At 37.8% G+C, this 105233-nt stretch carries 72 protein-coding genes, 1 tRNA gene and 20 pseudogenes (1 of these 93 cut by a window edge); 63 read left to right on the top strand and 30 right to left on the bottom strand.

Annotation, left to right across the window (positions count from 1 at the left end):
• Together BTN50_RS06730 and BTN50_RS06725 are read right to left on the bottom strand one after the other, a co-directional pair.
• On the bottom strand, nucleotides 1-1095 hold a 1095-nt coding region (locus BTN50_RS06730; RefSeq protein WP_335582444.1), incomplete at its 3' end, for an immunoglobulin-like domain-containing protein.
• A 736-nt stretch (nucleotides 1096-1831) separates the two neighbouring features.
• Nucleotides 1832-2614: pseudogene (locus tag BTN50_RS06725) on the bottom strand (transposase).
• A gap of 426 nt (nucleotides 2615-3040) precedes the next feature.
• On the opposite strand from BTN50_RS06725, the pseudogene BTN50_RS11375 reads away from it, so the two are divergent.
• Nucleotides 3041-3905, top strand: a pseudogene (locus BTN50_RS11375) (IS5 family transposase).
• Between the two features lie 82 nt (nucleotides 3906-3987).
• Here the strand turns inward: BTN50_RS11375 and rluB are convergent.
• The gene (rluB, locus tag BTN50_RS06715; RefSeq protein WP_096619496.1) at nucleotides 3988-5031 is read right to left on the bottom strand and encodes a 23S rRNA pseudouridine(2605) synthase RluB; all 1044 of its coding nucleotides are present in this window, start codon (nucleotides 5029-5031) and stop codon (nucleotides 3988-3990) included.
• 488 nt (nucleotides 5032-5519) lie between these two features.
• On the opposite strand from rluB, the pseudogene BTN50_RS11370 reads away from it, so the two are divergent.
• A pseudogene (locus tag BTN50_RS11370) lies at nucleotides 5520-6353 on the top strand (IS5 family transposase); the annotation flags it as partial.
• A 389-nt stretch (nucleotides 6354-6742) separates the two neighbouring features.
• On the opposite strand, the gene BTN50_RS06705 reads toward BTN50_RS11370, so the two are convergent.
• Together BTN50_RS06705 and BTN50_RS06700 are read right to left on the bottom strand one after the other, a co-directional pair.
• Nucleotides 6743-7114, bottom strand: coding sequence for a hypothetical protein (locus BTN50_RS06705; protein WP_096619495.1), 372 nt, complete (start codon nucleotides 7112-7114; stop codon nucleotides 6743-6745).
• A gap of 172 nt (nucleotides 7115-7286) precedes the next feature.
• A pseudogene (locus BTN50_RS06700) lies at nucleotides 7287-7909 on the bottom strand (transposase).
• 111 nt (nucleotides 7910-8020) lie between these two features.
• On the opposite strand from BTN50_RS06700, the gene BTN50_RS10195 reads away from it, so the two are divergent.
• The 5 genes from BTN50_RS10195 (at nucleotide 8021) to kdsB (ending at nucleotide 12026) form a co-directional block, all read left to right on the top strand.
• Nucleotides 8021-8161, top strand: a complete 141-nt coding sequence (locus BTN50_RS10195; RefSeq protein ID WP_161492979.1) for a hypothetical protein — start codon at nucleotides 8021-8023, stop codon at nucleotides 8159-8161.
• A 163-nt stretch (nucleotides 8162-8324) separates the two neighbouring features.
• Nucleotides 8325-10079 carry a lipid A ABC transporter ATP-binding protein/permease MsbA gene (gene msbA / locus BTN50_RS06695; protein WP_096619494.1) on the top strand — a complete coding sequence of 585 codons (1755 nt, stop codon included), beginning with the start codon at nucleotides 8325-8327 and terminating at the stop codon, nucleotides 10077-10079.
• Nucleotides 10080-10082: 3 nt separating this feature from the next.
• Nucleotides 10083-11114, top strand: coding sequence for a tetraacyldisaccharide 4'-kinase (gene lpxK / locus BTN50_RS06690; RefSeq protein ID WP_096619493.1), 1032 nt, complete (start codon nucleotides 10083-10085; stop codon nucleotides 11112-11114).
• The gene (locus tag BTN50_RS06685; protein WP_096619492.1) at nucleotides 11095-11277 is read left to right on the top strand and encodes a Trm112 family protein; all 183 of its coding nucleotides are present in this window, start codon (nucleotides 11095-11097) and stop codon (nucleotides 11275-11277) included. The genes lpxK and BTN50_RS06685 overlap by 20 nt, the downstream gene beginning before the upstream one ends.
• Nucleotides 11274-12026, top strand: coding sequence for a 3-deoxy-manno-octulosonate cytidylyltransferase (gene kdsB, locus BTN50_RS06680; protein WP_096619491.1), 753 nt, complete (start codon nucleotides 11274-11276; stop codon nucleotides 12024-12026). Before BTN50_RS06685 ends, kdsB begins: the two co-directional genes overlap by 4 nt.
• 330 nt (nucleotides 12027-12356) lie before the next feature.
• Here the strand turns inward: kdsB and BTN50_RS06675 are convergent.
• Nucleotides 12357-13294 (bottom strand): annotated as a pseudogene (locus BTN50_RS06675) (IS5 family transposase).
• 830 nt (nucleotides 13295-14124) lie between these two features.
• Between BTN50_RS06675 and BTN50_RS12400 the strand changes: the two are divergent.
• Together BTN50_RS12400 and BTN50_RS06665 are read left to right on the top strand one after the other, a co-directional pair.
• Nucleotides 14125-14268 (top strand): IS1 family transposase, encoded by a 144-nt coding sequence (locus BTN50_RS12400; protein ID WP_096619554.1) that lies wholly within the window; start codon nucleotides 14125-14127, stop codon nucleotides 14266-14268.
• Nucleotides 14269-14354: 86 nt separating this feature from the next.
• Nucleotides 14355-15869, top strand: coding sequence for a fumarate hydratase (locus tag BTN50_RS06665; RefSeq protein WP_096619490.1), 1515 nt, complete (start codon nucleotides 14355-14357; stop codon nucleotides 15867-15869).
• A gap of 296 nt (nucleotides 15870-16165) precedes the next feature.
• Here BTN50_RS06665 and BTN50_RS10190 read toward each other — a convergent pair whose 3' ends face one another.
• Nucleotides 16166-16342: a hypothetical protein gene (locus BTN50_RS10190; protein WP_161492978.1), complete on the bottom strand. Its 177-nt coding sequence runs from the start codon at nucleotides 16340-16342 to the stop codon at nucleotides 16166-16168.
• Nucleotides 16343-16631: 289 nt separating this feature from the next.
• Between BTN50_RS10190 and BTN50_RS06660 the strand changes: the two are divergent.
• Nucleotides 16632-16766: pseudogene (locus tag BTN50_RS06660) on the top strand (transposase); the annotation flags it as partial.
• 352 nt (nucleotides 16767-17118) lie between these two features.
• On the opposite strand, the gene BTN50_RS06655 reads toward BTN50_RS06660, so the two are convergent.
• From BTN50_RS06655 to rluC, 4 genes and pseudogenes are all read right to left on the bottom strand, one after another.
• Complete coding sequence (locus BTN50_RS06655) at nucleotides 17119-18441, bottom strand: DEAD/DEAH box helicase (protein ID WP_096619489.1); 1323 nt, start codon at nucleotides 18439-18441, stop codon at nucleotides 17119-17121.
• Nucleotides 18442-18662: 221 nt separating this feature from the next.
• Nucleotides 18663-18753, bottom strand: a tRNA-Ser gene (locus BTN50_RS06650).
• A 508-nt stretch (nucleotides 18754-19261) separates the two neighbouring features.
• A pseudogene (locus BTN50_RS06645) lies at nucleotides 19262-19811 on the bottom strand (IS5 family transposase); the annotation flags it as partial.
• A gap of 117 nt (nucleotides 19812-19928) precedes the next feature.
• On the bottom strand, nucleotides 19929-20879 hold the full coding sequence (gene rluC, locus BTN50_RS06640; RefSeq protein ID WP_096619488.1) for a 23S rRNA pseudouridine(955/2504/2580) synthase RluC: 951 nt from the start codon (nucleotides 20877-20879) through the stop codon (nucleotides 19929-19931).
• Nucleotides 20880-21389: 510 nt separating this feature from the next.
• On the opposite strand from rluC, the gene rne reads away from it, so the two are divergent.
• The 8 genes and pseudogenes from rne to BTN50_RS11365 form a co-directional block, all read left to right on the top strand.
• Nucleotides 21390-24485 carry a ribonuclease E gene (gene rne / locus BTN50_RS06635; RefSeq protein WP_449240175.1) on the top strand — a complete coding sequence of 1032 codons (3096 nt, stop codon included), beginning with the start codon at nucleotides 21390-21392 and terminating at the stop codon, nucleotides 24483-24485.
• 1299 nt (nucleotides 24486-25784) lie between these two features.
• On the top strand, nucleotides 25785-26057 hold the full coding sequence (gene ftsB / locus BTN50_RS06630) for a cell division protein FtsB (protein WP_161492977.1): 273 nt from the start codon (nucleotides 25785-25787) through the stop codon (nucleotides 26055-26057).
• A 32-nt stretch (nucleotides 26058-26089) separates the two neighbouring features.
• On the top strand, nucleotides 26090-26824 hold the full coding sequence (gene ispD, locus BTN50_RS06625) for a 2-C-methyl-D-erythritol 4-phosphate cytidylyltransferase (protein ID WP_223823195.1): 735 nt from the start codon (nucleotides 26090-26092) through the stop codon (nucleotides 26822-26824).
• 20 nt (nucleotides 26825-26844) lie between these two features.
• Nucleotides 26845-27327: a 2-C-methyl-D-erythritol 2,4-cyclodiphosphate synthase gene (ispF, locus tag BTN50_RS06620; protein WP_096619550.1), complete on the top strand. Its 483-nt coding sequence runs from the start codon at nucleotides 26845-26847 to the stop codon at nucleotides 27325-27327.
• Nucleotides 27328-28323: 996 nt separating this feature from the next.
• On the top strand, nucleotides 28324-28464 hold the full coding sequence (locus BTN50_RS10185) for a hypothetical protein (protein WP_161492976.1): 141 nt from the start codon (nucleotides 28324-28326) through the stop codon (nucleotides 28462-28464).
• 972 nt (nucleotides 28465-29436) lie between these two features.
• Complete coding sequence (locus tag BTN50_RS12395) at nucleotides 29437-29712, top strand: hypothetical protein (RefSeq protein ID WP_394336750.1); 276 nt, start codon at nucleotides 29437-29439, stop codon at nucleotides 29710-29712.
• Nucleotides 29713-30554: 842 nt separating this feature from the next.
• Nucleotides 30555-31301: a 5'/3'-nucleotidase SurE gene (gene surE, locus BTN50_RS06610; RefSeq protein WP_096619486.1), complete on the top strand. Its 747-nt coding sequence runs from the start codon at nucleotides 30555-30557 to the stop codon at nucleotides 31299-31301.
• 701 nt (nucleotides 31302-32002) lie between these two features.
• Nucleotides 32003-32439: pseudogene (locus tag BTN50_RS11365) on the top strand (transposase); the annotation flags it as partial.
• Nucleotides 32440-32536: 97 nt separating this feature from the next.
• Here BTN50_RS11365 and BTN50_RS12390 read toward each other — a convergent pair.
• Nucleotides 32537-32711: pseudogene (locus BTN50_RS12390) on the bottom strand (IS5/IS1182 family transposase); the annotation flags it as partial.
• Nucleotides 32712-32789: 78 nt separating this feature from the next.
• On the opposite strand from BTN50_RS12390, the pseudogene BTN50_RS09520 reads away from it, so the two are divergent.
• The 3 genes and pseudogenes from BTN50_RS09520 (at nucleotide 32790) to rpoS (ending at nucleotide 35894) form a co-directional block, all read left to right on the top strand.
• Nucleotides 32790-33589 (top strand): annotated as a pseudogene (locus tag BTN50_RS09520) (IS5 family transposase).
• Nucleotides 33590-33969: 380 nt separating this feature from the next.
• The gene (locus tag BTN50_RS06600; RefSeq protein ID WP_190319734.1) at nucleotides 33970-34881 is read left to right on the top strand and encodes a peptidoglycan DD-metalloendopeptidase family protein; all 912 of its coding nucleotides are present in this window, start codon (nucleotides 33970-33972) and stop codon (nucleotides 34879-34881) included.
• A 53-nt stretch (nucleotides 34882-34934) separates the two neighbouring features.
• Nucleotides 34935-35894: an RNA polymerase sigma factor RpoS gene (rpoS, locus tag BTN50_RS06595; RefSeq protein ID WP_096619484.1), complete on the top strand. Its 960-nt coding sequence runs from the start codon at nucleotides 34935-34937 to the stop codon at nucleotides 35892-35894.
• A 173-nt stretch (nucleotides 35895-36067) separates the two neighbouring features.
• On the opposite strand, the gene mutS is transcribed toward rpoS, so the two are convergent.
• Nucleotides 36068-38599: a DNA mismatch repair protein MutS gene (gene mutS, locus BTN50_RS06590; protein ID WP_096619548.1), complete on the bottom strand. Its 2532-nt coding sequence runs from the start codon at nucleotides 38597-38599 to the stop codon at nucleotides 36068-36070.
• A gap of 475 nt (nucleotides 38600-39074) precedes the next feature.
• Between mutS and BTN50_RS12385 the strand changes: the two are divergent.
• From BTN50_RS12385 to BTN50_RS06570, 4 genes and pseudogenes are all read left to right on the top strand, one after another.
• Nucleotides 39075-39269 (top strand): annotated as a pseudogene (locus BTN50_RS12385) (transposase); the annotation flags it as partial.
• Between the two features lie 15 nt (nucleotides 39270-39284).
• A complete protein-coding gene (locus tag BTN50_RS12380; RefSeq protein WP_096619482.1) occupies nucleotides 39285-39527 on the top strand; it encodes a hypothetical protein in 243 nt (80 codons plus the stop codon).
• 854 nt (nucleotides 39528-40381) lie between these two features.
• Complete coding sequence (gene csdE / locus BTN50_RS06575) at nucleotides 40382-40804, top strand: cysteine desulfurase sulfur acceptor subunit CsdE (RefSeq protein WP_096619481.1); 423 nt, start codon at nucleotides 40382-40384, stop codon at nucleotides 40802-40804.
• 448 nt (nucleotides 40805-41252) lie between these two features.
• Complete coding sequence (locus tag BTN50_RS06570; protein WP_096619480.1) at nucleotides 41253-41432, top strand: hypothetical protein; 180 nt, start codon at nucleotides 41253-41255, stop codon at nucleotides 41430-41432.
• A 264-nt stretch (nucleotides 41433-41696) separates the two neighbouring features.
• Here the strand turns inward: BTN50_RS06570 and BTN50_RS06565 are convergent.
• A pseudogene (locus BTN50_RS06565) lies at nucleotides 41697-42485 on the bottom strand (transposase).
• Between the two features lie 165 nt (nucleotides 42486-42650).
• Here BTN50_RS06565 and BTN50_RS10175 point away from each other — a divergent pair.
• The 4 genes from BTN50_RS10175 to BTN50_RS06550 all read left to right on the top strand — a co-directional run bounded on the left by BTN50_RS10175 (nucleotide 42651) and on the right by BTN50_RS06550 (nucleotide 46983).
• The gene (locus BTN50_RS10175) at nucleotides 42651-42791 is read left to right on the top strand and encodes a hypothetical protein (RefSeq protein ID WP_161492973.1); all 141 of its coding nucleotides are present in this window, start codon (nucleotides 42651-42653) and stop codon (nucleotides 42789-42791) included.
• Nucleotides 42792-43201: 410 nt separating this feature from the next.
• Nucleotides 43202-45481, top strand: a complete 2280-nt coding sequence (gene nrdA / locus BTN50_RS06560) for a class 1a ribonucleoside-diphosphate reductase subunit alpha (RefSeq protein ID WP_096619479.1) — start codon at nucleotides 43202-43204, stop codon at nucleotides 45479-45481.
• A 66-nt stretch (nucleotides 45482-45547) separates the two neighbouring features.
• Nucleotides 45548-46681: a class Ia ribonucleoside-diphosphate reductase subunit beta gene (gene nrdB, locus BTN50_RS06555; RefSeq protein ID WP_096619478.1), complete on the top strand. Its 1134-nt coding sequence runs from the start codon at nucleotides 45548-45550 to the stop codon at nucleotides 46679-46681.
• Nucleotides 46678-46983, top strand: coding sequence for a 2Fe-2S iron-sulfur cluster-binding protein (locus BTN50_RS06550; RefSeq protein WP_096619477.1), 306 nt, complete (start codon nucleotides 46678-46680; stop codon nucleotides 46981-46983). Before nrdB ends, BTN50_RS06550 begins: the two co-directional genes overlap by 4 nt.
• Nucleotides 46984-47460: 477 nt before the next feature.
• Here the strand turns inward: BTN50_RS06550 and BTN50_RS06545 are convergent.
• The 3 genes and pseudogenes from BTN50_RS06545 to BTN50_RS06535 form a co-directional block, all read right to left on the bottom strand.
• A pseudogene (locus BTN50_RS06545) lies at nucleotides 47461-48293 on the bottom strand (IS5 family transposase).
• Between the two features lie 526 nt (nucleotides 48294-48819).
• Nucleotides 48820-50127 (bottom strand): glutamate-1-semialdehyde 2,1-aminomutase, encoded by a 1308-nt coding sequence (gene hemL, locus BTN50_RS06540; RefSeq protein ID WP_096619547.1) that lies wholly within the window; start codon nucleotides 50125-50127, stop codon nucleotides 48820-48822.
• Between the two features lie 522 nt (nucleotides 50128-50649).
• A pseudogene (locus tag BTN50_RS06535) lies at nucleotides 50650-51542 on the bottom strand (IS5 family transposase).
• Nucleotides 51543-51906: 364 nt separating this feature from the next.
• On the opposite strand from BTN50_RS06535, the gene mltA reads away from it, so the two are divergent.
• Nucleotides 51907-53061 (top strand): murein transglycosylase A, encoded by a 1155-nt coding sequence (gene mltA / locus BTN50_RS06530; protein ID WP_223823196.1) that lies wholly within the window; start codon nucleotides 51907-51909, stop codon nucleotides 53059-53061.
• A gap of 89 nt (nucleotides 53062-53150) precedes the next feature.
• On the opposite strand, the gene BTN50_RS06525 is transcribed toward mltA, so the two are convergent.
• Nucleotides 53151-53339 carry a hypothetical protein gene (locus tag BTN50_RS06525; RefSeq protein WP_096619475.1) on the bottom strand — a complete coding sequence of 63 codons (189 nt, stop codon included), beginning with the start codon at nucleotides 53337-53339 and terminating at the stop codon, nucleotides 53151-53153.
• Between the two features lie 112 nt (nucleotides 53340-53451).
• The gene (locus BTN50_RS11810) at nucleotides 53452-53574 is read right to left on the bottom strand and encodes a hypothetical protein (protein WP_256386969.1); all 123 of its coding nucleotides are present in this window, start codon (nucleotides 53572-53574) and stop codon (nucleotides 53452-53454) included.
• A gap of 665 nt (nucleotides 53575-54239) precedes the next feature.
• Here BTN50_RS11810 and BTN50_RS10495 point away from each other — a divergent pair.
• Nucleotides 54240-54751 (top strand): annotated as a pseudogene (locus tag BTN50_RS10495) (transposase); the annotation flags it as partial.
• A 122-nt stretch (nucleotides 54752-54873) separates the two neighbouring features.
• Here BTN50_RS10495 and BTN50_RS06515 read toward each other — a convergent pair.
• Nucleotides 54874-55845, bottom strand: a complete 972-nt coding sequence (locus tag BTN50_RS06515) for a TAXI family TRAP transporter solute-binding subunit (RefSeq protein WP_096619474.1) — start codon at nucleotides 55843-55845, stop codon at nucleotides 54874-54876.
• Between the two features lie 1350 nt (nucleotides 55846-57195).
• On the opposite strand from BTN50_RS06515, the gene BTN50_RS12675 reads away from it, so the two are divergent.
• Nucleotides 57196-57405: a hypothetical protein gene (locus BTN50_RS12675; RefSeq protein ID WP_449240174.1), complete on the top strand. Its 210-nt coding sequence runs from the start codon at nucleotides 57196-57198 to the stop codon at nucleotides 57403-57405.
• Between the two features lie 25 nt (nucleotides 57406-57430).
• Nucleotides 57431-57616, top strand: a pseudogene (locus tag BTN50_RS12670) (IS5/IS1182 family transposase); the annotation flags it as partial.
• Nucleotides 57617-58006: 390 nt separating this feature from the next.
• Here BTN50_RS12670 and BTN50_RS11355 read toward each other — a convergent pair.
• The 3 genes from BTN50_RS11355 to map all read right to left on the bottom strand — a co-directional run bounded on the left by BTN50_RS11355 (nucleotide 58007) and on the right by map (nucleotide 61154).
• Nucleotides 58007-58234: a hypothetical protein gene (locus BTN50_RS11355; protein WP_223823197.1), complete on the bottom strand. Its 228-nt coding sequence runs from the start codon at nucleotides 58232-58234 to the stop codon at nucleotides 58007-58009.
• 953 nt (nucleotides 58235-59187) lie between these two features.
• On the bottom strand, nucleotides 59188-60270 hold the full coding sequence (locus BTN50_RS11350; protein ID WP_223823198.1) for a [protein-PII] uridylyltransferase family protein: 1083 nt from the start codon (nucleotides 60268-60270) through the stop codon (nucleotides 59188-59190).
• A gap of 86 nt (nucleotides 60271-60356) precedes the next feature.
• Complete coding sequence (gene map / locus BTN50_RS06500; RefSeq protein WP_096619473.1) at nucleotides 60357-61154, bottom strand: type I methionyl aminopeptidase; 798 nt, start codon at nucleotides 61152-61154, stop codon at nucleotides 60357-60359.
• 314 nt (nucleotides 61155-61468) lie between these two features.
• Here map and rpsB point away from each other — a divergent pair, with 314 nt between their 5' ends.
• The 18 genes from rpsB to gshA all read left to right on the top strand — a co-directional run bounded on the left by rpsB (nucleotide 61469) and on the right by gshA (nucleotide 83206).
• Entirely contained in the window at nucleotides 61469-62197 is a 729-nt protein-coding gene (rpsB, locus tag BTN50_RS06495; RefSeq protein WP_096619472.1) for a 30S ribosomal protein S2, read from the top strand.
• 121 nt (nucleotides 62198-62318) lie between these two features.
• On the top strand, nucleotides 62319-63164 hold the full coding sequence (gene tsf, locus BTN50_RS06490) for a translation elongation factor Ts (RefSeq protein WP_096619471.1): 846 nt from the start codon (nucleotides 62319-62321) through the stop codon (nucleotides 63162-63164).
• A gap of 87 nt (nucleotides 63165-63251) precedes the next feature.
• Nucleotides 63252-63980 carry a UMP kinase gene (pyrH, locus tag BTN50_RS06485; RefSeq protein WP_096619470.1) on the top strand — a complete coding sequence of 243 codons (729 nt, stop codon included), beginning with the start codon at nucleotides 63252-63254 and terminating at the stop codon, nucleotides 63978-63980.
• A gap of 55 nt (nucleotides 63981-64035) precedes the next feature.
• On the top strand, nucleotides 64036-64593 hold the full coding sequence (frr, locus tag BTN50_RS06480; protein ID WP_096619469.1) for a ribosome recycling factor: 558 nt from the start codon (nucleotides 64036-64038) through the stop codon (nucleotides 64591-64593).
• A gap of 75 nt (nucleotides 64594-64668) precedes the next feature.
• Nucleotides 64669-65439, top strand: coding sequence for an isoprenyl transferase (locus BTN50_RS06475; protein WP_096619468.1), 771 nt, complete (start codon nucleotides 64669-64671; stop codon nucleotides 65437-65439).
• A gap of 13 nt (nucleotides 65440-65452) precedes the next feature.
• On the top strand, nucleotides 65453-66301 hold the full coding sequence (locus BTN50_RS06470) for a phosphatidate cytidylyltransferase (RefSeq protein ID WP_096619467.1): 849 nt from the start codon (nucleotides 65453-65455) through the stop codon (nucleotides 66299-66301).
• Between the two features lie 71 nt (nucleotides 66302-66372).
• On the top strand, nucleotides 66373-67569 hold the full coding sequence (ispC, locus tag BTN50_RS06465) for a 1-deoxy-D-xylulose-5-phosphate reductoisomerase (RefSeq protein ID WP_096619466.1): 1197 nt from the start codon (nucleotides 66373-66375) through the stop codon (nucleotides 67567-67569).
• The gene (gene rseP, locus BTN50_RS06460; RefSeq protein WP_096619465.1) at nucleotides 67566-68921 is read left to right on the top strand and encodes a sigma E protease regulator RseP; all 1356 of its coding nucleotides are present in this window, start codon (nucleotides 67566-67568) and stop codon (nucleotides 68919-68921) included. Before ispC ends, rseP begins: the two co-directional genes overlap by 4 nt.
• Before the next feature lie 35 nt (nucleotides 68922-68956).
• Nucleotides 68957-71356 carry an outer membrane protein assembly factor BamA gene (gene bamA / locus BTN50_RS06455; RefSeq protein ID WP_096619464.1) on the top strand — a complete coding sequence of 800 codons (2400 nt, stop codon included), beginning with the start codon at nucleotides 68957-68959 and terminating at the stop codon, nucleotides 71354-71356.
• Nucleotides 71357-71378: 22 nt separating this feature from the next.
• Nucleotides 71379-71888, top strand: a complete 510-nt coding sequence (locus tag BTN50_RS06450; protein ID WP_096619463.1) for an OmpH family outer membrane protein — start codon at nucleotides 71379-71381, stop codon at nucleotides 71886-71888.
• A 12-nt stretch (nucleotides 71889-71900) separates the two neighbouring features.
• Entirely contained in the window at nucleotides 71901-72923 is a 1023-nt protein-coding gene (gene lpxD / locus BTN50_RS06445; RefSeq protein WP_096619462.1) for a UDP-3-O-(3-hydroxymyristoyl)glucosamine N-acyltransferase, read from the top strand.
• A 145-nt stretch (nucleotides 72924-73068) separates the two neighbouring features.
• Entirely contained in the window at nucleotides 73069-73521 is a 453-nt protein-coding gene (gene fabZ / locus BTN50_RS06440) for a 3-hydroxyacyl-ACP dehydratase FabZ (protein ID WP_096619461.1), read from the top strand.
• Nucleotides 73522-73523: 2 nt separating this feature from the next.
• Complete coding sequence (gene lpxA, locus BTN50_RS06435) at nucleotides 73524-74312, top strand: acyl-ACP--UDP-N-acetylglucosamine O-acyltransferase (protein WP_096619460.1); 789 nt, start codon at nucleotides 73524-73526, stop codon at nucleotides 74310-74312.
• Nucleotides 74312-75460, top strand: coding sequence for a lipid-A-disaccharide synthase (gene lpxB / locus BTN50_RS06430; protein WP_096619459.1), 1149 nt, complete (start codon nucleotides 74312-74314; stop codon nucleotides 75458-75460). Before lpxA ends, lpxB begins: the two co-directional genes overlap by 1 nt.
• A gap of 4 nt (nucleotides 75461-75464) precedes the next feature.
• Nucleotides 75465-76067: a ribonuclease HII gene (gene rnhB, locus BTN50_RS06425; RefSeq protein WP_096619458.1), complete on the top strand. Its 603-nt coding sequence runs from the start codon at nucleotides 75465-75467 to the stop codon at nucleotides 76065-76067.
• A 59-nt stretch (nucleotides 76068-76126) separates the two neighbouring features.
• Nucleotides 76127-79606 carry a DNA polymerase III subunit alpha gene (gene dnaE / locus BTN50_RS06420; protein ID WP_096619457.1) on the top strand — a complete coding sequence of 1160 codons (3480 nt, stop codon included), beginning with the start codon at nucleotides 76127-76129 and terminating at the stop codon, nucleotides 79604-79606.
• 62 nt (nucleotides 79607-79668) lie between these two features.
• The gene (accA, locus tag BTN50_RS06415; protein WP_096619456.1) at nucleotides 79669-80631 is read left to right on the top strand and encodes an acetyl-CoA carboxylase carboxyl transferase subunit alpha; all 963 of its coding nucleotides are present in this window, start codon (nucleotides 79669-79671) and stop codon (nucleotides 80629-80631) included.
• Between the two features lie 988 nt (nucleotides 80632-81619).
• Nucleotides 81620-83206, top strand: a complete 1587-nt coding sequence (gene gshA / locus BTN50_RS06410; RefSeq protein WP_096619455.1) for a glutamate--cysteine ligase — start codon at nucleotides 81620-81622, stop codon at nucleotides 83204-83206.
• 228 nt (nucleotides 83207-83434) lie between these two features.
• On the opposite strand, the pseudogene BTN50_RS09515 reads toward gshA, so the two are convergent.
• Nucleotides 83435-83622: pseudogene (locus tag BTN50_RS09515) on the bottom strand (IS5/IS1182 family transposase); the annotation flags it as partial.
• An 865-nt stretch (nucleotides 83623-84487) separates the two neighbouring features.
• Here BTN50_RS09515 and sbcB point away from each other — a divergent pair.
• The 4 genes and pseudogenes from sbcB (at nucleotide 84488) to BTN50_RS06395 (ending at nucleotide 88215) form a co-directional block, all read left to right on the top strand.
• Nucleotides 84488-85912, top strand: coding sequence for an exodeoxyribonuclease I (gene sbcB / locus BTN50_RS06405; protein ID WP_096619454.1), 1425 nt, complete (start codon nucleotides 84488-84490; stop codon nucleotides 85910-85912).
• Nucleotides 85913-86050: 138 nt separating this feature from the next.
• A pseudogene (locus BTN50_RS06400) lies at nucleotides 86051-86323 on the top strand (transposase); the annotation flags it as partial.
• An 80-nt stretch (nucleotides 86324-86403) separates the two neighbouring features.
• Complete coding sequence (locus tag BTN50_RS09780; protein WP_150137080.1) at nucleotides 86404-86586, top strand: hypothetical protein; 183 nt, start codon at nucleotides 86404-86406, stop codon at nucleotides 86584-86586.
• Between the two features lie 351 nt (nucleotides 86587-86937).
• Nucleotides 86938-88215, top strand: a complete 1278-nt coding sequence (locus BTN50_RS06395) for a peptidoglycan DD-metalloendopeptidase family protein (protein ID WP_096619452.1) — start codon at nucleotides 86938-86940, stop codon at nucleotides 88213-88215.
• A gap of 11 nt (nucleotides 88216-88226) precedes the next feature.
• On the opposite strand, the pseudogene BTN50_RS11345 reads toward BTN50_RS06395, so the two are convergent.
• Nucleotides 88227-88436: pseudogene (locus tag BTN50_RS11345) on the bottom strand (IS5/IS1182 family transposase); the annotation flags it as partial.
• A 282-nt stretch (nucleotides 88437-88718) separates the two neighbouring features.
• On the opposite strand from BTN50_RS11345, the gene BTN50_RS12375 reads away from it, so the two are divergent.
• Complete coding sequence (locus BTN50_RS12375; RefSeq protein WP_096619451.1) at nucleotides 88719-88844, top strand: transposase; 126 nt, start codon at nucleotides 88719-88721, stop codon at nucleotides 88842-88844.
• Nucleotides 88845-89395: 551 nt separating this feature from the next.
• The gene (gene rdgC, locus BTN50_RS06385; protein WP_190319740.1) at nucleotides 89396-90310 is read left to right on the top strand and encodes a recombination-associated protein RdgC; all 915 of its coding nucleotides are present in this window, start codon (nucleotides 89396-89398) and stop codon (nucleotides 90308-90310) included.
• Nucleotides 90311-90615: 305 nt separating this feature from the next.
• On the opposite strand, the gene tamB is transcribed toward rdgC, so the two are convergent.
• Nucleotides 90616-94362, bottom strand: a complete 3747-nt coding sequence (gene tamB / locus BTN50_RS06380) for an autotransporter assembly complex protein TamB (protein ID WP_201260734.1) — start codon at nucleotides 94360-94362, stop codon at nucleotides 90616-90618.
• 236 nt (nucleotides 94363-94598) lie between these two features.
• Between tamB and BTN50_RS12370 the strand changes: the two genes are divergently transcribed.
• On the top strand, nucleotides 94599-94796 hold the full coding sequence (locus tag BTN50_RS12370; RefSeq protein WP_161492970.1) for a transposase: 198 nt from the start codon (nucleotides 94599-94601) through the stop codon (nucleotides 94794-94796).
• Between the two features lie 114 nt (nucleotides 94797-94910).
• Nucleotides 94911-95075, top strand: coding sequence for a hypothetical protein (locus BTN50_RS10165; RefSeq protein WP_161492969.1), 165 nt, complete (start codon nucleotides 94911-94913; stop codon nucleotides 95073-95075).
• Between the two features lie 519 nt (nucleotides 95076-95594).
• Here BTN50_RS10165 and recD read toward each other — a convergent pair.
• Complete coding sequence (gene recD / locus BTN50_RS06370; protein WP_096619546.1) at nucleotides 95595-97610, bottom strand: exodeoxyribonuclease V subunit alpha; 2016 nt, start codon at nucleotides 97608-97610, stop codon at nucleotides 95595-95597.
• 996 nt (nucleotides 97611-98606) lie between these two features.
• Here recD and BTN50_RS06365 point away from each other — a divergent pair.
• Nucleotides 98607-99481: pseudogene (locus BTN50_RS06365) on the top strand (IS5 family transposase).
• 132 nt (nucleotides 99482-99613) lie between these two features.
• Nucleotides 99614-101266 carry a glucose-6-phosphate isomerase gene (pgi, locus tag BTN50_RS06360; protein WP_096619447.1) on the top strand — a complete coding sequence of 551 codons (1653 nt, stop codon included), beginning with the start codon at nucleotides 99614-99616 and terminating at the stop codon, nucleotides 101264-101266.
• A gap of 82 nt (nucleotides 101267-101348) precedes the next feature.
• Here the strand turns inward: pgi and BTN50_RS06355 are convergent, their stop codons facing one another.
• Entirely contained in the window at nucleotides 101349-101813 is a 465-nt protein-coding gene (locus BTN50_RS06355) for a chemotaxis protein CheX (RefSeq protein ID WP_096619446.1), read from the bottom strand.
• A gap of 26 nt (nucleotides 101814-101839) precedes the next feature.
• A complete protein-coding gene (zur, locus tag BTN50_RS06350) occupies nucleotides 101840-102289 on the bottom strand; it encodes a zinc uptake transcriptional repressor Zur (RefSeq protein ID WP_096619445.1) in 450 nt (149 codons plus the stop codon).
• A gap of 616 nt (nucleotides 102290-102905) precedes the next feature.
• Here zur and BTN50_RS09775 point away from each other — a divergent pair.
• Nucleotides 102906-103217 (top strand): hypothetical protein, encoded by a 312-nt coding sequence (locus tag BTN50_RS09775; RefSeq protein ID WP_151897956.1) that lies wholly within the window; start codon nucleotides 102906-102908, stop codon nucleotides 103215-103217.
• A gap of 315 nt (nucleotides 103218-103532) precedes the next feature.
• Here BTN50_RS09775 and djlA read toward each other — a convergent pair whose 3' ends face one another.
• Nucleotides 103533-104354 carry a co-chaperone DjlA gene (djlA, locus tag BTN50_RS06345; protein ID WP_096619444.1) on the bottom strand — a complete coding sequence of 274 codons (822 nt, stop codon included), beginning with the start codon at nucleotides 104352-104354 and terminating at the stop codon, nucleotides 103533-103535.
• 856 nt (nucleotides 104355-105210) lie between these two features.
• Here djlA and BTN50_RS12365 point away from each other — a divergent pair.
• On the top strand, nucleotides 105211-105233 hold the beginning of the coding sequence (locus tag BTN50_RS12365; protein WP_394336749.1) for a hypothetical protein. 268 nt of this gene lie beyond the right edge of the window; the window shows 23 of its 291 coding nt (coding positions 1-23); it begins with the start codon at nucleotides 105211-105213; the stop codon falls past the right edge of the window.

Raw genomic sequence — 105233 nt, 5'->3', positions numbered from 1 at the left:
GCCAGAAGTGCTGGAGACTGAAACCTCGAACACGTCCTCATCGTTAATTTCTAGGATACTATCATCAAAAGTTGCGACGGTGAAATAAGTAGACATGGTATTCGCAGTAATTACTTCTTGGCGCATCACTGATGTTACATCCCCAGCTTCTGAGGTCTTATGGCCTACGACCACATCTACAGTTAAATCGGATATTGGCGCTTCAGAAAGTGCTAAAGTGTAATTAGCAGCATTACCTTCATCAATATTAGTGTCACCAACTAACGTTAACTTAGGGCCAGTAAATATGCTGTCATTGATTACTGTCTCAATAACATTACGTGCGACAGGCTGTTGTTCAAACTCTCCGCCCAAAGTATCAGTAATAGAGACAATAAATATATCATTGTCATTCCTTTCGTCGAAAATATCATCAAGTACTTTTATGCTGAATATGACGGATGTTTGGCCTGCAGGAATAACAACCTCTCGAGTGACAGGAATTACATCCTCTTCCTCTGACGTTTTATGAACAACAATTAAACTAATGGTTGTGTCAATGTTCATTGCTCTAGATAATGTGATGGTATAAAAAGCGGACTGACCTTCCATAATAACATTGTTGCCACTTAATAAAACAATAGGGTTGTCTAGAGTAACGAATAGGGTACGATTCAGCGAATCTCGCTGAGTAACCGGTAAATCAGATAAAATTTGGGCGGTGGTTGTAAATCCTGCGACAATTTGGACGTGTTCATTGGAAGATAGAATTGCTGACTGAGTCGCAATATAAGAACTCGCACTTATATCACCAGCAGCAGTCTCTGTTCCTTCAATTTGTGTAGGGTCTTCGCCTTCCTGCAATGCTAACAAAATTTGAGAGATATCATCTGACAGTGCTAAGCTAGTAAGTCGCTCTTGTTTTTGAATCTGTATCGTATTTCCGTCAACATCATTGGTTAAATGTGTATTTAGTTGTGCTCCATGCCCAAACTTAGATGAAATAAATATGTCTCCTTCATCTAGCACAGAACTTGTATTTGCAATTTTAATTGCACCATCTGACTTTACGATATATGCATTTCCTGCCAATTTACCAATAATTGAATTTGGCATGTAATACTCCTATCGTTCGACGGTTTCTATATTTTTATTTATAAGTGTATTAATAAAGCAAAATAAAATCTAATTGAAAATATTTAATTTAAAAAAATATAGTAAAATTACAATTTATCAAGAGTATATAAAATATATAAAATAACTTTAAGAATGCAATGTCTAGATAAATAACTATTTTTACTGACAATCTAAGCATTTTAATTATGATCATATATTTAATTAATAGTCATGTATTCATTAAAGTGGACCTAACATAATATATTTATTTTTTTGCTCAGTGGAATTTCGCATATACTAGCAAGTATTTAATGTTTTCAATTTATTAAATAAATCATGTAATATGATAAAAATTTTTGACTCATGATCAAAAATAAAATTTAAAGTTAACCATAATAAAATTCATGATAGTCAAGTATGTGACCGCATAAATGTGGTACATATTACACCCAATGGACTTTGTTTTCTAAGCTAGGCAACTAACTATTAATCTACATTTTAAATAACTATATTCACTTAGATACTCAGCTCTATGAATAAACTTCGCCGCAATACAACCAATGAGAAGCAATATAACCAAACTAAACAGGAGCATCATGAAATACCTCATTTATTTCGTAACTGAGCCATTATGACAGTTATAATAGTCAAACGAGTATTTTCAGTACCCTTGAGCAGTCTACAAGGTTTTGTTTCCTAATTCGATTCAGATAATAAATCCCAAGATAATGCACTATTAAACAATCGCTTTCATGTTAAGCGTACCTATCCCTGCCAGTTTATTTAACGCTTTTATCGTGACGTGGACTTCACTAATCTAAGCATTATGTTCCCTTAAACTCAATATTCCCCCGAAAAGTTGCTTGGCTCGAAACATTACCATCTCTGATAGGGGACATTTATGGTAACTGACCGCCAAATTATACAGATAATCTCGTTCTAAAAAGTTCTTCCTTTTTTGATGAAATTAATAAAACCGCTCGTTTAATACTAATGGTATCGTAAGCTCTATCGCCTAATGTTTTATTGACTTTTAAACGGGGCGGTTTAAACAAGTTAGGTAGTACTTCGCCGTCAGTCACATTTTATGCACTTAACTTAGCAGCAATGATTTCATACGTATTAATCTCTACCACTAAATATAACTTACACCAAATTCTCCGTTACCATCAGTTCCATGTTTTTTTACTTCCATGCGCTATCACCGTAAACTCCATGACTAAGTGCGGGATAGGCTCCTTTAATTCTCATCTTGAACATAACGTAAACCATTTTAGTTCGCTTGCTAATGTATAAATAGTGTAGGCATGACAACGACCGTTAAGCAGGGTTAAAAAACAGACATCATGCATTCTTGTAGACCTTTCAATGGTATTGAAAACACTCGTCTAACCATGAGGACCATCGTGACGGTTAAGTCGCTAAATAAACGAGATTTCCTATGCTTACCCTACTTAGTTTAATTCCATAGTTAAATGGCTTCTTCATCAATCCAGAATGTTCGTGAACCACGATTTATGAAAACTTGATTATACTACTTCCAGTTAGTTATTTTGTAGCAAAGCTTATTCATAGACCTGAATATTTAATAAATGAACCTAGCTGTTTAGCAGTGTTAATTGGAAACTTAATTTCCTAAAGGAGGACATTAAGCCGATTACCATAAATGTTCCCTAGCAAAAATAGCAATGATTTAAATCAAAAAACTACTGAGAGGGACATTGCTCCTAAGGAATAAAAATGCTTAGATTAGCGAAACCTACGTAATGATAAAAGCGTTCAATAAGCTGACAAAACTAGATATGCATAACATGAAAGCGATTATTTAATAGTGAATCATCTTAAGATTTGCTCTCTGAACTCGAATTAGGAAACAAAGCTAATTTATGGTATGAATAAGCTTTACTACAAAACAACTAACTAAAAGCAATTAACTGGAAACAGTATAATCAATCATAGCTCACTAGTAGTTTAGATTGATAAAAAATTATTCAGCTATGGAATCAAGTGAAGACGGGTAATCGTAGGAAACCTCGTTTATTTAATGGTTTAGCTATTACGACGGCTCTCATGGTCAAACGCGTATTTTCAATGCCGCGAAAAAATTTGCAAAAATTCATTAATTTTATTTAAAACTTGCTCAACTGCTATTGTTATGCTCTTACTATTCATACATTAACAAACGATCCAAAATGATTAACGTCGCATTCAAGACGAATACTAAAGGAACCATCCTGCACTTAACCATTGACTCCACGGGACTGGAAGTCTACGGGCGCCGCACATGGAAAGTAACAAGTATAGCACTGCTAGGAAACTGCTAGTCTAGCTTAAGTTACATGTAGCCGTAACGATCAATGCGCATAAAATCATTGCTGCTGAGTTAAGCGCACTAAATGCAACTGATGGCAGAGCACTACCTAACTTGCTCAAGTAAACTCGCCTAAGAATCCATAGATATCAGACGACGGTGATTACGATACCAGATAAGGTTACGCAACCACTCGTATTAAACGAGCACTTCCAATCATCCTACCAAGCAAAAGAACAACTTTTTAGGAACGAGATTATCCGCGTAGTTTAACGGTTAATTACCAACCATTATAAAGTTCAAGCCAACACGGGAAAACAAATATAGTTCTCATAACTTTCCTATCAGAGAAAGCAATGTTTCGAGTCAAAAACTACTGGTAAGAAGATTGAACCTAAAAAATTATCATGCCTAAATTGACGAACTTTACGCGATGATGAAAGCATTACATACGTTAGTAAAATTAACTTTCCCTTCAATGAAGGTGATCATCTTATAGTTAATTATGTTAGGATGTGCTATCTGGATTTGAATAAGGTAGCAAGATCGAACGTAAGTATTACCTTTAAATTACAATAAACTTATCGAATACGTGATCTACCAGATGAAGACTTATCTAAACGATTTTTAGTTGAATTAACAACACAACCACTACGTTTACCTTGTACCAGTTGACCATGATTTAGCTTACCATAACCTAATTTATCTTGAAAAAGATTGCTAGGTGCAACAGTTTGCTCTCCTTGAGTACCACGATACGCTGAATAATATTTGTGGGGTTCACTTGTATCAATACGCTCTGCGTGTTTATAAACCGCACGACGGATCTTTTGACTATGAATTTTATGGTTCTTCGTTTTTGATGTAATTATAGTTTCGAGCTCTGGAAGCATTTTAACCAGTCCACGTAGATAGTTAACGTCAGCCAGTTCAAGCTCGACCCAACCGCCTCGTGGTAATTCTTTATTTAGATATAGATTTCCGTAGCGAATACGTTTCAAGCGACTTACTGTTACACCTTGAGATTCCCACATACGACGAACTTCACGATTACGACCTTCAGTAATAACAACATAAAATGTGTGATTCATGCCTTTGCCACCAACATAAACAACATCTTCAAAACGAGCTTTTCCATCTTCAAGTGCTACGCCACAAACAAGATTTTTAATTATCATCTCATTCACTTTACCAAACACACGCACCATGTATTCACGTTGCACTTGACAGCTTGGATGCATTAAACGGTTAGCCAATTCACCATCTGTGGTGAAAAACATAAGACCTGATGTATTAGCATCCAAACGACCTACAGCAACCCAGCGGGCACCCTTTATACGCGGAAGACGATCAAACACTGTTCGACGGCCTTGTGGGTCGCTACGTGTACACAGTTCACCTTCTGGTTTATTATATACCAATACACGACACATAATTTCAGAAGGTACAGCAACTTTCACCGTGTATCCATCAATACAAATGTTTTTGCTTAAACTATCTAGGCGATTACCCAGTTTCGCAGCCGTACCATTAACACTGACACGACCAGCTTGAATCATGGTTTCAATTTCACGACGTGAACCAAGGCCGGCACGGGCTAATACTTTTTGTAATTTTTCGCTCATTTACATATACCTTACTGTCGCCTTCACAGGCGCCAATATTGTGAAAAAGGCTTCAAATGAAATCTCATTTAACATGTATTATGTTAAAATAACCCTTTATACGCTATATTTTTTCACTATGTTAAAGCTTATTATAATGAAGCACTATCACCTGTACCATAATAAAAAAATTCTAGCCTCACCTTCAAGCTTTATTTCCTAATTCGAATTCAAACAGCAAGTCCCAACATAGTTCATTATTTGATGCTCACTTTCATTATAGGCATATCTAACCCTCTCAGTGTACTTAATACTTTATCATGGCGTAAGTTTCGTCAATCTGAGCATTATAATCCCTCTGGCTCAATGTCCTTTAGAGTAGTTTTTTGGATTGAGCCATTACTGTCTCTGTTAGGAAACGTTATGGTAATCGATTTTATTTCCTAAATCAGGGAACTAACTTGCTAATCACGCTTTAAACAACTAGGCTCACTTAAATTTTTCGGTTTATGAACAAGTGTTTCTACAAAATAACTAACTGGAAGCAGCATAATCAAACCTTAATCAATCGCGGCTTACTAATATTCTGGATTAATGAAAAAGCTATTCAGCTATGGAATCAAACTAAGCACGATAATCATGGAAGACCCCGTTGATTTAGCTACTTAGCCATTATGATGGCCCTCATGGTTAAATGCGTATTTTCAATGCCATTAATAGATCTGAAAGGATTCATTAATTCTACTTTCAAACTTCTTAACTACTAATGTCATGCCCTCACTATTGATGCATTAGCAAGCGAACTAAAACGGTTAACGCCACGTTCAAGACTAAGGATAAAGGAAGCATAGAGCACTTAATCCTTGATTCTACAAACTCAAAGTCTACGGTGAAGAAGAATGGAAAGTAAAAAAGCATGGTACTGGTGGGGAACGGCAAATTTGATGCAAGCTACATTTAGCGGTAGATATAAACACGCATCAAATAATTACTGCTGAGTTAAGTGCACCAAATGTGGCTGACGGTGAAGTACTGCTTAGCTTACTAAAGCCGATCCACCGAAAGCCAATGAAATATCAGCGAATGGTGCTTATGACGCTAAACAATATTACGAAATCGTTCGTATTAAACGAGCAATTCCACCCATACCACCAAGAAAAGGAGCGACTTTTGGAAAGCGAAGTCATCTGCATAATTTAGCAGTCAGTTACCAGAAGTTACACGGCTCCAAGCAGCATTGAAAAACGAGGTCTGGTTATCATAAACATTCCCTATCAGGAACGGTAATATTTTGAGTCAAAGAACTACTTGGAGAAAAATTAAGTTTCAGAGATCATGATGCTTAAATTAACAAGATTTACGCCGTAATAAAAGCGTTAATCACGTTGAAATTTGCTATTTTAACTAGCCTTAAAAAATACAGCCCTTAGTTTGTTAAAAAAACTAATTTAATCTCAACGGTAAATATAATTAATCTATACTATACATGTCTCAAACTTTCACCATGTATAGTATGGTTTTAACTCATTAAGAAATTAAATTTTTCCTATCATTATAAATATATTTTTATTGTATAATCGCTTTTTTTAGCTAAAAATAGATAAAGGCGTCATAAAAGTAATACAGGTGGATTATCCTTATTGATTATTCACACACTGTACGTGGAACACTACGCAAACTGAGCGCAGGAATAATCATGCAAACATTGTAATAGGTGACTTGCATTTAAATATTAATTTTCTCTCAGCGCTGAAATCACAGAAGGTTTATTAATCAAATTAAACAATAAACTCTTTGCTGATGTTCTGTGAGCATCGGATAGAATTTTTTTAGGGTTTTTTCGGGATTCAGCAAGGATTTTGGTAATAAATCGACTATTAGTACCAGAAAGTTCGTACACAAACCTAAGAGTATCGAGCAGTTCCTCCTGAGGTAAACTATAAACTGCTATTTCACAACTAAGATTATCCATAGAAATCAAATTATAGACCACAATCTTACGCTCAGCTTTAAATGTTTCTTTGGCTTCATAAGCCTTAATTAATGTCCGCACTTTGTCAGCAATTGCTAATGGCACTTCCATTGTTTTTGTTTCATGTAACATGATTATTCTCCTACTCCCACCTGAATTTTAGGATTAGTTTACGCTCTCGCTGATATGTTGACATCAATTTTTCCATACTAAACAATACTAAATAGTTACTTTTTGTAAACTTCAATGCACGAAAACTATGTTTCCTAATCTTAACCCAGATAGCAGATCCCAACATAATAAACTATTCAACGGTCGGTTTCGCTTTAGGCATATTTAGTCCTGTCAACTTGTTTAACGCTTTTATCTTTGCGAGGGTTTCACCAATCTAGGCATTGTAACCCTTGAGGCTCACTGTCCCTCCCAGTAGTTTTTTGACTCGCAACATTACCGTCTTTAATAAGTAATGTTGATGGTAACCATACCTCATTTTTTTATTTTTATTTGAACCGTATTACTTCTGGTAACGGGCCGCTAAAATACGTAGATAACTTCGTTTTTAAAAATTGCTTCTTTTCTTAGTGGGGTGAGTGCTGGATGCTTCCTTTATTCTTCATTTTGAACGTAACGTTAATCCTTTTGGATCGTTTGCTAATGCATCAATAGTGGGGGCATGAAAATGGTAGTTGAAAAAACTTAAAAACAGAATTAATGAACCCTTGTAAGCCTCTCAATAACATTGAACATACGCACCTATCCATGAGGCTCGTCGTAATGGTTAAATCGCTAAATAAATAAAATTTTTCATGATTACCTCGCTTAATTTGGTTCAATAGTTGAATAGCTCCCTCATCAATACAGAATGTTAGTGAGACACGATTGATTACACTGCTTCCAATTAGTGATTGTGTAACGAAGATTGTTCATAGAACTGAATATTTAAGTGAACCTAACTGTTTAGAATATTGACTGAAAATTTAGTTCCTTTATTTGAAAAATAAAGCCGGTTACTATAAACGCATCCTAGCAGAGACAGCAATGACTCGAGTCAAAAAACTACTGAAAGAGATATTGAGCCTCAGGAATCACATAATTCAGATTAGTGAAACCTGCACCATAATAAAAGCATTAAATGAACTGGTAAGACTAAGTATGCCTAACACGAAAGAAATTGTCTAATAGTGGATCATGTTGAAATTTACTATCTGAGCTCGAATCAATAAATCAATTCAGTCCTTAACCCAAGATATGATATTAAACCTTTTGAATGCCGTAAGATGTTTTGAGCACCTCAAAGAAAAGAGTAGAATGCTTGTTACTTGCCGTAATATAAGCAATTCAAATGACAATATACCAATATAGAACCACGTGGGATACGTTCACAAAACTGTGGCCATTTATTGCTAGTTATAAAACTGGCTTAGTGGTTGCCGTCATCGCTCTGATCATTAATGCGGCAAGTGACACCTTAATGCTGTCGATGATCAAACCGCTTCTCGATGAAGGATTTACTTACAATAGCGTGGATAGTAATTTTCTTAAAATGATACCTATTTACCTCGTCATTTTAATGTTGGTACGCGGTGCGTCTAGTTTTGTTTCTACGTATAGTTTATCATGGGTTTCAGGCAAAGTAGTTATGATAATGCGTCGCCACATGTTTAACCACTTCATGAAAATGCCAGTGAGTTTCTTTAATAAAGAATCTTCAGGCGCATTGCTTTCTCGTATTACCTACGACTCTGAGCAAGTTGCGAATGCAACTAGTGGTGCATTAGTCAGTTTGGTGCGTGAAGGTGCATCGATCATCGGTTTGATGACCCTCATGTTTTACTATAGTTGGCAGCTTTCCGCTATTTTATCGGTTATCGTCCCAGTTGTGGCTTGGGTCATCGGCTTCGTGTCGAAACGCTTTCGTAAAATTTCCTCGAACATGCAAGAAGCCATGGGTTCTGTTACCTCTTCAGCGGAACAAATGCTAAAAGGTCATAAAATTGTTCTTAGCTTTTGTGGTCAAAAAGTAGAAAAAATACGTTTCGAAAACGTTAGCAATAGCATGCGACAACAAACCATGAAGCTTGTGTCTGCTCAGGCAATCGCAAACCCTGTGATCCAACTCATTGCGTCTTTTGCTTTGGTGGCTGTTCTTATGCTAGCAAACACCGAGTCAATCCGTTCTGAGTTAACCGCTGGTACATTTGCGGTTGTATTTGGTGCCATGTTTAGTTTGATGCGTCCGTTGAAAGCATTAACCAATGTGATTTCACAGTTTCAACGGGGTATGGCAGCTTGTAACAGCCTCTTTGAGCTGATGGCCATGGAAACTGAACAAGACAATGGTGAGCACAGTGTCAAGCGTATAAAAGGGAATTTAACCGTCAATAATGTAGTATTTACCTATCCAAACAAAGACACTCCAGCACTGAACAATGTTAGTTTCGATTTGCCAGCAGGCAAAACATTAGCACTAGTTGGCCGTTCTGGCTCTGGTAAAAGTACCATTGCAAACTTGTTGACTCGTTTCTATGATATTGACAGTGGTGACATCACTATTGATGGTGTTCGCATTGAAGATTATACCTTGACTAACTTGCGTAACCACGTGGCTATCGTTTCGCAAAATGTTCATTTGTTTAATGACACAATTGCGAACAATATTGCGTATGCTGCGAAAGATAAATATACTCGTGAGCAAATAGAGCATGCTGCAGAGCTATCTTATGCTGCCTATTTCGTGCGCGAGATGACGCATGGATTTGATACTATAATTGGCGAAAATGGCGTCAATTTATCGGGGGGGCAATGCCAGCGTATTGCGATAGCACGTGCGTTGCTACGTGATGCTCCTATCCTTATTTTAGATGAAGCCACATCGGCGCTGGATACTGAATCTGAGCGAACAATTCAAGCAGCGCTGGATAAACTTCAAAAAAATCGTACCGTTTTAATTATTGCACATCGATTATCGACCATTGAAAATGCAGATGAAATTCTCGTTATTGATGAAGGTGATATTATTGAGAGGGGTAATCATTCAACACTAATGGCGAAAGATGGTGCTTACGCACAATTATATCGCATTCAACTTGGAGAGTAAACCTTGGCGGGATGGATAGAAAAAATTTGGTTTGATAATCATCCTCTAAGATTTCTTAGCGCTCCACTTTTGTGGCCACTAAGCAAAGTATTTGGTGCGATTGCTAGAAAACATCGTTTAGATTATATCAACGGTAAAAATAATGTTTATCGCGCACCAGTCCCAGTGATTGTAGTGGGTAATATCACCGTGGGTGGTAATGGAAAAACACCAATCGTTATTTGGTTAGTTGAGCAACTCAAAGCGTTAGGCATGTCGCCAGGTGTAGTATCGCGTGGTTATAAAGGAACTTCTGATCGCTATCCATTTGTGCTTAATGCAATGACAACCACAAAAAAAGCAGGTGATGAACCTGTGCTGATTTATCAGCGTATGCAGGTTCCTGTTGCCATTTCACCTGTCCGTAGTGATGCTGTAAAAGCATTGTTACCTTTGGGTGTTGATATCATTATTACTGATGATGGTCTTCAACACTATAAATTGGCGAGAGATATAGAATTCGTGGTCATCGATGGCGAGCGCCGATTCGGCAACACACATTACATACCATATGGCCCGCTCAGAGAGCAAACAGACCGACTAGCAAGCGTTGATTTTGTAGTGTGTAACGGTGGTCATGCGTTACAAGGCGAAGTCCAAATGAGCTTGACACCGAGAGAGTTTGTTAACTTAAAAACAGGAAAGCATGTTCCTGCTCGCTCATTGAAAAATACGGTAGCAATGGCAGGCATTGGTAACCCACAGCAATTTTTTAATACACTATTTTCATTGGGTGTCACCCCAGTTCACTGCGAACCGTTTGCGGATCACAAAACATTTTCATTTAAAAAAATATCTGAATTATCTGAGAAAGGGCAACACTTAATCATGACAGAAAAAGATGCCGTAAAGTGTCGTCATATGCTCGTAGGTAACCTAAATAGCGAAAATTGGTGGTATCTTCCTGTTGATGCTTTTATCTGTCAAGATGATACCAACAATATACTAAGAACCATTAAGAAAGTGAAGGATGAATATGGATCACCGACTGCTTGACATCATTGCATGCCCAGCGTGTAAAGGAAAGTTGAGTTACAATATAGGAGATAGTGAACTTGTGTGTAAATTTGACCGTTTGGCTTATCCGATTCATGATGGTATCCCAGTTATGCTAACCACGGAAGCACGAGAAATATTATCGGAAGAAGTGAAATCATGAGGTTCACGGTCGTCATACCTGCTCGCTATAAATCCAGTCGTTTACCTGCAAAACCGTTGGTGGATATAGGAGGCAAACCAATGGTGCAGTTGGTTTACGAACAATCGATTAAATCTGGTGCAGAAAAAGTGATCGTCGCAACAGACGATCAGCGCATCGTTGATGCTGTAAAAACATTTGGTGGTGAAGTGTGTCTGACTAGCCCATATCATCAATCTGGCACTCAACGCCTTGCTGAAGTAATAAAAAAATACAATTTAACTACCGATGAAATCGTCGTAAATGTTCAAGGTGATGAACCACTGCTTCCACCGAATACTATTCACCAGGTCGCTGAAAACTTAGAGCGTAGTGCTGCGCCAATGGCCACACTTGCGGTGAACATCTATCACACCAGTGAGATCTTTAACCCTAATACAGTGAAAGTCGTCACAGATAAAGATAGTTATGCACTATATTTCAGCCGCGCTGCTATTCCTTGGGAACATGATCATTTAACAAAAGTCCCAACAAAAATACACCATAATTTAAAACGTCATATTGGCATTTATAGTTATCGTGCAGGGTTCATCAATACCTACATTCACTGGCCGCCAAGCCCGATTGAACACATCGAATGTTTGGAGCAACTTCGCGTGCTTTGGTATGGAGAAAAAATTCACGTTGATACCGCGATTGAAGCACCTCCGGCAGGTGTTGATACGGCGGAAGATCTTGAACTGGTTAGAAAACTCGTTGCAGAGTCGTAAATTGAACCTCAGCGCTGCATAAGCGCTTACTCATCAAACCTAGCCATCTTCATGATCAACTTCTTTAGTTAAAATCAATGCTCGATGAGCCCACTAGTAAATTAACCATATCTCTAATGCATGATGGTACCGAAAATACTCAATTTAAGATAGACTATATTTTCTAAATTAGAGGACTAAATTATTAATCTATATTATAAACTACTAGTTTCACCTAAATATTTAGATTTATAGGCAAGCTTCGCTACAAAACAATCAATTGGAAACAGTGACGGTGCAGTGTTACCGAACTTGCTCACACAGACCGGCTGAAGCATCTATGGTGAATTATTAAACGATCGTTTTCATTTTAAACATACCTAACCCTATCAGCATATTTACACACTTTTATCATGCCATAGGTTTCGCTAATTTTAGCATTATGATCGCTTAGGCTCAATGTTCCTCCTAGTAACTTTTGAACTTGCAACATTACCACCTTTTATAGGAAATGTTTATGGCAACCATACCTCATTTTTTAATGTTGATTGGCATCATATAACTTTTGGTAACGAACCGCTAAATAACGCGGATAACCTTGTTTTCAAGAAGTTACTCCTTTTCTTGGTGGGATGATTGGAACCGATTTTTTCACTCAAACGGTCGCGTAACATTGTCTCGTGTCATAAGCTTCATCGTCTGATATTGCATTAGTGCCTCGGCAGATCTGTTTGAGCAAGTTAGGTCGCACTACACTGTCAGTCATATCTAATGCATTTAACTCAGCTGCAATGATTTCATGCGTATTTATATCTACCATTAAATGTCACTTATACCAGACTCGTCGTTTCCCATTAGTACCATGATTTTTTTTACTTTCCTTGCTCCCTCACGTAGACTTTGAACCCCATCAAATCAATAGCTAAGCACGCTAAACAATTTCTTTAGTCTTCGTTTTCAACGCAACATTTACCATTTTGGCTTACTTTCTAATGCATGAATAGTAAAGACATGACAACGGCAGTTAAACAAGCTTGAAAACAAAATTAATGAACCGTTGCAGACTCTCAACGGTAATGGAAATGCTCATTTAACCATGAAAGCCATCGTAATGGCTAAGCCACTAAATACACGAGGGGTCTTCCACGATTACTCTGCTTAGTTTAATTCCATAGCTGAATGGCTTCTTCATCAATCCATAATGTTAGTGCACCACAATTCATTAAAGCTTGATTATATTGTTTCCCATTGGTTGTTTTGTAACTAAGCTTATTCAGAGAATTGAACATTTAAATGAGACTAACTGTTTAGAACGTAAATTGATAATTTAGTTCCCTGATTTAAGAAACAAAGCCTATCAAAAACGGCAGGGTTTAGAATCAACAAACTACTGGGAAGCCATTCATCCTAAAGGATCAGAGTACTCAGATTAGCGAAGCCTACACATGGTAAAAGTATTAAATAAGCTAACAGGGCTAGCCTATGTCTAACACGAAAGCGATGGTCTCATAGTGAATCATGTTGAAATTGACTATTTGAACTCGAATTAGGAAATAAGACCAGTCATTGAGGGGGGTCTAGAAGGATTCATTAATCCTGTTTTCGAGCTTGCTCAACTGTCATTTGTATGGATTCATTATTCTCGTGTCAGTAAGCAAATCAGAATAACTCACGTCACGTTCCAGACGAAGACTAAGGAAATAAACAAGACTGAGCATTGATTCTACTGGGCTCAAAGTCTACGGTAAAAGCGTATATAAAATAAAAAATATACGACTAATGGGAAATATCTAATTTTATGCAAATTACATTTAGCAATAGAGATAAATCCCCATGAGATCATTGCTGCTAAGTTAAATTCAACGAATGTAATTGGGGGGTGAAGCACGGCTTAACTTGCTCAAACAGACTCACTGAAGTATCAATGAGATGTATAGCGATAGTGTTAAATAAATGGTTCCATTCATCCCATTAATAGAGAGCATAGCTTTTAAAAAATGATGTCATCCGGGTAATTTAGCGGTCATTTCATAGCTAACCATGTTATCACCTCGATCTACGCTCAAATGAGGAAATAACACACATCCTACCCAAGATAGACATGTGCTAGACAAGTTCTATACACACTTCATTAAGGAAAAATTTAACCTTCCGTAGAAGTTTACAAAGATTCAACCGAAAAACAGTTGGATACTCCAAATCAACGAAAATATACGGTAAAATAATTGATTCATTAAATATACGTCTTACCTTTGAATCATAATCGCTTTATTAAATACATAACTGTGTGGCTTGTAAATACAACTGACAAACGGCACCATGGGATTTATTATAATAACAGAGGCAATTATGACTGTTATCCGTAAAGAAGATGTCATCGACAGTATCGCTGACGCACTACAGTATATTTCTTACTATCATCCACTTGATTTTATTAAAGCACTTGAGAAGGCATATAATAAAGAGCAGAATCAAGCAGCAAAAGATGCTATTGCCCAAATATTGATCAACTCTCGTATGTCAGCAGAAGGCAAGCGCCCTATCTGCCAAGACACTGGTATTGTTACCTGTTTTGTGAATATTGGAATGAACGTTCAGTGGGAAAGTGATCTGACAGTGCAGCAAATGGTGGATGAGGGTGTTCGTCGTGCCTATAATAACCCAAATAATCCACTTCGTGCATCTATAGTTGCAGATCCTGCAGGAAAAAGAACGAACACAAAAGACAACACGCCAGCGGTTGTCCACATTAACTTAGTACCTGGCAATGCGATAGGAGTTCAAATCGCTGCCAAAGGCGGTGGTTCAGAAAACAAAACCAAAATGGTAATGCTAAATCCGTCGGATGATGTGGCGGCATGGGTAGAGGAAACCCTACAAACCATGGGTGCAGGTTGGTGCCCACCGGGTATACTAGGAATAGGCATTGGTGGAACGGCTGAAAAAGCAGCTATACTGGCGAAAGAATCGCTGATGGAACACATAGATATTCAAGAGCTTATTGATCGTGGCCCACAAAATGCAGAAGAAGAATTGCGGTTAGACATTTTTAACCGTGTAAACAAGCTCGGTATTGGCGCACAAGGCCTTGGCGGTTTAACCACGGTTGTTGATGTAAAAATTAAAACAGCACCAACGCATGCAGCATCGAAACCTGTTTGTTTGATTCCTAATTGTGCAGCAACACGCCACATTCACTTCACGCTTGATGGTTCAGGACCAGCCAACCTTCAACCACCGAAACAGGATGAGTGGCCTGAAGTAACGTGGGAAGTGGGAAATAATGCCCGCTATGTGAACTTGGATGTGATAACGAAAAATGACATACAAGAATGGAAAACCGGTGAAACAGTGCTGCTTTCTGGCAAGATCTTTACTGGTCGCGACGCAGCACACAAACGCATTCAAGAAAGATTGAATAACGGCGAAGGCCTGCCAAAAGGTGTTGATCTGAATGGTCGCTTTATTTATTATGTAGGTCCAGTTAATGCAGTAGGTGATGAAATTGTTGGTCCAGCAGGCCCCACAACGTCAACTCGTATGGATAAATTTACTGATATGATGTTGAATGATATAGGTCTGATAGGCATGATCGGTAAAGCTGAACGCGGCCCAGCAACAGTAGCATCCATTAAAAAACACAAAGCAGTTTACCTAATGGCAGTAGGCGGCGCGGCTTATCTTGTTGCGAAAGCAATCAAGAAAGCCCGTGTTGTTGCATTCGAAGATTTAGGCATGGAAGCTATCTACGAATTTACGGTAGAAAATATGCCAGTTACCGTTGCTGTTGACTCACGGGGCGTCAATGCACATCAAATCGGCCCAGATACATGGAAAATAAAAATTTCTAAAATGGAACAATAGATTGTCTGTTGAACAAAATTCTATTTCCTAATTTAAGTTCAGATAGCAAATCTCAGTATGATTGACTATTAAATAATCGCTTTTATTTTAGGCATATCTAACCCTATCAGCTTATTGAACGCTTTTATCATAGCGTAGGTTTCGCTAATCTGAGTATTGTCAGACCTTAGATTTAATCTCCTCTCACAGTAATTTTTTGACCAGAAATATCATCGTCTCTGATAAAGGATGTTTATGGTAACCATACCTTATTTTACAAAACTTATTTGAATCTTATAACTCCTAGTAACTTACCATCAAATCACACGGATAACTAAATTTTTAAAAAGTTGCTCCTTTTCTTGGTAGACTGAGTAGAACCGCTTACTTAATATCAGCGGTTTTACAGTATTGTCTAGTGTCATAAGCTCTATCGGCTGATATTTCATTGATTTTTCAACAGGGCTGTTTAAACACACTAGATAGCACTTCACCGTCAGCCACATATGATACACTAAACTGAGCATCAATGATTTCATGCATTTTGATATCTACCACTAAATGTAACTTATTCCAGACTCGCCGTTTTCCATCAGTACCATACTTTTTTACTTTCCATTATCCTTTACCGTAGGCTTCGTGCTCGATAGAATCAATGACTAAATGCTGGATGCTCCCTTTATTCTTCATCTTGAACGTAACGTTAAAAACGAAAGGACTTTATTTTCTAAATTCGTAAACTCAATTTTAAATCAACACTATAAAACAGTTAAGCTCACTTAAACATTCTGGATTACTGAAGAAGCCATTCAGCTATGGCATCAAATAAAGCAGGAAAATCGTGAGAGACTTCGTTTATTTAGTAACTTAACCATTACGATGTTCCTCATGGTTAAACGCGTATTTTCAATGTCATTGGGATTTGTTATCTGAACTTGGATCAAGAAACATAGCCATTTACTACTCCAAAATAGTTTTGGTTGAAAATTCACCACTATCATGAATATTATTTCATACTACTATTACTTTGGAACTATCAAGTAATAGGAAAAGCTACTGAAAATATAACACTGAATATGCAACTGGATAAAAAAATCTAAACATATTTATACTGCAACTTTCTATAATTCATAAACTGGATATAGTATTGGCGCTACTCATAACCTTTAAGTGCAAAATGGTGCTAATGGCAAGGTGCAGACTCTCCTGCGCCAGCATTAAAGCGTTAATTACCGTTGCATACGCCACCACTTTTTGTCGCATTCGTACTTCAATTAGCGTTATTTCCACAAATACCATTACCACTTTTATGACTCTTACCTCCTAAATAACGTGAAGTTTTACTTTTTGACGGCTTATAATGACGCATATTTTCACCAGAGCGTTGACTGCCAGAATCTACAGCCTTTGGTTTCTTAGACCGGGTTGGTCGCAAGTCTAGGCAAGAAGCCATTAATCGATTGCTTGGCTTGAATCCTTCCATTTCAATGCGTGTTAACACTTGTTGAATCAAACGCTCAATATCAAACAATTCAGCCGCTTCATCTGCACATACCAATGAAATTGCTTTACCAGTTTCGCCTGCACGTCCTGTACGACCGATGCGATGGACATAATCTTCAGACACGTTTGGTAAATCAAAATTAATAACTTGTTGTAGCTGGGGAATATCAATGCCTCGAGCAGCAATATCAGTAGCAACTAAAACACGGACTGCACCTGCTTTGAAATCAGCCAAAGCTTTAGTGCGTGCACCCTGACTCTTGTTGCCATGCATAGGAACAGCGCTGATACCTTTTTCATTAAGGTAATGCGCAAGCTTGTTGGCACCATGCTTAGTGCGGTTAAATACCAACACCTGGCGCCAATTACCTTCTTTTATCAATCGCACCAACACTGGAGCTTTTTGGTGCTTGTCGACTGGATAGATACTTTGTTCAACCGTTTGTGCGGTAAGATCATGTGGCGTAACAAAAATTTCAATTAAATGATTTACTAAACCTTTTGTTAATTCGCGAATTGCATCAGTAAAAGTCGCAGAAAACAGTAAATTTTGACGTTGCTTCGGCAACACAGCAAGAACTTTACGAATATCACGAATAAAACCCATATCCAGCATGCGATCTGCTTCATCAAGTACCAGTACTTCTAATTGCGAGAACTTCACTGCATTTTGGTTATAAAGATCTAGTAGGCGGCCAGGGGTCGCAACTAAAATATCGCTACCTTTGCGAAGACGTAGTAATTGTGGGTTAATCTTCACACCACCGAAAACGGCGCAAGAACTGACGTTTAGATAACGACCATATTTTATTAAACTTTCATTAATTTGTGCAACAAGTTCTCGTGTCGGTGCCAAAATCAACGCACGCACATAGTTATTCTTGACACGTTGACCTGCACTTAAACGCTCCAAAATTGGAAGCGTAAAACCTGCAGTTTTTCCTGTCCCAGTTTGGGCTATTGCCATTACATCTTTACCTTCTAGAACAACGGGGATCGCTTTCGCTTGGATTAGCGACGGCGTGTCATAACCCTGTTCATGAATAGCTTTGAGGATTGGAGCAGAGAGACCTAACGAGGTGAAGCTCATAAATTTTATTCTCAGTTAAATAACACAGTATTTTTGGAGGAAAAGAATCACTGTGTCCACTATAGTTCGGAACATACATCCTGAAGAAGCTTTTTATATTAACCTCTCATATCCTTCTATCATCATGTTTGAATACTTATCGCCATTCGCTGCTTAAAAATGAGCAGAAACAAAAAAGCCCGTATGCTCTTTTATCAAGAGTCCACGGACTTTTTTGAATGTGGTGGAGAGATAGGGATTTGAACCCTAGGTGCGCTATAAACGCACGCCGGTTTTCAAGACCAGTGCTTTCAACCACTCAGCCATCTCTCCATGAGTAGAACACATATTAATAAGCAGACGCCGTGTTGTAAAGCGTTAATTCAAGGAAGGCCCTTCAACCGCTGCGTTTTTGAACGATAATTAGTTATTAAATTAAAAATACATAACTCCAGCGCACCCACATGCTTATTTTAGACTTTGTTTCCTAATTCGAGTGCAGATAGCAAATACCAACACAATTCACTATTAACCGCTTGCTTTCGTTATAAATATACCTAAGCTGTCAGCTTATTTAACACTTTTATCATGCCGTAGGTTTCGTTATTTTAAGCAGTGTACTTGCTTATGTACAGCGTTCTTTCCAGTAGTTTTTAATTCAAAACACTGCCGCTTTTGATAGAAAACGTTTCCGATAACCATACGACGTTTTTCAAGGCTAATTAAACTCATATGACTTCTAGTAACTGACTGATAAATTACGCAGATGATTTCATTTTTAAAAAATTGCTCCTGTTCTTAATAGGATGAATGGAGCCACTCGTTTGATACAAACGGTTCAATAACATTGTCTCATGTTGTAAGCACCATGAGGCTGATATTTCATTAATTTTTCGACGGGTCTGTTTGAACAAGTTAAGCAACACTTCACCATCAGTCATATTTGATGCACTTAATTCAGAAGCAATGATTTCATGCATTTTTATATTTACCGCTAAATGCAGCTTATGCCAGACTCACTATTTTTTGCCAGTACCATGCTTTTTGACTTTCCATTCTCCTTCACCGTAAACTTTAAGCCCGTAGAATTAATAACTAAATGATAAATAGTTTTTTTAAACTTAATCTTGAACGCAACGTCAATCATTTTGACTCGTTTGCTAATGCATGAATGATGAGGGAATGACAACAGCAATTAAGCAAGCTTCAAGACAAAATTCATTAATCCTTGCAGACTCTCAATGACGCTGGAAATACACGTTTAACCATGAGAGCCACCGTGATAGCTAAATTGTTAAAAAAACAAAGTCTCCATGATTACTCTGCTTGGTTTAATCCCATAGCTGAATGGCTGCTTCAACAATCCAGAATATTAGTGAGCCATGATTGATTCAAGCTTAGTTATACTATTTCCGATTAGTTATTTTGTAACAAAGCTTATGCAGAAATCTCAATATTTAAATGAACCTTGCTGTTTAGAGCTCAGGTTAATAATTTCGTTCCTTTATTTAGGAAATAAACTCGCGTAATCTTTCTAATGTATGTTCTAGTTGTTTAACCATCATTGCAGAAATATCCATTGGCAATTTTGTTTCAGGATGAGTAAACTTAATATTTGCGGCATGAAGAAATAAACGGTTCAACCCAAATTTTTTCGTATAAGCATCAAAACGCAGGTCTCCATATTTATCATCCCATGCCAACGGATGACCTACATACTGGGCATGTACGCGTATTTGATGCGTACGACCAGTAATTGGACTCGCTTGAACAAGGGTCGCTTGTTCAAAATTTTCCAGAATTTTAAAGTGAGTTTCAGCAGGCTTACCATTCTGGTTAACACGCACAAGACTGTTCACTGCATTTTTTAATAATGGAGCCGCCACCTTGCGAAAAGTGGGTTGCCAGTTTCCCATTACCAATGCAAAATAATATTTTTGTACCAATTTTTCACGAAACTGTGCTTGAAGATGGAGAAGTGCAGAACGTTTCTTCGCGATCAATAAAATTCCTGATGTATCTCGATCAATGCGATGGACCAACTCAAGAAAACGAGCAGCAGGACGAAGTGCACGCATCGCCTCAATTACACCAAAATGCAGCCCACTCCCTCCGTGCACAGCTGTTCCTGAGGGTTTATTAAGAATCAACATGTAATCGTCTTCATAAATCACGCAATTTTCTAGCTCAGCAACACGATCTAATTTGATACTAGACACCTTAATTTGAGCTGCTTCAGGAACCATAATCGGTGGGAGCCGGATTAAATCTCCTTCTTTAAGTTTATACTCTGGTTTTACTCGTTTTTTATTTACTCTAATTTCACCTTTACGGAGAATGCGATAGATCCTACTTTTAGGAACATTTTTAAGTTTATTTTTAAGAAAATTATCTAGCCGTTGGCCAGCAATATCATCAAAAATTTCAATGAATTGTACTTTAAATTTCTCTTTATTCATAGGATATATATATTACATTATATTAAAGTAATTTGCTGCAAAAAAATGTCCCTGCTATAGTAATATTATTATTATAGAAAATTTTGTAGTTTTTTTACACACTACGGTGAAAAAACCATCATATAGAATATATATACTGTTTTATCCAAGACACATTGATCATTCACGGCACTACTTAGTGATTTTAATTCCGATGAAAGTTCAACTAGTTTTAATCATGCTGCAATTGGCTTAAGACATGAGGCATAAAGCGCCCGTTAGTTTGTTGGCATAACTGGAGAATAACCAGTGTCACAGAGACGACTGCTATTTATGATGGAGAATCAACTGAATAAGCTGAATAAATTTTTAAACTCAGTGTCAGTTGGTTAATAAATAGTGCCCTAGAGTGTCCCTGATTCTCCTTCCGTGAGGTTGCATTAATGTCAGACTCGGGATCTGGCAGTATTGCGTTTTTTTGTCTCGTATCCGACAACTAATAACAATGATAAATAATCGAGAAAAATTAATATGAAAAGAATGTTGATCAACGCAACTCAAAAAGAAGAGTTGCGCGTCGCATTGGTTGATGGGCAACGATTATACGATCTAGACATCGAAAGCCCTGGCCATGAATCGAAGAAAGCCAACATTTATAGAGGACGTATCACACGTATTGAGCCAAGTCTTGAAGCTGCTTTTGTAGATTACGGTTCTGAACGTAATGGTTTCCTTCCTCTTAAAGAAATTGCTCGCGAGTGCTTCCCTGCTAATTACAGTTACCAAGGTCGTCCTAACATTAAAGATGTGTTAAAGGAAGGACAGGAAGTAGTTATTCAGGTAGATAAAGAAGAACGCGGTAATAAAGGTGCAGCCTTAACAACATTTATCTCTCTTGCAGGAAGTTATCTTGTATTGATGCCTAATAATCCTCGTGCTGGTGGTATTTCACGACGCATTGAAGGTGAAGAACGCAGCCAACTAAAAGAAGCAATGTCTGATCTTAAACTGCCACAAGGCATGGGTCTCATTGTTCGGACTGCTGGCGTCGGTAAATCTGCAGAAGAACTTGAATGGGACTTAAATTATCTACTCAATAATTGGGAGCGCATTTTAAGCGCTGGCGAATCGCAAAATAGTCCTTTCCTAATTTATCAAGAAAGTGACGTTATTGCGCGTGCATTTCGTGATTACCTTCGCCGCGATATCGGTGAAATACTCATCGATAGTGAAACTATCTTCAATCAAGCTTGTAAGCGTATTCAAGCGACTCGTCCTGACTTTTTGCAGCGCATCAAACGTTATGAAGGTGAAGTACCTCTCTTCAGCCACTACCAAATCGAAAGTCAGATTGAGTCGGCATTTCAACGCGAAGTACGTCTACCATCAGGTGGCTCGGTTGTTATCGATCCTACAGAAGCACTTACCTCCATAGATATTAATTCAGCCCGTGCTACTAAAGGTTCTGATATCGAAGAAACAGCTCTTCAAACTAATCTAGAAGCTGCTGATGAAATTTCTCGCCAATTGCGCCTTCGTGATCTTGGAGGTTTAGTTGTTATCGACTTCATCGATATGACACCAGTCCGTCACCAACGCGAAGTGGAAAACCGCCTTCGTGAAGTCGTTCGCATGGATCGGGCTCGCGTGCAAATCGGTCGAATTTCTCGCTTTGGTTTGTTAGAAATGTCTCGTCAACGTTTAAGCCCATCTCTAGCAGAAGCGAGCCATCACATTTGTCCACGTTGTACAGGCACAGGCGTTATTCGTGATAATGAATCTCTGTCACTTTCTATTCTTCGCCTTATCGAAGAAGAAGCACTGAAAGAGAACACTTCACAAGTAATGGCAATCGTTCCAGTACCAGTAGCATCTTACTTATTAAACGAAAAACGGCGTTCTATTCAATACGTAGAAAAATACCATAACGTTTATGTTGTCATTGTTCCAAATTCAGACATGGAAACACCTCATTTTGATGTATTGCGTGTCCGTAGCGGTGATACAAACACCACATTATCTTACCAATTGCCCCAAAAATTAGAAGCGCTTCGTGAAGCCGAAAGCAAGGAAGACGCACCGACTGAACGTATTACTAAGAAACGTGAAGAACCTGCACTACAAGGCTTTACCACCCCTACATCTCCTGTACCAGAATCTTTTACACCAACGGTTAAGTCTACCGTGAAAAAATCAGTAAAATTTTGCTTAGTATCGTTCGTTTCTGGTCTTTTTACAGCACATTTTGTGAAAAAAAAAGTAACAGAGCCAAAACAAGAGACACATAATCATTGCGATCACAAACACTCACAAGTGCGTACTCGCCATAACTCACGCAATAATAACCAACGAAACGATAACGATCAGACACCGGGACATGGAGAGCACAAACTACACCGTAGTAAAAACCGTACTGAGTCTACTGAACGTAACATTGGAAACACTAATAAGAGCACCGAACATAGTGCTGATTTTGAACATCAGGAAAAGCATACCAAAAAGCAGAATCATAACCTTACTAAAAATATAGAACAACGCTTTTCACAAGCGCCAATTGCCAGCTCAGTTAAAGAAGACGTACCTGCACTAATCGCACAACAAGAAATTGTAGAAATGACAAAAAAAGTGAATGAACGCCGCCAGCAACACCAGCTCAACAAAAAAATTCGCATAGGCGATGCTTCTCAAGAACAAGATAAACCATCAATGAAGCCACTTCAAAACGCGGTCACAGTAGTAGTAAAAGAACAAACAAAACAAACTGATGTGCGCAATATAATCGCAGCATCAAATAATGCAGAACAACGTGATGAGAAGCGCCACAACCGCCGCTTTCCTCGCCATATTCGTGCAAGCGGACAGCATCGCCGCCGTAACTATCGAAATGAAAACGAAGCTGAGTTTACTGAACAAGAACTTGAACAATTGAACATACTGGATGCATCCATTTCTATTGTTGAAAAACGGAACAAAGTTGTCTTGAAATCTGGGGTTGCTTCGCCAGAAATTGCAATGGGGAAGGTGTGGTCTTCTAAAACTGCAATCAAAGCACCTATGGTAACTCAAGATATAGTAACAGGTTCACCAGTACATACTAGTGCAGTTGTATTAGCACCATTGCTTGGTGGTATAGCTTCTCCAAAAACGGTAATGAGTACAATAGTACCTCAACGACAAGTACCAATGATTTTAGAACAAAAAACAAAATCAGAAGGCGCAGAAATATTGAAAAAAAACCTGCCCATAACTGTAACCGATTCAGTATCACATATTAAAAAAATTACATCAGTCATGAATGTTGCTTCCGTTAAGGTAACAACAACTACAGTTACTGATTCTATAGATGCAATACTATCTGAAGAAGAGAGCATAAAAAAAATGGTTGAAGTGAACAATATCACAGCTGTTGAAACAACTAAATCTATAAAAAAACTGATGATTAACCTTCACTGTGCAATGTCTCCAATGATAAAAGTACCGACACCGGAAACAAAAAACAGTTCGCCAATTCAGATAGGTATTGCTGACTTTCGTATTGCACAAAAACAGTCAAAACAAGCAGGTAGTGAAACAGCAACTAACCGTTCTACAGCACAAGCCACGAAGCCGAAGTTCCAATTAAAATAAAATAATAATGCATATAATCGCTTTTTTAGTTACACATTCATCAGATTGAACCTAACGTAATATACGCAACCAACTTGAAGATATTGATTTGAGGTATTACAACTTTTCATTTATTCGAGATGTTAAAGGGCCGGCATTCTTGACGAAGTTACTTTGGTTATATCCCATTCAATCGAGAACAATATAGAACCGATGAGTTAATGGATAGCTATCTCTCTTAGTTTGCGCTTTGCTTTCTAAATCAGAGGCCAACACCATAGAGCTACGCTCCGAACAGGCTAAGTTTACTGAAACATTTAGGCCATAAGTAAACTTAGCAAGCCGAGTAATCTAGGGAGAGATTTCTTTTATCTAGCGACGGAACCATAACAAATGGTTTTCCTGGAAAAAAGTGTATTTACAATGCCGTTGAGAAGTCTACAAAATTTTTTAATGGTGTTTATAAACTTACTCAACTGCCGTTGTTATGCTCTCATTCTTAATGCATTAGTAAACGAGTCAAAACGATGAACATCGTATTCAAAACGAAACTAAAGGAACTATTCAGCACTTATTCATTGGTGCTACGAAAAAGAAAATAAACGGCAAAAGCGAGCAACAAGTAAAAAAGCATACCCTGAGGAAAAACAGTGAGTCTGGCGTGAGTTAAATTTAAAAATAGATATAAATACGTATAAAATAATTTCTACTGGGTTAAATTCATTGGATGTGGTTGACAGTGAAGTGCGATTTAATTTGTCCAAATAAAACCACTGTAGAATCAATAATATATCAAATGATCATACTTACGACACAAATTAGTATCATGAAACACTTTATATTAAACAAGTGATTGCATTCATATCATCAAGAAAGAACACATTTTTGAGGATCGAAGTTATCCGCGTAATTTAACAGTTTATTAACAGCAGTTATACAGTTCAAATCAGCATTAAAAAGCAAAGTATAGTTACCATAAATGTTCCCGATCAGACACAGCAATGTTCTGAGTCAAAAAACTACTTAGAGGCACGTTGAGTCTAAGGTATTACAATGCCCAGATTAACGAAACTTACGTAATAATAAAGGCGTTCAATGAGCTGGCAGAGTTAGATATACCTAAAATACAAGCGAGCATCTAATAGTTGATTATGCTGAAATTTGTTATTTAAATTTGAATGAGGAAACAAAGCTTATAACTACTACTGGTATGAAAAAATAAATGTGAGATTATTAGTATTTATTATCTCATGATATATTATACAGAGTGATTAACGCATTATATAAAATAAGTTACAAAAAAGCGTAGGGTAAAACACGATGCGAATACTAAGATTGATTCTGTTAGTTGTGTTTGGATGGCTTCAATATCATCTCTGGTGGGGAAAAAATGGCATTACCGATTATCTTGAGGTCAATGCTGTATCTGAACTAGCCACGCAAATCAATAAAAAACTCATACATCGTAATCAGCATATGTATACAGAAATTGCTGATCTTAAACACGGACAAGAAGCCATTGAAGAACACGCACGTAATGAATTAGGCATGATAAAGAAGGGAGAAATTTTTTTTCGTCTTGTACAAAAATAAACCGCGCTTGTCTTAGTAAAACGAAGAGAATTATGAATACCCTAGTGAATAAAAAACAGACGTGTATGCTGCAATCTACCACTCTAAATTTGGTAGCGATTGTACCCGCTGCAGGGGCAGGAAAGCGTATGCATGCCGCATGTCCTAAGCAATATCTTGCCATCAATAATAAAACCTTGCTTGAACACACAGTACATTACCTGCTTGATCACTCTGCCGTATCTAAAGTTGTGATTGCTATCAGTGCAGAAGATGAATATTTTCAAGATACATCACTAGCATCAGATACGCGTGTTGCGGTAACATATGGCGGTGCTAAACGAGCAGATTCAGTTTTTGCGGGGCTAAACGCTACAGACTCTGAATGGGTAATAATACATGATGCCTCTAGACCGTGCGTGCGTCATGGAGACATTGATGCACTAATTAAAGTCGCCACCACACATCATGATGGTGCGATTCTGGCTTCTCCCGTGAGAGACACAATGAAACGTTCAGATGTGCTAGGTTATGTGGATCATACTGTGTGTCGCGAACATCTATGGCATGCGTTGACGCCACAAATGTTTCACCGTAAACAACTGTTGAATGCTCTGCAACACGCACTAGAACAATCCTTCGCGATAACAGATGAAGCTTCTGCAATTGAGTTAGTAGGCGGAGCGCCTAAGTTAGTTGTTGGACATACAGATAATATTAAAGTCACGCAACCGGAAGATTTAGCATTGGTAGCGTCCTTTTTAATGCAACGCGCTGAGCTGGAATGAGCGAAAGAAAACAAATTAAAATGCGTATTGGACAAGGTTTTGATGTTCATAAATTTGGTGGCAAAGGCCCAATAGTCATTGGTGGTGTCAAAATTCCTTATAAACAAGGTCTCATTGCTCATTCAGATGGAGATGTGGCATTACATGCAGTCTGTGATGCTTTACTTGGTGCTATTGCCGATGGTGATATTGGTCGTCATTTCCCTGACACAGATGTAGAGTGGGAAGGTGCAAACAGCCAACTTATGTTACATGATGTTTACGCAAAAGTAAAAGCGAAAGGATACATGATTGGTAACCTAGATATGACTATTATAGCGCAAGCACCAAAAATCGCACCACACATTGATTCAATGTGTGCAGTCATCGCCCAGAATCTAGAAACTAATATTAGTAATATTAATGTAAAAGCCACAACGACTGAATATTTGGGTTTTACTGGGCGAAAAGAAGGCATTGCCTGTGCAGCTGTAGTAATTATTCGCAGGGAAACCTATGACTGAGGTAATAATACTGGTGGCCCGCCTATGCATGGTAAATGAACAAAAACGGATTGTTTGAAAACCAAACCTGAGCATTATAATTCCTTAGGATCAATGCCCCCCTCAATAGTTTTTAACTCAAAACATTACCGTCTTTGATAGAAAATATTTATTGTAACTATACTTCATTTTTCAATGTGATTTGAACCGTATAACTATTAGTAACTGACCATTAAATTACCGGATGACTGCGTTTCAAAAAAATTGTTCTTATTTTTAATGGCATGAACGGAATCGCTCGTTTAATACGACCGGTTTCGTAGCATTGCTAGCGTCGTAAACACCATCACCTCATGTGTCATTGATTCTTCGGCGAGTCTGTTTAAGCAAGTTACCGTCAGTCACACTTGATGCACTTAACTCAACAGCAATAATTTTATTCGTAGTTACATCTATCGCTAAATGTAACTTGCGTCAAACTCACCGTTTACCATTAGCGCCATGATTTTTCATTTTTCATGTGCTTTCATCGTAAATTCTTAGAACCTTGGACCCAATGATTAAATGCTATATAGTTCCTTTATTCTTCGTTTTAAACGTGACATTAATCATTTAGCTCGCATGCTAATACACCAATTGCCATGGCATAACAACGGCAATTGAGTAAGTTTATAAACAAAATTAATGACTTCTTGCAGCCTCTCAATGGCATTAAAATACACATTTAACCATGATGGACATCGTAATGGTTCAGTCACTGCATAAGCGAGATCTCCCATGATTACCCTACTTCATTTAATGCCATAGCTGAATGCCTTCTTCATCAATCCAAAATATTAGTGGGCCGCGATTAATTCAAGCTTGACTATACGGCTCCCAGCCAGTTGTTTTCTAATATAATTTTTTTAAATCTGAATACTTAAGTAAACCTAGCTGTTTAGAGTGTTGAATAAAATTTAGTTTTCTGATTTAAGGAATGAAGCCTGTTACCATAAATATTACCTAGCAAAGACAGCAATGATGCGAGTCAAAAAACTACTGGAAGAAACATTGAACCTAAGGGATCACGCTGCTCAGATCAGTAAAACCAACGCCATGATAAAGGCATCACATAAACTAACAAGACTAAGTATGTTTAATATGAAAGCGATTGTCTAATAGTGAATCATCTGAAGATTTGCTATCTCAACTCGAATTAAGGAACAAAACTTTTTTATAGCTAAGCTTGTTCATAAGCCTACATGTTTAAGTAAACCTAATTGTTTGGAGCGTAGATTAATAATTAGATTCCTTTATGTAGGGAATAAAGCAACTAGTATGAGACAATCAGCAGTAAAATATTTCCATTTTTCAATAAATTAAAAAAATTGCCTATTAACTGATTAACATCATAACATTTTCAATGAAACAGAATACCATTGAAGTAACCTTATCAAAAACGCAATATTTATTCTTAATCTTGACCTCACTGCTTTCCTCCTTGTGGCGAAATTTTAAACCAGATAGAATCATTATGGAATAATACGCAATGAACGATCAAGACACAGCATAAAAGTAAACATCGTTTTAAAGAAGAGATGGAACATATTTTCACTCCGTTGCTCCCAGGGGATTACAGGTTCTTTGACGCCCCAAATAGATAGTAAATTTCAAGTCTATTAACAAACTTCCCTGCCAAACAATTGACTGACAGTAGTGTAATCAAGCTTGGATCAATCGTGGCCACTAACCTGCTAAATTGACGAAAAAGCGATTCAGTGATGACATTAAACTAAGCAAGGCAATCGTGGGAGACTGCATTTATTTAGCGGCTTAGCCATTACGGCGGCTCTCATGGTTAAGCACGTATTTTCACAGTGCCATTGAGAGGTATCCAAAGGTTCATTAATTTTGTTTACCAACTTGTTCAACTATCATAATCATACCCTCACAATTCATGCATTAGCAAGCCAACTAAAACGATTAACGTCACGTTCAAGACGAAGACTAAAAAAACTATCTAGCACTTAGCCATTGATTTTACCGAACTCAAAGTGTATGGTGACGGTAAATAAGAAATAAAATAGTATCATTTTGATTAAAAATGGCTAGCCTGAGGCAAGTTACATCTAGCGGTAGATATAAATATTTATGAAATCATTACTGCTTAAGTTAAGCGCATCAAATGTATCTAACGACGAAGTGCTACCCAACTTGCTCAAACAGGCTCGCCGAAGAATCAATGCAATATCAGGCGATGATGTTTATGACACCAAACAATATTACGAAACCGCTCGTATTAAGCGAGCGATCCTACTCATCCAACCCCCAAAAAAGCACTTTTTAAAAACGAGTTCATCCGCATCATTTAACGATCCATTGCCAGTAGTTATACGGTTCAAATTGACATTAAAAAACGAGGTATAGTTACCATAAATGTTCCCTATCAGGGACGGCAATAGTTTGAATTACAAAACTCCTCTTAGGAACATTGAGCTTCAGGGATCACAATGCATAGGTTAGTGAAACCTATGCCATGATTGGAACGTTAAATAATCTAGCAGGACTAAGTATACCTAAAACGCTAGCAAGCGTATAATAATTAATCATGTTGAGGCTTGCTATCTAAACGCAAATTAAAAAATAAAGCTTCGCTAATGATAGCAATGTTTAGCGATTATGGTGAGATGAAACCCCATCTGACTAACGTCGGTGATAAAAGAACATCGAACTATTGAAGAAACCAGTATTTTAGTCAACATGATCATAACGTTGTCTTAATACGTAAATGGAGGTCAAAATAAGTTTCATGTGTGCGATAAAAATACACTCAGCTTTCCTTGTCAACCCTCCATTATTACTTATTTAACCAAGTATTTCCTACGCATATAGAGCAGAGTTGAGTGTATACACCTATACATGACGATATTTGATTGATGACACCGATTATCTAGAATCGGTATTTAATACCGAGCAAAATAATGCATTTATTGAAAGACAAATTTAACAAATTTTTGGTTCAATAACAAGGACTAATATTCCACTAATAAAAGTGAAGGTGCATAAATTTAAACAGAAGATTATCAACTAAAATCCAAATTTTTAACAGTGCACCGCAATAATTGCATGAGGGGTGCTCGTCAAACACGGCCGTTTTTCCCACACTATAAATAACAAAATATCAATAATTTTACTTACGTTGTCAACAAGATGTTTTGCAACAGCGGTAATGTAACAAGTAATTGAAGATCATATAAATGGAGAACTTAATGCACCTTTTGATCAGTAACGACGATGGCGTCTTTGCTGATGGCATAAATATACTAGTGGATATTTTTTCTGATATCGCAGCCGTAACCGTTGTTGCACCTGATCGAAATCGTTCTGGTGCGTCAAACTCTCTCACACTGGAAAGCCCTTTGCGTATTCGTCAGATCCACGAAAGACGTTATGCCATTCAAGGCACTCCGACGGACTGTGTGCACATTGCACTAAATGAATTGCTTACAGAAAAGGTAGATTTCATGATTTCGGGGATTAATCACGGTGCAAATCTTGGTGACGATGTACTGTATTCTGGTACAGTTGCCGCAGCAACTGAAGGTTTTTTCCTTGGAGTGCCTGCAATTGCAATTTCCTTATGTGGGTCAACGCATTTTCAAACCGCAGCTCAGGTTGTAAAATATATGGTACTGGCTGATAAAGATAAGCCGCTGCCAAAAAATAGAATTTTTAATATTAATGTCCCAGACTGTGCGTGGGATAAATTAAAAGGTTGGCAAGTAACACGCTTGGGTGCAAGGCATCGCGCGGAAGGAATGATTAAAGAAACCGATCCTAGAGGGCACACCATCTATTGGGTTGGTCCTCCTGGTACCACACAAGATGCTGGACCTGGTACCGATTTTTATGCCATTGAAAATAATTATGTATCCTTAACTCCCCTACAAGTAGATTTGACAGCGCATGATACTTTGAATGAGCTATCGCAATGGGTTAAAAATGCAACGGAATAACTAAGAATATCATTAGTGAACTCTATGTATTCACGTATTGAATTATTACGATAATCAAAGATTATAACTCCCCCCCACAGACTTGATACAATTGATTGTTTACCATGCCACCTATTTATGTCGATAATGATGCCACATCAAACGCATGGCAACAATAAGTTGACGATCGGTTCTGGTCAGAAAATTTATGAACTTTACATAATAGCGAGGATAATAATGCTGTGGAATCTTACGCACAGTATCCGTGTATTAGAAGCCTAGACTGGCTCTACATTTCAGACATGTGTACTAACACAATTAGTTAAGCATGTACATTTTGTAGAGCTAATTTTACAGCTATAAAAGCTTTGTTTGTAATTCAAATTTAGATATTAAATCCCAATATAATTAATGATTAAACAATCGCTTTTGCTTTAGGCATACCTAGCCTGTCAGCTTATTTAATACTTTTATTATGGCGTAGAATTCCCTAACCTGAGTTATGTGATCTCCCTTAAGCTCTATATTCCTTCCAATAATTTTTTTGACTCAAACCATTGCTGTCTCTTCTATGGAACGTTTATGCTAACCGGCTTTATTTTTAAATAAAGGAACTAAATTTTCAATCAATATTCTAAACAGGTAGGCTCACTTAAATATTCAGGTCTATGAACAAGCTTCGCTACAAAACCACTAACTGAAAGCAGTATAATCAAGCTTTAATCAATCGTGACTCGCTAACATTCTGTTTTAATGAAAAAATTATTCATATATAGAATCAAACTAAACAGGGTAATCATGAAAGACCTCGTTTATTTAGCAACTTAGTCATTATGCCGGCCTGCCTAGTTAGATGCGTATTTTCAATGCCATTGCGAGGTCTCAAGGATTCCTCAATGCTGTTTTCAAACTTACTCAGCTGCCATTGTCATACCCTCGCTATTAATGCATTAGCAAATAAACCAAAATAGTTAACGTTACGTTCAAGATGAAGAATAAACGAACCATCCAGCACTTAACACTTGATTCTACGGTGCTCAACGTCTACGGTAAAGGAGAAGGGAAAGTAAAAAAGCATGGCTCTGGTGAAAAACAGCGAATCTGGACCAAGTTACATTTAGAGATAAATATAAATACGTATGAAATCATTGCTACTGCATGAAGTACATCAAATGTGACTGACGGTGAAGTATTACCTAAGTTAAGCTTTGTTTCTTAATTTGAGTTCAGATAGCCAATCTTAACATTATTCACTACTAGGCAATCGCTTTCGCGTTAGACATACCTAGTCTTGTAAGACTTATTTAACGCTTTTATCATGGCATAGCTTTCACTAATCTAAGTTGCGTGATCCCTTAAGCTCAATGTCCCTACCAGTAGTCTTTTAACTCGAATCCTCGCTGTCTATGCTAAGTAACGTTTATGGTAACCGGCTTGACTTCCTCAATAAGAGAACTAAATTTTTAATCAACGCTTTAAACAGTTAGATTAACTTAAATATTCAGATCTATGAGCAATTTTTGCTATAAAATAATTAACTTGGAGCAGTATAATCAAGCGTTCATTAATTATGGCTCACTAATATCCTGAACTGATGAAGAAACTGTTCAGCTATGGAATCAAACTAAACAGGGTAATCATGGAAAACCTGATGTATTTAGCAACTTAGCCATTACGATGGCCCGCATGGTTAAATACGTATTTTCAATGCCATTAAGAGGTCTGCATGGCTTCATTAATCCTGTTTTCAAGCTTGTTCAATTGCCATTATCATGCTTGTACTATTTATGCATTAGCAAGCGAGCCAAAGCGGTTAACGTCACGTTCAAATGAAAAATAAAGGAAGAATCCAGCGCTTAGCCATTGATTCTACGGGCGGCTCAAAATCTACGGTGAAGGAGAATTGAAAGTAAAAAAGTATGATACTAATGGAAAACGGTAAATCTGGCGCAAGTCACATTTAGCGGTAACTATAAATACATATGAAATCATTGCCGCTGAGTGAAGTGCATTACATGTGCCTGATGGTAAAGTCCTACCTAATTTACTCAAACAAACTCGCCAATAGAATGAATGAAATATCAGACGATAATGTTTGCGACACCGTTCGGATTAAATGCACAATTCCAATAAGTATAGACAAATGTGGTATGGTTACCATAAACGGCAATGTTTCGAGTCAAAAAATATTTGAAGAGACATTGAGACTAAAAGAGCACAATACTTAAATTAGCGAAACCTATTCCATAATAAAAGCGCTAAATAAATGGACAAGGCTAAGTATGCTTAAAATGAAAAAATTTATTTAATAGTGAATTATGTTGGAATGGGCTATTTGAACTCGCATTAGGAAACAAAGCCAGCTACAAATAATTGTAAAATAACGTATCTTCAAACAGCTAGAGCTTTATAATATTTCTACTAAGCATAGTGGTAGCTAACGAAATTGGCTAAGTAAATAGCCTTGTGATACCACTATAGTAACCGCTACGGCTTCCAATATGGAATACACTCTCTGCGATTAACTTTCAAACGGTAACGCATTAATTATGACTGTTAAAAACACATAACTTCTAACAAGTAACGCGTAATGGCGATGCTCTTGAAACATCCGCAGTAAGAAAAGCTAGATTTGTTCCTCTTGTTACGAGCGATTTAGTTTAAGCTACTTAGAATCGTAGAGGTTTCAATGCAATTGAAAATTTCAATGTTGCTTTTATTATTGGTATTACTCACTGCTTGTACTGTATCCACTCCTGCCCCTGTTATAAGTGTGGGATTTGATTACGGAAAGATTACTCGCGGAAATTACCATGGAAGCTATTATAACGTCCAAAAAGGCGACACATTGTATTATATTGCGTACATTACCGGGCGTCACGTTAAAGAAATTGTTGTTGCAAACAATCTTAAAAAACCTTACATAATTTTTCCTGGTCAACACTTAAATCTTTGGACAAAAAAATACGTGTCATCCATGAGCAGCAAGAAGCATCAGATTACTGTGATGCCTATTGTACCAGTTGTGCCTCCCTCTTTACCGACCACAGCATTATCTTTTACAGCAGCGAAAAACAACCAAAAAATTACTTTGCAAAATAAATCAGATTCTGCATCTTATAAAAAGAAATTAGTTGAACCGCCAAAAACGAAAGAGTACAGTCAGTCTGTAATAAAAAATAAACGATCTGTTGACAAAGTTATTAATAAGTTAACGATGTCAAATAAAGCTATATCTTGGCAATGGCCATCGCGAGGACGTGTTATTTCTAGTTTTTCTAGTTCCGAAGTAGGTAACAAAGGGATAGATATCGCGAGTAAACGTGGTCAAAGCATAGAAGCCTCGGCAGATGGCAAAGTGGTCTATGCAGGAAGTGCCCTACGTGGATATGGCAATTTAATAATTGTTAAACACAGCGATGAGTACTTAAGTGCTTATGCACATAATGACAACATTTTTGTTGAGGAACATGATAACGTCAAGAAGGGGCAAAAAATAGCTTCGATGGGTAGCTCTGGTACGAACAGTGTACGATTGCACTTTGAAATACATCATAAAGGAAAATCGGTAAACCCGTTAAGGTATTTGCCAAAACGGTAAACCCTGACAGTTTTGCTGTACTATCTTGCTGCTACACCATATTGGGAGGCGCTATGAGTGAGAATAATGCTGTAAAAAAAATTGAACACTTGGCAATCGATGCAACAGAAATGGAACGATTGGAACAGACTGATAATAACGAGGAGTCAGTATCCTTCACGGTATCGTCCAAAGCTTTGGACGCTACGCAACTATATTTAAGTGAAATTGGCTATTCACCGCTACTGACAGCAGAAGAGGAAGTGCTTTATTCTCGGCGCGCATTGCGTGGTGATGAGGCAGCCCGCAAACGTATGATTGAAAGTAATCTACGTTTAGTGGTAAAAATTTCTCGTCGCTATTCGAATCGAGGTCTTGCACTGCTTGACCTCGTTGAAGAAGGTAACCTTGGTTTAATCCGGGCGGTAGAAAAATTTGATCCAGAACGTGGGTTCCGTTTTTCAACATATGCCACATGGTGGATCCGTCAAACAATCGAACGCGCCATCATGAACCAGACGCGTACTATTCGTCTTCCAATTCATGTTGTTAAAGAATTGAATGTCTACTTACGTACTGCTCGTGAACTGGCACAAACGCTAGACCATGAACCTACGGCTGAAGACATTGCTTTTCAATTAGATAAGCCAGTTGAAGATATCAATTGTATGCTGCGTTTAAATGAACGCATCAGCTCTGTTGACAATCCTATTGGAGGTGATTCTGAAAAAGCACTTCTTGATATAATTCCTGATGAAAAAGCAGGTGGCCCTGAGAGTACAACGCAAGATGATGACATGAAAAATTCTATAGTGCATTGGTTGCAAGAACTGAACCCTAAACAAAGAGAAGTGTTAGCACGTAGATTTGGCTTGTTAGGTCATGAGGCATCGACATTGGAAGATGTTGGTCGTGAAATTGGATTAACCCGAGAGCGTGTACGTCAAATTCAAGTTGAAGGACTAAAACGTCTTCACGATATGTTAACTCACCAAGGTTTAAATATCGAGTCATTATTTAATGCGGAGCATTAAGCGTGTTTATAGATTAGGGATCTCGCCTTGGCTATTGTGTTTAGTGACGAATGCGCAGCAACATTAATTATTATACCCATTCTATGCGTTCGTAAAAAGTTTCATAAAAAAAGTTTTAATTTTGGCACTTTAGGTATCTAGTGTCTTGAGCCAGAATGCTATCATCAAAGTAGCTAGCACAGGGTTTTAAGCATGTACAGTACGTCTAATGCTTGGCGTGGTGTGAGATTATCTGGTTCAATCTTAGCAAGTTCTTTTTCTATATTGCTCAACTCTGGTAATAAAGATAATTGTGTTGTTGCCTGTGTGGTATGCTCTCCAGTCACAATATCATGCATACTTTCTTCCAATTGACGAAGTTTATTTTTTGCCCGTTGTATTACTGTTTTAGGGACACCAGCTAACCCCGCCACAGCTAACCCATAAGACTTGCTCGCTGCACCCTCTTGTACGGAGTGCATAAAGGCAACTTCATCGCCGTGTTCGACAACATCTAGGTGTACATTAACCAATCCATCAATCTGATTTGATAGTTCTGTCAATTCAAAATAATGCGTCGCAAATAGTGTCATTGATTTAAGTCTTTTTGCTAGCCATTCCACACTCGCCCAAGCTAAAGATAAACCATCGTACGTGCTTGTTCCTCGGCCTATCTCGTCCATCAAAACGAGACTATTTTTCGTCGCATTATGCAGGATATTGGCTGTTTCTGTCATTTCAACCATGAAGGTTGAGCGGCCTGATGCTAAATCATCTGATGCACCAATACGAGTAAAAATACGGTCTACAGGGCCAAGTGTCACGGACTCTGCTGGAACATAAGAACCAATATGAGCTAGCAAGGTGATTAATGTTGTTTGACGCATGTAGGTTGATTTACCACCCATATTTGGGCCTGTAATGATTAAGATACGGCGACGAGGATGCAGCACTGTAGAGTTTGCAATAAACGGTGCGTCAAGAACTTGCTCAACCACTGGGTGGCGGCCCCCAGCAATATTAATACCACGATTGTCTGTCAATGTTGGCCGACAATAATGGAGCGTTTCGGCACGTTCCGCCAAGTTAGAAAGTACATCAAGCGTTGAAAGTGCATCTGCAATATGCTGTAAAGTTTCAAGATGAGGTAGTAATTGATCAAACAATCCTTCCCATAATTTTTTTTCAATCGCCAGCGCTTTTGACTTTGAATTAAGCACTTTATCTTCGTACTCTTTTAACTCAGGAATAATATAACGCTCTGCGTTTTTCAACGTTTGACGACGTACATAATGAGGCGGCACCAAGTGACTTTGACCACGACTAACTTGAATGAAGAAGCCATGTACCTGATTGAAACCAATTTTAAGAGTATCGATGTCATGACGATTACGTTCACGCTTCTCTAACTCGTCAAGATAGCATGTTGCACCATCCGCCAGCGCTCTCCATTCATCGAGCTCAGCGTTGTAACCCGGAGCAATTACCCCTCCATCACGAATAACCACAGGTGGTGCTTCCACAACTGCTTCTTCAAGCAAAGTGGTAAGTACCGGCATTGGAGAAGAAGCTTTCTTTAATGGTTCAAGAGCGCTGTCAGACAGTGCATCAAGCAAGGCTTCAATCTCTGGTAATTGTTGCAACCCATTACGTAATCGTGCCATGTCACGAGGTCTTGCAGACCTAAGTGCTAACCGAGCAAGAATACGCTCCATATCACCAACAGGGCGTAATGCGTTGGTAAGATCAACGTACAAACCGGTCTTTTTTAACGCCGTAATGGCATTTAACCGCTCATTGACGACAGTGAAATTTCTAATTGGCTGATGAAGCCAGCGTTTGAGCAATCGACTGCCCATAGCAGTAATAGTTTTATCCAGAACCGCAGCAAGCGTATTTTCTAATCCACCTGACAAGTTTTGTGTAAGTTCAAGATTACGACGTGTTGCTGCATCCAAAATAACAGATTGATCTTTGTGCTCTTTGACCAGCGCTCGAATGTGCGGTAATGCAGTACGCTGCGTGTTTTTAATGTATTGCATTAAGCAACCAGCAGCAGCGAGACCCAATGTGCACTCTTCTACACCAAGACCAATTAAATCACGCGTACTAAATTGCTGGTTTAACTGCTGCTTGGCTGTATCCACATCAAATTCCCAAAGAGGACGACGTCGACTGCTTTTGCAGCTTTCAAGCAGTGCTAAGTTATTGAAATTTTCGGGATACAGCAGTTCTGCAGGGTGGGTCCGTTGAAGTTCTGCAGCCATTTCTTCTTCGGTTGCTGGTTCGATGAGTACAAATCGACCTGACGTAATATCAAGTGTAACGTAACCAAAGTGATCACCTTGAGCATAAATTGCAGCAAGAAGATTGTCTATGCGTTCATTGAGTAACGCTTCATCTGATACCGTTCCAGGTGTAATAATTCTAACAACCTGTCGGTCAACCGGTCCTTTACTAGTAGTAGGATCTCCGATTTGTTCGCAAATCGCTGCAGATTCTCCAAGCTGAACCAGACGTACCAGATAACCTTCTACAGAATGGTACGGCATGCCTGCCATTGGGATGGGTTCACCTTCGGCTACTCCGCGTTTTGTTAAAGTAATATCTAGTAATTGCGAAGCGCGTTTTGCATCATCAAAAAAGAGTTCATAGAAATCACCCATTCTATAGAAGAGAAACTCTTCTGGATGTTGCGCTTTTAATTTTAGGTATTGTTGCATCATCGGTGTGTGATTCGCTGATATTTGTTCTGTCACGGTGACCTGCAAAATTACTAAATTTTAGGATAATGCGATAAGGATACGTGAATTACAGCGAAGCAGTAAATACTTACTTGCAATGATGATAATTAAGGATCTGTATTTCCTGACTCAAGTTCAGATAGCAAACTCCAAGATAATTCACTGTTAGACAATCGTTTTCGTGTTAGGTATATCTAGTTTTGTCAACTTATTCAACATTTTTATCATGGCATAAATTTCGCTAATCTAAGTTATGTAATCCCTTAGGATCAATGTCCCTTCCAATAGTTTTTTGAACTCAAACCATTGCTGTTTTTACTAGGGAATCAAACTAAGCAGGATAATCATGGAGACCTCGTTTATTGAGCCACTTAGCCCTTACGGCATCCCTCTTGGTTAAATAAGTATTTCCAATGCCATTAAGAGGTTTGTAAGTATTCATTAATCTGTTTTTAAATTTGCTCAACTGCCATTGTCATACCCTCACTATTCATGCATTCGCAAGCGAGTCAAAACAGTTAACGTCACGTTCAAGACAAAGAGCAAAGAAACTATTAAGCACTTAGTCATTGATTCTACGGAACTCAAGGTCTGCGGTGCAGGAAAATGGAGAATAAAATTGCATGGTACTCATGAAAAACGAGGAGTTTGACGCAAGTGACATTTAGTGGTATATATAAATACGCATGAAGTCATTGCTTCTGAGTTAAGTGCCTCACATGTGACTGACGGTGAACTGTTACCTAACCTCCTTAAACAACAGACCCCCCTAAAAATTAATGAAATATCAACCAATAGTGCTTATGACACCAAACAATATTACGAAATCGCTCGTATTAAACAAGCGGTTTCACTCATCCCACCAAAAAAGAAACAGCTTTTGGAAAACGAAGTTATCCGTGCAATTTAGCGGTCAGTTATCAAAAGCAATATGGTTTAAATCAACATTGAAAAATGAGGCATGTCACCAGAAACATTGCCTATCAGAAACGGCAATGTTTCGAGTCAAAAAAATACTTGGAAGGACATTAAGCCTAAAAGATTTTTTTCTCAGGTTAGCGAGACTTAAGCCATGATAAAAACGTTACATAAGCTGGCATGGTTAAGTATGCCTAAAATAAAAGCAATTGTTTAATCGTTAATCATGTTGGGATTTGCTCTCTAAACTCACATTAGGAAACCAAGCCACTGTAAATGCAAACTTCTCCGTTTTTATGCCATAAAGTGTCATACACTGTAGTGATTAAAGTATTATATGATGAAACTGAATTGCTAGATGCAATGCCACCATGACATTAGTGGAGAAAAATAGTAGCAAAAATTACTTTTAAAGAAATATAATTTACCTAATGTTTAGTTAAATTTAAAATTAGCACGTCAAATGCAGCCTGAATTGTCACGCTTTCTAAAGCCATTATCACTCAACAGACAAAAGCTAAAATACAAGTTGTAAGAATATCATTCCAGCTAATTAAATGTATAAAAACGTCAATAACTTTGCAATAATTAATTTGCAGACAGGTGTAACCATCATGACGTTTACCATTAATAATGCGTACTAGTCTCACATCATAACCCTATTAAATCAATAGGGTGTTACTATTTGCTCTAGGTTATCACTACGGGTACACATTAATAAATACACATGAAATTAAAAGTTGTGGGTACGTTTCTATTGTTTTGTGCAATACGTTGGATAACATTACAAGTTCTATCGCTACCATTTGAACAGCTTATGAACTAGTTTAAGCAAAAAAGAGTTCCATGCATACATTACCTGCACATCCGTTTGGCACGGACATAACAAGCAACTATATTCTTAAAAAAATGGCAGCGTGTCGCAGTTGGGAGGATAAATATCGCCTTATCATTCAATTAGGTAAAAAAATTCCTCCTTGGAACTCGACGTTAAAACATGAAAGTATTCCAATACTCGGATGTGAGAGCAAGGTATGGTTAGCTTGGCAAAATATTGATGGATATTATTATTTTGCAGCAGACTCAGACGCAAAAATTATTAAAGGTTTATTAGCGCTAATTCTAGCATTAATCGAAGGTAAAACACGCGATCATCTAAAAAATATTAATTTTGAGAGCTATTTTGAAGTAATGAATTTACTCAACCATATTAGTCAGTCTAGAAGCACTGGATTACGCTCAATTATAGAGCATGTAAAAAAAATTTAACATCTCCTCCCCAGTAATGAATAAGTTATTTTTTAAATTATATTTTTAATAAGTGGATAGTTCTGTATTCGATTGGTATAACGTAGTGTAATATATCGTCTTTTGTGAAGTAATTATTATGACTATCCTTGATGTTAAGTATCATTTAATCAGTAAACTAGTGCAGTTAAAAGCGATAGTTTAATGGTGAATCATGTAAAAGTTTGTTACTTGTACTAACATTAAAAAATAAAATCAGTCTATTACATTATTCTGAATCATTCATAAATCAAGCATCTTCAATTATTACTGATATAAATAGTCAGATCTTACGTATAAAACTGCACAAATTAGACTTTGCTCGAATTGTATATAGTCAAAATCAGGCATAGTGCACCTTGAACGGTTAGTATATCAGTTGATATGCTATTGTGCCTAACTAAGAATGCGATTCTAAGGAGAAAAAATTATGACTAACAAAGAAAATTATCGTGTTGCAATCGATATACTTTGCTGTCACTTAGGCATGAGCTTTGACGAAGCTTGCGCAGAGCTAGGACTTGCAGATGCCGAGAACCAAAAACTTAAACAAATTTCTGTTATGCAACAGTCTTTAATGAGTTTGCTACCCCAAAATAGTACGTATTAATGCCACTTTCACAAAAAAAGCATTTCAGAAACCAGCTTCGTCACTTAAGGCTACTCGCCTAAGGGAAAGTGGCCTTGTTAAATTTTGTCACAATATTTTAAAAAATACTTTGTATTATTCTTCAAATATAATTAGGTAGCTACTAAATAACACTACTGATAATTAGATATATTACCCGTGTCTCTTATCTTTCTGTTCTTAGCATCTACCATAATTCAACTTCCCAATTGTTGCCTCAACACAGTTTTGTTTTTTAATTTAAGTTCAGATAGCAAATCCCAATATTATTGCGGGCATACCTAGCCCGGTCAGCTTATTTAACATTTGTATCATGGCATCAGCTTCGCTAATCTGAGTTGTGTGATCCCTTAAGATCAATATCCCCCTAGTAGCTTTTTAATTCAAACCATTGCTGTTCCTGCTAGGGAACGTTTATGGTAACCATACCTAGTTTTCCAATGCTCATTTGAACCGCATAATTTTTGGTAACTGACCCTAAATTACGTGGATGACTTCGTTTTCAAAAAATTACTCCTTTTGTTGGTAAAATGAGTGGAACCGCTCACTTAATACAAACGATTTCGTAACATTATCTGGTGTCATAAGCACCGTCGGCTGATATTTCATTGATTTTTCGATGGGTCTGTTTGAGTAAGTTAGGTGTCAATCACATTTAATGCACTTAATTCAGCAGCAATGATTTCATGCGTATTTATGTCTACCGCTAAATGTAACTTGCGCCAGATTCGCCGTTTTTCATCAGTACAATACTTTCTTTATTCTTCATTTGAACGTGACGTTAACCGTTTTGGCTCGCTTGCTAATGCATAAATAGTGAAAGCATAATGATAGCAGTTGAATAAGTTGGAGAATAGAATTAATGAATGCCTGCAGACTTCTTCATGGCATTAAAAATACATATTTAATCATGAGGGTCATCATAGTAGCTGAGTCGCTAAATAAACGAGGTCTCCTATGATTACTCTGCTTAGTTTTATTCCATAGCTAAATAGCTTCTTCATCAATCCAGAATGTCAGTGAACCGCAATTTATTAAAGCCTGATTATACGGCTTTCAGCTAATTGTTCTGTAGCGAAGATTGTTCATAGATCTGAATATTTCAGTGAGTCTAACTGTTTAAAGTGTTGATTGAAAATTTAGTTCCCTTGTTTAGAAAATAAAGCCGATTACCATAAAGGTTTCATAGCAGAGACTGAAATGGTTCGCATCAAAAACTACTGGGGGGGGACATTGAGCCTAAGGAATCAGACAACTCAGATTAGTAAAATCGACGCAATAATAAAAGCATTAAATAAGCTAATAAGATTAAGTATCCCTAACACTAAAACTATTGTCTAATAGTGAATACCAGCTTGATGAATTATCATACAAAAATACATTTTAAACGAATAATAGTACTTTATTTTAATTCATTTTTTACGGCTTATGACAAAATAAAAAAATTTTATTTCACTCCCTTATAAAAATGACATAAGTCTCTTCTATGTTATTGCCATCATTGGGATAAAGAGGTTGGTGGACATAAATAATACAACTTTCATCCCCAGGATATCCACACCTCGATCGCCTCCTAATAACTTGCAATATCCTTTCTTCACCATTATCTTGCTATTTTAATAATGTTAAAGACCCACATGTAGTGTTTGAACTTCTACTTCATTAATTTTATATTCGTCACAAAATCAGGCTATAAAAATAAAATTAACGAGAACACGTCTTCAAACATGGATACACTAGGAACAAAATAAATGAACCAACAGATGACCGTTCAGAAACGTAATGGTGTGAAGGAAAAGATTGATCTAGACAAAATACATCGCGTTATCGGCTGGGCTGCAAAGAGCCTCAATAATGTCTCAGTTTCACAAGTTGAACTTCGTTCTCATATCCAATTTTACGACGGTATCAAAACTGAGGACATTCATGAGACCATAATCAAAGCTGCCGCTGACTTAATATCAGAACAAACACCAGACTACCAATATCTTGCGGCGCGTTTGGCCATTTTTCATTTACGTAAAAAGGCTTATGGTAAATTTGAGCCACCAACACTCGTAGTTCATGTTGACAAGATGATCGCTAATGGTAAATACGATAAACATATCACAAAAGACTATTCCACTGCAGAGCTAAATATTTTAGATAGCTACATCGATCATTGGCGTGATATGAATTTTTCATATGCTGCTGTGAAACAATTGGAGGGTAAATATTTAGTACAAAATCGTGTTACTGGCGAAATCTACGAGAGTCCACAATTTTTGTACATAATGGTAGCTGCATGCCTGTTTGCTAATTATCCACAAGAAACGCGCTTTGATTATATTCATCGTTTCTATGATGCAATTTCTCAATTTAAAATTTCATTGCCCACGCCAATCATGTCTGGCGTTCGCACGCCAACCCGCCAGTTTAGCTCATGTGTACTGATTGAATGTGATGACAGCTTAAATTCAATCAATGCGACAGCAAGTGCCATCGTGCGTTATGTTAGCCAACGTGCTGGCATTGGTATTAATGCAGGACGTATTCGAGCATTAGGTAGCTCTATTCGCAACGGTGAGGCATTTCATACTGGCTGTATCCCATTTTACAAATATTTTCAAACTGCAGTTAAATGCTGCTCACAAGGCGGAATTCGTGGCGGCGCAGCTACACTGTTTTACCCAATATGGCACCGTGAAGTAGAAAATTTATTAGTACTAAAAAACAACCGTGGTATTGAAGAAAACCGGGTCCGTCATATGGACTACGGTGTGCAAATCAATAAATTAATTTACACTCGTCTAATTAAAAGTGAAAATATATCATTATTTTCTCCATCTGATGTGTCAGGACTTTATGATTCATTTTTTGCAGACCAAGAAGAATTTGAACGTTTGTATACACAATATGAACAAGACACTTCTATTCAACGTAAGACTGTAAAGGCTATAGAACTGTTTTCTTTGCTGATGCAAGAGCGCGCATCTACTGGTCGAGTTTACATACAAAACGTCGACCACTGTAACACACACAGCCCATTTGATCCCACAGTTGCTCCTATTCGCCAATCAAACTTATGCTTGGAGATTGCACTTCCAACTAAACCTATAACCAACGTTGAAGATGACAAAGGAGAAATCGCGCTTTGCACCTTGTCAGCATTCAACTTAGGTGCGCTTAATAATCTTGATGAATTGAAAAATCTTGCAGACTTAACAATCCGGGCATTAGATTCATTGCTCGATTATCAAGACTATCCACTACCTGCCGCGCATAAAGCGACCATGAATCGTCGTACCTTAGGTGTGGGTGTCATCAACTACGCATACTATCTTGCAAAAAATGGCGTTCGTTATTCAGATGGCAGCGCGAATGGTTTAACGCACCGTACTTTTGAAGCTATTCAATACTATTTGCTTAAAGCGTCAGTAGGATTGGCGAAAGAGAAAGGTGCTTGCCCGCTTTTCAACGAAACCACATACTCAAAAGGCATTCTACCAATCGACAGCTACAAACGTGATTTGGACACAGTATGTGAAGAGCCTCTTCACTACGACTGGGAAACCTTGCGCGGCGAAATCATCGAGCATGGCCTGCGAAATTCAACCTTGTCAGCATTAATGCCATCAGAAACTTCGTCTCAAATTTCTAACGCAACCAATGGTATTGAACCACCGCGTGGTTTCGTTTCAGTAAAGGCGTCTAAAGACGGCATCCTTAAACAAGTTGTTCCTGAGTACGAAAAATACAAGGAAAGCTACGAACTTCTGTGGAACATTGAATCGAACACTGGATACCTTCAGTTAGTAGGTATCATGCAAAAATTTATCGACCAAGCTATTTCTGCAAACACCAATTACGATCCAAGCAAGCAAGCTGCTGGCAAAACACCCATGAAGCTTCTGCTCAAAGATTTACTTACTGCTTATAAGCTCGGTGTAAAAACCCTTTATTATCACAACACGCGTGATGGTGCAGATGATGCACAACAAGACTTAGCAGCTCAAGATAATGACTGCATAGGTGGAGCTTGCAAGATTTAATTATAAAAATGGGAAGGGGCAAAAACTCCCTTTGAAAGTTTAATTCTAAATGGTATTTTAACGATAATGATTTATAGCACTTTTTCAAAACACAATAATAATGCACTTAATGAACCAATGTTTTTTGGTCAGTCTGTTAACGTTTCTCGCTATGATCAGCAAAAATACGAAATTTTTGAGAATTTAATTGAGAAGCAGCTAAGTTTTTTCTGGCGTCCAGAAGAAGTGGATGTATCAGGCGATCGAATTGATTACAATAAATTACCTGAACACGAAAAGCACATTTTCATTAGTAACTTGAAATACCAGACGCTGTTGGATTCAATTCAAGGCCGTAGCCCAAATGTTGCACTGCTTCCACTGGTGTCTATCCCCGAATTAGAAACGTGGATTGAAACGTGGTCATTTTCGGAAACTATTCACTCACGTTCGTACACACACATCATTCGAAACATAGTAAATAATCCAGCGGTGGTATTCGATGATATAGTCATCAATGCATACATTATTAAACGTGCTGACGACATTTCAAAGTATTATGACGATTTAATTCAGGCAACCAGTGACTATCATCGTCTAGGCGAAGGAAAGCACACAGTTAATGGTGAAACCTTAATTGTTTCACTGCGAGCCTTGAAAAAAAAACTGTATATTTGCTTAATGTCTATAAATGCCCTTGAGGCCATTCGTTTCTACGTAAGTTTTGCCTGCTCATTCGCATTTGCTGAGCGAGAGTTGATGGAAGGGAATGCTAAAATAATCAAGCTCATTGCTCGCGATGAAGCTCTTCACCTAGCCAGTACTCAACACATGCTGAATATTCTACGTAGTGGTGATGATGACCCAGAAATAGCCAAAATCGCAAAAGAGTGTGAACAAGAATGCTTTACCCTTTTCAAGGACGCAGCAGAGCAAGAAAAAGAGTGGGCAGAATACTTATTCAAAGATGGGTCAATGATTGGGTTAAATAAAAATATTCTTTGTCAATACGTCGAATATATTTCCAATTTACGCATGTCAGCAGTTGGCTTGAAGCCTGCTTACAGTAATGCATCACAAAACCCAATCCCATGGATCAACGCGTGGTTATCTTCAGACAACGTTCAAGTCGCGCCTCAAGAAGCAGAAATGAGTTCGTATCTTGTTGGTCAAATAGACAATGATGTTAATTTTGAAGATCTAAGCGACTTTGAGCTATGAGTCAAATCACTATCACAGTAAATCACCACACATTTGTGGGTAATACCCAACAATCATTACTTGAACAAATGGAATACCTAGGTCTACAACCTGAATTTCATTGCCGTGATGGTGTGTGTGGTGCTTGTCGATGCAAACTCAACGGCGGCGAAGTGATGAAAAAAAATGCATTGGCATATATCAGCGTAGGAGAAATACTTACGTGCACGGCAACACCAGTAACTAATGTTCTATTAAAATTTGACTATCAACTTTCTCTCGCTGAAAAAAGCCATAAATCTAAGCTTTGTTTCTTAAATTAGAGAGCTAAATTATTAATCTAAGCTCTAACCTGCTAAATTTATTTAAACATTTAGATCATAGATGAGTTTCGCTACAAAACAACCCACTGGAAGTAGTATTAGTAAGTTTTAATTAATCGTGGCGTTGGCAACGATGGATTAATGAATATGCCATGCAGCCATGGAATCAAATCAAATAGAGTAACCGTAAGAAACCTTGTGTATTTAGTGACTTCGCCATTCAATAGTTCGTATGGTCAAGCGAGTATTTTTAATCCCATTAAATTCTTAGTAAAAATTCATTAATTCTATTTTTTAAATTTGTTCAACTGCTATTGCTTTGCCCTCAGTATTCATGCATTATCATGATAGCTAAAATAATTTACGTTACATTTAAAAAGCTTTGTTTTCTAACTTAAGTGCAGATAACAATCACAACATGATTAACGATTAAACAATCACTTTTATTTTAGGCATGCCTAGCAAGCTCAATTTATTTCACGCTTTTGTCATAGCGTAAATTTCGCTAATCTAAGCATTATGATCTCTTAGACTCAATATCCCTTTGAAGAGTTTTTTAACCCGAAACATTACTGTCTCTGATCGGGAACATCTATGGTAACCATACCTCATTTTTCGATACTGATTTAAACTGCATAACTTCTGACAACTAACCGCTAGATTGCACGAATAATCTCGTTTTCCAAAATTTTTTCTTTTCTTTGTGGGATGATTGAAACCACTCGTTTAATATAAACGATTTCGTAATGTTGTCTGGTGTCGTATAAGCACCATCTACCGATACTTCATTGATTGTTCGGCGGGTCTATTTAAGTAAGTTAGGTAGCACTTCACTGTAAGTCACATTTAATGAACTTGAGTCAGTCTCAATGATTTCATGCGTATTTATGTCTATCACTAAATTTAACTTGCACCAGACTCAACATTTACCACCAATGCCATGCTTTTTTACTTGCTATTCGCTTACATCGTAAATCTTTAGTCGTCGTCTCGAACGCCACATTAACCATTTTGGATTGCTTACTAATGCATGAGTAATAAGAATATGATAACGGTAGCTAAGTAAGTTTGAAAATAAAATTGATGAATCCTTGCAAATCTATAAATCGCATTTCAAACACACGTTTGGCCATGCAAGCCGTCATCATAACCAAGCCGCTAAAGACACAAGATCTCCCATGATTACCCTTTTTGATTTGATTGCATAGCTGCATAGCTTCTTCACCAATCCAGAATGTTAGTGAGCCACAATTGATTACAGCTTTCTCATATCGCCTCTTATTGGCTGTGTTATAGTGAAACTTATCCATAAACCTGAATATTTCAGCAAGCCTAGCTGTTTAGAACATAGACTAATACTTCAGTTCCATAACTTGAAAAAGTACAGCCCCTCTTTTGCTACTCACAAAAATTATTACTCACTTACTTTGAAGATACAAGCTACTTTCTGCACGTCAAGAAAAAGCATAGTTAAACAGCTAAATTGGACTTTTTAAAACACGAACAGTCACATTAGTACTAATATGTAGCACTCGAAGTGCATCACAAGTGCCGGCATTGCCCATAGCAAATGTAATAATGTGTTATATTATATTCGGCTGACACATTTTGTCAGTATATGCAAACTGAAAGGTGGAACAGCATTACTTACAACGATAGCATGAGTATCCACTCCTGACCTGTTTCGCATTTTTAAACTACACTTGTTTGTTTATAAACATGGCACTAACATTCAGGACAATCACAATGATGTCCTCACAAAAGATAGTTCATTACACGAAATTCAACCGTTTAAGCACATAACTTGAAAAACTACACATTAGCATCATGTAAACATTATATATATTGGCACTTTTTACGATATGCAAGTTCGGCAAAAGCATTGTCAGCGGCTTTTAGTGTTACTTTTAGTTCTTTCTCGCCATGAGCAAGTGATGTAAAGCTTGCTTCAAATGCCGAAGGTGCCAAATATATGCCTTGTTCTAACATCAAATGAAAAAAGCATTTGAATTTTTTGATGTCACATTGATGAACATCTGAGAAGCATGTAATGCTGTTTTTATCCGTGAAGAAGAAGCCAAACATACCGCCTACTTGGTTGATGACTAATGATACGCCATGTTTTTTTGCTGTAGCTTTAAAGCCCTGAGCCAAACGTTGAGTAGTACTCTCTAAGTATGCTTCATTACCTTCTTTACGAAGTTCATTCAAAGCAGCTTCACCTGCAGCCATTGCTACTGGGTTTCCAGATAACGTACCTGCTTGGTAAACAGGTCCTATTGGGGCGATATATTCCATTATATTACGACGACCACCAAATGCACCCACAGGCATCCCGCCACCGATGACTTTACCTAATGTGGTGAGATCCGGTTTAATATTATAATACGCTTGAGCTCCACCTAGAGCAACACGGAAACCCGTCATCACTTCATCAAAGATCAATAGTACACCAAATTCATCACATAACTCGCGCAGACCTTCAAGAAAGCCAGGTTGTGGTAAAATGCAATTCATGTTACCAGCGACAGGTTCCACGATAATACAAGCAATTTCGTCGGGATATTGCTCGCATACTGCACGAACGGAGTCGAGATCATTGAATGTACACGTTAGTGTGTGCTTGGCAAAGCCTGCTGGTACACCGGATGATGTTGGCTCACCAAGCATTAGGGTGCCAGAACTTGCTTTCACAAGTAAACAATCCGCGTGGCCATGATAGCAACCTTCGAATTTAATCAATTTATCACGGTGAGTAAAACCACGAGCAAGGCGTATAGCACTCATGGTGGCTTCAGTCCCTGAACTCACCATACGAACCATTTCCATTGATGGCACTAATTGACTCACCAATTCTGCTAGTGCGATTTCACTTGCTGTTGGTGTGCCAAAGCTTAAACCTCTCTGCACTGCTTCAATGACAGCATCACGAATTACGATATTGTTGTGGCCTAAAATCATTGGCCCCCATGAACCAATATAATCAATATAAGCGTTACCATCGACATCATAAATATAAGCACCGTTTGCTCGCTCAATGAAAATTGGGTCGCCACCAACGTTTACAAAGGCACGAATAGGAGAATTCACGCCTCCCGGGATGGTTTTGCAGGCTTGTTGACATAACTTGGTTGATTTTGTCATGATCATTGTTTAGGTTACTTTTTATCATTTAATTATAAAATATTGTACAAAATACAGTGACATTAGTCGAATTTATTGATGCATTAATCTTCATATGCATATTATTAATAATAATTTGCAGCATTGAATCCTAAGGTTTTATTTCATATATTAAAAAATTTAATTGTCAATCTGCTCTCTAAACAACTAGACTCACATAAATATCTAGGTTTATGGACACGCTGCGCTACAAAGCAAGAAACAGCATAATCAAGCTTTAATCAATAGTAGCTCACTAGGCTTTTGGATTGATGAAGCAGCCATTCAGTTATGGAATAAAACTAAATATAGTAATCAGAGGAAATTTTTTTGTTTAATGACTGAGCTATTACGATGATTATCATAATCAAACAAGCATTCTCAATATCATTTATAAAGCAGCAAAATACATTTATTCTGCTCTAAAATTTGCTCATCTGTCATTGTCATATCGGCTTTGTTTCCTAATTTTAGTTCAGATAATACACCTCAACAGGATGAACATTAGATAATTACTTTTGGATTAAACATACTTAGTCCTATCAGCTTATTTAAGGCACTTATCACAATATAGGCTACGTTAATCTGAGCATTATAATCTCTTAAACTCCATCTTCCTACTAGCAATTTTTTGATTCAAAGCAATGCTGTATCTGATAGAGAACGTTTACGGTAACCATGCTTCGTTTTTTCATGTTCATTTGAACCGTATAACTTCTGGTATCTGATCGCTAGATGATGCGGATAACTTCGTTCACAACAAGTTATTTCTTTTGTGTGGGACGAGTAAAATCGCTCATTTAATACAAGCGGTGTCGTAAGCACCATCTCCTAATATTTCATTGATTCTCCGGTCAGTCTGCTTGAGCAAATTAAGTAATACCTCACCAACAGTCACACTTGGTACACTTAACTCAGCAGCAATTATTTCATGCGTATTTATAGCTACTGCTCAATATAACTTGCACCAGACTCGCTTCTGCCCATCAGAACCATACTCTTTCACTGTTCATTCACCTTCATCGTAGACTTTAGGCCCTGTAAAATTAATAACTAAGTGCCGAATGACTCCTTGAGTCTCCATCTTGAACGCGACATTAATCGTTTTGGTGCGCTTATAAATTCATGAATAGCGAGGGCATGCTAACGACAATTGAACAAATTTAAAAATAGAATTAATGAATCCTTGCAGACCTCTTCATGACATCGAAAATATGCGGTTAACCACGAGGAGACAGTCGTAATGGCTAAGTCGCTCAATAAACGAAAGTCTTCAATGATTATCTTACTTAGTTTAATTCCATAGTTGAACGGCTTCTTCATCAATCCAGAATGTTAATTAACTGCGCTTAATTATACTGCTTCCAGTTAATTGTGCCGTAGCGAAGTTTCTTCATCGACTTAAATATTTACATTAGCTTAGCTGTTTAAAATACTAATTAAAAATCTAATTCCCTGATCTAAGAAATAAGGCTGATTATCATAACCGTTCTACAGTAGAGACAGCAATGGTTGAAGTTAAAAAGCTATTAGGGGGGAGCAGTAAGCATAAAAAATTACACTGCCCAGATTAACGTAACCTATGCAATAATAAGAAAGTTAAATCAGCTGATAAGGCTCAGTGTACCTAAAATAAAAGTCATCAATTAATCATTTTAGGACTGTCTATCTGAACTCAAGTCAAACAACAAAATTATTTAATTGCAGAAAATACTAGTATCTGTCACTCTTTTAAACATGTTTTCACCATCAGGATTTAATGTGAATTATACATTCTATACTGTGAGCTTTGCTTTACTTTTAGTTGGATGCAATCAACCAACTGACCGTGGCCAGCAGTACATTGATGGAGGGTTTAATAACGTACTCAACCCTGTGACATTTATTGCTTCTGATAAGCCTCATGACTATTTGCGTTTCCTTGCGCAACTGGAAAAAGTGGAAATACAATCGCCCTTATTATCTAGATCCAACCAACCTCTCTATAATGGTGTTAAAATATGGCTTTCTGAGAGTGGTGAACCGACAGCATTGACAGACTACGGCATTAAATTAGAACAAATGGGGGGCAGTGATGGCGAAGGCAACGTATTGTTCACGGGGTATTTCTCGCCAGTGATTGAAATGCGACACCAAGCGGATACAGTATTCCGTTACCCAATGTATGCCTTTCCAACGTGTGTTGAACGCTGTCCTACGCGTGAAGAAGTTTATAATGGTGCGTTAGACGGTTTAGGTCTTGAATTAGGTTATAGTGCCTCACTGATTGATAACTTTATAATGGAAATACAAGGCAGTGGTTTTATCCATTTTGATAATAGAGATCAGTTGGAATATTTTGCCTATGGTGGAAAAAATGGTCACCCATATGTAAGCATCGGTAAAGTATTGATTGAACGTGGTTTAGTCTCTCGTGAAAAGATGTCTCTAAAAGCAATTAAAGACTGGGTATCAATGCAAGACGAAACTTCAGTGATAGAATTACTGAACCAGAACCCGTCTTATATTTTCTTTTTGCCTAAACAGTCAGCACCTGTAACAGGAACGGCAGGAATTCCGTTGCTTCCTTATACTTCTGTCGCAGCTGACAAAAATTTTTTACCCATGGGAACAATATTAATGGCTGAAGTACCCCAACTTAATGAGGAAGGTGATTGGAATGGCAAGCATGTTCTCAAACTTCTTCTGGCTTTGGATACAGGTAGTGCAGTGAAAGAAAATCACCTCGATTTGTATCATGGCATAGGAAAGGCTGCTGGTATCAAAGCAGGCTATCACAAACATTTTGGGCGTGTATGGAAGCTGACTAAACCGATAGTAGATGTTAAGTCAGATGAGGCTATAACTCATGACAAACAAAATATAACATTTAAAAATGTCGTGAATAGTGCAAGTACACTTACACTTCCTATGTAAAAATAATCACCTGCAAACTAAGTAAAGGCGAAAACAGGAGCAATTGTTCTTTTATTATTTAATGTGTTGAAAGCTCAGTTTTAAAAATTTTATTCCTGATTCGAGTGCAGATGGCAAATCCCAAAATAACTCACTATTAGATACTCACTTTTATTTTGGATATCCCCTAGCTCTGTCAGCTTATTTAACGCTTTTATCATTGCATAGATTTTATCAATCTGGGCATTGCAATCCCTTAGGATCAATATCCCTACAGGTAGTTTTTTAACTCGAAACATTGCCGTCTCTCGTAGAGAAACATTTATGGTGGCTATACCTCGTTTTTTAATGCTTATTTGAACTATATAACTTCAGGTAACTGACCGCTAAATTGAGCGGATAACTACGCTCCTAAAACGTTACTCCTTTTTTTGAGGGGATAAGTGCAACCGTAGTTGGTGCCGTAAGCACCACCTCTTGATAGTTCATGGATTCTGCGCAAGATCTATTTGAACAAGTTAGGTAGCACTTCACTATCAGTCACATTTGATACACCGAACTCAGCAGCAATCATTTAATACATATTTATACTCACAACTCAATGCAATTACGCCAAACTCGCCGTTTACCATCAATGTCATGTTTGTTTACTGGCTATTCACCTTCACCGTAGACTTTGAGTCCCGCAGAATCAATGGCTAAGTGCTGTATAACTCCTTTAGTCTTAGTTTTGAGCGCAACGTTAATCATTTAGGCTCGCTCGAAATTGCATAAATCATGAGGGCATGACAATGGATGTTGGGCAAGTTAAGAAACAGCATTAATAAATCTTTGCGGATTTTTCAACGACATTAAAAATACCTGTTTAATCATGAAAGCTCTAGTAATGGCTTAGTAGCTTTGTTTCCTAATAAGAGTTCAGATGGCAAATCCCAACATGATTCACTATTAGACAACTTCTTTTATTTTAGACCTACCTAGTCTTGTCAGCTTATGTAACGCTTTTATCATGTCGTAGGTTTGACTAATCTAAGTTGTGTGATCCTTTAGGCTCAATGTCTCTGCGAGGAGTATTTTGACTAAACCATTGCCGTCTCTGCTAAGAAACGTTTATGATAACTAGCTTTATTTTTTAAATCAGGGAACTAGATTTTTAATCAACACTCTAAACAGCTAGACTAACTTAAATATTCAGGTTTATGCAGAAGCTTCGCCACAAAATAACTAATCGGAAGCAATATAATCAAGCTGTAATCAATCGTGGATCACTAACATTTTGAATTAATGAAAAAGCTATTCGGCTATAGAATTAAACTAAAAAGGGTAATCATGAAAGACCTCGTTTATTTAGCAACTTAGCTATTACGATGGCCCTCATGGAGTTAAATGCGTATTTTTAATACCATTGAGATGTCTACAAAAATTCATGCATTCTATTTTTAAATTTGCTCAAACAGGCACGCAGTAGGATTAATGAAATATCAGCCAATAGTGCTTACAACACCTAACATGGTTACGCAACCATTTATATTAAACGAGCGGTTCCACTCTTACCACCAAGAAAAGAATCAACTTTTTAGAAACGAAGTCACCCTCGTAATTCAGCGGTCAGTTACCAGAAGGGACATGAATCCCAAGAGATTACAATACTCAGATTAACAAAACTTATGTCATAATAAAAGCATTAAATAAACTAACAAAACTAGGTATGCGGAAGCGAAAAAGAGCGTCTAATCGTGAATCATGTGAAGATTTGCTATCTGAACTTGAATTAAAAATAAAACAGTATTGCCTTTACGCCATAGTTAACTAATTGAATACATGACTAGTTTTTTATTTGAGCAAGCCTGCTTCTTTATAATATTTTACGGCACCTGAGTGAAGAGGGACTGATAAACCATCAAAAATCATTTCTTCCTTCTTTAGGTTTGTAAATGCAGGGTGTAAACGTCGAAAATCGTCAAAATTTTCGAATACTGCTTTAACTACGTTGTAAATAATTTCATCAGGTACCTCAGACGAAGATATTAAGGTCGCTGCTACACCAAAAGTACTTACATCCCCATCGTTGCCACGGTACATACCACCATAAATGGTTGCTGAACGATAATAATCATTGTCTGATACTAGCTTCTGTACAGCTGCATTGTCTACTTCAACAACTACACTGTCACAAGCTGTGGTTGCTTCTTGAATTGCACCGCTTGGGTGACCAACAGTATAAACCATAGCATCAATCTTGTTATCACATAGAGCCTTAGATTGTTCTGTTGCTTTTAACTCTGACACTTTTTTAAAATCGTTCATGGTCCAACCCATCCTGTCCATCAGCACTTCAATGGTGCCGCGCTGACCTGCACCTGGGTTACCTATATTTACACGCTTTCCTTTTAAGTCGTCAAATATTTTAATGCCAGAGTCTGCACGAGCAACTACGGTGAACGGTTCAAAATGAACTGCAAATACTGCTCGAAGACCTTTGAAAGAACCTTGGTCAAAAAATTTACTGCTGCCATTGTAGGCATGAAACTGCCAGTCAGACTGAGCAATACCCATGTCGAGCTCACCTGCACGAATGGTATTGATGTTGTAGATAGAACCTCCGGTACTTTCTACGGAACAATGGATACCATGGTCTTTTGTAAAGTTATTGACTAAACGACAAATTGCACCGCCTGTAGGATAGTAAACACCAGTTACACTTCCGGTACCGATTGTAACGAATTGGTTGGCTTGTACTGGCACGGTAGTACCTACAACAGCTGCAAAATTTATTACTACAATAGCAGCTTTTAACATTTTCATTCTTTATGTTCCTTGTCAAAAATATAGTTGTTTGCTCAGTGCTAGTCCGCCATTTATAAATAATTTATGACTTAGGTCTGCAATAAAATTATTTAAAAATCATTGTTTAATCGTAAGAGTTAGGATTCACGCTTCAAAGTTATAAAAGACATTTTTTAAATTTATCGCAAAATTCATATTTAAGTTCATCTTTTAAGATAGCTTGATTATTCAAAAAATTTAATCCGGCATTACTTTCCGCATTATCTCCTTCTTAATTGATTAATTTATTTTTAAATCCAATGCGTATGCCATCTTCCCCAAATTTTACGAGACTTAGACACGGAGGTTTATATTGCCAAAAAGCATCTATATCCATTAAACACTCTCGCTTATTAGTTGATTGAATTTAGGCAGATCTGTAGGTAATCACAAATAACTTTATTACATTTGCCTTCGGCTAATAGTAGGCGATGACATCATAAAGAAATATCTTGTGAGTAATTATCTGAAAACGAAGAAATAAATTTATTTATTTATACAATGTGTATTGCACACAGATCTGGCGATCTGCTACCTTAGAAAGCTTTGTTTCCTAATTCAGAAAATAAAGCCATATTTTTAAAAATCCGCACCCCACTGTATAACTACTTTTTCCTCTTGACGTGCAGAAAGAAGTGCGTATCTACGCAGTGGAAGAATTGTGATCTTTAGTGGGTAACAAAAAACCTTGCTGATTCTAGTATGTATAGGAGCGATAATTGAAAAAATCATTGCTTACGTATTTGATTGTAATGAAAATATTTCATATAATTCTCAATCGGTTATCCATATTTAACGTTGCGATGATGGAAGCCTCTCTAATCTGAATTGTATAATCCCTTAGGCTCAATATCCCTTCCAGTAGTTTTTTGATTTTAACCATTGCTGTTTCTGCTAAAGAACCATTTATAGCAACCGGCTTTACTTCCTAAATAAGTAAGCTACATTTTAAATCAACACTCTAAACAGCTAGGATTATTTCAATATTCAGGTCTATGAAGAAGCTTAGCTATAAAAATAGCTAACTGGAAGCAGTATAATCAAACTTTAATCAATCATAGCTCACTAACATTCTGGGTTAATCAAAAAGTTATTTAGTTATGGCATTAAACTAAGCAGGGTAATCATGGGATTCCTCACTTTTCTTTTTAAACTTGCTCAACTACCATTGTCATACTCTCACTATTCATGCATTAGTGCGCGAGCCAAAACGGTTACCATATACGTTCAAGACGAAGAATAAAGGAACCATTTAGCACTTAACCAATGATTCTACGAGGCTGAAAGTCTACGGTGAAGACGAATAAACAATAAAAAAGCATTAGACTAATGGGCAACGACGAGTCAAGTGCAAGTGACATGGAGCAAGTAGATATAAATGCGCATAAGATCATTACAGCTGAGTTAAGTGCATTAAATATGACTGACAGTAAAGTACTATCTAACTTGCTCAAACAAATATACCAAATATTAACGCAATATCAGCTGATAGTGCTTACGATACCAGACAATATTACGAAACCGTTAGTATTAAACTAATGGTTCAAATCAGCATTAAAAAATAAGGTGTAGTTACCACAAACGTTCCCTACCAAAAACGACACTATATCGAGTCAAATAACTCCTCGGAGAAATATTGAGCTTAAGAGATAACAACGCTCAGATTAGTGAAACTGACGCAATGATAAAAGCATCAGATAAACTAACAAAGCTAAGCATTCCTAAAACAAAAGCGATTAGTCATTCATAGAACATGAATATTACCTTTACATCACAATCAATTCATTGGATACATGGCTAATATGCGTTACTATATGCTGTACTGTCTTATTTTGCTACGCAATATTGTTTAGTTTTTTAAAAAATACTATTTTTTAATGAAGCTTGTGCCTCTTCAAATAAAAATTATAAATTATTATGGGTAACAATAAAAAAATTTTCTACTCGATCTCCAATGGAGGTTATTCAGTAACTCTGGTGTATCAAGGACTATTAGCTCTAGTAATATGCGTCTGCTAGTATGTGTTGACCAAAAAATTAATCTGGGTTTTCGCGTTGAACGCCATTAACTTACGGGGGGCTTCTATAATAGGTTATCGTGATTACGCTTTTTTGTAACAATGCATGCGTTACGGCCTCTTTAATCCCTACATGGCGATCTGGATGATATTACGTTATTTCTCGCGTCTAAAATCACGAATATGTCCAGTGTAAATCCATCTTTACTTATCATAATCTGAGCATCATAAACATTAAGGTTGTTCTTCGCGAACGATACAACGGCACGTGCAAACAAGCTAGGTCTGTTTGGGCTATAAATTAAGATTTTCGTACCACCGCGCATTGAATGTTCACTTACAAGAACCATCGGATCATCGTATGCCCTAGAAGATGTTCGCTATGCCATGCGATTTACTTATGAATCTGGCATAAAGAAGTAGTTAGCTTTAAAATGTTGCTATACAATTTCAATTTTTTAAAAGTATACTCATTCTGACGCAAAACTGTGGAAGCAAGATGTTGATTGTGATGAGTCTCTTCGTAAATGTCGGGGGGGGGGGTCCTAAATCACGTTACACAAATTTTTGAGTGGATTAATAAAGTTCTGTCCGTAAGGTGCGCTCCTAACTGTTCAAAAATTCAGGACTGGTTGCATGCACATCTGCCACAGTGAGACAAATGAGATAATCCAAATGTTCTTCATTACGCACGAAATTTGCAAATGAGGTGATTACTTCTGGATTGTAAATATCACGTCGTTGTGTGGTGACTGATACCAGCGAACGATCTTTTATCAACCAACTAGCGAAGTTTTATTTAGGGCGCGAACAATCCATGTTCAATGCACAAAAGTATAAATTTTTTTGCTCCAATTTTAGAGTGGTCTCCACCGCGATTTTTACCTATATTATGAATATATCACAGAAAGCAATAAGAATTCAAGCTTAGTCAAACATGGATAAACACCGTAGCAAATTAGGTGTTTTTTTCAGCTTTCTCCTAGACAATAACCCTTAATATGCTTAAGTAAACATATAGTGTGTTCATTAACGGCATATGCATAAAAAAATTGAACTATATTTTGCTGATCATTTGGTTCCATTGAGGCAGATCCGCTGAAAGCACACCATGTTTATGCATTAAAAAATCCTTTATACAAAGCATTAGGGTGATGAGTTCATTCTATAAATTTCTCTTTTGCTGCTGGTTCATCACATAAAAACCGATTTAATTGACGCCTTATTGTTCTCAGTTGGCGCAGTGTTGGTGCTACAATAAACTCAGTATAATTATCGTTAGCAATGTACTAAAATATAGTAACTATAGTGGCGGAACACATTTAAAAAAAGTTAGTTTGCGTGTTTTAATCTGACGTTCACGACGTTGCAAATCACCACTTATTACTTCTATATTTTTATAATTTGGTTCATCTTCTATAACTTGAGCAAATAAATGAATTAGCATTTTATTGAGTTCTAAAACACGACCAAATATATCAAAAAAATCTTCCATCATTAATTCGATGCCGTGGTTTCCTTTTCCTTTATATTCAAGCGTATCCGCCACCGAAGATTGGTGGGAAAATCTCAAACGATCATCGTATCGACGCAGTTCTATGTGCAGAGCAAACCGTATACGCCAAAGCATCGTTTGACACTCGTCTAATTCCAAACATTCAGCATCTGTTAAAAAGCCATACTTACTCATCTCACGTAAACTGGTTGTCCCAAAATGTCGATTAGCTATCCAGCTGATAATATGAATATCTCTCAAACCACCGGGACTAGACTTAATATCAGGTTCAAGATTATAGGCGGTATTATGATAACGTGCATGCCGATCATGCTGCTCTTGGACTTTTGCTTTAAAAAATTTAGAGATGGGCCAGAATTGTTCTGAATAAATGCAGTTTTTGAGTTGATAGAAGATGGATTCACTACCGTAAAGTAAGCGAGCTTCTTGAAGGTTGGTAGCTACGGTAAGATTATTGAGCCCTACGTTAACGCACTCGGATAGCGTTCTGACGCTATGTCCAATTTTTAGCTTCAAATCCCACACTGAGGCAATAAATTTACTTATACGGCTTTCATCTTGTTTATTTAATTCATTTTTACGAAAAATTAAAAGATCAATATCTGAAAGTGGGTGTAATTCACGACGTCCATAACCGCCCACTGCAATCAATAAGAGATTTGGATTATGATGTAATCTAAAATGAGTCCAAAGATGCTTCAAGAGTTCATCTATGTATTGGGAGCGCTTATATACTAAGTCATTCACTGACACATGCGTAATAAAAGCCTCTTTTTGTGCTTCGCCGAACTCTGATAGTTGATGCTTGAGTTCAACTATATTGAATTGTTCGTGAGTTAGTTTGTTGAAAGTAAGCAAAAGGTTATTCATTATCTTCCTTGGTGGCACTAACTTATGTTAGATAATTAATTTGCGAGTCATAACAAGTCGGTGCAAAATCTACTTTAAAATAATGATTATGTATTGTTTAAAATGCGAGACAATATTTCTTCTTTGCGAAGGGTTAGAATTTCACACCCAGTGTCAGTCACTAAAATTGTATGTTCCCACTGTGCGGATTTTTTGCCATCCACCGTATACACCGTCCATCCATCTTCATTATCTAGCATAGTCTCACACTTACCTGCATTAATCATAGGTTCAATGGTAAAGCACATGCCTGGTTTAATCAGTGTGCAGTTGTTGTTTTTATAGTGTACTATTTGCGGGTCCTCATGAAATACTGCACCAATACCATGTCCACAGTAATCTTTCACAATGGAGTAGCGCTTAGGGAGGTTTTTAATAAATTTTTGAATTGCAGTGCCTAGATCGCCAAAGCGCGCGCCTGGTCTTACTTTCATTAAGGCTTGATATAAGCTTGCTTGAGCCGCATAGCACAAAGCTTTATCTTCTTGAGAAACATCTCCCACCAAAAACATCTTTGATGTGTCACCATGGTAGCTATCTTTAATGACTGTAATATCAATATTGATAATGTCACCATTTTGAAGAACATCACGATTATTCGGAATACCATGGCAAATAATATGGTTAATAGACGTGCAAATAGACTTAGGGAAACCATAATAATTGAGCGGTGCTGGAATCGCGTTTTGCGTTTCAGTGATAAATGTATGGCATTGATCATCGAGGGCTTTCGTGGTTACACCTACTTTAACATACGGCTCAATCATTTCCAAAACTTGTGCTGCAAGACGCCCAACTTCACGCATTTTCCTGATTTCTTCTACCGATTTAATAATTACGCTCATTATTATCTCTCAGTTGGATCCCTGTTTAGCAAGGAATATATTTACTGTTATCATTACATATTATCCATCGCATCTCCATATAGGAACCCCAAGCGAATCTCCAATGACTTTGTTATACTAGATTTACGTTTGCTTTTTATGGTATAAAGCGCGCCGAAATATTCCTCCTTAATAAGTCTACTTGATAGATTTTAATAAGGGTATTATCAATGTTATTTTAATTTAACTCACACACATATCGACGCATGCTCCGGGGTGCCCATTAGGGTCGGACGTATGAGATATGTGGAGGCCTAACCCCTAGAGGATTTATAATGGTTACTGTTTCAATGCGTGACATGCTTAAAGCTGGAGTTCACTTCGGCCACCAAACCCGTTACTGGAATCCAAAGATGAAACCATTTATCTTTGGGGCACGAAATAAAGTTCATATCATTAACTTAGAAAAAACTGTACCACTATTCAACGAAGTGCTTGGCGAGCTAGCTAAAATCGGCAAACGTAAAGGTAAAGTTCTTTTCGTGGGTACTAAGCGAGCCGCTAGTGATTCTATAAAAGCAGCAGCTGAAAGCTGTGACCAGTTCTATGTAAACAATCGTTGGTTGGGAGGCATGTTGACTAACTGGAAAACAGTTCGGATGTCAATCAAGCGTCTTAAAGAGCTAGAAGTTCAAGCAACCGACGGTACTTTTGAAAAGTTAACTAAAAAAGAAGCTCTTATGCGTACCAGAGAAATGGAGAAACTTGAAAAGTCTCTTGGCGGTATCAAAAATATGGGTGGGCTTCCTGACGCACTATTTCTAATTGATGCAGATCGCGAACACATTGCTATCAAAGAAGCGAACAATCTGGGTATTCCAGTATACGCTGTAGTTGATACCAACTCTAACCCAGATGGTGTTGATCTAGTTATTCCAGGTAACGATGACGCAATCCGCGCTGTTCAACTTTACTTGAATGCTGCATCTAAGTCTTACACTAAAGGCCGTAGTCAGGACATCATCGTTCAAGCTGAAGACGAATTAATTGAAGTCGCGGAGTGATACAATTACTCACTATGAGCATTCTTAGCAATCAGACTGTTATGAACGGTGCTATAGGCTAGGAAAGCCCAATACACGGCCCCTAGTTTTTACCCAAAAATTTCAAATCGAGGTTTGAACAATGGCAATTGTTACCACTGCTCTAATTAAAGAACTGCGTGAGCGCACAGCCGCAGGTATAATAAAATGCAAAACAGCGCTTGTTGAAAGTGATGGCTGCATTGAGCTAGCAATCGAAAACATGCGTAAAAGTGGCGCAGCTAAAGCTGCTAAAAAAGCTGGTAACATTGCAGCTGAAGGCACAATCACCATCAAAAATGTTAATGACGTCGCAGTATTAGTAGAGATTAATTGTCAAACGGATTTCGTTGCTAAAGATGACAGTTTTACTGTATTTGCAAACTCAGTTGCTGACGCTGCATTAACGTCTAAATCTACGATTGAAGAACTGCAAGCTCAATTTGAAGAAGCACGTATCGCTCTAGTAACTAAGATCGGTGAAAATATTTCTATCCGTCGTGTTCGATATGTTCAAGGTGTATTAACTGCTTCTTACCGTCATGGTGAGCGCATTGGTGTTATTGTTGCTGGTGCAGGCGATAAAACAATTCTTCAACGCATTGCAATGCACATTGCGGCTTCTAGACCAGAGTACATTAATCCAAAAGACATCCCAGCTGACATCATAGCGAAAGAACAACAGATTCAAGTTGAAATTGCTATGAACGAAGGGAAACCACATGGAATTGCCGAAAAAATAGTTATTGGACGCATGAATAAATTCATAAGTGAAGTTTCTCTGCTTAGTCAACCATTCATTATGGAACCTAAGAGCTCTGTTGGTGAATTCTTAAAAGAAAAAAACACATCAGTTTCTAACTTTGCTCGCTTAGAAGTAGGAGAAGGTATCGAAAAGGCTCCAAAAATAAGCTACGCAGACGAAATAGCTGCAGTTCAAAAAGGTTAATCCTTCTTTGAATATAAAAAAGGCCGCAGAATCCTACGGTCTTTTTATAAACACATCCATAAACGTAAATGCCTAAAGGTTATGATAATGACTACAAACCCAAAACCAGCCTATCAACGTATTTTGCTTAAATTAAGCGGAGAAGCGCTGCAAGGAAAAGGCGGGTTCGGTATTGATCCTGCAGCTCTAGACAGGATGGCGCAAGACATTAAAGAGCTTGTTGTACTTGGTGTTCAAGTTGGCTTAGTTATCGGTGGTGGCAACTTATTCCGCGGTGCTGGCCTTGCTGAAGCAGGTATGAACCGGGTTGTTGGTGACCACATGGGTATGCTAGCTACCGTAATGAATGGTTTGGCTATGCGTGATGCGTTACATCGTGCCTATGTGAATGCACGAGTAATGTCCGCTATTCCATTAAATGGTGTTTGTGATAGTTATAACTGGGCTGAAGCTATTAGCCAACTGCGGAACGGACGCGTAGTGATCTTTTCTGCTGGTACCGGTAACCCATTTTTCACCACGGACTCTGCTGCGTGCTTACGCGGTATTGAAATAGAATCAGAGATCGTGATTAAAGCGACTAAAGTTGATGGTGTTTATACTGACGATCCAGCTAAAAATTCTAACGCTGAGTTATATAATCACCTATTGTACCAAGATGTGCTGGAAAAAGAATTACAAGTAATGGACTTGGCTGCTTTCACGCTCGCGCGTGATCATAAGATGCCAATCCGTATATTTAACATGAATAAGCCAGGCGCATTGCGCCGAGTTGTGATGGGTGAGGAAGAAGGCACACTAATTAATAACGGTTAATCAAAATTAGTGGCATAATTCACTAATTAGAGAAAGAATCTTCAAGGATACTCTCGTGATTAATGAAATTAACGCAGATGCAAAAGAACGTATGCACAAAAGCATTGAAACACTGAAAAATACGCTGTCTAAAATCCGGACTGGCCGTGCTCATCCTGGACTGCTTGATAGTATCTTGATAGATTACTACGGTGCAGCAACGCCACTAAAGCAACTTGCTTCTATCATTGTTGAAGACGCACGTACATTGGCTATTACTGTTTTTGATAGATCATTAACTCAAACTGTTGAAAAAGCTATCATGACATCTAATCTCGGGCTTAACCCAATGTCCGCAGGTGCGGTTATTCATGTTCCATTGCCTCCACTAACAGAAGAACGGCGTCGTAACCTCGTTAAGACTGTTCGTGGTGAAGGGGAACAAGGGCGTGTAGCTGTTCGCAATATTCGCCGTGACGCTAATGGTCATCTAAAAGGTTTACTGAAAAATAAAAACATTTCAGAAGATGATGAACGTCGTGGTCAAGATGATATTCAAAAGTTAACTGATGCAACAGTAAAAAACATTGATACGATTCTTGAAGCGAAAGAAAAAGAGTTGATGGAAATTTAATTCTGGCTACAGTCTGATTCCGTTGCCGAAGCGCTGTGCTAGCAATACAGCGCTTTTTATTTGCGAAGGATAATCATGAGTTCCCAATCTCCAAATTTCATTACGGATTCAAGCCTATTACCAAAACACATTGCTATCATCATGGATGGCAATGGTCGTTGGGCTCAATCACGTGGTAAAGCCCGCATGTTTGGGCATAAAGCCGGTGTTGACGCCGTCAAAAAAACGGTTTCAGCCGCTAATCGTCTCGGTATTCAAGTGTTAACACTTTTTGCTTTTAGTAGTGAAAATTGGCGGCGTTCTGAAGAAGAAGTTCGCTTGTTAATGGAACTATTTGTCACTGTGTTAGGACGTGAAATAAAACAACTACATAAAAATAGCGTTCGATTAAAAGTAATCGGTGATACATCTCGATTCAGTAACTCACTCCAAGATAAAATTGCTTCTGCGGAAGCACTTACTGCAAACAATATTGGTCTTATTCTAAATGTTGCTGCCAACTATGGTGGACAATGGGATATTCTACAAGCTATGCAAAAATTGGCAAGTCAGGTCGAACGTGGAGTACTTAGTGCAGAGCAGTTAACAGAAGCGAAGATCTCAGCGCAACTGACAACAGGACATGTTCCTGATGTAGACCTAATGATCCGCACTAGCGGAGAATGTCGTATTAGCAACTTTATGCTATGGCAAGTGGCCTACGCCGAACTGTACTTCACTGAACAATTTTGGCCCGATTTTAACGAAGCGAGTCTAACCGATGCCATAGCATGGTATCTCAACCGTGAACGTCGTTTTGGGTGTACGGGTGAGCAAATTCAGGCTTTATTACCAGTAAAAAAATAAAGAGGGGTTCCGTTTGCTGAAACAACGCGTCTTAACAGCCTCTGTGTTAGCCCCTTTGGTTATCGCAGGCATATTTTTCTTGCCGTTTCATATTTTTGTTATTGCCATCTCTAGTGTAACTTTGCTTGGTCACTGGGAATGGACAAAGCTCATTGATGTGTCTTCTCGCTTCAATGGAATTACTACCCCTGCGTTCATTTTAATCGGTTCTCTTTATGTCTTGCCTGTTAATTATTCAGGGTGGAACATCACAACCATGAATGGAAGCATTATTGCACTTAGTGGTACTGTTTGGTGGTTATTTGCTACTGTGATGGTGCTGAAATACCCAAAGGATACATGCTGGTGGTCTGACAGTACTTTTTTTCAACAGATTTTCAGCGTTCTTACTTTGCTTCCTTTTTTGTGGAGCGTCTTGTTGCTCCGTGCTAGTGACTATCACGTGCACCCATATTTAGGTGCTAAGTTAGTGCTATTGGTATGTTTGCTTGTATGGTCTGCTGATATTGGTGCTTACTTTACGGGAAAACATTTTGGTAAAAGAAAAATAGCGCCATCCGTTAGCCCAAATAAAACTGTTGAAGGTTTAGTTGGTGGTTTGATTGCGTCAGTACTTGTGACAACCGTGACAGCAACTACTATTTCAATTCCATTTTCTTCTATTTACATATTGTGCATCATCGCGCTAATTACCTCTTTTGCATCAGTATTAGGTGATTTGACTGAAAGCATGTTTAAACGTGTCGCTGGTGTGAAAGATAGCGGTAGTATTTTACCTGGACACGGTGGGATACTTGATCGAATCGATAGCCTTACCGCTGCTTTCCCTATTTTCACAGTATTATATTTCTGGTTAGCGTAAATATATCACTAATCAATTGCCGATGATGTGCTTTATCTACTGATTGTAAGTAAATAATAATTGAGTTATCTATGCGTAAATTAATGATTCTTGGTGCGACAGGTTCTATCGGTAACAGCACACTTGCAGTGGTTGAAAAAAACCCTCATGCTTTTGAAGTATTTGCATTAGCTGCAAATACTAATGTAAAGAAAATGATTATCCTTTGTATGAAGTGGCAGCCTCGTTTTGCAGCGATGTCTGATGACCATGCTGCTAGACAGCTGCGGAGCACGCTACAACAGCAGGGAGTGAAAACTCAAGTGTTTAGTGGCATCGATGGTTTGTCTTCACTTGCATCACATTCGGACGTGGATACTGTCATGGCCGCAGTGGTTGGGGCTGTGGGCCTCATTCCTACTATGGCTGCGATTAAATCTGGAAAACGTATCCTACTCGCGAATAAAGAAGCCTTGGTCATGTCAGGCCAATTTTTTATTGATGCGGTACATCGCTATGGTGCGAAATTATTGCCCATTGACAGTGAGCACAACGCTATTTTTCAATGCCTGCCTGCTTCTATTCAATCACAATTAGGTATTTGTGATCTTGAATCTGAAGGGGTTAGTAAAATATTACTAACCGGTTCTGGTGGTCCTTTTCGTCATAGTAAAATAGATGTTTTATCTACTGTGACGCCAGCTCAAGCTATCGCTCATCCTAATTGGGTTATGGGCCCGAAGGTTTCGGTCGATTCCGCGACGATGATGAATAAAGGTCTTGAGTACATTGAAGCTCGTTGGCTATTTAACGCAAAACGCGAACAATTAGATGTTTTAATTCATCCTCAATCAATTATTCATTCTATGGTTCAATATCGAGATGGATCAGTAATGGTCCAAATGGGACACCCTGATATGAATACGCCAATTGCATATTCCATGGCATACCCGCAACGTATTGATGCTGGAGTGAAAGCGATTGATTTCACATCTGTGGGTGAGTTCAGCTTTTTAAAGCCTGACTTCAAACGTTATCCTTGTTTAAAGCTAGCTATTGATGCGTGTTACGCTGGCCAAGCCGTGACAACAACGCTAAATGCTACCAATGAGATCGCTGTCGATGCCTTTCTGCGTGGGATCATTGGATTTACGCAAATTGCTGAAATGAATGATGCTGTGTTACAACAGTCTATATTTGAAGAACCGTCAAGCATTGAATGTTTGCTCGATATTGATACCGAGGCACGATTAATGGCAAAGAAATGGCTTTATAGGATCGCACGATGAGTGCAATATTATGGAATTTAATATTTTTTTTGATGGCGTTAGGTTTACTAGTCGTGGTGCATGAATTTGGTCACTTTTGGGTTGCACGTTGTTGTGATGTAAAAGTTGAACGTTTTTCTATTGGCTTTGGTAAAGCGATTTGGCAACATGTTGGAAAGAATGGCACTGAATACACCTTAGCAATGATACCGCTTGGCGGTTACGTTAAGATGCTCGATGAACGAGTAGATGATGTGCCAGAAACAATGAAGACTCACACGTTCAACTATCGTCCATTATGGCAACGAAGTGCGATAGTTGCTGCAGGTCCTGTTGCGAATATTCTGTTTGCAATATTTGCTTACTGGCTTGTTATGCTTATCGGTATACAAACTGTAAAACCAGTAATTGGTAACGTGGTTCCTCAATCTATTGCGGCGAAGGCTGGAATTGAGTCTGGCATGGAACTTACCGAAGTATCTGGCGTCAAAACACCTGATTGGGTATCGGTAAATGTGCAATTTATTTCGCACATAGGCGATGACAACATGACGCTTACTCTGCAACCAAATAACAGTGTAGATTATGTTGTGACCAAGTCTCTCGATTTGACGGAATGGGCTTATGATCCAGATACAGAATCACCGCTACATACACTAGGTATTGTGCCGTACTTCCCACAGATAACGAACGTTATTGCTCAAGTGGTTAAAGGAAGTCCAGCAGAGCGTATAGGTATGCTGGAGGGAGATGAAGTGCTGACAATTGATGGTCTCCCAATCGATAATTGGAACCAAGTGATCATATATGTTCGTGCTCATCCACAAATGTCGTTACCAATTTCAATACGTCGAAATGAACAAAATATTATGTTAGAACTTGTTCCTGACTCACGTGAACAAGATGGCATAAATATTGGTTACGCAGGATTTACGCCAAGAGCAGAATCTTGGCCTGAGTCACACAAAATTACAATGCAGTATGGCCCTTTAAAGGCTATACCACAAGCCATAAATAAGACCTGGCAGATGGTAACCCTCACCGTTGGTATGATCAAAAAATTCATCACGGGTGATGTAGATATGAAAAATTTAAGTGGGCCTATTTCAATCGCAAAAGGTGCAGGAATGACCGCAAACTTAGGTTTAGTTCATTTCCTAAGTTTCCTCGCACTTATCAGCATTAATTTAGGAATTATTAATTTATTACCGTTACCGGTTCTTGATGGTGGGTATCTGTTGTTTTTTGGCATTGAAGCCGTGACACGTCACCCCATCCCTGAACGCGTGCAGGATATGGGATACCGTATTGGCTCAACTATTATTGTGGTGTTGATGGCCATGGCGTTATTTAACGATATTACCCGACTGTAGGATTCAACAGTTAACAAGGAGAAACCAGAGCAGCAATGGTGATGAAAAATTTCTTAATAGTCGCGCTTTTATTTTCAAGTTCTATCACAGCAACTGAGTTTGTGGTGAAAGATATTCGATTTGAAGGGCTTCAAAGAGTCAGCCTCGATACGGCATTACTTTCTATGATGGTACAATCCGGCGATAATATAGATGATAATAATGTTGCAGGAATTATCAAGTCCTTGTATTCGACAAGTAATTTTGAAAATATACGTGTCTTTAAAGATGGCGAAGATATCTTAGTTAAAGTCATAGAATGTCCCATAATAACCCGTATTTCATTTTCTGGTAACAAGATAATTGCAGATGAGAAACTTAACAAACATCTGACAGCATCAGGCTTACATGCAGGAACATATTTAGACCGTGCTGCGCTATCGCATATTGAGAAAAAACTAAAAAATTTTTATTACAGTGTAGGTAAATACAATGCTCAAGTGAGTACGATAATCACACCGTTACCACGCAACCGAGCGGATGTTAAGTTTGTATTCACTGAAAGTGTTTCTACAAAAGTGCAACAAATTAATTTTATTGGCAATGATGTTTTTAGCGATGAAGAACTGCAGTCAAACTTTAAACTTCGTGCCGACGTGCCTTGGTGGAACTTTCTTGCTGATGACAAGTATCAAGAACAAATTCTTGCAAGGGACATAGAAAACCTTAAATTATTTTATTTAAATCACGGTTATCTAAAGTTTCATGTTGCATCGACACATATATCTCTCTCCCCAGATAAAAAAGGCGTATACATTACCCTTACTATCGATGAAGGACTTCCTTTTAATGTTTCTAACATTAATTTCCGTGGCGGAAAAAAGGGAGACGATTATTCATCTCTTGTGACTATTAAAGCTGGTGAAACATACAAAGGTGAAAAGGTCACTGCGTTAGAAGATGCGATTAAACGCCAGCTTAGTGAACAGGGCTATGCTTATACACAAGTCGCAACAATTCCTGAATTTAATGAGGATAATCAAACTGTCGCATTAAATGTAAACATTGAATTAGGTAATCGTGTTTATGTAAGAAAAATCAAATTTTCTGGTAACCAAAATACACGAGATGAAGTATTACGTCGAGAAATGCGACAAATGGAAGGTTCTTGGCTAAATACCAAATTTATAGAAGCCAGTAAAAAACACATTAGCCGTCTTGGATATTTTGAAACGGTAGATGTACGTATGACACCAGTAACAGAATTTAATGATCAAGTCGATATTGATTATACCGTAAAAGAAGCCCATTCAGGCGCTGCTGACTTTGGTGTTGGCTACGGGAGCTCATCAGGCCTTAGTTTTCAAACTAGTTTTAAACAGGAAAACTTTGCTGGTACCGGTAATCGATTAGGTATTCATGCCACGCGTAATCGTTATCAAAAAAACCTGACACTTGAATATCGTAATCCTTACTGGACCTTAGATGGTATCAGTTTGGGTGGCAAGGTATTCCACAATGAATTTGAAGCGTCACATGCAAATATTGTTGATTACACAGATAAAAGTTATGGTACCAATTTGACATGGGGTTTCCCATTTGATGATTTGAATTACTTCGACTTTATGTTGGGTTATACGCATCGTTTGATAGGAAATCTTGGTGGATCTTACCAAATGAAAAAATTTCTTGATTCCCAAGAAAATAATATTACAGAGAATGGTAGTCTTAAAGTCAATGCTTTTGACTGGTCTGTAAGTTGGAGTCGAAACAACCTCAATCTAGGTTTATTTCCAACGAATGGTAATTATCAACGTGCATCTTTCCACATGACAGTGCCGGGATCAAATGTTCAATTTTTCAAGACACAGTATGAGGCTCGCCAATATATGCCTCTGACTAAATCACACAGTTTTACTTTATTGATGCGTGGTAGCCTTGGCTACGGTAATGGCTACGGCAATAATGGCAAGAATGATTACTTGATGCCATTTTATGAAAATTTTTATATTGGTGGCTTTTCAACATTACGTGGTTTCCGCTCAAATTCTGCTGGTCCAAAAGCAGTTTATGACCAGGGTGCAGGTAATAATCCTGCGTTAGTTGGTAGTCATAACTCTGTAGGTGGTAATGCAACGGCATTAACTAGTGTTGAATTGATTTTTCCAACACCACTTATACCTGCGCAAGTACGAAATTCAATCCGTACCAGTGTGTTTGTTGACGTAGCATCAGTGTGGGATACCGAGTACGATCTTAAGAATGCAAAAATTATTGATGGTCAAGAATACATCTATGACTATAGTAATCCAACAAATTATCGTGCTTCATATGGTGTTGCATTGGAGTGGCATTCCCCAGTAGGTCCACTAATATTTTCACTTTCTAAGCCTATTAAACGTTATAAAGGTGATAGAAAAGAATTCTTCAATTTTACGATAGGTCAGGTGTTCTGACTTTTTAATTCAGGAGCATATTTTGAAATCATTTATTAAAGCGGCAGGTATTAGCCTCACCATTCTTAGCGCTTCAATGCCTGTTTCAGCAGCTGATACTGTTCAAAAAATTGGCTATGTTTCGACAGGTTCTGTTCTTGCGCAAATGGCAAAACAAAGTAATGTCAGTGAAAAGTTGCATAATGAATTCAAAGATCGAATAGCAGAAGTTGAGTCCCTAGAAAAAAAGTTAGGCATGGGTATTGATAAGCTCAAGCGCAATGGTGAATTGATGAGTGAGAAAGAACGCACTAAACTCCAGCGAAAACTGCAATCTCTAGATGCTGATTACAAACTCAAAGTTAATAACTTGAAAGAAGATGAGCGTAAACGTAGCTCAGAAGAGCAACGTCAGCTTATTGAAAAATTACAAAAAACAATCTCATTGTTGGCACAAAAAGAAGATTATGATTTAATTTTGGACCGCCAAGCTATTCTGTTTGCTGACCCTAAAGATGATATCTCTGAAAAAGTTTTGAACGCAATAAAATAAGTAAGGTAAAAAATGGCTTCTATTACTCTTATTGAACTAGTGGAAAAACTGGGTGCTGAACTCCATGGTGATGGTGCCATCGTTATTCACTCAATTGCGGGTATAGATAAAGCTAAAGAGGGACAATTGACGTTTCTTGCAAACAGTAAATATCGCAAACATCTTGCTGAATGTAAGGCTAGCGCAGTGATGCTCCAGAAAGCAGATCTTTCATATTGCAATAATAATGCACTTGTTGTTAAGGATCCTTATCTAGGCTATGCGTTGACAGCACAACTGCTCTACACTTCACCTGCATGTGCGATTGACATTGCTCCATCAGCATACATTTCTCCAATGGCAATCATCGGCGTAGGCGTTGCAATCGGATATAATGCGGTGGTTGAAGATGGTGTTGAGCTGGGTGATAACGTACAAATTGGGGCAGGTTGCTTTGTAGGTAAAAATGCATCACTTGGTTCAGGGACTCGCTTATGGACAAATGTATCGATTTATCATGGTGTAACATTAGGCAAATCGTGTCTTATTCAATCAGGGGCAGTCATTGGTTCTGATGGCTTTGGTTACGCAAATGATAGAGGCTGCTGGATTAAAATTCCGCAGGTTGGAAGTGTGATTATTGGTAACCGAGTTGAGGTGGGTGCCAATACAACGATTGATCGTGGCGCATTGAATAACACCCTTATTGAGGATGGTGTCATTATCGACAATCAGTGTCAAATCGCGCATAATGTTTCGATAGGTGAAAATACCGCCATTGCTGGAGCAACAGTAATCGGAGGTAGTACTAACATAGGCAAACACTGCATCATTGGCGGAGCATGTGTCATTAATGGGCATCTTGAAATCACGGATAGCGTATCGATCACCGGTATGGGTATGGTGATGCGTTCTATCACTGAACCTGGCATATATTCTTCTGGTATTCCTTTGCAGACAAATCATGAGTGGCGAAAGACCACAGCAAGAGTTATGAAAATTGGAGATATGCAAAAAAGATTAAAAGCCATTGAAAAACAAATAAAAGATAGCTAGTAACTGCTGTCTCGAATGGCATATTCTGGTGACTAGGGTCTACATCAGTAGTGTCTTTACGCTCAACGTATAGCCATGGCCTGCAAAGTGGGCCATTTTGCGTTAATCAACATGAATAATAAGCTTTTCACACAGGAATATTACTTTGATTTGCGAAAATAATGTTTTGACTATTAAAGAAATTAGAGAGCTGCTGCCTCATCGTTATCCATTTCTGTTGATTGACCGCGTCATCGATTTTGCAGAAGGTAAGTACCTTCATGCGATTAAAAATGTATCAGTGAATGAACCTCAGTTCACAGGTCATTTTCCTCAACTCTCGGTTTTTCCGGGGGTGCTTATTCTTGAGGCGATGGCGCAAGCAACAGGTTTGTTAGCGTTTAAAACTTTCGGGGCACCTGCTGAAAATGAGCTTTATTATTTTGCCAGCATTAACAATGCTAAATTTCGTGCGCCAGTAACGCCTGGTGATCAAATGGTACTTGAAGTTGAGTTCATAAAAGAACGCTTTGGTATCGCTGCATTTAAAGGTGTAGCTAAAGTTGATGATAAAGTAGTTTGTTCCGCTGACCTGAAGTGTGCCAGAAGAGAATTTTAAACGTGATTCATGAATCTGTACAAATTCACTCAACAGCTATAGTTGAGGAAGGGGTGACTCTTGACGCTAATGTACGAGTTGGTGCATTTTCCTACATTGGTACTGGCGTGAAAATCGGCGCAGGAACAGAGGTAAAAATGCATGTAATCATTAAAGGTGCAACTAAAATTGGGTGTGATAACAAAATTTTTCAGTTCGCGTCTATTGGTGAAGAATCTCAAGATCTTAAATATGCAGGAGAGCCCACAACACTAGAAATTGGTGATCGCAATACTATTCGTGAAAGCGTAACCATGCACCGCGGTACTGTTCAAAACGGTGGTAACACCCAAGTAGGTAGTGATAACTTATTTATGATCAATACTCACGTCGCCCATGATTGCATAATTGGCGATCGCTGTATCTTCGCAAACAATGTAACCCTAGCGGGGCATGTGACTGTTGACGACTTTGCCATTATTGGTGGTATGACTGCCATTCATCAGTTCTGCACCATTGGTAGTCACAGTATGATTGGGGGTGGCTCAATTATTGTCAAGGATGTGCTCCCGTATGTCATGGCACAAGGTAACCACTGTTCTCCATTTGGTATTAATGTAGAAGGATTGAAGCGCCGTGGTTTTGAAAAAAGTGTAATTAAAGATATTCGTACAGTGTATAAAATAATATACCGTTCCGGCAAAACATTAGAAGAGGCAAAAAAAGAAATTGCTGAAATGGCTGACAACAAAAAAGCATTGCAGCTGTTTATTGACTTTTTTGAAAAGTCTAACCGAGGTATTATTCGCTAATGGTTGTTGTATCAAAACCGCTACGCATAGGCATCGTTGCTGGTGAAGCATCCGGCGATATTTTAGGTGCCGGCTTTATTAAAGCCGTAAAAATAGAATATCCAGATGCTGAATTTGTAGGTATTGGTGGCCCTCTGATGACAGCTTTAGGCTGCGAAACACTATTCGACATAGAGGAGCTTTCAGTCATGGGAATTATTGAGGTACTTGCGCGCCTTTTTCGCCTACTGACCGTAAAGCGTGAATTAGTTGCTTATTTTACTGCTGATCCCCCAGATATTTTTATAGGTATTGATGCTCCTGATTTTAATTTGCGTCTCGAAAAGTCATTGAAAGAAAGCGGCATTAAAACGGTGCATTACGTTAGTCCTAGTGTTTGGGCATGGCGACAAAAACGAATTTTTAAGATAGCCGCAGCTACTAATCTTGTGCTTGCCTTACTACCATTTGAAAAAACATTTTACGATAAATTCGAGGTTCCGTGTAAATTTGTAGGTCACAACATGGCAGATGATATTCCTCTTCGGAGTGATAAATATGTTGCACGTGGACTATTGGGATTAATACAAGACAAACGTTATCTTGCAGTGCTTCCTGGAAGCCGAAGTGGCGAGATGAAACTACTCAGCCCAATATTCATTAAAACCTGCAAGTTACTCAAAGAGCATTATCCAGATCTTGGCTTTGTCGTTGCGGTTGTGAATAAGAAGCGGCGACTTCAATTTGAGCAAGCATGGAAAAATGTTGCTTCTAAGCTTAAGTTTACTTTAATAGATGGTACTGCTCGAAATGTTATCGCTGCGTCTGACATGGTGCTTCTTGCTTCTGGTACGGTTGCGCTTGAGTGCATGCTAGTTAAGCGGCCAATGGTTGTTGGCTATAAGGTCAATGCTATTACTGCTTGGATTGCAAAACGGCTTATTAAAATGGAATTCGTTTCATTACCTAATATCTTAGCAGGGCGTGAGTTGGTTCCTGAATGCATACAAACAGAGTGCACACCTGAGATACTGGCAAAAAAAGTGTCTTCTTTTTTTGACATTGATAACGCTGAGTTATTAGCTGAATTTACTCGTTTACATAATATGATTCGATGCAATGCAAACCAATTATCTGTGCGTGCTGTACTTAATTTAATAGGACGTTAAATCAATGAATTCAGAACCATGGATATATCCCAGCGCAGGGTTGTTTGCTGGTGTTGATGAAGTCGGAAGAGGCCCCTTAATAGGGGCTGTGATCACTGCTGCGGTCATTCTTGATCCTAATAATCATATTGAAAAACTGACGGATTCAAAGAAGATAACCGATAAAAAACGCGAAATATTATTTAAAAAAATCAAAAAAAAAGCATTGGCATGGTCTCTTGGGCGTGCTGAGGCTGACGAAATTGATGAAATTAATGTTCTTGCTGCGACAATGCTGGCTATGAAACGGGCGATTGAAGGGCTTTCTATCACTCCTGATTTTGTTTTGATTGATGGCAATAATATCCCTTCAGGGTTGACACTACCTGTTCAAGCTATTGTAAAAGGAGATTTACGTGTTGCTGAAATCAGCGCGGCATCTATTCTTGCTAAAGTAATACGAGACCGTGAAATGAAGGAACTGGATGTTATTTATCCTCAATATGGCTTTGCAAAGCACAAAGGTTACTCAACTAAAATGCACATGGCTGCATTAAAAAAACACGGTATCATTGAAGGATATCGAAAAAGTTTTAAGCCTATAAAAAAATTTTTAATTTTTACATAATATTTATAAAAAAGTATTCCATTCACATCTATTCATAAACCAACAAACGAACGAGTTCTATGTCAGACCCACAATATATTCATCTCCGAGTTCACAGTGACTATTCCATGATTGATGGCCTGTCAAAAGTCCCTTCTTTAGTCAAAAAAGTCGCTGACTTTGGCATGCCAGCCATGGCATTAACAGATTTTACAAATTTATGCGGTTTAGTAAAATTTTATAAAACTGCACAAAATTTTGGTGTGAAGCCAATTATTGGCGCTGATTTTAAAATGCAGTCAGATGTCTTTGGCGATGATCTTTGCCAACTTACAGTACTGGCAGCAAATAATATTGGTTACAAAAACTTAACACTGCTTATTTCGAAAGCATATTTACGTGGACATATCCAACATCAACCTGTCATCGATCAAGTCTGGTTAAAAGAGCTTAAAGATGGCTTAATTATACTGTCTGGGGGTCGCAGAGGTGATTTAGGGAAAGCCCTATTACAGAAAAATGTAACACTGGCGAAGCAATGCGTATCTTTTTACCAAACACACTTCCCTGATGCATATTACATTGAGTTAATGCGAACAGGCCGTCCTAACGAAGAAGTTTATCTTCATTTTGCTCTTAATTTTTCATTAAATAATAATTTGCCTGTTGTTGCGACCAATGAGGTCTGTTTCATTTCTCCAGATCAATTTGATGCTCATGAAATTCGCGTTGCAATTCATGATGGTTATACTCTTATTGATCCTCGTCGCCCGAAAAATTACAGCTCGCAGCAATATCTTCGAACAGAAGAAGAAATGTGTGAACTGTTCCAAGATATCCCAGCAGCGTTAACTAATGCTGTAGAAGTAGCAAAACGCTGTAACGTCACCCTCCGCTTAAACGAATACTTTTTACCAAATTTTCCAACAGAAGGGTTGGAAATTGGCGAATTCCTGGTTAAAAAATCAAAAGAAGGGCTTGAAGACCGCTTAGCCCTTCTTTTCCCAGATCCTGTTGTACGTGCTAGACATCAACCAGAGTATGATTATCGTTTAAAGACTGAACTTGAGATTGTGAACCAAATGGGTTTTCCTGGATACTTTCTCATTGTAATGGAATTCATTCAGTGGTCAAAAGACAATGATATTCCTGTTGGTCCTGGACGTGGCTCAGGTGCTGGTTCGTTAGTGGCCTATGCATTGAAAATTACAGATCTTGATCCGTTAAAATTTGGCCTTCTATTCGAACGTTTCTTGAACTCAGAGCGTGTATCAATGCCTGATTTTGATATCGATTTTTGTATGGATAAACGTGATAAGGTTATTGACCACGTTGCTGAATTGTATGGTCGTGATGCGGTATCCCAAATAATTACGTTTGGCACTATGGCGGCAAAAGCAGTAATCCGAGATGTAGGCCGTGTATTAGGGCATCCTTATGGATTGATTGACCGAATATCTAAACTAGTGCCACCAGACCCGGGTATAACACTAGCCAAAGCACTTAACATAGAACCACAATTAGGTCAGTCCTATAAAACTGATGAAGATGTTCGAGAACTGATTGATATGTGTTGCATCCTTGAAGGATGTACACGTAACGCTGGGAAACATGCTGGTGGTGTCGTGATATCACCGACGACAATTACCGATTTTGCACCACTTTATTGTGACAGTGAAGGTCATTTTCCAGTGACTCAGTTTGATAAAAACGATGTAGAAACTGTGGGATTGGTTAAATTTGATTTCCTGGGATTACGCACGCTAACAATCATTGATTGGGCATTGAAGATGATTAATCCTCGTCTACAGGCGAAAGGAGTAGAACCTATTCGTATTGAAACGATACCTATAGATGATCAGGCATCTTTTAAAATGCTACAAGACTCTGAAACTACCGCAGTATTTCAATTGGAATCTCGTGGTATGAAAGACCTGATCAAGCGTTTGCAACCGGACTGCTTTGAGGACATGATTGCATTGGTAGCGCTATTTCGCCCTGGTCCACTGCAATCAGGAATGGTAGATAACTTTATCGCTCGTAAACGTGGTCGCGAAGTGGTGTCGTATCCAGATGAAAAGTGGCAACACAATTCACTAAAAAAAATTCTTGAACCTACCTATGGCATTATTCTCTACCAAGAACAGGTCATGCAAATAGCACAGGTGCTATCGGGCTACACCCTTGGTGGTGCCGATATGCTTCGGCGCGCAATGAGTAAAAAAAATTTTAAAGAAATGGCCAAACAACGTGCAACCTTTGAAGATGGGGCAGTGAAGAATGGCATTAACAGCGAGTTGGCGATGAAAATTTTCGACTTGGTGGAACATTTTGCGGGCTACGGTTTTAATAAATCACACTCTGCCGCTTATGCTTTGGTATCATATCAAACGCTATGGCTCAAAACACACTACCCAGCAGAATTCATGGCGGCGGTCATGACTGCAGATATGGATAACACAGATAAAATCGTTGGTTTAGTGGAAGAATGCCGTCGAATGAAACTTATTCTGTTGTCACCTGACGTTAACGCTGGTTCATATCACTTCAAAGTTAACAAAAAAAGCGGAATCGTTTACGGTATAGGGGCGATTAAAGGCATAGGTGAAACACCAATAGATAATATCATTAAAACACGTAACAAGGGTGGGTATTTTAAAAATTTATTTGACTTCTGTGCGCGTATTGACACTAAAAAAGTAAACAAAAGTATAATTAAAAAATTAATTCAATCAGGGGCTATGGATAGACTTGGCCCACACCGAGCTGCAATGATTGCATCATTAAATGATGCGATTAAATCAGCAAATCAGCATCATCATGCTGAAGCATTTGGGCAAGTTGATATGTTTGGTATATTGACGAATGCACCTGAAGAAATTGAGCACAAGTATGCAAATATCCCGCCCTGGTCAGACAAAGTATGGCTTGAAGGTGAACGTGAAACTTTAGGTTTATATTTAACTGGGCATCCCATTGATAGTTACGTGAAAGAACTTAAGCATTATACAACATGGCGTTTAGAAGATGCACATGCAACAAAGCGTAATATTGTTTCTACTGTTGCTGGTTTAGTAATTGCTGCGCGAATAATAACAACAAAGCGTAGTACACGCATTGGTATTTTGACACTGGATGATCGATCTGGACGCATAGAAGTGATATTATTCTCAGACATATTAGAAAAATACTTAAATTTTGTCGAAAAAGACCGAATTTTAGTGGTTTCTGGATCGGTCAGCTTTGATGAGTTTAATGGTGGCCTTAAAATATCTGCCCACGAGGTATTAGATCTTGCTCAAGCTCGTAAGAAATACTTGCGTAGCCTTGCAATATCAGTAACTGAAAGGCAAATTGATAACAAATTCTTCGAACGACTCAGTGAGATTCTTAAACCGCATCGCGCAGGAACGATTCCAGTAAACTTGTATTATAAACGCAACAATGCATATGCTAAGTTAGTCTTAGGAACAGAATGGCATGTAGTGCCTGACGATAAACTAATCGAGGATTTAAAAATTTTACTCGGCGAGAAACAAGTTGAGTTGGAATTTGATTAATTCTCTTACTTCGTTAAATGATTAACGTGGCATTTCACTACCAGAACAGGATTATTCCCCCCATGAGTCTTAATTTTCTTGAATTTGAACAGCCTATTGCTGAATTGGAAGCAAAAATTGCAGCTCTACGTGTTGTATCTCGGCGCAGTGACGCTCTAGAAGCTATCAATCTTACTAAAAAAATCGAGCAACTGGAGGCAAAAAGCACTGAATTAACTAAAAAAATTTTTAGTGACTTAGGAGCATGGCAAATTGCTCAACTTGCTCGTCATCCGTGTCGCCCTTATACCTTGGATTATGTGGCTCTTATTTTTACTGAGTTTGATGAACTTGCAGGAGACCGGACGTATGCGGACGACAAAGCAATGGTTGGTGGCATAGCACGTCTTGATGGTCGTACAGTGATGGTCATTGGTCATCAAAAAGGTCGCGGAACCCGTGAAAAAGTAATTCGTAATTTTGGTATGCCAAAGCCTGAAGGTTATCGTAAAGCATTACGTCTCATGAAGATGGCAGAACGTTTTAAAATGCCTATCATTACTTTCATTGATACTGCAGGCGCATACCCTGGTGTTGGTGCTGAAGAACGTGGTCAAGCTGAAGCAATTGCACATAACCTTAAAAAAATGGCAGGTTTAATAGTACCGATCATCTGTAATGTTGTTGGTGAAGGTGGTTCTGGTGGTGCATTGGCTATCGGCGTAGGTGATTACGTTAACATGCTCCAATACTCGACCTATTCAGTTATCTCTCCGGAAGGGTGTGCGTCTATCTTATGGCGTGATTCTAGCAAAGCACCTATAGCAGCCCAAGCAATGGGAATCACAGCTCCTCGTTTGAAAGAACTTAATTTAATTGACAAGATAATTTCAGAGCCAATAGGGGGGGCTCACCGAAATGCTGTTCAAACCGCAGCAAGCATTAAAGGACTATTAGTTGAACAATTGGATGAACTCATTCAATTGGATGAAGATGCATTATGCGAGCGTCGTTATCAGCGTCTTTTGAATTACGGTTATTGTTAATTCATAAGGACTTTATTTGTAAATGAAGGACTAAGTTATCAATCTCACTCTAAACAGCTAGGTTGGTTCAAATATTTAAGCTCTATGAAAAAATCGCTACAAAACAATTAACAGTAAGCAATCTGTTAACGTTGTTTTTAAATATTTTCATGGTTATCTATTTTGGTATTCATCGGGCTAATTATTGCAGTTATCATGATTGTGTATGTTCGTCAGCATTGATCGTGCTTGATTTTTTAATGATTCCTAGTCATACTATGACTCATTGAAATCTTTTCAATCGATAGTTAAGAACATAACCGCATAAAGGTAGTACTTCTTACAAATAAAGACTAGAATACAGTCCTAATTTTTTAAGTTTCCTCCGTGCCCATGAAAAAAATTTTTTCGCCAACTTAAAGATTAGAAAAGGTATCGGAAGCTGAAATTTAAAAAAAGTTGCCATTAATTTTGTCATAATTTTTGCACCATAATCAACTTATTGAATACATGTTCCAATCTACATTAAGATAAAGGTTCCATTTATGGTACTAGTGGCTATTTAGTTTGCGAACAACATGGTAAATAATTGTTTATCAAAAATAATCGCGAACTGATAGCATCATAAACACTATGGAAGAAATGCAAAAAATTTTGAAAATGGTAAATGAAAGGCTCCTCTAAGAGAAGAAATTATATTATTGCTTTTGGGTCATCTATATACACTTAGCTATAAAACACAAATAACAGCACTAATCTTATAGCTAGAATCATTCAGCGTGAATTATCTTTAGATTACAAACCACGATAAAAAGTGAACAGTGATTCTGTATCAAAAAAATTTAATACACTTATACATACATGGTTGAAATCTCCAGATTGTCAAATTATCATCACCCATAGTAATGAGAGGACACTTCAATCTACATTATTGCATTGGGGGGTTACTAGTAAAACGTTTCGTAATTAAGAATAATTATGCTAAATATTCAACTGTTAACAAACATAAATGAGTATAAATTTGACTAGCTTTCCTCTACGATTAGCGACACTAGCTAAACATCCAAATGCGCTCAAGGGTATCGCCCGCGGAATAGAACGAGAAGCCTTACGAATCACGCCAGAAGGAGTGCTTTCTTCTCTTGTTCATCCTAAGGCGTTAGGTTCCGCATTAACGCATCAATGGATTACAACAGACTTTGCAGAATCATTGTTGGAGTTTATTACACCCGTGAGTTATTCGGCGTTGGAAACTTTGACTCAACTGCATGATATTCATCGCTTTACCTATCGTCAGCTCAACGAAGAATTGCTCTGGCCTTTATCTATGCCATGCTATGTCGCGAATGATGATGACATAATGTTAGCGCAATATGGCACGTCGAACGTCGGGCGAATGAAGGCCCTCTATCGTGAAGGCTTGAAGCACCGCTATGGTAGTATAATGCAAATAATTTCCGGTGTACATTTTAATTTTTCATTTCCTCAGAGTTTCTGGAACGCGTTGTTTGGTGTTCAAACAGAAGATACTCGACAAAAATCTATTTCTAATGCGTACTTTAATTTAATTCGCAACTACTATCGCTTTGGTTGGATAATTCCGTATTTATTTGGCTCATCGCCTGCGCTATGTGGCTCATTTTTCAAAAAATCTACAGTTTCATTGAATTTCAAGCAAATTAGTGCTGATATCTATTATTTGCCATACACAACATCACTTCGCCTCAGCGATTTAGGTTATACAAACAGAGCTCAAAATGTACTCAAAATTGGTTTTAATAACCTTGAACAATATCTCGAAGGCGTACGTAATGCAATTCAAACTCCATCGAAAGAATTTGCAAATATTGGCGTAAAAAATGAAGATGGTTATCGTCAGCTAAATACCAATATTCTGCAAATTGAAAACGAATTATACGCGCCTATTCGGCCCAAACGCATAGCAAAAAATAGTGAAAAGCCCTCAGAAGCATTGGCTCGTGGTGGGGTAGAGTACATAGAAGTGCGCTCGTTGGATGTTAATCCATTCAGCCCAACTGGTATTGATGACACTCAAATATACTTCCTCGATTTATTTGTCACGTGGTGTGCACTAGCTGATTCAGAACGCATGACAGATTACGAATTAGGGTGCTGGCACGATAACTGGAACAAAGTAGTAATAGAAGGGCGCAAGCCGGGTCTAACATTGCAAATCGGTTGCAATGGTGAGCGACTTACGCAAGCTGAATGGGGATATAGAGTCTTTGCTGAGTTGGCAGAACTTGCAGTTATTATGGATCAAGCTTATGCTAGTGACCAATACCAAAGAGTTTGTCGTGAATTGGTTACATGGTTTGATGATTCAGACAAAACGTTATCAGCTCGTTTGATGAAAGAGATTCTTGAGCAAGAAAGCATTGGCAAAGTGGGATTAACTATCGCTGCAAATAATGCTAAATTATTTTCAAATGGTAATTATGCAACATTTACTGAAACACAATTTCGTGAGGAAACCTCAGCGAGCCTAGTACGTCAACTAAACATTGAAAAAGCCAATGATCTTAGCTTTGAGCAGTATCTGGCTGAGTACTTTAATGATAGTTTATCACTTTAATGATATATATATTTACGAGTGATGTTTTGAATCAATCAGTTATCATTTAAAGGTCGTATTCACATTTAATGAATATCCAATGGTTTTGTAATGCATTTTTCATGTAATAAAGGAGCCGATTCTGCCTTACAATGCATTGCGTAGATTCCTTTAATCTGAATATTATAATTTTCTAAGGGCTTTGTTTCCTAATTTGAGTCCAGGTAGCAAATCCCTCATAATTAATTATTAGACAATCGTTTTCGTATTAGGCATACCTAATCCTGTTAGTTTATTTAAGGCTTTTATCATAGCGTAGGTTTCACTAATCTGAGCTTTATAATTCCTTAAACTCAATGCTCCTACCAGTAATTTTTGACTCGAACTATTGCTGTCTCTGCTAGGTAGTAACGTTTATGATAACCAGCTTTATTTTCTAAATCAGGGAACTACATTTTTAATCAACATTATAAACAGTTAGGCTCACTGAAATATTCAGGTCTATGAATAATCTTCGCTACAAAACAAGTAACTGACAGCAGTATCATCAATATTTAATCAATTGGGACTCACTAACATTCTGAATTGGTGAAGAAGCTATGCAGCTATAAAATAAAACTAAGCAGGATAATCATGGAAAACTTAAATATTTTAGTGAGCTTAGCTGTTTAAAATAGAGACAGTAATGGTTCGAGTCAAAAATTACTGGGAGGAACATGGAATTTAAGAGATCAAAATTTTCTGGTTAACTAAAACTGCGTCATGATAAAAGTGTTAAATAAGCTGATGAGGCTAAATATCCATCAAACGAAAGCAAGGATCTAATAATTGATCCTATTGACATTTGCTATCTGAATTCGAATTGAAACACAAAGCCGGTTGCACCCTTCATTTTTTAGTGTAAGCATTTTTTCATAAATATGCTTTACTTTCTTAAAAAGAATTATCTAATAATTATTAATATGTACTCGCTTGTTTTTACCATTCAAATGACATAGATGTTGACAGGTCATATTAGTTTTGTGGGATATCTTTGCAATCAGTACTTATCCATCATTTAACTCTGCCAGTTCATTATCATTAGTCTACTTCGCGATGACTTTTAGTGGCTTATCTGTTATCCTCACTTCAATTTACTAGTAAAGTCAAGGCGTAGTATTTATCAACTGAAAATAATTTAAACGTTTGTATCAATATCAGACGCTCAAAAAAGTTAGCTAAACCTAAAAAATAGCATAATAAAATTTTTAATCACCCAATTTTAATGGTTAAAATGCAATTATTAGACATGAAGCCATAATTATGAAAAGCATCGTACAACCAACATTCTTCTTCTTAGATTATGAAACTTTTGGTGTTAGCCCAGCACAAGACAGGCCCTGTCAGTTTGCTGGCGTGAGAACAGACAAGAACTTCAACATCATTGACGAACCACTGGTGATTTACTGCCAACCACCAAATGACTATCTACCCCATCCGGAAGCATGTTTAATCACAGGTATTACCCCCCAAACCGCAGTTAGCTTTGGGTTGTCAGAACCTAAATTCATTGCCAAAATTCACGCACAGCTTTCTATTCCAGGCACTTGTGCTGTTGGTTACAACAATATTAAATTTGACGATGAAGTAACGCGCTATACTTTGTATCGTAATTTTTACGATCCTTATGGTTGGAGTTGGCAGAATGGTAACTCCAGATGGGACTTGCTTGATGTCATGCGCGCTTGCTATGCTCTACGTCCAACAGGTATGGAGTGGTCTACTAATGCAGAAGGAAACGTCAGTTTCAAACTGGAACATCTTTCTGTAGTGAACAACATTGAACACAAGAATGCTCATGATGCAATGGCAGATGTTATCGCTACCATTGAGCTGGCAAAAAAATTAAAAGATGCGCAACCTTGCTTGTTTAATTATCTGTTTACTTACCGCAATAAAAATAAACTAATATCATTAATTGACGTGGAATCCCTGAAACCACTGGTCCACGTCTCTGGAATGTTTGGAACCGATCGCAGCAACATAAGTTGGATTGTACCCATAGCATGGCATCCCAAGAATAAAAATACAATTATTGCAATCGATCTTGCTCATGATCCACAACCATTATTTGATCTTAATGTTGAAGCCCTGCTAGAACGCTTATATACTCGCCACTCAGATCTCAGACCTGATGAATTACCAGTCCCAATCAAACTGATTCACCTCAATCAGTGCCCGGTTCTTGCTGAAGCAAAGACACTAAGGCCAGAAGACGAAGAAAGACTAGGCATTAATCGCCAACTATGTTGGAATAACTTAAAAAAAATTCAAACAAGACTAAACGTGCGTGAAAAACTCACTGCTCTTTATGCAGACAAGTCCAAGTATGAGAGCTCCCAAGATGTCGATTCTGCTCTGTATGAAGGATTTTTCTCTCCTTCTGATCGTTCGATAATGGATATTATTCGTCTGACTACACCAGAAAACCTATCAAATTTAGATATTCAAACTACGGATAATCGTATAAAATCTCTTTTATTTCGTTACCGTGCCCGTAACTTCCCGAACACGTTGACGGATGCTGAACAAAAGCAGTGGCATATTTATCGAAGAAATTATTTTAAAACTAGCATGCCAAACTACATGATAAATCTAGAAAAGCTAGCAATAAAATATCAAAATAATGAAAAAAAATTAACTATTTTAAAATCGATATATCTCTACGTAAAGTTGCTTATTTCTTAATATCATTAACTAAATTATTATTTATACTAAACTTTGTTGCCTAAATCAAGAAATCCAATTATTAATCTACATTCTAAACAGAATAGTTCACTAAAATATTAAAGTTTATGGGCAAGCTTCGTTACAAAGCAGAAAAGTAATCGCGAGAGTTCTCGTCTATCTAGAAACTTAGTTATTATGATGACTCATCATCAAGCAAGTATTTTTAATACCATTGAAAAAGTTCACAAAAATTTATTAATTTTGTTTGTTAAACAGGTTCAACTACCGCTGTCATACCCACATTATTCATGCCTTAACAAGCAAGTCAAACCAATTGACGTCACGTTCAAGACGACAACTCAAAGAACCATCCCGCACTTAGCCATTGATTCTACGGGGATGACAGTCTACGGTAAAGATGAATGGTAAGTTCAAAAGCATAGCCCACGGTACACATCGAATTTAGCACAAATTACATGTAAAAGTAGACATACATACGCATTAAATCATTGATTATTACTGAGTTACATTCATTGAAAGTGACTGACAGTGAAGTTCTACCTAACTTATTCAAGCATACCAGTCGCAGAATCAATGAAATATTAGGTGATGGTGCTTACAACACCAGACAATGTTACGAAACTGTTCGTATTAAACAAGGGTTCCACTCATCCCACCCAAAAAAGGAATAAATTTTTGAAAAATGCGCTTATCCGCATAATTTAATAGTCCATTACCAGCAGTCATACGATTCAAATAAGTCTTGGAAAAAAAGATATGGCTACCATCAACGTTCCCAATTAGAGACGGCAATGTTGCGGGTCAAAAATTCACTTAAAAAAACATAATACCTATGGAATTACAATGCCCAGATTGGTGAAACCTATGAGTAATAAAAGCATTAAATAAGCTGACCGGGCCAGATATACCTAAAACGAAGGAGATCGTCTAATGGCGAATAATATTAAGATTTACTACCTAAACTCGAATTAGGAAACTAAGCTTTGTGATGAATATATACCGTATGATTGAGAAACAGATTAATGTACGAGAAGAAAACCAAGACGTTTAGAAAGCTGTCTAAATCGGCGCTTTGCTTAATGGGACTGTCACTTGTGACGGTTGGAGTTTCAATCAACCTAAATAATGATGTTATACGCATAATTCCTTTGAATGCTTCCAACTCATTATTACCATCGTTTACTGCAAATGAATTATTTGTTGCCAGGTCTCCTGTACTGGAAGTCTTTGAGATGCCAGATTATGAATACACTATTCAATCGGGAGATAATTTGAGCCAAATATTTACAAAACTCAACATACCTTATAAAAATTTGTTGAGTTTAATGGAAACAGATCTGAATCACCTACGGATTGATACCCTACAGCCAGGAGATATCCTACGTTTTTGGATCCATGACACGGCAAAGAATTTGAACAAGTTAGAGCTTGAATTCAACATAGCCTCAAAGGTAATATACCAGCGTTTAGATGATGGCACGTATAAATTTAGTGATGTTGATATACTGGGATCTTGGGTGCAAACAGTATCAGTCGGTAATATTGAAGGCAGTTTTTCTATCTCAGCACACAAAGCAGGCCTTAGTTATAATGATATTAATACGATCACAAACTTACTTAAAGATAAGATCGATTTTTCTCAAGACTTACGTGCTGGTGATCGATTTGAAATAGTTCGTGCTGAACAAACTGTAAACGGTGAGTTTAGTGGGCAAAGTGAAATTCAATCTATACGCATAGAACAGCGTGGCACTCCAATTACGGCGTACTTGCACACAGATGGTAATTATTACGACAACCGTGGTAATAGCTTGCAGCGAGCGTTTCAACGTTATCCTACGTTAAGCAAAAAACGTATCAGTTCTGAATTTAACCCAATGCGTAAGCATCCAGTAACCGGACGAGTGTCACCACACAATGGCATTGACTTTGCTGTACCAATAGGTACTCCTGTGGTCTCGACAGGAGACGGTGTTATCATAATCGTACAAAATCATCCTTATGCAGGTAAATACATTGTAGTGGATCATGGAAACCAATTCCGTACGCGTTATTTGCACAACAGTAAAATTTTAGTAAAAAAAGGCCAGCATGTCACGCGTGGGCAACCTATTGCACTGTCAGGCAATAGCGGTCGTGTCACTGGTCCACACATTCACTATGAACTGTTGATTCGGGGTCGAGCTGTAAACCCAATGACGGCGAACATTCCAATGTCAATATCGGTTCCACGCAATGAAATAATGACCTTTGAAAAATCAGTTGCCGCTTATGATCAGAAGATGTTTGTAAAGCGTTAGGTCACTGAGGTTCAAAAAAGAGTCAGACCTAGCTCAGTCAGCTTATTTAGGTTTAGGGCTTTTATCATGGCGTAGGTTTTGTCAATCGAGGCATAGCAATTCCTTAGGCTGAATATTCCTTCGAGTAATTTTTTGACTAGGAACATCGCCGTTCCTGATAGAGAACATTTATAGTAATCATACTTTTTTTGACAATGCTACTTTGAATTGTATAATTTTTGGTAACTGACCGACTGAACTTCCTAAAGAAAGCAGCCAGATTATCAATCTATTATCTAAACAGCTAGGTTCATTTAAATATTCAAGTCTATAAACAACTTTTACACAAAGTAACCAACTGACAGCAATACCCTCAAACTTTAATTAATCGTGGCCCACTAGTATTTTGGAGTGATGCAGAAGCCATTCAGCTATAGAATTAAACTAAGTAGGATAATCGAGGGGGGGGGGAGACATCGTTTATTCAACAACTTATCCGTGACGGCGATTTTCATAGTAAACGAATGTTTTCAATGCCATTAATAAGTTTGCAAGGATTCATTAATTTTGTTTTCAAACTTACTCGATTTTCATTGCTATGCTCTCACTATCTATGTATTAGCAAGCAAACCAAAACAGTTAATGTTTAACGGAAGACGCAGATTACAGAAATCATCCAACATTTAACCATTTATTCGACAGGTTAACAATCTACAGTGAAGACAAGTGGCAAGTAAAAAACATGGCTTTGATGAAAAATTGCGAGTCTAGCAGAAGTTATATTTAGTACTATCACATAAATACACATAAAATTATTGCTGCTAAATTAAGTTCATCAAAGGTGACTGACGGTAATGTTTCGAATCAAAAAATTACTCAGAAAAGCATTGAGCCTAAGAGATCATAAGACCTAGATCAGAAGAATCTACGTAATAATAAAAGCTTTAAACAAACTGATGGGGTTAAGCATGCTTAATACGAAAGCGATTATCTCAGAGTCAGTCATGTTGAAATTTATCACCTGAATTTAAATTAAAAAACAAGGCCCCACAGCTAAATATTTAAATAGCCTAGCGGTTGAAAACATAACTTAATATTTAGTTCCATGATTTAAAAAATAAAGTTCATTTGAAGCGACATTCTCCCTGGAATGCAATATCATGTAATTTTCGTCATAATGAATGGATAAAATCTTGCTATGATTTGGTTCAAAAATATTTTTATCTACCGCCTTTTGCACAAAACCGACCTAGACTCAAACAATATTGAGGAGAAGTTGTCTAAGTTCAGCTTTACGCCTTGTGGTAGCCAAGACATGCAAAAGTTTGGTTGGACTACTGCATTAGGTAAATATGGCAATATGATGACTCATGTCAGTGATGGTAATATTTTAATATGTGCACGCAAAGAAGAGAAAATACTACCAGCCTCTGTCATTAAAGATTCGCTAAACGCACGTATCGATACCATGGAAATAGAGCAAGGCCGTCCACTGTGGAAAAAAGAAAAAGACAGCCTTAAAGACGATATTATTTTTGATCTCTTACCACATGCTTTCAGTCGTTTCAGCCAAATTTATGCACTGATCATGCTAAAAATAGGTTTGCTGATTGTTGATGCGAGCAGTGTGAAAAAAACAGAAGATGTGTTAACATTATTACGTAAATCATTGGGTAGTCTTCCGGTTGTGCCCGTGATAACCAATAAGCTAGGAGCACTCGCGATGACTGAATGGGTGCACTCAAATACTGCTCCACAAGGTTTTACTATTGGTGACGAAGTGGAACTTAAAGCGATTTTGGAACAAGGAGGCGTGATCCGTTGTAAGCAACAAGATCTGTCTAGTGACGAAATCCTTGCGCACATTGAAGCAGATAAACTAGTCACTAAGCTAGCATTGAACTGGCAAGATCGTATAGACTTTATACTTTGCGAAGACATGTCTATCAAACGTATTAAGTTCTCTACAGAAATACGCGATCAAAATGTAGATATCGATCGTGCAAATATTGTTCAACACATAGATGCTAATTTATCACTTATGTATGGAGAGTTGGGTACATTTTTGCAAAACCTATATGAAGAACTCGAAGGCATTAATACAGGCAGTAATTGACGTTTTTCCTTACACATATCTTCAGATACAAAAAACAAGATGAATCAGGTATGTCTAATGCGAAAGCTATCATCGTATAGTTAATTATGTTAGGACTTATTATCTGAAAACTAGATTTAGGAAATAAAGCCATGTTATTCTTATATTAATTTTAATAATCGATTTGCCAACAGGTCTTAACGTGTTTCTATTTCAACTAAAGAAGTCTAGCGTCAAGCTGACTAGGCTTAATGAGAAAGTGCTCATGCAAATATAATACTAGACTAATATTTATACCCAAGCGTCCTAAAAATGATTGAACATAGTCACTTAATATTGAATTGATAAAGTAAATCAACTGCACTACTTGCACCTGACATCACTTCAACATATAAATTTTTTAATAATTGATAACGCACTGTAAACTCGGGTGAGTGGGTAAAAATAACCATCCCATACTTTACACGTAATTTAGGCAAAATATACCCTGACACCTCGACTTTTTCGGCCTTACCAATACCCGAAATATCGAACATTAAATCTTGCACACCAAAAACGTCACCAAGTTGACTCACAAGCGGGCCACTTTCTAATAGACTAAGATTCATAAGCATTGATACTATCGCTTGACGATCAGATGCACTATCCAACGCTATTCCGCGCACTAAATAAGAAACTGCATTTGCTAACGGCATTGCAGGATCAGAGAACACCCAAATCTCAGGCTTATTAGCAGGGCCATGCACACGAATACCAGCCTCTATCCTGTCAATAATGTTATCTGGGTTTCGAATAGCCTCAATCTGTAAATAAGGTTGCAATGGCGGCCCATTAAATAAAATTTGTCCTTTTTTGATCAAGAGATCTTGGCCAAATGAACGATATGTTCCCTCTTTCAGATTAATCTTACCATTAATAACCGGCCCTTTCTTATTACTCACCATACTAAGCTGACCTTCAAGCATCGTTTTTAAGCCAAAAGCTTCTAGTCTGACATCATTGCTAATATTGACATCAATTTCAGCGTGAATCGTCATGGGTGAACGTTTTCTCTTATTGATAGATTTCAACTCGTCATCCAAGATCACAATGTCGCTCGATATTTGAACAGCAATTTCTGGCAGTTCCTTAACAACAATCCTACCCCAGGGGACATTAATTGTTCCCATTATATCAATCTGCTTTGGGTTAGCAGTAAGCGTTAGATCAGGGTTCACTTCCAATGCCACCATTGGGGATGCGACAACTTTAAGTCGCTCACTTGTGATCTTCAGCGAAGCCAACCATTCATTAAACTTGGTCCAGTCCGCCTGACCAGTCAAAGTTACAGTACCATCTGGTGTTTTAATTTCACCATTAAGTTGGCCTTTGTAACCTGCTAAATACAATGAAATCTGACCTTTATGCACTTTGACTGGCATGGTATAACTTTGCAGTTTTAACCCGGTAAAATTAATGCTACCGTTTGCTGTAGGTGCATTCAACGCACCATTCAATACCACGTTACCGTTAAGTTGACCACCCAATCTAGTACCTTCTCCTAGAAGCGGTGCCAGAACATCGAGATTTAATGCGTTAAGAAAAAAAGTGCTTTTTAATGTATGTTTTTTATTTGATAAATTATTCATTTCAATGTTAAGCGACAAAGAACCATTGTTAATTATATCTAGCATAAAATCAACGCTCAGTTTTTCATCTACCAACACAGCGTTTAGTTGAATTTTGTTCCAGCCTATCGTCAATGGTTCATCAAGCAACTCTGTAACTTGACCTTTGAGCATCGATACGCTTACATTTGCCGTTGGCAGCGTATTAGGTTTCCAACTGACATTCGCATGCGCATCCATTTCACCTTGAATCGTGGTAGTTATAGGTAAATAGAATTGAAGACTATCAAGGTTAAAATTAACAACAGTGAATTCAACCTCGCCTTTTTCAGATATGTTTGCGGGTTTATCTAAACAAATATAGCTTTTATGTTGTGTCCAACAAAACGTTTCAATATCAACAACACGTGAATCAAAGTCGACGAAAATAGACACATCATTTTGCAATACCCATGGACCAACTGGCGTGGTAATTTTTGAATCATACAAGGTACCTTTCCACCCCTTCTTTCGATCTAAACTTCCTCGTATAGCAACATTAGCACTTACTGGCTGGCCATTAACGTTAAGCGAGACAGAATGATGATATTCATTGCCAGAGATCTTAAGCAACAACGTAGATACATCAATACCTTTCGCTTTTACTCCTTCTACATCAATAATAAAACTACCACTAATTATTGGTAATAGAGACACCGAGCCCCTAATCTTAGCACTACTCACGGACACAAGCTCATCCCAATGCAGGGCTAAGGCTCTAAGATTCAGTGATGCAGTTGGTGCCTTCAAAGTACCTGCTAAAATAACATTACCTTTAATGCTTCCGGCTGCTTGTGGGACCGCTACAGCCAGAGACGATAAATCCAATGTCAAATCCAGCTTAAGTTCCTTATCAGTACGCCCAGCCACCACAATCATATTCGGTCCATGCCGAAGCCACAGACCTGTCGTTTTCAACGTAACGTTTCCTTCACCTTGAATATCAGACACATCAACTTGACCGACAAGCGTTAATTCTTGATCGTATAGCTTACCTTGAATATCCACTGCATCCACATCAACTTGCCATCCACCTTGCGATGTTAATTGGCCCGAATGCTTCAATTTACCTGAAAACTGACCTGCTGCAACTGGCCATTTCATACCCGGTTGAATATGATTAAAGTTCAAGGATGTTTGCCATTTCACCTCATTAATCCAACTTATATTAGCACTACCAGCAATGTAACCATCCAGAGTGTCAAGTTTGATATTGGTTAAAGAAACTTTCGATAAGTTACCAAACAAATCCATACTAAGTTTTATATTAGGAATCATCTCACCCATTACACTGGTGTTCAATGTAGCATGATAATCAGCCAAACTACCATTAACACACAATGCCGTAGATATTAAGCGGTATTCCGCAGATGCATTAATTGGCCACTGGAGACTCTTGCTGGTTAACATCAAAGAAAACGGCATATCTGGATCCAATACATTCATATGACCCGATAAAGTCGCAAATAACGTACCTTTCAATTTTGCAACTACATCTAATTTTTTCAGGTCGCCTTTCGCATCAAACTTGAGCGTGTGACTACCCAACGGCGCCATGCTAATACTAGCATCGCCTTCTAATATCAGGGGGTATTCCCCTTTCAGTGAAATATCTCCTTTCAGGGTGACCTTTCCTTGCTCCGCATCAAGAACAACTTGCTCTAAAGATACATCATTACCAAATCCATGGCCTTGCAACAAAAACTGATGGATAGTCTGCTTTTCAGGCAAGAAAAAATCAGCTTCAATAACCTCAAAATGCTCAATAACTAAGTTAAATGGTATATTCACATCTGGTAAAGTGAATGCTTCCTGCGAGCTTTCTTTGTTCAATGTAGTGACATATGTTTCCTTGTCTTCGCTATCTACTTCCGAAGGTGCCAGCTCAACGTTAATGCCTTTCCATTCCGTGTGTTTCAGTGTCAATGTGCTCTGCTGCATCTGGGCTGCTGTAATCAATGAATCCCAATATACTTTAGTACCAAGAATATTAAAGGTTATATTATTCAGTACTATGTTACTTAAAAATAACGGAACCGGCGTAGAGATCTCAGTAATAGGAGCAAGATCGAATGGCGTATCTTCTTCTGGTGACGACTCAATTTCACTTACCGTCACTACCATATCTTCCGCAATAAATCCATCGATGCACAAAACTAGCGTCAACAAACACTTCGCATTGATGTCCAATGACAACGATTTACTCGTGAGAGACAAAGATGGGGATTGGTAGGACACTCCTGTTAAAGTGAAACCATTAAGAACCGAGCCTTCTTGGTCATCTATGCTCAATGCTGGTAAAATTTCTTGGAATCCCAACACAGCAAACTTCACGCCGCCTGGCATGATAAAAAATGCACCGATTGCGACGGAAACTATCATTAGTAATCCAATGATGGCGATAAAAAAATTTTTTATCCAACGCATGATAGTTTGGTCCCTAAACTAAAGCGCAATTAAAAGTCATTTTTTATGTTTTCAAATCCATGAACGACATTCAGTCCTACCATACCGATAGATCTTTCAATACACTGCTTCTTGTCCATGCAACACCAGTATCCGTAAACAGAACGACACACACACACCCAATAGCTGCATTCTAAGCAACCCATCATCATGTGATGATTCCCTAAGAAGTTTACCTGTACCATCTTTTCACTAAATTGATTCGTAGCTATAACAGCAAATGTTCATTAATTTTATTTTTAAACTTGCTCCACTGTTATTATCATGTCCTCACTATATCATGCATTAGCAAGCGAGCCAAAATGGTGAGTGTCACATTAAAGACGAAAAATAAGGGAATCATACAGCACTTAGCCGTTGATTTTACGGGGCTCAAAATTTACAGTGAGAACTAATGGAAAGTAAAAAAGCATGGTACTGACGCAAAATTGCGAACTTGGTGCGAGTTACATTTAGCGGTAAATCTCAATACGCATAAAATGATTGGTGCAGAGTAAATTTCATGGCATGTGACTGACGGTGAAGTGCTACCTAACTTGCTCAAACAGACTTACCGAAAAATCAATGAAACATCAGGCGACGGAGTTTACGACACCAAGCAATGTTACAAAACTGTTCATATTAAACAAGCAGTCTCAATAATCCCGCCCAAAAAAACAATTTTTAGAAAGTGAAGTCACCTGTATAATCTAGCCACCAGTCACCAGAAGTCATACAGTTCAAATAAAAATTAGAAAACGAGGCATGATTACCATAAACATTCCCTATAAGAGAAAGTAATGCTACAAATCAAAAAACTACTGAGCAGAACATTGCGCCTAAGGGAGTACAATGCTTAAATAAAGCACTCAAATCACTGACTAAATAAAAATTTTTGCATGGAACATCAATATTCTCTCTAAAAGTTGTTCATTTCTTCAATAGCTATGTTAGATAAGCTAGCTGAACATTATAATGACTGTCACTATTAAAATATCCACGTCAAATGATCAAATCTGACATAGCAAAATTAAGAACATTATATTCTCCTTAATTTCACACATATACCTTTTTAAATGAAGATTTCAACAAGGTTAAAAATACATGCTTCAGCATCTGAAACCTATCATTTATTCGGGACATCAAAGAACCTGTATATTTCTGTTGCTTGGATGTATAATTTATAATAACATTCAAAAGTATTATATTTACTTTTAATGGTCATGCAACATATCAGCCAACCCACTAAATCTTTGGGTTTTATTCCTTATTGCTCGCTCTAAGCTTAAACGAGTGGTATAAAGATCGAGTCGATCTTTCGCACGTGTTACTCCTGTATACACAAGTTCTCTCGTCATAACAGGCGTTGGTGTTGGCGGTAAGACCAAAATGGTATGCGAAAACTCTGATCCTTGTGATTTATGGATTGTCATAGCATATGCTGTTTGGTGCTGAGGTAAACGACTAGGTAAAAACGCCTTGATTGAACCATTTGACATTTTAAATGCCACACGAAGTCTATCATCTTCTTGTACCACAATACCGATGTCACCATTGTATAGTCCTAAGCTATAATCATTTTGTGTTATCATTATGGGGCGCCCTCGATAAAAAAGCTCTTCACTCGGCGCAATGAGATATTTTAAAACTAAAGCTTCTTCAATTGCATGATTCAAACCCACAACACCAAATGGTCCATCTGTCAACGCGCACAGTAAGCGGATTCGGGTGAAGTGCTCCATTACTTTCACCATATCTTCACCACCAACTAACGCTTTTAAGTATTGGCTATACTCATTGACAGAGCGATGAATTGCTGAGGCATACACATCACCATTTAAATCATGCAGAGTAATATCTTTATATCCTGCTGTTAGTACCTGCTGCAAACGGCTAGTATCACCTAAATTAATAGCGTTCGCTAACTGACCAATACCTAATTTTGAGTGAAAACGATAACTCTTCCGCAATAGACAAACACCATCAGTAACAACTTGTGCTGCCGATGTAGTTGGTAAGGCAAAGTCAGTCAGTGCTTCCAGCAACTTAGCGCGCGGCGCGCTATAATTATTTTCAGCATTGGCACAAATATCACCTAACACCGCTCCCGCTTCTACAGAAGCCAGTTGATCGTGGTCACCTAGTAAAATAACACGCGCATGATCTGGCAATGCAGATAGTAACCTCGCCATCAAAGGCAAATCCACCATTGAAGCTTCATCCACCACCAAAACATCTAGGTGAAGACGATTGCTCTCATGATGATGAAACTCAACACGATTTGGGATAGCACCCAGTAAACGGTGGATCGTTGTCGCTTGAATCGGTATCTTTTCTCTAAGCCTAGGTTCAACATGTAATAAAGTCACTGCTTTCCCAATAGATTCCGTCAAACGATTCGCCGCTTTACCTGTCGGCGCGACCAATTTAATGTCTAGCCCATTGGTTTTATCACTGTTATAAATAAGCGCAGCAAGTAACTTAGCCACAGTAGTGGTTTTGCCTGTTCCTGGACCTCCAGATATTACAGCAAAGCGATAACTTAATGCTACCGCAGCAGCTACTTTTTGCCAATTTAATCTTGCATCTTCTGGTATTAACGCTAATAAAACATCATGGGACGCATCAGCATTAAGTTGCGAATCTAATGTAACAAAGTCTATTTTTTCAGGGACAACAATATCCAAGTAGTCCACCAGCTTTTGTTGACGTGACTCAAAAGATAACTTTGCGTGATTATTCCAATCAATATAATGCACTTTTAACCCTAAAATATCGGGTATAAATAATTCATTCAGAATAATCTTCACATTAACGGAAAGTTCGATCTTCACTGTACGCTTTTTAATCTCTTCCGCTATTATACGTTCAGCTTGCCAGTATCTATGAAGATACAAGCGAGTACCATCTAGAACTAAAGGAGTTGGCGTGCTCCCATTATCCACCACCGAAGTTGTCAACAATGTCTCTATCGCATTTTTTGACTCAAGCAATGCCGCCACTCTTGCAGACTCAGCCGCAGATAAGTCAAAGAGTTTCGTCACATCGAGCGAAGCAAGATCGACACATACATTGCCTTTCCCAAGTTCAAAGCTAACCAATGCAGCCCATCCCACCACTGGTGAATTTTCATCGTCCATTTGCTGACTGATGAAATGCGCAAACTGATAATCAATAGCTCTCACCGTACCGCGCATATAAAGATGCTTAAGCAACTCCATGCTTGTCATGATGCTATTCGTCAGCATGGTCTCCCCCCCATACTTGAATAGCGTAATCAAATTTTCGATCAATCATTTTGGTAGTTAAGTATAAAAAATACCGTGACATACTCCGACCTAGATACCACGAATAAATACTACACACAAAAAAGTGTTTCAAAATCATATGTTAATTCAAAAAATGATGAACCGCCAATGCAGAAAGTGAAGATTGAAAGTCATAATGGTGATTTACCATCGTATTCACCGGAGCGTTTGTAGTGTCTTTAACTCCCAGTCGAACACGTCACAATGCCCACTTCAAAAAGGCATCAAATTAATGAAATTTTTAAAGATACTACAGACAACATTAAAACTTAATTCATTCACACGTATCAATAGTGAATTATACTGTTGAATTTGGAGACTCGCAGTATGACACTGCAAAGATCTCTGATGGACTTGGTGTTAACCAACATTTTATATCAACATACATTCCTCTTGCACTACAAGTCAACCTGCTAATTTTTTAGGTGATATTTATGTGCATGGTGACGGTAATTATTATGATAATACATATGGAACCGGCTCCGATGATGATTGAGGACTACTGGGAGCACAGGTATCAATTTGGTACCAGCAATAGGCCCTGATTTAGCCTTAGAAATAGGTTATTAAAACCTTGGTAATACAAAGACTAGCACCATTTCAGCCGGTGTGAAGCTCAATTTCTAAGTTGTATTACATGTATATGTTGCTCGCCATGCCTAGCTCGGCCAACTTCTTTAACGCTTTTATCATGGCATAAGTTTCGCTAATTTGAACGTTGTGATTTTTTAAGTTTAACGTTCCTCCTAGGAATTTTTTAACTCAAACCATTGTTGGCTCTTCTAGGAAGCATTTATGGTAACCGACTTTACTGCCGAAATAAGGAAACTAAATATTTAAGCAACACCCTAAACAATTAGGTTCACTTAAATATTCAAGTCTATACATAATCTTCGCTACAACACAACTAACTAGAAGCTGTATAATCAAGCTTTAGTCAATAGCGGCTCACTAACATTGAAGAAGTGATTCAGCAATGAAATCAAACTAAGCCGGGTAATCATAGAAGACCTCATTTATTGAGCGACTTAGCCGTTACGACAGCTCTCATGCTCACTCGTATATTTTGCATGCCATTAAGAAAGTTGTAAGAACTCATTAATTCTGCTTTCAAACTTGTTCAACTGCCATTGTCATGCTCTCATTATTCATGCATTAGCAGGCGAGCCAAAACGACTAACGTGGCATTTGAGCCGAAGACTAAAGGACCCATTTAGTACTTGGCCCTCAATTTTACAGGCCTCAGAGTCTACGAAAAAAACGAAAGGGAAATAAAAAAACATGGCACTAACGGTTAACGTCAAGTTAAGCGCAAGTTACATTTAGCAATAGATATAAATACGTATGAAATCATTACTGCTGAATTAAATTCATTCAATGTGACTGATGGAAAAGTGCTATCTAATGTGCTCAAACAGGTTCGTTGAAGAATCAATAAAATATCAGGCGATAGTGCTTACGACACCAGATACTTTGACGAAACCGTTCGTATTAAACGAACGATTTCACTTATCCTACTAAGAAAAGCAACAATTTTTGGGAGAACAAAATTATTCTCACAGTTTAACGGTCTGTTACCAGTAGTTATACAGTTCACATTAGCATTTAAAAATGAGGCATAGTTACCATAAACGTTCCCTAACAGAGGGATAATATTTTGAATCAAAAAACTCCTCGGAGGAACATTGAAACTAAGAAATGATAATGTCTAAATTAACGAAACCTATGCAATAATAAAAGCATTAAGTGAGCTGATAGCACTAAGTATGCCTAAAATAAAAGCGGACGCCTAATAGTTAACCATGTTGAATGTTACTATCACACTACCAGACATTGCAGACCATTTAATATTTATAATAAATAATAACTTTCAGGTATGCAAGTTTGCATCTTCAAGTTTATTGAATATATAAGGAACAATAACTATGTTGAAGTCTATTAATCCGACGCAAACTGCAGCGTGGAAATCGCTTGCAACACATTTTGAGGATGCACAGAATTTAACTCTTAGCTCACTTTTTGCCAATGATCCTAACCGTTTTCAGAAATTTTCTGTTACTTTTGGTGATAATATTTTGTTAGACTATTCAAAAAATCTTATTGACGAAAAACTTCTTGATAAGTTATTTGCATTGGCTGATCAAACTGAGTTAAAAGCAGCCATTAGTGCATTGCTAGGTGGAGATAAAATCAATCAAACTGAAGACCGCGCAGTATTACATACGGCACTTCGTAATCGCAGCAATACTCCAATCATTGTTAATGGCGAAGACGTCATGCCACACGTAAATACGGTGCTTGAAAAAATGAAAATATTTTCTGACTCTGTCATTAGTGGTAAGTGGAGAGGTTATACAGGAAAAAACATCACAGATATAGTCAACATTGGTATTGGTGGCTCTGACCTTGGTCCTTATATGGTGTCAGAAGCACTGGCTGCGTACAAAATGCGTCTTACTTTACACTTCGTTTCTAATATTGATGGTACACATATTGTAAAAACATTGAAGGATTTGGATCCAGAGACCACTTTGTTCTTAGTGGCATCAAAAACCTTTACTACACAAGAAACAATGACTAATGCATTATCTGCACGTCACTGGTTTCTTGTGAAAGCTGGTGAGCAAATACACGTAGCTAAGCATTTTGTAGCTCTGTCTACCAATACAAAATTAGTGGCAGAGTTTGGCATTGATACAGACAATATGTTTGAGTTTTGGGACTGGGTCGGTGGCCGCTATTCACTGTGGTCTGCAATTGGTCTATCTATTTGCTTGGCAGTTGGCTATGATCGTTTCGTCGAGTTATTGGCTGGCGCGCATGACATGGATAACCATTTTCAACAAGCGCCTTTTTCTAAAAATTTGCCTGTTATACTGGCACTGCTTGGTATTTTGTACAATAATTTCTACGGTGCAGAGACAGAAGCTATTTTACCATACGATCAATCAATGCACCGCTTTGCAGCTTACTTTCAACAAGGTAACATGGAATCTAACGGTAAGTATGTGGACCGTGATGGTTTAGTTGTTACTTATCAAACAGGTCCAATTATTTGGGGCGAACCTGGTACTAACAGTCAGCATGCATTCTATCAGTTGCTCCATCAAGGCACAAAAATCATTCCTTGTGATTTTATTGCGCCGGTAATTAGTCACAACCCTTTGGGTGATCATCATTCCAAACTAATGGCGAATTTTTTCGCACAAACTGAAGCTTTAGCATTTGGTAAAACACGCGTGCAAGTAGAAGCGGAATTTGTTGCGGCTGGTAAAACGATTGAAGACATGACTGCTATTGTGCCATTTAAAGTATTTAAAGGTAATTGTCCAACTAACTCAATTTTGGTTAAGCAAATCACCCCCCGGACATTAGGTGCGTTGATTGCGATGTATGAGCATAAGATTTTTGCGCAAGGTGTCATCTGGAATATCTTGAGCTTCGATCAGTGGGGTGTGGAACTAGGCAAGCAATTAGCTGATCAAATTTTACCTGAACTATCAGGTCAAAGTAAGATAGAGAATCATGACAGTTCTACTAATGGTTTGATTAATACATTTAAGCAATGGCGTGCATAAATTGCCTTTTTATAAGTGTGAATTCCACAAAAAACAATAAATACCGCGAATAGCGGCGTTTATTGTTTAATTTATAAAACCATTAATCATCAAAACAAATTTCAATGTAGGCTCTCCCGAACTCGGAATTAAATGGCATAATAATAATTTGACCTTCGCACTTATGCGTAATGGTGTGATCACGCCCTGATACCACAATTGGTGTTGCCATATCAAAATCAAAACCTTGTTCGGATAATTGACATTTAGCACCACCAGTTACCATATTAGTGATTTCACCGACCATATCAGTGACATCCGCATTAATAAAGGTGGGTCTTTCGCCCAGCATACGGTTCATTATTTCTAGCGCAAGTTTTTCTTCAAATGTAACTGAAAGAGATCCTTTTGTTTTTGGACCAACCATGCCAATTAAACCTGACACATCGCCTTTTGCAACTTCCGTGGTTTTTAACTGCGGCTTCTTTGGTGTAATTTCCAGTTGCGCCATAGTCATCAGGACATTGACCAAAGAAGACAAAAATGGATTTATAAATTCTGCACGCATAATATTCGTTTACCATCCTAATACATCTAATGTGTCATCACCTGACAATACTGACAAGTACCATGTGTTTCAATTACGTGATGGCTTACAGAAAAGCCTTCTTGACGTGCTCTTGTCTGCAATGCCACAGAAAGAGAATCTGCATGGCATTCTTCAACAGTACCACATGAATCACAAAACAGCAGTTGTGAACAGTGTCGCGCATGACCAGGCAAGCAGCAAGCTATAAAGCTATTAGTCGATTCAACTTTGTGCACAAACCCCTGAGAAAGCAAAAATTCAAGTGCTCGATACACTGTTGGTGGCTTAGCTTTAGGCTCTGTCTCTCTTAAAATATCCAATAAATCATAGGCACTAATTGCCCGCTTACTTTGGATAATTATCCCATATACCCGTTCGCGTTGTACGGTTAATCGTACACCCCGTTTTTTGCATAATGTTTGAACGTTGGATATTAGCTTTAAAAAATTGAGCATAAAACCTCAAAAATCAGGCTGAAGGATTCATTCTACCACAGCAAAGAAAACACATATCAGCAATGCCGTGGCTATAATAGCCTTTATGTAATTGTAGCCACAGATATTATGTGTGCTTGCAGCTTATGCCGTTATCTTTTAAATCCTAAAAGAAAGCATGACTTTATTTTCTAAGTAGGGGCATTAGGGGCATTCAATGATCAATCTACGCTTTAAACAGCTAGGTTTAGAGGGTTAATTGAAAAGCAGTTCCCTAATTTAAAAAATATAACTAGTTATTATAAACATTTTTTTAGCAAAAATAGTAATGGTTCGAGTCACAAGACTACTGGGAGGAACATTGATCCTAGGAAAATACACTGCTTAGATTAGCAAAATCTATGTCCTGATAAAAACATTAAATAAGCTGACAGGACTAGGTATCTCTAACACGAAAACGATTATCTAATAGTGAATCATGTTAAGATTTTTTATCTGAACTCAAATTAGGAAACGAATCCTCGCGTTCAAGGCGAAGGCTAAAAGAACCATCCCGCACTTAGCCATTAATTTTACGGAGCTAAAAATCTACAAAGAAAGCGAATAAAAAAATAAAAAATAGTACTGATGGGAAACGGTGAATCTGGCCAAGTCACATTTAGCAGTAGCTATAAATACACATCAAATCATTACTGCTGAGTTAAGTGCATCAAATGTGATTAACGGTGAAGTACTACTTAACTTCCTCCAACAGTCACATCGAAAAATCAATAAAATATTAGGCAGCTGTACTTGCGACATCATACCATATTATGAAACCATCCATATTAAACAATTAGTTTTACGCATCCCACTAAGAAAAGAAACAATTTTTTTGAAAAAATATTATCCGCGTCATTTAGCGGTCAATTATATATGGTTTAAATTAGCCTTAAGAAATAAGGTATGATTACCATAAATGTTCTCTGTCAGAAACGGCAATGTTTCAAATCAAAAACTGCTCAAAGTGATATTGAGCCAAAGGAATAAGAATGCCTAGGTTAGGTAACTAATAAAATCATAAAAACGTTAAAGAAACTAAAGGGCTAAATATATCTAAAATAAAAGCGATTATTTAATCACTAATCATGTTGGGATTTGCTATCTAATTTCAAATTAGGGAACCAAGCCTAAAGCTGCTAAGAAAAATAACGGCATTCTTGATGGAAATAAAAAATAGTAAACCATTCGCTCTTAAATGAGTGGCTTCAGTTAAATGCAAGATTTACCTAAAACCTTTTTCTTTTTTTATCATGTCATATGCCGTTTGAATTTCTTGTGCCTTTTGTTTTGCTATTTCCATCATTTCTGGCGGCAAACCTTTAGCTACTAGTTTATCAGGATGATATTCATTCATCAGCTTGCGATGAGCACGTTTAATTGCTTGTCCATGCGCAAGTTCAGTAACACCCAAAATTTTATACGCATCATGTAGCCTATTGGATGCATTCTCAGGAGGCCAATGTTGCTGACCACTTTGACCACTATATTGGTAGAACTTAAATGTGGCATCTTGCATTGTAAGGCGCTGCTCAAGTTGCTCTTGAGAAAAGCCTAATACATTAGCCACCGTATAAAGAATTTGACGTTCACTCGGATGAATTACGCCATCAGCATACGTAGCTTGAATTTGCAATTCCAAGAAAAACTGGAGTAAATCAAAACGTTCGCCGCAGTGTCGACGCATATCATTGAGTACATCTTCTAGAGGAAAACTTCTATTTTGACCCTCTCGAAAGGCCTCTTGAGCTAATCTGCGAGCTTCGCCTCGTAAATCCATGCGATCCATGATCTCTGAGGCTAAACGGATTTCATTCTGCGTCACCCTCCCTTTAGACTTAGCAACATGCCCCATAACGGCAAAAGCACCATGAAAATACGTTTGCTGACGTTGTTGCTGATTGCCGCTTCCTACCCCTCCGCCAAAAACAATATTTTGTTTTGCTTTGTCAAATTTATTTCCTAAAAAAAGGCCTAACAGTAAGCCAGGTATATTCCCCAATAGGAAGCCAAAACATGCCCCCAGTACTTTCCCCCAAGCCATCATTCATCTTTCTCTATTGGTTAATTTATCTTATTTACCCTAGACAGCCAGAAGCTGACAGATGCAGCATGTACACGTAGTTATTGAAGGTGCTTTATTTGTAATATGATACAAGACCATTCTATAAACTATACAATTTACTTTAATTAATAACCAAAAATAAACCCCCGCGTACGGCATAATAAAATTTATACTAATTATGTGAGTAATCTCGTAAATAGGTCCTTGCCACATTTTAAGGTTGAATATTATAATAATTTCATAAGCATTGAGTGCTCATCAAAAAATAGTGTTACGCCATATTGAAGGCTACAAATTATCAGCAAAACTATCCTTTGAAAAAAGTGATTAGTTATGTTATCTAATGTTAATATAAACTAAAATTTTAATAGAGAACTTTACTGAGGATACTTTTTATCCTTTACATCAAGTCATACGCGATATGAGGGCATATCTTAACATTAAGAATATAATTTCAAACATGCATAAATAGCTGCGTTACAATTATTTTAATTACAAAATGTATTAATTATACCACACCTATATAATAAAGGCAACTTTCGAAGTCTTAATCGTAGTTTATAAAGCAGTTTTATTCTCTAACTTAGGGAACTAAATTTTCAGTCAACATTCTAAACAGTTAGGCTCACTTAAATATTCAAATCTATGAACAATCTTCGCTACAAAACTATTACTGGAAATCATATAATAAAACTGTAATCAATCGTGGCTCAATAACATTCTGGATTGATGAAGAAGCCATTTAGCTATGGACTCTACGAGGCTCAAAATCTACGATAAAGGAAAAGGGAAAGTAAAAAAGCATGGTACTGATGATAACAGGCCAATCTAGCGCAAGTTGCATTTAGCGATAGATATAAA

Source organism: Candidatus Enterovibrio altilux (genome assembly GCF_002381345.1).
GTDB lineage: Bacteria > Pseudomonadota > Gammaproteobacteria > Enterobacterales > Vibrionaceae > Enterovibrio > Enterovibrio altilux.
Note: the sequence above shows the minus strand (reverse complement) of the source record. Positions and strands in the feature narration are given on the sequence as shown.

Excerpts from the sequence above, each read along its gene's own strand:
- zur (WP_096619445.1), bottom strand. The coding sequence starts at position 102,289 with ATGCTCAATTTTTTAAAGCTAATATCCAACGTTCAAACATTATGCAAA.
- tamB (WP_201260734.1), bottom strand. The coding sequence starts at position 94,362 with ATGCGTTGGATAAAAAATTTTTTTATCGCCATCATTGGATTACTAATG.
- BTN50_RS06475 (WP_096619468.1), top strand. The coding sequence starts at position 64,669 with ATGAGTTCCCAATCTCCAAATTTCATTACGGATTCAAGCCTATTACCA.
- ispC (WP_096619466.1), top strand. The coding sequence starts at position 66,373 with ATGCGTAAATTAATGATTCTTGGTGCGACAGGTTCTATCGGTAACAGC.
- BTN50_RS06570 (WP_096619480.1), top strand. The coding sequence starts at position 41,253 with ATGACTAACAAAGAAAATTATCGTGTTGCAATCGATATACTTTGCTGT.
- gshA (WP_096619455.1), top strand. The coding sequence starts at position 81,620 with ATGAGTATAAATTTGACTAGCTTTCCTCTACGATTAGCGACACTAGCT.
- kdsB (WP_096619491.1), top strand. The coding sequence starts at position 11,274 with ATGAGGTTCACGGTCGTCATACCTGCTCGCTATAAATCCAGTCGTTTA.
- djlA (WP_096619444.1), bottom strand. The coding sequence starts at position 104,354 with ATGATGGCTTGGGGGAAAGTACTGGGGGCATGTTTTGGCTTCCTATTG.
- BTN50_RS12675 (WP_449240174.1), top strand. The coding sequence starts at position 57,196 with ATGGGCAACGACGAGTCAAGTGCAAGTGACATGGAGCAAGTAGATATA.
- BTN50_RS06525 (WP_096619475.1), bottom strand. The coding sequence starts at position 53,339 with ATGTTTCGAGTTAAAAAACTACCTGTAGGGATATTGATCCTAAGGGAT.
- BTN50_RS10185 (WP_161492976.1), top strand. The coding sequence starts at position 28,324 with ATGATGCGAGTCAAAAAACTACTGGAAGAAACATTGAACCTAAGGGAT.
- BTN50_RS06600 (WP_190319734.1), top strand. The coding sequence starts at position 33,970 with ATGCAATTGAAAATTTCAATGTTGCTTTTATTATTGGTATTACTCACT.
- surE (WP_096619486.1), top strand. The coding sequence starts at position 30,555 with ATGCACCTTTTGATCAGTAACGACGATGGCGTCTTTGCTGATGGCATA.
- csdE (WP_096619481.1), top strand. The coding sequence starts at position 40,382 with ATGCATACATTACCTGCACATCCGTTTGGCACGGACATAACAAGCAAC.
- BTN50_RS06355 (WP_096619446.1), bottom strand. The coding sequence starts at position 101,813 with ATGCGTGCAGAATTTATAAATCCATTTTTGTCTTCTTTGGTCAATGTC.
- BTN50_RS06515 (WP_096619474.1), bottom strand. The coding sequence starts at position 55,845 with ATGAAAATGTTAAAAGCTGCTATTGTAGTAATAAATTTTGCAGCTGTT.
- BTN50_RS06395 (WP_096619452.1), top strand. The coding sequence starts at position 86,938 with ATGTACGAGAAGAAAACCAAGACGTTTAGAAAGCTGTCTAAATCGGCG.
- map (WP_096619473.1), bottom strand. The coding sequence starts at position 61,154 with ATGAGCGTAATTATTAAATCGGTAGAAGAAATCAGGAAAATGCGTGAA.
- tsf (WP_096619471.1), top strand. The coding sequence starts at position 62,319 with ATGGCAATTGTTACCACTGCTCTAATTAAAGAACTGCGTGAGCGCACA.
- mutS (WP_096619548.1), bottom strand. The coding sequence starts at position 38,599 with ATGATGCAACAATACCTAAAATTAAAAGCGCAACATCCAGAAGAGTTT.
- rluC (WP_096619488.1), bottom strand. The coding sequence starts at position 20,879 with ATGAATAAAGAGAAATTTAAAGTACAATTCATTGAAATTTTTGATGAT.
- nrdB (WP_096619478.1), top strand. The coding sequence starts at position 45,548 with ATGATTTATAGCACTTTTTCAAAACACAATAATAATGCACTTAATGAA.
- recD (WP_096619546.1), bottom strand. The coding sequence starts at position 97,610 with ATGACAAGCATGGAGTTGCTTAAGCATCTTTATATGCGCGGTACGGTG.
- lpxB (WP_096619459.1), top strand. The coding sequence starts at position 74,312 with ATGGTTGTTGTATCAAAACCGCTACGCATAGGCATCGTTGCTGGTGAA.
- ftsB (WP_161492977.1), top strand. The coding sequence starts at position 25,785 with ATGCGAATACTAAGATTGATTCTGTTAGTTGTGTTTGGATGGCTTCAA.
- BTN50_RS06655 (WP_096619489.1), bottom strand. The coding sequence starts at position 18,441 with ATGAGCTTCACCTCGTTAGGTCTCTCTGCTCCAATCCTCAAAGCTATT.
- BTN50_RS11355 (WP_223823197.1), bottom strand. The coding sequence starts at position 58,234 with ATGGTTCTTGTAAGTGAACATTCAATGCGCGGTGGTACGAAAATCTTA.
- pgi (WP_096619447.1), top strand. The coding sequence starts at position 99,614 with ATGTTGAAGTCTATTAATCCGACGCAAACTGCAGCGTGGAAATCGCTT.
- BTN50_RS06550 (WP_096619477.1), top strand. The coding sequence starts at position 46,678 with ATGAGTCAAATCACTATCACAGTAAATCACCACACATTTGTGGGTAAT.
- ispF (WP_096619550.1), top strand. The coding sequence starts at position 26,845 with ATGCGTATTGGACAAGGTTTTGATGTTCATAAATTTGGTGGCAAAGGC.
- rnhB (WP_096619458.1), top strand. The coding sequence starts at position 75,465 with ATGAATTCAGAACCATGGATATATCCCAGCGCAGGGTTGTTTGCTGGT.
- nrdA (WP_096619479.1), top strand. The coding sequence starts at position 43,202 with ATGAACCAACAGATGACCGTTCAGAAACGTAATGGTGTGAAGGAAAAG.
- sbcB (WP_096619454.1), top strand. The coding sequence starts at position 84,488 with ATGAAAAGCATCGTACAACCAACATTCTTCTTCTTAGATTATGAAACT.
- pyrH (WP_096619470.1), top strand. The coding sequence starts at position 63,252 with ATGACTACAAACCCAAAACCAGCCTATCAACGTATTTTGCTTAAATTA.
- BTN50_RS12395 (WP_394336750.1), top strand. The coding sequence starts at position 29,437 with ATGAAATCATTACTGCTTAAGTTAAGCGCATCAAATGTATCTAACGAC.
- rpsB (WP_096619472.1), top strand. The coding sequence starts at position 61,469 with ATGGTTACTGTTTCAATGCGTGACATGCTTAAAGCTGGAGTTCACTTC.
- BTN50_RS12375 (WP_096619451.1), top strand. The coding sequence starts at position 88,719 with ATGTTTTCAATGCCATTAATAAGTTTGCAAGGATTCATTAATTTTGTT.
- BTN50_RS10195 (WP_161492979.1), top strand. The coding sequence starts at position 8,021 with ATGACTCGAGTCAAAAAACTACTGAAAGAGATATTGAGCCTCAGGAAT.
- BTN50_RS06685 (WP_096619492.1), top strand. The coding sequence starts at position 11,095 with ATGGATCACCGACTGCTTGACATCATTGCATGCCCAGCGTGTAAAGGA.
- rne (WP_449240175.1), top strand. The coding sequence starts at position 21,390 with ATGAAAAGAATGTTGATCAACGCAACTCAAAAAGAAGAGTTGCGCGTC.
- bamA (WP_096619464.1), top strand. The coding sequence starts at position 68,957 with ATGGTGATGAAAAATTTCTTAATAGTCGCGCTTTTATTTTCAAGTTCT.
- hemL (WP_096619547.1), bottom strand. The coding sequence starts at position 50,127 with ATGACAAAATCAACCAAGTTATGTCAACAAGCCTGCAAAACCATCCCG.
- rluB (WP_096619496.1), bottom strand. The coding sequence starts at position 5,031 with ATGAGCGAAAAATTACAAAAAGTATTAGCCCGTGCCGGCCTTGGTTCA.
- rpoS (WP_096619484.1), top strand. The coding sequence starts at position 34,935 with ATGAGTGAGAATAATGCTGTAAAAAAAATTGAACACTTGGCAATCGAT.
- BTN50_RS06665 (WP_096619490.1), top strand. The coding sequence starts at position 14,355 with ATGACTGTTATCCGTAAAGAAGATGTCATCGACAGTATCGCTGACGCA.
- dnaE (WP_096619457.1), top strand. The coding sequence starts at position 76,127 with ATGTCAGACCCACAATATATTCATCTCCGAGTTCACAGTGACTATTCC.
- BTN50_RS06705 (WP_096619495.1), bottom strand. The coding sequence starts at position 7,114 with ATGTTACATGAAACAAAAACAATGGAAGTGCCATTAGCAATTGCTGAC.
- accA (WP_096619456.1), top strand. The coding sequence starts at position 79,669 with ATGAGTCTTAATTTTCTTGAATTTGAACAGCCTATTGCTGAATTGGAA.
- BTN50_RS10175 (WP_161492973.1), top strand. The coding sequence starts at position 42,651 with ATGGTTCGCATCAAAAACTACTGGGGGGGGACATTGAGCCTAAGGAAT.
- BTN50_RS11350 (WP_223823198.1), bottom strand. The coding sequence starts at position 60,270 with ATGAATAACCTTTTGCTTACTTTCAACAAACTAACTCACGAACAATTC.
- lpxD (WP_096619462.1), top strand. The coding sequence starts at position 71,901 with ATGGCTTCTATTACTCTTATTGAACTAGTGGAAAAACTGGGTGCTGAA.
- msbA (WP_096619494.1), top strand. The coding sequence starts at position 8,325 with ATGACAATATACCAATATAGAACCACGTGGGATACGTTCACAAAACTG.
- ispD (WP_223823195.1), top strand. The coding sequence starts at position 26,090 with ATGAATACCCTAGTGAATAAAAAACAGACGTGTATGCTGCAATCTACC.
- rseP (WP_096619465.1), top strand. The coding sequence starts at position 67,566 with ATGAGTGCAATATTATGGAATTTAATATTTTTTTTGATGGCGTTAGGT.